This window comes from Amycolatopsis sp. NPDC005961 (assembly GCF_040629235.1).
GTDB lineage: Bacteria > Actinomycetota > Actinomycetes > Mycobacteriales > Pseudonocardiaceae > Amycolatopsis > Amycolatopsis camponoti.
On sequence record NZ_JBEXVF010000028.1, the window covers coordinates 1 to 106474 of the forward strand.

Annotated in this window: 100 protein-coding genes, 2 tRNA genes and 2 pseudogenes; 52 read left to right on the forward strand and 52 right to left on the reverse strand. The window is 71.4% G+C overall.

Features of this window, described 5'->3' with window-relative positions:
- Positions 1-101 precede the first annotated feature (101 nt).
- From ABZ342_RS24475 to aceA, 4 genes are all read right to left on the reverse strand, one after another.
- Positions 102-1451, reverse strand: a complete 1350-nt coding sequence (locus tag ABZ342_RS24475) for an NAD(P)/FAD-dependent oxidoreductase (RefSeq protein WP_360477093.1) — start codon at positions 1449-1451, stop codon at positions 102-104.
- A 30-nt stretch (positions 1452-1481) separates the two neighbouring features.
- Positions 1482-1754, reverse strand: a complete 273-nt coding sequence (locus ABZ342_RS24480) for an acyl carrier protein (RefSeq protein ID WP_155545874.1) — start codon at positions 1752-1754, stop codon at positions 1482-1484.
- A gap of 58 nt (positions 1755-1812) precedes the next feature.
- Entirely contained in the window at positions 1813-2433 is a 621-nt protein-coding gene (locus ABZ342_RS24485; protein ID WP_155545873.1) for a hypothetical protein, read from the reverse strand.
- A gap of 130 nt (positions 2434-2563) precedes the next feature.
- Positions 2564-3859 (reverse strand): isocitrate lyase, encoded by a 1296-nt coding sequence (aceA, locus tag ABZ342_RS24490; protein WP_360477097.1) that lies wholly within the window; start codon positions 3857-3859, stop codon positions 2564-2566.
- A gap of 190 nt (positions 3860-4049) precedes the next feature.
- On the opposite strand from aceA, the gene ABZ342_RS24495 reads away from it, so the two are divergent.
- The gene (locus ABZ342_RS24495; RefSeq protein ID WP_360477100.1) at positions 4050-5468 is read left to right on the forward strand and encodes a UbiD family decarboxylase; all 1419 of its coding nucleotides are present in this window, start codon (positions 4050-4052) and stop codon (positions 5466-5468) included.
- Positions 5469-5559: 91 nt separating this feature from the next.
- Here the strand turns inward: ABZ342_RS24495 and ABZ342_RS24500 are convergent, their stop codons facing one another.
- The 9 genes from ABZ342_RS24500 to ABZ342_RS24540 form a co-directional block, all read right to left on the reverse strand.
- Positions 5560-6147 (reverse strand): UbiX family flavin prenyltransferase, encoded by a 588-nt coding sequence (locus tag ABZ342_RS24500; protein WP_155545870.1) that lies wholly within the window; start codon positions 6145-6147, stop codon positions 5560-5562.
- On the reverse strand, positions 6140-7294 hold the full coding sequence (locus ABZ342_RS24505) for a Rieske 2Fe-2S domain-containing protein (protein ID WP_360477103.1): 1155 nt from the start codon (positions 7292-7294) through the stop codon (positions 6140-6142). Before ABZ342_RS24505 ends, ABZ342_RS24500 begins: the two co-directional genes overlap by 8 nt.
- Positions 7294-8655 (reverse strand): peptidase dimerization domain-containing protein, encoded by a 1362-nt coding sequence (locus ABZ342_RS24510; protein ID WP_360477106.1) that lies wholly within the window; start codon positions 8653-8655, stop codon positions 7294-7296. The genes ABZ342_RS24505 and ABZ342_RS24510 overlap by 1 nt, the downstream gene beginning before the upstream one ends.
- Positions 8652-9518 (reverse strand): VOC family protein, encoded by an 867-nt coding sequence (locus ABZ342_RS24515; protein WP_360477109.1) that lies wholly within the window; start codon positions 9516-9518, stop codon positions 8652-8654. Before ABZ342_RS24515 ends, ABZ342_RS24510 begins: the two co-directional genes overlap by 4 nt.
- A gap of 20 nt (positions 9519-9538) precedes the next feature.
- The gene (locus ABZ342_RS24520) at positions 9539-10408 is read right to left on the reverse strand and encodes an alpha/beta hydrolase (protein ID WP_360477112.1); all 870 of its coding nucleotides are present in this window, start codon (positions 10406-10408) and stop codon (positions 9539-9541) included.
- A gap of 57 nt (positions 10409-10465) precedes the next feature.
- Positions 10466-10544, reverse strand: a tRNA-Trp gene (locus ABZ342_RS24525).
- 55 nt (positions 10545-10599) lie between these two features.
- Positions 10600-11676, reverse strand: a complete 1077-nt coding sequence (locus tag ABZ342_RS24530) for an FAD-dependent oxidoreductase (RefSeq protein ID WP_360477115.1) — start codon at positions 11674-11676, stop codon at positions 10600-10602.
- Positions 11676-12755: a hypothetical protein gene (locus ABZ342_RS24535; protein WP_360477118.1), complete on the reverse strand. Its 1080-nt coding sequence runs from the start codon at positions 12753-12755 to the stop codon at positions 11676-11678. The genes ABZ342_RS24530 and ABZ342_RS24535 overlap by 1 nt, the downstream gene beginning before the upstream one ends.
- Positions 12756-12769: 14 nt before the next feature.
- Positions 12770-13735 (reverse strand): hypothetical protein, encoded by a 966-nt coding sequence (locus ABZ342_RS24540; RefSeq protein ID WP_360477121.1) that lies wholly within the window; start codon positions 13733-13735, stop codon positions 12770-12772.
- A gap of 230 nt (positions 13736-13965) precedes the next feature.
- On the opposite strand from ABZ342_RS24540, the gene ABZ342_RS24545 reads away from it, so the two are divergent.
- Positions 13966-15027: an LLM class flavin-dependent oxidoreductase gene (locus ABZ342_RS24545; RefSeq protein ID WP_360477124.1), complete on the forward strand. Its 1062-nt coding sequence runs from the start codon at positions 13966-13968 to the stop codon at positions 15025-15027.
- A 234-nt stretch (positions 15028-15261) separates the two neighbouring features.
- Here ABZ342_RS24545 and ABZ342_RS24550 read toward each other — a convergent pair whose 3' ends face one another.
- Positions 15262-15924: a GPP34 family phosphoprotein gene (locus tag ABZ342_RS24550; RefSeq protein WP_155545862.1), complete on the reverse strand. Its 663-nt coding sequence runs from the start codon at positions 15922-15924 to the stop codon at positions 15262-15264.
- 310 nt (positions 15925-16234) lie between these two features.
- Between ABZ342_RS24550 and ABZ342_RS24555 the strand changes: the two genes are divergently transcribed.
- Together ABZ342_RS24555 and ABZ342_RS24560 are read left to right on the forward strand one after the other, a co-directional pair.
- Complete coding sequence (locus tag ABZ342_RS24555) at positions 16235-17833, forward strand: beta-N-acetylhexosaminidase (protein WP_360477128.1); 1599 nt, start codon at positions 16235-16237, stop codon at positions 17831-17833.
- Complete coding sequence (locus ABZ342_RS24560) at positions 17818-18573, forward strand: class I SAM-dependent methyltransferase (protein WP_360477131.1); 756 nt, start codon at positions 17818-17820, stop codon at positions 18571-18573. Before ABZ342_RS24555 ends, ABZ342_RS24560 begins: the two co-directional genes overlap by 16 nt.
- A 69-nt stretch (positions 18574-18642) precedes the next feature.
- Here the strand turns inward: ABZ342_RS24560 and ABZ342_RS24565 are convergent, their stop codons facing one another.
- Positions 18643-20073 (reverse strand): AMP-binding protein, encoded by a 1431-nt coding sequence (locus tag ABZ342_RS24565; RefSeq protein ID WP_360477134.1) that lies wholly within the window; start codon positions 20071-20073, stop codon positions 18643-18645.
- Positions 20070-21200: an acyl-CoA dehydrogenase family protein gene (locus ABZ342_RS24570; RefSeq protein WP_360477137.1), complete on the reverse strand. Its 1131-nt coding sequence runs from the start codon at positions 21198-21200 to the stop codon at positions 20070-20072. Before ABZ342_RS24570 ends, ABZ342_RS24565 begins: the two co-directional genes overlap by 4 nt.
- A gap of 86 nt (positions 21201-21286) precedes the next feature.
- Here ABZ342_RS24570 and ABZ342_RS24575 point away from each other — a divergent pair, with 86 nt between their 5' ends.
- The gene (locus ABZ342_RS24575) at positions 21287-22447 is read left to right on the forward strand and encodes a macrolide family glycosyltransferase (RefSeq protein WP_360477140.1); all 1161 of its coding nucleotides are present in this window, start codon (positions 21287-21289) and stop codon (positions 22445-22447) included.
- 61 nt (positions 22448-22508) lie between these two features.
- On the opposite strand, the gene ABZ342_RS24580 is transcribed toward ABZ342_RS24575, so the two are convergent.
- Entirely contained in the window at positions 22509-23342 is an 834-nt protein-coding gene (locus tag ABZ342_RS24580; protein ID WP_360477143.1) for an ABC transporter permease, read from the reverse strand.
- Between the two features lies 1 nt (position 23343).
- Positions 23344-24315 (reverse strand): ATP-binding cassette domain-containing protein, encoded by a 972-nt coding sequence (locus ABZ342_RS24585; protein WP_155545856.1) that lies wholly within the window; start codon positions 24313-24315, stop codon positions 23344-23346.
- Positions 24316-24584: 269 nt separating this feature from the next.
- Here ABZ342_RS24585 and ABZ342_RS24590 point away from each other — a divergent pair, with 269 nt between their 5' ends.
- Complete coding sequence (locus ABZ342_RS24590) at positions 24585-24800, forward strand: hypothetical protein (RefSeq protein WP_360477147.1); 216 nt, start codon at positions 24585-24587, stop codon at positions 24798-24800.
- Positions 24801-24888: 88 nt separating this feature from the next.
- Here the strand turns inward: ABZ342_RS24590 and ABZ342_RS24595 are convergent, their stop codons facing one another.
- Both ABZ342_RS24595 and ABZ342_RS24600 read right to left on the reverse strand, forming a co-directional pair.
- Positions 24889-35154 carry an SDR family NAD(P)-dependent oxidoreductase gene (locus ABZ342_RS24595; protein WP_360477150.1) on the reverse strand — a complete coding sequence of 3422 codons (10266 nt, stop codon included), beginning with the start codon at positions 35152-35154 and terminating at the stop codon, positions 24889-24891.
- Positions 35151-36371, reverse strand: coding sequence for a macrolide family glycosyltransferase (locus ABZ342_RS24600; protein WP_360477153.1), 1221 nt, complete (start codon positions 36369-36371; stop codon positions 35151-35153). Before ABZ342_RS24600 ends, ABZ342_RS24595 begins: the two co-directional genes overlap by 4 nt.
- Positions 36372-36537: 166 nt before the next feature.
- On the opposite strand from ABZ342_RS24600, the gene ABZ342_RS24605 reads away from it, so the two are divergent.
- The 4 genes from ABZ342_RS24605 (at position 36538) to ABZ342_RS24620 (ending at position 41937) form a co-directional block, all read left to right on the forward strand.
- Positions 36538-37983: an NDP-hexose 2,3-dehydratase family protein gene (locus ABZ342_RS24605; protein WP_360477156.1), complete on the forward strand. Its 1446-nt coding sequence runs from the start codon at positions 36538-36540 to the stop codon at positions 37981-37983.
- Positions 37962-38978, forward strand: a complete 1017-nt coding sequence (locus ABZ342_RS24610) for a Gfo/Idh/MocA family oxidoreductase (protein ID WP_360477159.1) — start codon at positions 37962-37964, stop codon at positions 38976-38978. Before ABZ342_RS24605 ends, ABZ342_RS24610 begins: the two co-directional genes overlap by 22 nt.
- A complete protein-coding gene (locus ABZ342_RS24615) occupies positions 38978-39763 on the forward strand; it encodes an NAD-dependent epimerase/dehydratase family protein (protein WP_155545850.1) in 786 nt (261 codons plus the stop codon). The genes ABZ342_RS24610 and ABZ342_RS24615 overlap by 1 nt, the downstream gene beginning before the upstream one ends.
- 539 nt (positions 39764-40302) lie before the next feature.
- Entirely contained in the window at positions 40303-41937 is a 1635-nt protein-coding gene (locus ABZ342_RS24620; protein WP_360477162.1) for a beta-1,3-glucanase family protein, read from the forward strand.
- A 105-nt stretch (positions 41938-42042) separates the two neighbouring features.
- Here ABZ342_RS24620 and ABZ342_RS24625 read toward each other — a convergent pair whose 3' ends face one another.
- Positions 42043-42477, reverse strand: a complete 435-nt coding sequence (locus tag ABZ342_RS24625) for a MarR family winged helix-turn-helix transcriptional regulator (protein WP_360477165.1) — start codon at positions 42475-42477, stop codon at positions 42043-42045.
- A 91-nt stretch (positions 42478-42568) separates the two neighbouring features.
- Between ABZ342_RS24625 and ABZ342_RS24630 the strand changes: the two genes are divergently transcribed.
- The gene (locus tag ABZ342_RS24630; RefSeq protein ID WP_360477168.1) at positions 42569-43786 is read left to right on the forward strand and encodes an amidohydrolase family protein; all 1218 of its coding nucleotides are present in this window, start codon (positions 42569-42571) and stop codon (positions 43784-43786) included.
- A gap of 54 nt (positions 43787-43840) precedes the next feature.
- On the opposite strand, the gene ABZ342_RS24635 is transcribed toward ABZ342_RS24630, so the two are convergent.
- The 4 genes from ABZ342_RS24635 to ABZ342_RS24650 all read right to left on the reverse strand — a co-directional run bounded on the left by ABZ342_RS24635 (position 43841) and on the right by ABZ342_RS24650 (position 47768).
- Positions 43841-44515: a TetR/AcrR family transcriptional regulator gene (locus ABZ342_RS24635; protein WP_360477171.1), complete on the reverse strand. Its 675-nt coding sequence runs from the start codon at positions 44513-44515 to the stop codon at positions 43841-43843.
- 76 nt (positions 44516-44591) lie between these two features.
- Positions 44592-45905, reverse strand: coding sequence for a lipase family protein (locus ABZ342_RS24640; RefSeq protein WP_360477174.1), 1314 nt, complete (start codon positions 45903-45905; stop codon positions 44592-44594).
- A gap of 112 nt (positions 45906-46017) precedes the next feature.
- Positions 46018-46377 (reverse strand): putative quinol monooxygenase, encoded by a 360-nt coding sequence (locus ABZ342_RS24645; protein WP_230862740.1) that lies wholly within the window; start codon positions 46375-46377, stop codon positions 46018-46020.
- On the reverse strand, positions 46353-47768 hold the full coding sequence (locus ABZ342_RS24650; protein WP_360477178.1) for an FAD-dependent monooxygenase: 1416 nt from the start codon (positions 47766-47768) through the stop codon (positions 46353-46355). Before ABZ342_RS24650 ends, ABZ342_RS24645 begins: the two co-directional genes overlap by 25 nt.
- An 88-nt stretch (positions 47769-47856) precedes the next feature.
- Here ABZ342_RS24650 and ABZ342_RS24655 point away from each other — a divergent pair, with 88 nt between their 5' ends.
- The 5 genes from ABZ342_RS24655 to ABZ342_RS24675 all read left to right on the forward strand — a co-directional run bounded on the left by ABZ342_RS24655 (position 47857) and on the right by ABZ342_RS24675 (position 50267).
- A complete protein-coding gene (locus ABZ342_RS24655; protein ID WP_360477181.1) occupies positions 47857-48420 on the forward strand; it encodes a TetR family transcriptional regulator in 564 nt (187 codons plus the stop codon).
- 101 nt (positions 48421-48521) lie between these two features.
- On the forward strand, positions 48522-48962 hold the full coding sequence (locus tag ABZ342_RS24660; RefSeq protein WP_360477184.1) for an Hsp20/alpha crystallin family protein: 441 nt from the start codon (positions 48522-48524) through the stop codon (positions 48960-48962).
- 92 nt (positions 48963-49054) lie between these two features.
- A complete protein-coding gene (locus ABZ342_RS24665; RefSeq protein WP_155545842.1) occupies positions 49055-49483 on the forward strand; it encodes a DUF6292 family protein in 429 nt (142 codons plus the stop codon).
- The gene (locus ABZ342_RS24670; RefSeq protein ID WP_360477187.1) at positions 49480-49956 is read left to right on the forward strand and encodes a DivIVA domain-containing protein; all 477 of its coding nucleotides are present in this window, start codon (positions 49480-49482) and stop codon (positions 49954-49956) included. The genes ABZ342_RS24665 and ABZ342_RS24670 overlap by 4 nt, the downstream gene beginning before the upstream one ends.
- A 26-nt stretch (positions 49957-49982) precedes the next feature.
- Positions 49983-50267, forward strand: coding sequence for a hypothetical protein (locus ABZ342_RS24675; protein WP_360477190.1), 285 nt, complete (start codon positions 49983-49985; stop codon positions 50265-50267).
- A gap of 36 nt (positions 50268-50303) precedes the next feature.
- On the opposite strand, the gene ABZ342_RS24680 is transcribed toward ABZ342_RS24675, so the two are convergent.
- Positions 50304-50681 carry a helix-turn-helix domain-containing protein gene (locus tag ABZ342_RS24680; protein WP_155545840.1) on the reverse strand — a complete coding sequence of 126 codons (378 nt, stop codon included), beginning with the start codon at positions 50679-50681 and terminating at the stop codon, positions 50304-50306.
- A 570-nt stretch (positions 50682-51251) separates the two neighbouring features.
- Positions 51252-52160 (reverse strand): alpha/beta hydrolase, encoded by a 909-nt coding sequence (locus tag ABZ342_RS24685; protein ID WP_360477193.1) that lies wholly within the window; start codon positions 52158-52160, stop codon positions 51252-51254.
- Positions 52161-52217: 57 nt separating this feature from the next.
- On the opposite strand from ABZ342_RS24685, the gene ABZ342_RS24690 reads away from it, so the two are divergent.
- On the forward strand, positions 52218-52826 hold the full coding sequence (locus ABZ342_RS24690; protein ID WP_360477196.1) for a helix-turn-helix domain-containing protein: 609 nt from the start codon (positions 52218-52220) through the stop codon (positions 52824-52826).
- Positions 52827-52829: 3 nt separating this feature from the next.
- On the opposite strand, the gene ABZ342_RS24695 is transcribed toward ABZ342_RS24690, so the two are convergent.
- A complete protein-coding gene (locus ABZ342_RS24695) occupies positions 52830-53525 on the reverse strand; it encodes an SDR family NAD(P)-dependent oxidoreductase (RefSeq protein WP_360477199.1) in 696 nt (231 codons plus the stop codon).
- Positions 53526-53556: 31 nt separating this feature from the next.
- Positions 53557-53928 (reverse strand): DoxX family protein, encoded by a 372-nt coding sequence (locus ABZ342_RS24700; RefSeq protein WP_360477202.1) that lies wholly within the window; start codon positions 53926-53928, stop codon positions 53557-53559.
- An 83-nt stretch (positions 53929-54011) separates the two neighbouring features.
- Between ABZ342_RS24700 and ABZ342_RS24705 the strand changes: the two genes are divergently transcribed.
- A complete protein-coding gene (locus tag ABZ342_RS24705; RefSeq protein ID WP_360477205.1) occupies positions 54012-54509 on the forward strand; it encodes a MarR family transcriptional regulator in 498 nt (165 codons plus the stop codon).
- Positions 54510-54541: 32 nt separating this feature from the next.
- On the opposite strand, the gene ABZ342_RS24710 is transcribed toward ABZ342_RS24705, so the two are convergent.
- On the reverse strand, positions 54542-55684 hold the full coding sequence (locus ABZ342_RS24710; RefSeq protein ID WP_360477208.1) for an acyl-CoA dehydrogenase family protein: 1143 nt from the start codon (positions 55682-55684) through the stop codon (positions 54542-54544).
- Positions 55685-55847: 163 nt separating this feature from the next.
- Between ABZ342_RS24710 and ABZ342_RS24715 the strand changes: the two genes are divergently transcribed.
- The 15 genes from ABZ342_RS24715 (at position 55848) to ABZ342_RS24785 (ending at position 69412) form a co-directional block, all read left to right on the forward strand.
- On the forward strand, positions 55848-56957 hold the full coding sequence (locus ABZ342_RS24715; protein WP_155545836.1) for an LLM class flavin-dependent oxidoreductase: 1110 nt from the start codon (positions 55848-55850) through the stop codon (positions 56955-56957).
- The gene (locus ABZ342_RS24720; RefSeq protein ID WP_360477212.1) at positions 56954-57589 is read left to right on the forward strand and encodes an alpha/beta hydrolase; all 636 of its coding nucleotides are present in this window, start codon (positions 56954-56956) and stop codon (positions 57587-57589) included. The genes ABZ342_RS24715 and ABZ342_RS24720 overlap by 4 nt, the downstream gene beginning before the upstream one ends.
- Positions 57590-57597: 8 nt before the next feature.
- Complete coding sequence (locus ABZ342_RS24725; protein WP_360477215.1) at positions 57598-58020, forward strand: Rrf2 family transcriptional regulator; 423 nt, start codon at positions 57598-57600, stop codon at positions 58018-58020.
- Positions 58021-58030: 10 nt separating this feature from the next.
- A complete protein-coding gene (locus tag ABZ342_RS24730) occupies positions 58031-58459 on the forward strand; it encodes a cupin domain-containing protein (RefSeq protein WP_360477218.1) in 429 nt (142 codons plus the stop codon).
- Positions 58460-58461: 2 nt separating this feature from the next.
- On the forward strand, positions 58462-59187 hold the full coding sequence (locus ABZ342_RS24735; protein ID WP_360477221.1) for a DsbA family protein: 726 nt from the start codon (positions 58462-58464) through the stop codon (positions 59185-59187).
- 101 nt (positions 59188-59288) lie between these two features.
- Entirely contained in the window at positions 59289-60257 is a 969-nt protein-coding gene (locus ABZ342_RS24740; RefSeq protein ID WP_360477224.1) for an ABC transporter substrate-binding protein, read from the forward strand.
- Positions 60254-61060 carry an ABC transporter permease subunit gene (locus ABZ342_RS24745; protein ID WP_360477227.1) on the forward strand — a complete coding sequence of 269 codons (807 nt, stop codon included), beginning with the start codon at positions 60254-60256 and terminating at the stop codon, positions 61058-61060. Before ABZ342_RS24740 ends, ABZ342_RS24745 begins: the two co-directional genes overlap by 4 nt.
- Before the next feature lie 9 nt (positions 61061-61069).
- Positions 61070-62038 (forward strand): ABC transporter substrate-binding protein, encoded by a 969-nt coding sequence (locus ABZ342_RS24750; RefSeq protein WP_360477230.1) that lies wholly within the window; start codon positions 61070-61072, stop codon positions 62036-62038.
- A complete protein-coding gene (locus tag ABZ342_RS24755; protein WP_360477233.1) occupies positions 62035-62733 on the forward strand; it encodes an ABC transporter ATP-binding protein in 699 nt (232 codons plus the stop codon). The genes ABZ342_RS24750 and ABZ342_RS24755 overlap by 4 nt, the downstream gene beginning before the upstream one ends.
- Positions 62730-64208: an FAD-binding protein gene (locus tag ABZ342_RS24760; protein ID WP_360477236.1), complete on the forward strand. Its 1479-nt coding sequence runs from the start codon at positions 62730-62732 to the stop codon at positions 64206-64208. The genes ABZ342_RS24755 and ABZ342_RS24760 overlap by 4 nt, the downstream gene beginning before the upstream one ends.
- A complete protein-coding gene (locus ABZ342_RS24765; protein WP_155545827.1) occupies positions 64205-64558 on the forward strand; it encodes a 4Fe-4S binding protein in 354 nt (117 codons plus the stop codon). Before ABZ342_RS24760 ends, ABZ342_RS24765 begins: the two co-directional genes overlap by 4 nt.
- On the forward strand, positions 64555-65610 hold the full coding sequence (locus ABZ342_RS24770) for an LLM class flavin-dependent oxidoreductase (protein WP_360477240.1): 1056 nt from the start codon (positions 64555-64557) through the stop codon (positions 65608-65610). The genes ABZ342_RS24765 and ABZ342_RS24770 overlap by 4 nt, the downstream gene beginning before the upstream one ends.
- Entirely contained in the window at positions 65607-67832 is a 2226-nt protein-coding gene (locus ABZ342_RS24775) for a molybdopterin-dependent oxidoreductase (protein ID WP_360477243.1), read from the forward strand. The genes ABZ342_RS24770 and ABZ342_RS24775 overlap by 4 nt, the downstream gene beginning before the upstream one ends.
- A complete protein-coding gene (locus tag ABZ342_RS24780; protein WP_155545824.1) occupies positions 67829-68320 on the forward strand; it encodes a flavin reductase family protein in 492 nt (163 codons plus the stop codon). Before ABZ342_RS24775 ends, ABZ342_RS24780 begins: the two co-directional genes overlap by 4 nt.
- A 90-nt stretch (positions 68321-68410) precedes the next feature.
- The gene (locus ABZ342_RS24785) at positions 68411-69412 is read left to right on the forward strand and encodes an RNA polymerase subunit sigma-70 (protein WP_360477246.1); all 1002 of its coding nucleotides are present in this window, start codon (positions 68411-68413) and stop codon (positions 69410-69412) included.
- A 30-nt stretch (positions 69413-69442) separates the two neighbouring features.
- Here the strand turns inward: ABZ342_RS24785 and ABZ342_RS24790 are convergent, their stop codons facing one another.
- The 4 genes and pseudogenes from ABZ342_RS24790 to ABZ342_RS24805 form a co-directional block, all read right to left on the reverse strand.
- Positions 69443-70009, reverse strand: a complete 567-nt coding sequence (locus ABZ342_RS24790; protein WP_360477249.1) for a dihydrofolate reductase family protein — start codon at positions 70007-70009, stop codon at positions 69443-69445.
- 91 nt (positions 70010-70100) lie between these two features.
- A complete protein-coding gene (locus tag ABZ342_RS24795; RefSeq protein ID WP_360477344.1) occupies positions 70101-70619 on the reverse strand; it encodes a pentapeptide repeat-containing protein in 519 nt (172 codons plus the stop codon).
- Positions 70620-70789: 170 nt separating this feature from the next.
- Positions 70790-72028, reverse strand: a pseudogene (locus ABZ342_RS24800) (pentapeptide repeat-containing protein); the annotation flags it as partial.
- Positions 71973-72392: a MarR family transcriptional regulator gene (locus ABZ342_RS24805; protein WP_155545820.1), complete on the reverse strand. Its 420-nt coding sequence runs from the start codon at positions 72390-72392 to the stop codon at positions 71973-71975. The pseudogene ABZ342_RS24800 and the gene ABZ342_RS24805, both read right to left, overlap by 56 nt.
- Before the next feature lie 56 nt (positions 72393-72448).
- Between ABZ342_RS24805 and ABZ342_RS24810 the strand changes: the two genes are divergently transcribed.
- Positions 72449-72961 (forward strand): DUF6790 family protein, encoded by a 513-nt coding sequence (locus ABZ342_RS24810; protein ID WP_360477253.1) that lies wholly within the window; start codon positions 72449-72451, stop codon positions 72959-72961.
- Between the two features lie 41 nt (positions 72962-73002).
- On the opposite strand, the gene ABZ342_RS24815 is transcribed toward ABZ342_RS24810, so the two are convergent.
- Complete coding sequence (locus ABZ342_RS24815) at positions 73003-73746, reverse strand: SDR family oxidoreductase (protein WP_360477256.1); 744 nt, start codon at positions 73744-73746, stop codon at positions 73003-73005.
- A gap of 92 nt (positions 73747-73838) precedes the next feature.
- Here ABZ342_RS24815 and ABZ342_RS24820 point away from each other — a divergent pair, with 92 nt between their 5' ends.
- Positions 73839-74675, forward strand: a complete 837-nt coding sequence (locus tag ABZ342_RS24820; RefSeq protein WP_360477259.1) for a LysR family transcriptional regulator — start codon at positions 73839-73841, stop codon at positions 74673-74675.
- Between the two features lie 36 nt (positions 74676-74711).
- On the opposite strand, the gene ABZ342_RS24825 is transcribed toward ABZ342_RS24820, so the two are convergent.
- Both ABZ342_RS24825 and ABZ342_RS24830 read right to left on the reverse strand, forming a co-directional pair.
- Complete coding sequence (locus tag ABZ342_RS24825) at positions 74712-75329, reverse strand: hypothetical protein (protein ID WP_360477347.1); 618 nt, start codon at positions 75327-75329, stop codon at positions 74712-74714.
- Positions 75330-75539: 210 nt separating this feature from the next.
- A pseudogene (locus ABZ342_RS24830) lies at positions 75540-75941 on the reverse strand (MerR family transcriptional regulator); the annotation flags it as partial.
- Between the two features lie 1989 nt (positions 75942-77930).
- On the opposite strand from ABZ342_RS24830, the gene ABZ342_RS24835 reads away from it, so the two are divergent.
- Both ABZ342_RS24835 and ABZ342_RS24840 read left to right on the forward strand, forming a co-directional pair.
- Entirely contained in the window at positions 77931-78905 is a 975-nt protein-coding gene (locus ABZ342_RS24835) for a DUF4132 domain-containing protein (protein WP_360477338.1), read from the forward strand.
- Positions 78906-79243: 338 nt separating this feature from the next.
- On the forward strand, positions 79244-80449 hold the full coding sequence (locus ABZ342_RS24840) for an IS110 family transposase (protein ID WP_360477341.1): 1206 nt from the start codon (positions 79244-79246) through the stop codon (positions 80447-80449).
- Positions 80450-80536: 87 nt separating this feature from the next.
- Here ABZ342_RS24840 and ABZ342_RS24845 read toward each other — a convergent pair whose 3' ends face one another.
- Positions 80537-80908, reverse strand: coding sequence for a hypothetical protein (locus ABZ342_RS24845; RefSeq protein ID WP_360477262.1), 372 nt, complete (start codon positions 80906-80908; stop codon positions 80537-80539).
- Positions 80899-81480 (reverse strand): AMP-binding protein, encoded by a 582-nt coding sequence (locus ABZ342_RS24850; RefSeq protein ID WP_360477265.1) that lies wholly within the window; start codon positions 81478-81480, stop codon positions 80899-80901. The genes ABZ342_RS24845 and ABZ342_RS24850 overlap by 10 nt, the downstream gene beginning before the upstream one ends.
- Before the next feature lie 331 nt (positions 81481-81811).
- Here ABZ342_RS24850 and ABZ342_RS24855 point away from each other — a divergent pair, with 331 nt between their 5' ends.
- A complete protein-coding gene (locus tag ABZ342_RS24855) occupies positions 81812-83380 on the forward strand; it encodes a PLP-dependent transferase (RefSeq protein ID WP_360477268.1) in 1569 nt (522 codons plus the stop codon).
- Positions 83381-83761: 381 nt separating this feature from the next.
- On the opposite strand, the gene ABZ342_RS24860 is transcribed toward ABZ342_RS24855, so the two are convergent.
- Both ABZ342_RS24860 and ABZ342_RS24865 read right to left on the reverse strand, forming a co-directional pair.
- Complete coding sequence (locus ABZ342_RS24860; RefSeq protein WP_360477271.1) at positions 83762-84958, reverse strand: MFS transporter; 1197 nt, start codon at positions 84956-84958, stop codon at positions 83762-83764.
- Positions 84955-85986 (reverse strand): GNAT family N-acetyltransferase, encoded by a 1032-nt coding sequence (locus ABZ342_RS24865; protein ID WP_360477274.1) that lies wholly within the window; start codon positions 85984-85986, stop codon positions 84955-84957. Before ABZ342_RS24865 ends, ABZ342_RS24860 begins: the two co-directional genes overlap by 4 nt.
- Before the next feature lie 157 nt (positions 85987-86143).
- Between ABZ342_RS24865 and mtnA the strand changes: the two genes are divergently transcribed.
- From mtnA to ABZ342_RS24900, 7 genes are read left to right on the forward strand one after another with little or no spacing between them, the layout of a single operon-like run.
- Positions 86144-87160 (forward strand): S-methyl-5-thioribose-1-phosphate isomerase, encoded by a 1017-nt coding sequence (gene mtnA, locus ABZ342_RS24870; protein WP_360477277.1) that lies wholly within the window; start codon positions 86144-86146, stop codon positions 87158-87160.
- The gene (gene mtnB, locus ABZ342_RS24875; RefSeq protein ID WP_360477280.1) at positions 87157-87762 is read left to right on the forward strand and encodes a methylthioribulose 1-phosphate dehydratase; all 606 of its coding nucleotides are present in this window, start codon (positions 87157-87159) and stop codon (positions 87760-87762) included. The genes mtnA and mtnB overlap by 4 nt, the downstream gene beginning before the upstream one ends.
- 13 nt (positions 87763-87775) lie before the next feature.
- Entirely contained in the window at positions 87776-88360 is a 585-nt protein-coding gene (locus ABZ342_RS24880) for a cupin (RefSeq protein ID WP_360477283.1), read from the forward strand.
- Positions 88357-89043: an acireductone synthase gene (gene mtnC / locus ABZ342_RS24885; RefSeq protein ID WP_360477286.1), complete on the forward strand. Its 687-nt coding sequence runs from the start codon at positions 88357-88359 to the stop codon at positions 89041-89043. Before ABZ342_RS24880 ends, mtnC begins: the two co-directional genes overlap by 4 nt.
- Positions 89043-90236, forward strand: a complete 1194-nt coding sequence (locus tag ABZ342_RS24890) for a pyridoxal phosphate-dependent aminotransferase (RefSeq protein ID WP_360477289.1) — start codon at positions 89043-89045, stop codon at positions 90234-90236. Before mtnC ends, ABZ342_RS24890 begins: the two co-directional genes overlap by 1 nt.
- Positions 90236-91036: an S-methyl-5'-thioadenosine phosphorylase gene (locus tag ABZ342_RS24895; protein ID WP_360477292.1), complete on the forward strand. Its 801-nt coding sequence runs from the start codon at positions 90236-90238 to the stop codon at positions 91034-91036. The genes ABZ342_RS24890 and ABZ342_RS24895 overlap by 1 nt, the downstream gene beginning before the upstream one ends.
- A gap of 7 nt (positions 91037-91043) precedes the next feature.
- Entirely contained in the window at positions 91044-91544 is a 501-nt protein-coding gene (locus tag ABZ342_RS24900; RefSeq protein ID WP_360477295.1) for a GNAT family N-acetyltransferase, read from the forward strand.
- Positions 91545-92001: 457 nt separating this feature from the next.
- Here ABZ342_RS24900 and ABZ342_RS24905 read toward each other — a convergent pair.
- A tRNA-Asn gene (locus ABZ342_RS24905) sits at positions 92002-92074 on the reverse strand.
- Between the two features lie 165 nt (positions 92075-92239).
- Between ABZ342_RS24905 and ABZ342_RS24910 the strand changes: the two genes are divergently transcribed.
- A complete protein-coding gene (locus tag ABZ342_RS24910; protein ID WP_196425556.1) occupies positions 92240-92410 on the forward strand; it encodes a hypothetical protein in 171 nt (56 codons plus the stop codon).
- Here ABZ342_RS24910 and ABZ342_RS24915 read toward each other — a convergent pair.
- From ABZ342_RS24915 to dnaG, 3 genes are read right to left on the reverse strand one after another with little or no spacing between them, the layout of a single operon-like run.
- Complete coding sequence (locus ABZ342_RS24915) at positions 92407-93168, reverse strand: trans-aconitate 2-methyltransferase (RefSeq protein ID WP_155545780.1); 762 nt, start codon at positions 93166-93168, stop codon at positions 92407-92409. The two genes, ABZ342_RS24910 and ABZ342_RS24915, sit on opposite strands and share 4 nt — an antisense overlap.
- Positions 93169-93216: 48 nt before the next feature.
- Positions 93217-93738: a hypothetical protein gene (locus tag ABZ342_RS24920; RefSeq protein WP_360477299.1), complete on the reverse strand. Its 522-nt coding sequence runs from the start codon at positions 93736-93738 to the stop codon at positions 93217-93219.
- A 2-nt stretch (positions 93739-93740) separates the two neighbouring features.
- Positions 93741-95657, reverse strand: a complete 1917-nt coding sequence (gene dnaG / locus ABZ342_RS24925) for a DNA primase (protein WP_360477302.1) — start codon at positions 95655-95657, stop codon at positions 93741-93743.
- 32 nt (positions 95658-95689) lie between these two features.
- On the opposite strand from dnaG, the gene ABZ342_RS24930 reads away from it, so the two are divergent.
- Entirely contained in the window at positions 95690-96643 is a 954-nt protein-coding gene (locus tag ABZ342_RS24930; protein WP_155545778.1) for a sigma-70 family RNA polymerase sigma factor, read from the forward strand.
- Here ABZ342_RS24930 and ABZ342_RS24935 read toward each other — a convergent pair.
- The 3 genes from ABZ342_RS24935 to ABZ342_RS24945 form a co-directional block, all read right to left on the reverse strand.
- Positions 96615-97385, reverse strand: coding sequence for a hypothetical protein (locus tag ABZ342_RS24935; RefSeq protein WP_360477306.1), 771 nt, complete (start codon positions 97383-97385; stop codon positions 96615-96617). The two genes, ABZ342_RS24930 and ABZ342_RS24935, sit on opposite strands and share 29 nt — an antisense overlap.
- Positions 97386-97447: 62 nt before the next feature.
- Positions 97448-98014: a carboxymuconolactone decarboxylase family protein gene (locus ABZ342_RS24940; protein ID WP_155545776.1), complete on the reverse strand. Its 567-nt coding sequence runs from the start codon at positions 98012-98014 to the stop codon at positions 97448-97450.
- Positions 98015-98036: 22 nt separating this feature from the next.
- Positions 98037-99395 carry an MFS transporter gene (locus ABZ342_RS24945; protein WP_360477309.1) on the reverse strand — a complete coding sequence of 453 codons (1359 nt, stop codon included), beginning with the start codon at positions 99393-99395 and terminating at the stop codon, positions 98037-98039.
- Between the two features lie 24 nt (positions 99396-99419).
- On the opposite strand from ABZ342_RS24945, the gene ABZ342_RS24950 reads away from it, so the two are divergent.
- A complete protein-coding gene (locus tag ABZ342_RS24950; RefSeq protein WP_360477312.1) occupies positions 99420-99872 on the forward strand; it encodes a MarR family winged helix-turn-helix transcriptional regulator in 453 nt (150 codons plus the stop codon).
- Here the strand turns inward: ABZ342_RS24950 and ABZ342_RS24955 are convergent.
- Complete coding sequence (locus ABZ342_RS24955; RefSeq protein ID WP_360477315.1) at positions 99869-100552, reverse strand: carboxymuconolactone decarboxylase family protein; 684 nt, start codon at positions 100550-100552, stop codon at positions 99869-99871. The two genes, ABZ342_RS24950 and ABZ342_RS24955, sit on opposite strands and share 4 nt — an antisense overlap.
- A gap of 103 nt (positions 100553-100655) precedes the next feature.
- On the opposite strand from ABZ342_RS24955, the gene ABZ342_RS24960 reads away from it, so the two are divergent.
- Genes ABZ342_RS24960 through ABZ342_RS24970 form a run of 3 tightly spaced genes read left to right on the forward strand, consistent with a single transcriptional unit; the run spans position 100656 to position 102029 of the window.
- A complete protein-coding gene (locus ABZ342_RS24960) occupies positions 100656-101255 on the forward strand; it encodes a TetR/AcrR family transcriptional regulator (protein ID WP_360477318.1) in 600 nt (199 codons plus the stop codon).
- Positions 101256-101293: 38 nt separating this feature from the next.
- Entirely contained in the window at positions 101294-101638 is a 345-nt protein-coding gene (locus ABZ342_RS24965; RefSeq protein WP_360477321.1) for a VOC family protein, read from the forward strand.
- Entirely contained in the window at positions 101631-102029 is a 399-nt protein-coding gene (locus ABZ342_RS24970) for a VOC family protein (protein WP_360477323.1), read from the forward strand. Before ABZ342_RS24965 ends, ABZ342_RS24970 begins: the two co-directional genes overlap by 8 nt.
- Positions 102030-102031: 2 nt before the next feature.
- Here ABZ342_RS24970 and ABZ342_RS24975 read toward each other — a convergent pair whose 3' ends face one another.
- Entirely contained in the window at positions 102032-102571 is a 540-nt protein-coding gene (locus ABZ342_RS24975) for a DinB family protein (RefSeq protein WP_360477326.1), read from the reverse strand.
- A gap of 49 nt (positions 102572-102620) precedes the next feature.
- Here ABZ342_RS24975 and ABZ342_RS24980 point away from each other — a divergent pair, with 49 nt between their 5' ends.
- Positions 102621-103307 (forward strand): alpha/beta hydrolase, encoded by a 687-nt coding sequence (locus ABZ342_RS24980; protein WP_360477329.1) that lies wholly within the window; start codon positions 102621-102623, stop codon positions 103305-103307.
- 10 nt (positions 103308-103317) lie between these two features.
- Here the strand turns inward: ABZ342_RS24980 and ABZ342_RS24985 are convergent, their stop codons facing one another.
- Both ABZ342_RS24985 and ABZ342_RS24990 read right to left on the reverse strand, forming a co-directional pair.
- Complete coding sequence (locus ABZ342_RS24985) at positions 103318-105129, reverse strand: glycosyl transferase (RefSeq protein ID WP_360477332.1); 1812 nt, start codon at positions 105127-105129, stop codon at positions 103318-103320.
- Positions 105126-106217, reverse strand: coding sequence for a serpin family protein (locus ABZ342_RS24990; RefSeq protein WP_360477335.1), 1092 nt, complete (start codon positions 106215-106217; stop codon positions 105126-105128). The genes ABZ342_RS24985 and ABZ342_RS24990 overlap by 4 nt, the downstream gene beginning before the upstream one ends.
- Positions 106218-106474 lie beyond the last annotated feature (257 nt).

The following is a 106474-nucleotide window of genomic DNA, read 5'->3' on the forward strand; positions in this document are numbered from 1 at the left end:
GCCGGTCGAGCCTTGTCGGCGTGCTCCGTGGCGAGGCGTTCGGCGAGTTGGGCGAGGCCGGCGGCGAGTTGAGCGATGTCGTTGGTCGTAGCCATGTGGGGCTAGAACAGGGCCAGCGCCGAAGACGAGGCCTTGAGGCTGCCGAGGTGCCCGTGCCACAGGTGCGTGGGGTCGGCCTCGACGGCGGCGACGTACTCCTTCATCGCGGTCAGGGCCGCCGGCTCTTCCGCGTCGTAGACGTCACCCTGGAGCATCTGGATGACGTCCTTGCGGTACCGGTCGTCGTCGATGAACGCGGTGAACAGCACGTTCAGCCGGTAGTACATCGAGATGAAGTCGTACCAGATGTTGACACCCTTGCGGAGGGTGTTGACGTAGTTGTCGAACCGCTCCCGGCGGAAGTCGCCGGCCTGGTGCGCGGCGATGACGTCCTTGGCCGCCAGGCGCGCGCTGTTCATCGCGACACTGACCCCGCTGGAGAAGATCGGGTCGACGAAGCGGGCGGCGTCGCCGATGAGCACCAGCGCGTCGCCGGCGATCTGCTTCATGCCGTAGCTGTAGTCGCCCTCGGTCTTGAACTTCCGCACGCGCTTGGCGTTCTTCAGCGCGTCCAGCATCTCCGGCCGGGTGCCGACGGAGTTCCAGAAGAAGCCCTCGAGGTCGTCCTTGTGCTCCTTGAACTTCTCCTTCTGGGTGACGACGCCGATCGAGGTGATGGTCTCGGTGATCGGGATCTGCCAGACCCAGGTGTTCTCCTGCGGCAGGAAGTGCACGTGGATGTAGTCGGCGTCCTCGGGACGCCGCGCCAGCGACGCGCGGTCCAGGCCCTCGAACCACGTGTGCACGGCGTACTGGTTGAAGACCTTGTCCGGCACCTTGACCTTGAGCTGCTGGCCCAGCAGGGTCTGGCGGCCGGAAGCGTCGAGCACGACGCGGACGGCGACCTCGATCGGCTGCTCGCCGATCTTGGCCTGCAGCACCGGCCGGTCGCGGTCGGTGAAGTCGACGCGGTTGACGCGGACGCCCTGGTAGACCTTGGCGCCGAGCTCCTCGGAGTGCTTGAGCAGCAACGAGTCGAACTGGCCGCGGTCGACGTGCCAGGCGTAGACGCGGTCGACGCCGTCCTGGTCACGCTCCTCGTAAGCGATCTCCGCCACGCCGAGGCCGTGCGAACCGGCGTCGAAGTCCAGCGTGCTGGTCGGGCGGGTGTCCGACGAGGTCCACGCGGCGCCGTACTTGCGGGGGAAGCCGGCCGCCTCGACCTTGCCGATGACCCCGATGTCGTGCATCACGGGGATGACCGCGGGGACGAGGGACTCGCCGACGTGCTCGCGAGGGAACGTTTCGCCCTCGAAGACCACCACCGAAAGGCCGGCCTTCGCCAGGTAGGACGCCGCCGTGGAACCGGCCGGGCCACCGCCGATGATGCCGACATCGTAGTCGTAAGACACAGGTTCTCCGTTCAAGATCCGAGACAGGGGTCAGGCGACCGGGGCACGCAGCGAGGTCACCAGGTCGGCGATGCTTTCGATGTCCTTGAAGTGGCGGGCCACCATCTCCGTGGGCGGGACGCGCACGGAGAACTCCTCACGGAGATAGGCGACCAGCCGGGTGGTTTCGATCGAGTTGAGCAGCCCCCAGTCCAGCAACGGCGTGGTCGTGGTCAGTTCCCCCACGTCCTTGCCGTCCAGCAGGTGCTTCTCGACGAACTCAACGAGCTTTCGCGTGATGTCCACGCGCTCGTCGTCTGCCATGTTCTTCCTCCAGTGACGGCACAGCTCCACGCACGGATGTGCTGGAATTCGGGATGGGTCAGTCGGTGCCCGCGTCGTGCGTGGCCTTGTTGCGCGCGCCACGGCGGGGACGTTCGAGCCGCTCGGTCTCGGCGTTGATGTGCTTGCGCGGGGCGAAGGCGACGTAGCGGCCGCCGGACATCTTGGCCTTGAAGTTCTTCATCCAGCCGTGGTGCCCGAAGTTGCCGTGCTTGTCGAAGCCGACCAGCGAAATGCCGCTGCGGTCGTAGTGGCCGCCGACGAGCAGGCACCACTGGCGGAAGTCCGGGTACTCGTTGGTCAGGTGACGGTAGGTCAGCACGAACGCCAGGTACCGGCGGAAGTCCATGCCGTCGAGGCCCTCTTCGTCGTAGACGCGGGAGATGGCCTGCGTGCTCTGGCCGAGCATCTCGGGGATCGGCGAGGCCGAGCAGATGAGCCAGTGCGACTCGTCGGTCATCGGGCTCTTGATCATGTTCTGCTCGACTTCCCAGCGGAAGTTCGTGTTGAGCTTGCCGGTCTCGATCATCTGCGCCTCGGAGATCTCCTGGGGCACGTAGATGAGCATTTCGTTGGTGCTCTCGAGCTCATCGATCTCGGCCTGCGTGAACGGGCATGGCTTCACCGCGATTTCAGTGGTTCCATAGACTCCGTAAACCATGTCTTCGAGGTTCTCGGGCATGCGCATGGGCAACCGTCCTGAATTCCAGTTTTCGCGTGGCTGATGTGTCGTCAATTTGTTTCTAGCACGGAACCGTTTGGGGAAAACCTCAGAATGACCGGGCGCCTGCTCAGTAGAATTGCGACTTCTCGGTGGAGTCCATCAGCGCGACGGTGTTGCTGGACGGGTTGACGACCGTGCTGACGAGGTCGAAGTAGCCGGTGCCGACCTCGCGCTGGTGGCGGGTCGCGGTGTAGCCGGCGGCCTCGGCGGCGAACTCGCGCTCCTGCAGCTCGACGTAGGCCGTCATGCCTTCGTCGGCGTAGCCGCGCGCGAGGGCGAACATCGAATGGTTCAGCGAGTGGAAACCGGCGAGGGTGATGAACTGGAACTTGTAGCCCATGTGCCCCAGCTCGCGCTGGAACTTCGCGATCGTCGCGTCGTCGAGGTGCTGCTTCCAGTTGAACGACGGCGAGCAGTTGTAGGCCAGCAGCTGGTCGGGGTACTCGGCCTTGATCGCCTCGGCGAACCGGCGCGCGACCTCGAGGTCCGGCTTGGACGTCTCCATCCACAGCAGGTCGGCGTACGGCGCGTAGGCCAGCCCGCGGGCGATGCACGGCTCGATACCGCCGCGCACGCGGTGGTAGCCCTCGGGGGTGCGCTCACCGGTCAGAAACGGCTTGTCCCGGTCGTCGACGTCGCTGGTGATGAGGTTCGCGGCCTGGGCGTCGGTGCGGGCGATGACGAGGCTGGGGACGTCGCAGACGTCGGCGGCCAGGCGCGCGGCCTGCAGCGTGCGGACGTGCTGGGAGGTCGGGATGAGCACCTTGCCACCGAGGTGGCCGCACTTCTTCTCCGCGGCCAGCTGGTCTTCCCAGTGCACGCCGGCGGCGCCGCCGGCGATCATGCCCTTCATCAGCTCGAAGGCGTTGAGCACGCCGCCGAAGCCGGCCTCGGCGTCCGCGACGATCGGCGCGAGCCAGTGCGGGGCGTCCTTTTCGTCCTCGGCCCAGCTGATCTGGTCGGCGCGCAGCAGCGCGTTGTTGATCCGGCGCACCACCTGCGGGACGGAGTTGGCCGGGTAGAGGCTCTGGTCCGGGTAGGTGTGGCCGGAGAGGTTCGCGTCGGCGGCGACCTGCCAGCCGGAGAGGTAGATGGCCTTGAGGCCGGCCCGCACCTGCTGCACGGCCTGGTTGCCGGTCAGCGCGCCGAGCGAGTGGACGTAGTCCTCGGTGTGCAGGAGGCTCCAGAGCCGCTCCGCGCCCAGCCGGGCGAGCGTGTGCTCTTCGGTCACGCTGCCGCGCAGCCGCAGGACGTCCTCGGCGGAGTAGTCCCGGCGGACTCCGCGCCACCGGGGGTCCTCGGCCCAGGACCGGGCCAGTTCGGCCGCCGCGGCTTCGCGGGGCGGCGCTGCGGTGACGGTCATGTCGTTCTCCTGACGTACGACGACGCGCGGCTTCGTGGACGAGACCATTTAGCACCCGGCAACCCCTGCCGAGCGCCACCGCGGGACGAGGACGGAGCATTTCCCTAGTTCTTGCCGGTCGTGCCCCGCCGAGTCCGTGACCGGGGCCGATACTCGGTTCGCGAGCCACGGTGCGAACGGAAGGCGTTTGATGGCGAAGGATCTGCGGACATTCCTGGCCGAGCTGGACCCGGACCAGATCAAGGTCGTGCGCAAGCCGGTCGACCCCGAGTTCGAGGTCACCGCGCTCGTCGACCGCATGGAGGACGACCCCGCCTACCCCGGCTTCCCGGCGGTGCTGTGCGAAAACGTCGGCGGTTCCGAGATCCCGTTGCTCATCAACCTGCACGGCACCTACGAGCGGCTCGCCCGCAGCATCGGCTCGGACGTGCACTCGATGGTTCCCGAATACGCGCTGCGCGAGGGGTCCGGGATCAAGCCGGTCACTGTGGACACCGCGCCGGTGCAGGAAGTCGTGCTCACCGGCGACGACATCGACGTCGGCCTGCTGCCACTGCTCAAGCACCAGGAGCTGGACGCGGGCAAGTACATCACCTCGGCCGTGACCATCTGCCGCGACCCGGACAGCGGCAAGATCAACGCGGGCATCTTCCGCCACCAGCAGCAGGGCCGCGCCCGGGTCGGCATCCAGGTGAACCCGGCCCACCACACCGCGTACGTGCTGCGAAAGCTGCGTGAGCAGAAGAAGCCGATGGAGGTGGCGCTCGTCATCGGCCACCACCCGGCCCTGCTGATGGGTGCGGTGTCCAAGCTGGAGGGCATCGGCGGCGAGCTCGACGTCGTCGGCGGCCTGCTCGGCGAGCCCCTCGAAATGGTGCCCTGCAAGACGGTCGACCTCGAGGTGCCGGCCCGCGCGGAGATCGTCATCGAGGGCGTGATCGACACCGACCCGGACGCGACGGCCGTCGAAGGCCCGTTCGGCGAGTACCCGCGGTTCTACACCCGCACCGGCCCGCAGCCGTACGTGAAGATCACCGCGATCACCATGCGCCGCAAGCCCATCTTCGTCGACGTGTTCAACGCCCACACCGAGCACAGCATGCTCGGCGGGCTCCCCCGGATGGGCAGCATCTACCGCCGGGTCAAGGAAGCCGTCCCGACGGTGACCGGCGTGCACCTGCCGCTGTCGGGCATGGCGCGGTCGCACCTGTACCTGTCGATGAGCAAGCGCGTGGAAGGCGAGCCGAAGCTCGCGGCGTGCGCGGCGCTGGCGGTGGACCCGTTGCTGAAGCACGTGTTCGTGGTCGACGACGACGTCGACGTCTTCAACGAGGTCGAGACGCTGTGGTGCCTGGCGACGCGCTTCCAGGCCGACCGCGACCTGACGATCATGCCCGGCTTCCTCGGCGGCCAGCTCAACCCGGTGACCTACGGGCACAACCGGGAGGAGAAGGGCCCGATGGAGACCAAGCTGATCTTCGACTGCACGAAGCCCGTGCCACCGGCGGTGTTCCCGCCTTCGTGCCGGGTACCGCCTGAGGTCATCGCGCGAGTGGACCACCGCGCTCTGCTGGAAGACGGGGACGCGCTGGCGTCCTACTTGGACTGAAGGTCGCCTTCACCGGTCCACCGCCGGTGGGGGCGATCTTCCACCACCCATGAAGAAGGCCCCCTCCGGCGGAGGGGGCCTTCTCAGTAGGTCAGTGGGTCGACGGGCCGTGCCAGCGCTCGACCAGCTCGTCCGGCGGCTTGATCCCCAGCAGGTCGCACAGCCGCCCGACCTGGTGATCCACCAGGTCACCCAGCGTCGCCGGGCGCCCGTAGAACGCGGGCATGAGCGGCGCGATGATCCCGCCCATCTCCGTCACCTGGGTCATCGCGCGCAGGTGTCCGAGGTGCAACGGCGTCTCGCGCAACGCCACCACGAGCTTCCGCCGCTCCTTCAGCGTCACGTCGGCCGCCCGCACCAGCAGGCTGTCGTTCTGGGACCAGGCGATGGCCCCGAGCGAACGCACCGAGCACGGCAGCACGATCATCGCGTCGATCGGGAACGACCCGCTCGAGATCGACGCCGCGATGTCGCCCGGCCGGTACGTGACGTCCGCCAACGACGCGACGGAATCCGGTGTCCAGTCCGTCTCGAACGCGATCGTCTGCCGCGCCGCCGGCGTCACCACCAGGTGCGTCTCGACCTCCGGCATGCCCTTCAGGATCTCCAGCAGGCGGATCCCGTAGATCGCCCCGCTGGAGCCGGACATCCCGATCACCAAACGGAAAGGCTCAGTCATGCTTCGCCCGCCTCTTCTCGGCCTGACGTTCCTTGACTTCCTCGACCGGGCTGCGCCGGGCCTCCTCCTCGACCATCCGCCGCCACTCGGTCAGCGAGACGTCGGGGCGGTACAGCCGCTCCGGCGGGGCGTCGGTGACCTCCACCATCAGCCGGTCCTCGTCGTTGAACATGCCGTGGAACACCCAGCGGGCCCACGTCCAGTAGTAGAGCCAGAACTTGCGGTTACGCCACTTGCCCTGGTTCATCACCGCGAGCTGGACGTACGTGTGGTTCTCCGCGGACGCCGCGACCCACCACTCGAAGTGCGACCACTCCGCGTACTTCACCCGCAGCGTGCCCGGCAGCCGCAGCGACACCTTGGTCTTGTTGCCCTCGCGCCGCCGGTACCACTTCTTCTTCGGGAAGTCGCCGAGGCCGGGGAACGAGGCGCTGTAGTGCATCTTGTCCTTGCGGCGGGTGATCCACGGCCCGTCGCGGATCACCTTCATCTCGCTCCACACCGGCATCTTGACGCGCTTGGTCCACAAGGCGTTGCGGTGCAGCCATTTCGCGTGGCCGTCGTCGAAGCCGTTCTCCGCGCCGAAGCGCCAGTTGCCGTCCCGCACGGTGATCCGGCCGACGACGACGGCGTCCGGATCGAGCAGCTCCTCCGGGACGTCGTCGGCGAACGGGCGGGCCGGGCCGTCGCCCAGCCAGACCCAGACCAGTCCGCGGGCCTCCTCGACCGGGTAGGTGCGCACGGTGACCTTGCCGCAGATCGGCGACTCCGGGCCGTCGGTGATCGCGGCGACCAGCACGCCGGTCTCCAGGTCGAACGTCCAGCCGTGGTAACAGCAGCTCCACGTGCCGGGGAACTCCTGCGACGACATCTTGTGGCTCAGCGGCACCCCGCGGTGCGGGCACCGGTCGTGCAGCGCGCGGACCTCGCCGCCGTCGCGGATCAGCATGATCTTCTCGCCGAGCACCTGGACGGCGTGCGGCTTCTTGCCGATCTTGCGCGACCACGCCACCGGGTACCAGTACTCGCGGAAGCCGAGCGCCGCCGCCTCGTAGCGCGGCCAGGTCGACCAGTCCCGGCGGCCGGGGCCGCCGACGGTCGCCTGCCGCCGCGCCGGGCGGACCTCGTCGTCAACAGTGTCGGTCATCAGTTGTCTCCTCGACTGCTCGCGGGAGGCTCACACAGTTCGGCGCGTTGCCGGGTGGTCACGTCCACCACGACGCCGACCAGCAGGTCGACGAGCCGCCGCATGGCGGGCAGGTCCGCGACGCCCATGGAAAACCCTTCGAACGGCCCGGGCTCTGCCGCCATCGGTAGGCCGATCCGCGCGGTCGGGATGCCGTGGCGGCGCAGCACGCCGCCGTCGGACAGCCCGCTGCCCGGCTTGCCCGGCACGTGCGGGCGGCCCTCGACCTCTTCCCAGGCCCGCACCAGCCGGGTGACGACCGGGCTGTCGGCGGGCGTCGCCGACCCCGCCTGGCCGGCCACCAGCTCGACCTCGATCCCGACGGCGGGCTCCGACGCCCGCAGCTCGGCGACGATCGCCTCGAACTGGCCGGCGACGGCGTTGACCGTGGTGCGCGGGTTGACCCGCAGGTCGACCCAGAACTCGCAGGTCGCCGGGTTGAACGCCGGCTTGGTTCCGTCGCCGGCCCGGATCGCGGTGACCGCGCCCTGCGGCGCCACCTGGCCCGACGAGTTGCGCGCGGTGTACTCGGCGAACCAGCCCTCCAGCCGCCCGACCATCCGGGCGGCCGCGACGATCGCGTTGTTGTAGCTGCCCTTGTGCCGGCTGCCGGTGTAGCCCACCGAACCCCGCACGACGACGCGGAAGATCGCGAACCCGACCTCTTCGTGCACCACCGAGTAGCCCGGCTTGAGCACGATCGCGAGATCGGAGGAGCACTGGCCGTGGTCCATCAGGAACTGGGTGCCGACACCCATGCCCGAGTTGCGCCGCGAGGACTGCTCCCCGGCCAGCACCGGCATGCTGCCGCCGACGAGCGCGACCACCAGCTGCCCGTCAAGCGGCACGCCGGAGCGGTGCACGGCGAGCGCGGCGGCCAGCGCGCAGCTGGCGAACGCCTTGGGGTTCTCCGCGCCGAGCCCGACGACCTTGTCGCCGTAGCGCTGCGCGGGCAGCGTGAAGTCGTCGCGAGGCCGTTCCCCGAGCCACGGCGCGTCCTCGCGGCCCGGCGCGAACGCCGTGTCGAGCGGGGCGAGCAGGAGCAGCTGCGCGCCGGTGCGGCCGGTGCCGACGCGGGTGACGAGGTTGGCCTGGCGTTCGTCGATCGCCTGCACGCGGCTGTCGATCCCGGACGAGGTCATCACGTCGCGGAAGTACTCGGCCAGCTCCCGCTCGCAGCCGGTCGGGCTGGGGATGTCGGTGGCCGCCTGGCACAGCAGCGCCAGCTCCTCCTCGTCGACCGAGGCGCGGGCGGCCTTGACCCATTCCCGCTGCCAGCCGGACAGCTGCGTGATGTCCGGGTCGATCGGGTCCGGGGTCATGAGGTCTTGATCTCGGTGCCGGACACGTGGTGGTGCCCCCACAGGCTGGTCGGCCCGGCCAGCTGCCGCGTCGACCAGTCGGCGGTGTCCACGTCCAGGCCGTCCCAGCCGTACTCGATCTCCCAGCCGGACGGCGTCTCGAGGTAGAACGACACGGCCCGGTCGTTGGTGTGCCTGCCCAGCGTGCGCGTGACGATGCGGCGGTCGTAGGCGACGTCGATGGTCGCGCCGACGTCGTCGAGCGTCGTCGTCTCCAGCATGATGTGCCGCAGGCCGGGCTCGTCGGTCTCCACCAGCGCGATTGAGTGGTGGCGCGGGTTGCAGTGCAGGAACGCGATGAAGCCCTTGAACGTGTCGCTGACGCCGAAGCCGAGCGTGTCCACCAGGAATGCCAGCGTTTCGGCGTAGTTCGTGACGCCGACGACGGCGTGGCCCATCCCGTGCTCGCCGGTCCGGTAGCCGGTCAGCGCGCGGGTCAGGCGCAGCGGCCGGAAGTCGGCCTCCTGCCCGTAGAACAGCTCGTGGCGCAGCCCGGACGGGTCTTCGAGCCAGACCATGCCCGCGACGCGACGGTCGGCGCACTCGGCGGCGGTCGCCCGGGTGATCGCGACGCCGGCCGCGGTCAGCTCGTGTTCGAGCGCGGTCAGGTCGGCGGCGCTCGCCACCTCCCAGCCCAGCCAGGACAGCGCTTCGCTCTCGCCGTGGCGCACGTCGAAGCGGTAGGCCCGCTCGTCCATGCGCAGCAGCAGGCGCCCGTCGTCGATCCACTGGCCGGGCAGGCCCAGGACGTCCGCGGCGAAGGTCTCCCAGGCCGCGACCTCCCTTGTGGACAGTCCGACGTAGGCGAGACTGCGGATGCGCATGGGGTTCGTCCTCCTGCTGGTCACTCCGCACGGCCCAGGAAGTCGAGGACCACGCGGTCGTGTTCCTCGGGCTGCTCCCACTGGGGCCAGTGCGCGGCGTCGGCGACGCTGTGGAAGGCCGCGCCCGGGATGAGTTTCGCGATCCGGCGGCCCACGTCGGGCCCGCTGCCGGGGTTGTGGTCCGACCACAGCACCAGCGTCGGCACGCTCACCGTCGCCAGCCGGTCCTCGGAGATCTTCCGGTTCGGTCCGGAGCCGAACCCGAAGGAGTTCTCGAACACCGTGCGCAGCGCGGCGTTGGTCGCCGGTTCGGCGTAGATCCGGCGGCGGACCTCGACCAGCTCGTCGGTGACGCGGTCGGGGGTGGCCATCAGCCACTCCAGCCGGGTGCGGATGGTCTCCGGCGTCGGGTTCTCGATCGCGGCCAGCGAGCGGGTGCGCAGGGCCTCACGCCCTTCGGCGGGGCGTTCGTTGACCGAACCCGGCGCCCACTTGATGCCGGCGGTGGTGTTGAGCACCAGCTTGCCGACGCGCTCGGGGTGCTCCAGCGCGAGGGTCAGCGCGACCCAGCCCCCGAGCGACTCGCCTTCGAGGTGCGCGCGCTCGATGCCCTGGGAGTCCAGCAGGTCGAGCACCTGTGCGACGTACGTGCCGACGGCGTCGTGCGTGAACTCCGGCTTGGCGGAGAAGCCGTGCCACAGCAGGTCCATCGCCATCGCGCGGTGGCGCCGGCCGAGCCGGGTCACGTTGCGCGCGTAGGCCTCGGCGTGCCCGCCGACGCCGTGCAGCAGCACCAGCGGCTCGCCGTCGCCGGCCTCGATGACGCGGGTCCGGTACTTCTCGCCGAGGACGTGCGTCCGGCTGCCGAGCAGCTCGGTCCAGATGGTCACCTCGGGCACTCCCAACGGTTCGGCGGGCCCGACCGGGACCGGTGGTACTGGTGTTCGTGGCAGGGGCGGCAGGACTCGAACCTGCAACCGTCGGTGTTGGAAACCGCTGCTCTGGCCAATTGAGAGCTACACCCCTTCGCCCCGGTTTCCCGGTGCGAGATCATTATGCGGCGGTTTTTTTGGGGAACCACCTAGCTTGTCGCCGCACCACCGAAACGGTCCGGGGTGAAGACGTCGACCAGCTCGTCGCCCACGCCGTCGACGATGCGGCCGGCCAGCGCGCGCCCGAACAGCGGTCCGAGCGTGACCCCGGCGCTGGCGACGGCCTCGTAGTACCCCGGCACCGCCGACAACGGCCCGACGCTCGGCAGTTCGTCACGCGCACAGCGCGCGTCCACGACGCTCGCCGTGCGCACGGTGGCCGTGCCGAGCAGCGGGACGACCTTCGCCGCCCGGTCCAGGAGGTCCTTCACGAACTCGGGGTCGGGCTCACCCGAGCGCGCGGGCAGGCCGCGGTCGACGCGGTCCGAGCGCAGGACCACGCGGCCGGGGCCGTCCGGCCGGATGCTGACCTCGGGCGCGCGCAGGATGCAGGGCAGCGGGTCGCCGTCGACCAGCAGGTGGGCGATCAGGCTGCGCCGGGGCTCGCCGAGGAACGGGCGCGCGCCGGCCAGTGCGCCGATCTCGTCGGCGGCCGAGCCGGTGGCGTTGACCACGGCGTCGGCTTCGATCCGGCGGCCGTCCGCGAGGCCGACGCCGCCCGACACCGACGTGACCTCGGCGTTCAGCTCCAGCGTTGCGCCGTAGGAGATCGCCTGGTCGAGGAGGTGGCGGGTGAAGGCGACCGCGTCGATCCAGCCCTCGGCGGGCAGGAAGGCGACCGGTCCCGACGCGGGAAAGACGACCGAAGGGGCCTCCGGGGCGTGCCGGTCGACCGGGCAGCCCCACTCTTCGAGCTGGGCGAGGTAGCCGGTGAACGACTCGTCGTCGGTCCAGGCCACCGTGCCGGTGCGGTGCCACCAGGGCGCGGGCGCGAACTCGCCGGCGAGCGCCGCGTGCTCGGCGATGCCCGCCTGGTTCAGCTCGAAGTAGGACTTCGGGAAGCGCCGGTACGCCGTCGCGGTGGCGAACCCGACCTCCGTGGTGCCCGAGGCGGGCCGGTCCGCGCGGTCGACGCAGTGCACGCGCGCGCCGCGCCGGGCGAGGTGGTAGGCCACCGAAGCTCCGATGACGCCAGCGCCGATCACGACCACCTTCGGCGGCGCCATCAGTAGAGCCCTTCCGGCGCGGCCTGGCTCACCTGCAGCGGGCGCACGTTGTACACGCCGTCGACGGGCCATTCGCCCTTGGTGTCGTAGCGGGTGGCTTCGTCGCGCTCCATCAGGTTGGGCAGGAACAGGTCCTCGTGCAGCACGGTCAGCTTCAGCTGGCCCGACTGTCCCTTGTCGACGGTCTTCTTGAAGTCTTCCGGTTCCACCACGGACATCGTCACCTGCGGGTACGTCGGCGCGTAGGGAAGGATCGCGCCGCCGTCCTCGGGGTGCAGGCTCACCGCGTTGCCGAAGGTGTTGCCGTAGCCCGACCGCACGAGCCCGCCGTCGAGGGCCTTGACGAAGTCCTGGTACATCTGCGGGCTCATGTGCGTGCCGCCCAGGCGCACGCCGTCGAGCGCGGCGACCAGATCCGGGTGGCGCGCGATCAGCTTCTGCAGCAGGGCGGGCGTGGTGTTGAGGTAGTGGACGTGCTGGGAGCGCAGGCAGTCGACGATCTGGCCGAGGACGTGCTCGGTGTACTCCCCCAGCTCCTTCATCTTGCCGGCGCGGATGAGCTGCTTGATCCAGCGCGGGTCCATGTCGATGCCGTACACGAGCCCGGCCAGCTGCTCGGACAGCTCGATCGCGCCGTTGCCGATCTGGTGCGGCCCGCTCGGCGTCGCCTGCAGCCAGGTCCGGCCCGCCTGGTACCCGTCGAAGAGGTACGACCAGCGCCGCCATTCGACGCGGTGGGTCATCATGTCTTCGGTGTAGAACACGCGCACGGGGTCGCCGGTGGTGCCGCCGGACTCCCAGACGCGCCCGATCAGCGGCCGCGGCACGGTGCGCGGCACGAGGTCGCCGGGGTCCAGGCCGCGCAGGTCGCCGGGCGGGAACGGGCCGAATTCGGCGAGCTGGTCGTACCGCGTGATGTCCATCGGGTCGAACGACAGCTCGGTCGCCCGCTTCAGCCAGTACGGGCTGCCGAGCTCGGGGTTGAAGTGCCGCCGCACCACGTGCCGCGTCCACGCGTCGAGGTCGAGGGACAACCAGTGGTCGGTCAGGCTGGCACGTTCGTGCGTGCGGGTGCTCACGGACTCTCCTTGGTTCAGACGCCGGGGGCGACGAGGTCGACCGCGTAGTCGTAGATCGCGGTCATGGCTTCGGTGACGTGGTGCGGCTCGGTGATCCGCACGACGGGGAACGGGAAGTCGAGGACGCCGGCGGGCAGCGTGGGGCCGAGGACGAAGGCGAGCCGGACGCCCTGTGCCTTCAGGCCGGCGCACACGTGCGGCAAGCTCATCGTGGTGGTCTTGTTGCGGCGGAACAGATCGCGGACCTCGTCCGCCGTCGTCAGCGCGCGTTCTTCGAGGAACGAGCACACCGGGATCCGCGGGTCGGCCACGGCCATCGCGTCCACGGTCGGCGCCATGAAGTCGGTCGCGTACTGGCGCAGCGGGGAGTGCACGGCGAACGGCTGGCCGTCGATGACGCTGATCATGCCGGGCGGGCTCTGCGCGACCAGCTTGTCCAGGGCTTCGGCGGTGCCGCTGAGCATGAGCAGCCGGGCGGTGCCGTTCGAGAGGACGCCGAAGTCGCCGCCGAGGTACACGCCGGGGCGCCGTTCGCCGTAGTAGAACGTGGGGTCCTCGGTGACCGGGAGGAAGGCGATGGCCGCACCCTGCGCGGGCGGGGCGGGGTCGGGCACCGGCGTCTTGGCCTCGCGCACGAGCAGGTCGAACAGGGTGCGGCGGTCCACGGCACCGGCGACGGAGCTCGCGATGAGGCCGCCGAGGCTGATGCCGCCGGCGACGGCCGGGTGGATGTCGGACTCGGCGAGCACGTCGTGGATTCCGAACGCCAGCGCGGCCAGCCGGATGCCGGCGAGGCTGAAGCGGTCGTGGTCGTTGCGGGACTCGAGCTCGCCGCGCAGCAGGGCGCGCGGTTCGATGCCGGTCCAGTCGCGTACCTGCTCGTAGGAGCGGCGCATGGCCGGGTACGCCTCGTAGAGGTTCGCGCCGTGCTCCGGGTCGGGATCGGAGATGTTCGCACCGAACAGATATCCCAGAGTCACCGAATTCTCCTGACGTGTCGACGCGGCTGCCGCGACGCTACGCACGCGCTCCGGGGCGAAGCCGGGCTAGCATGGGGTCTCTAGGCAAATCCTCAGCTCCGGGCGCGGGACTCTTTAAGAGTTCCCCCAGGGTTGGCTTGCTAGGGCCACTATCGCGGGTCCGGCGAGGGGAAAAAGGTGGCAGCCGGCCCATCCAGGCTCGTCACCCTATTCGCCGGAGGTATCAGAACGTGGAGTATGGCGTCTCGCTGTTGCCGGACTGCGACCCGGAGACCACGACCGCCTCGCAGTACTTCCAGGATGTGCTGCGGGTCAGTGTGCTCGCCGATCAGCTCGGCCTGAACTACGTCAAGATGACCGAGCACTACCTGCGCTCCTACGGCGGATATTCCCCCAGCCCGCTGGCGTTCCTGTCGGCCGTGGCCGCGCGCACCGAGTCCATCCGCCTGATGACCGGCGGCATCCAGGCCTCGTTCCACCACCCCATCCAGATAGCCGCGCACGCGGCCCAGGTCGACGTGATGAGCGGCGGCCGCCTGGACGTCGGGTTCGCGCGGGCGTTCCTGCCGTACGAGTTCGAGGCGTTCGGTGTCGACATGGACACCAGCCGCGAGCGGTTCCTCGCCACGATCGAAGCGGTCGTGCGGCTGTGGAACGAAAAGGACGTCACGGAGAAAACGCCGTTCTTCGAATACGAAAACGCGAATTCGCTGCCGGCACCGGTGCAGGAGGACGGCCCGCCGGTGTGGGTGGCCGCGCTGGCGACCCCGGCCAGCTTCGACTGGACCGGCCGCAAGGGCTTCAACCTGCTGATCAGCTCGACCCAGCTCAACGAGATGGCCCGCAAGCGCGAGTACGTGGAGCTGTACCGCAGCGCGTTCCTCGAGAACCACGCAGATTCCGGCCGCAAGCCGAAGTTCGCGGTGAGCATCCCCCTGCTGATCGCCGACACCGACGAAGAGGCACGCGACCTGGCGGTGCCGTTCATGGTGAAGTCGTTCAACGCGTTCAAGGAGGCGATCCTGTCCTGGCACAACGTGGAGTCGCCGGCGTACGAGGGCTACACGGCGATGGCCCGCCAGATGGCGAGCTTCGACCTGGAGACCGACGGACTGGAGGCCAAGGCCGTAGTGGGCTCACCGGACACGGTGCTGGGCCGCATCGAAGAGGTCCGCGACGTACTGGGCCCGGACGTGATCCTGTGGAACCTCGACTTCGGCGGCCAGTCGTACGAGACGATGTCCCGCACGCTGAACCTGTTCGCGGACAAGGTCATGCCCGCCCTAGGTTGACCCCTCCCAGGGGTGAAGAAGCGGAAGGGCCGGTGGCCGCGAGGCCCCGGCCCTTCCGTCAAGCAACCCGGACGAGCGTGAACCCAGACTCCCCCTGCACCCCGATCCGAAGCCAAAACACGGCCGGCGGCACCGGGTCAAGGCATCTTTCCCGCCTTGACGCGGTACCGCCGGCCGTAGTCACAATGGGGCTTCGGGGTGCCCGAGAACCACCCCTCCGTGCGAAAAAGTATGTCAGCCGCTGAACCCCAACCCACCCTGAGCAGCGATCATCGTCAACCGAATACCACGCAGCGCCTTCTCCAACCCAGGAGCAACCTCACCAACCCGGTCGGTCAGCTCCTCGATCCGCTCCTTGTACTCACCCTTGCTCTCCTTGCGCGTCACCACACTCGGCACAGTCCCAGCGGCCGCCAGCGCGACGAGCGCGGCATCATCCGCACCGACCTGCGAAGCCGGGGTGGACCCGTGCAGCACCTCGACCGCGTGCTCCTGCAGAGCCTTGGCCAGCGCCGGGTCGGTCACCGTCACATGGGTCTTCGGGACCAGGCCCAGGACCTTCTTCTCCTCGACCGTCAGCAGCTTCTGCTCCACGAGCTGCTCCTCGATCGCGTCGAGGGTCTCCTTGTAGTCGTGCCGCAGCCACGACTTCCAGCTGCGCTTCTCGTTGCCGATCTGCGCCAGCACCCGGTCGAGCACCGGGTCGCCCGTCGGGTCGGACTTGACCAGCACGGCGTCGCCGTCGTCGTCGGCGATGTTGCCGCGCAACGCCAGCTCCGTGAGCACCCCGGCGCGGGTCAGGAACGCCGTGCGGGTGCGGTCGTAGAGGTCTTCCTTCTCCAGGTCGTAAGCGAGCAGGTACGCGCGGTAGTGGACGGCGGTCGGCGTCTCGGTCATGTCGGTCACCCGTTTCTGTGTCGGTCGTCGGTACGGGCCGGGATCACCACGTCCGGCCGGATTTCCCCCTGGCGGACGCGCCTGGCATTGCGTACTACCCGATCTTGGCGGATCGGACACGCGCGAAAAACGGCCAAAGGTTGACAGTCGGTGACGGAAGGTTGTCGGCCCACAACCTTAGTTGTTCCGGCATGCGGAGCAACCGGGCTTAGCAGTCTCCCCAGACGTCGGCCGAACGGGTGGACCGGCGCCCCACCAGGCCGTTAAGAGAAAGAGGCCACTTTCTTCCACTATCCGCAATGGACGGCTCATGACCGCTCGAAGTGTCAGGCGTGGGGTGCTGTTCCTCTCCCTCCTCGGCCTGCTCGCCCCCGGGGTGCCCGCCGGCGCCGCACCGCAGCCGGTTACGGCCGCGTCCACTCTCCAGCAGATCGTGCCCGCCCCGGTGTCGGTGACGCCGGACCCGGCCGTCCGCTACCGGCTCGGGCCCGCGACGGTGGTGTTCACCTCCGGCGGCACCGACGCCCGCCAGGTCGGCGACTACCTCGCCGGGCTGCTCCGCCCCGCGACCCGGTTCGCGGTCCCGGTGGTCACCGCCCCCGCCTTCCCCGGCCGCGCCCAGGCGCTGCCCGGGATCTCGCTGCTGCTCGGCGGCGCCGACCCGCGCGTCGGGGCCGAGGGCTACCAGCTCGACAGCACCGCGTCCGGGGTGACCATCCGGGCCGCGAAGCCCGCCGGCCTGTTCAACGGCGTGCAGACGCTGCGTCAGCTCCTGCCCGCCTCGCTCAGCGGGACGCTCACGGTCCCCGGCGGCCACATCCTCGACTACCCGCGCTACCCGTACCGCGGCGCGATGCTCGACGTGGCGCGGCACTTCCTGCCGGTCGCCGACGTGAAGAAGTACCTCGACGACATCGCGCTGTACAAGGTCAACAACCTGCACCTGCACCTCACCGACGACCAGGGCTGGCGGCTGCAGATCACCGGCTGGCCCAACCTGACCGCCAAGGGCGCGAGCACCGGCTCCGGCGGCGGGGCCGGCGGGTTCTACACGCAGGACCAGTACCGCGACATCGTCGCCTACGCGCAGAGCCGCCACATCACGGTCGTGCCGGAGATCGACATGCCGTCGCACTTCGGCGCGGCGCTGTCGTCGTACGCCGAGCTCAACTGCGACGGCGTCGCCGGGCCGGTCTACACCGGGCTCACGCCGGCGCCGCGGTCGGATCTGTGCGTCGACAAGCCGATCACGTACAAGTTCATCGGCGACGTGCTCGGCCAGCTCGCGGCGCTCACCCCGGGCAGCTACCTCGACGTCGGCGGCGACGAGATCCAGGACCTCGACGACGCGCAGTACACCGCGTTCATGGCGAAGATCGCGCCGATGGTGACCAAGCACGGCAAGAAGCTGCTGGGCTGGGCGGAGATGCTCACCGCGACCCCACCGAAGGGCGCGACCGGCGAGTTCTGGATCTACGACGGCACCCAGAACGAGGTCGGCGAAGCGAGCCAGAAGGGCGCGAAGCTGATCATGGCGCCGTGCGTCTACACCTACCTCGACATGAAGTACGCCCCCGGCGTCCCGGCCGACATCGGCCTGGAGTGGGCGGGCGACATCAGCGTCCAGGCCGCGTACGGCTGGGACCCGACCGCGGTGGTGCCCGGAGCGTTGAACTCGAACATCGACGGCGTCGAGGCTCCTTTGTGGACGGACACCGTGCGCAGCTTCGACGACGTGCGCTACCTGGCCTTCCCCCGGCTGCCCGCGATCGCCGAGATCGGCTGGTCGCCGCAGGCGAGCAAGGACTGGACGTCGTTCTCGTCCCGGCTGGCGGCGCAGGGACCGCGCTGGAAGGCGCTCGGCGTGAAGTACTACGCGGCCCCGGAAATCCCGTGGCCGAAGAACTGATCCGGCGGGAGAAGCCGACGATGGCGAACAAGGACGGGCGGCTCTGGGAGGCCTACTGGAAGGACCTCCCGGACCGCGCGGGCGCGGCCTTCTGGGACTGCGAGCCCGCCGACGGCGCGGCGGCGCACGCCGAGCTGTTCAAGGCCCACTTCGACCCGGCGCTCCCGCTGGTCGACCTCGGCTGCGGCAACGGCACCCAGACGAAGTACCTGGCCGGGCTGTACGACCGGGTCGTCGGCGTCGACATCGCCGAGGCGGCGCTGAACCGGGCGCGGGTCGAGAACGGCGGCGACAACGTCGCGTTCGAGCTGCTGGACGTGCTCGACGACGCGGCGGTGGCGGCGTTCCGTTCGCGGTACGGCGACGTGAACATCTACCTGTCGGGCGTGATCCACCAGCTGCCGGTCGACCGCCGGGTGGCGTGCGCGCGCAACCTGGCGGCGCTGGCCGGGGCGCGCGGGTGCGTGTTCAACCAGGAGCTGACGCCGGCGAGCTACACGTACATGCAGCAGCTGATCGCGGACCCCGCCAACGACCTGCCGAAGCTGGAGAGGGTGTCGATCTACTTCGGCATCGGCTTGCAGCCGGCGGCGGGCGAGGCCGAGCTGGAGACGGTGTACGAGGTAGCGGGCTTCACCGTCGTGGACGGCGGCGAACTGCTGCTGCGCACGACGGAGACGCTGGCCGACGGCTCGGGGCTGAACCTGCCGACCCACTACGTCATCGCCCGCAACTCCTGAGGGCACGGATAAGGGGCGGTCCCGAGTGCGGGACCGCCCCTCGTCCGTTTCCCGGTCGGGGCGGGAAAGTCAGTGCGCGGCGGCGAGCTTGGCCCGGTCCGTCTTGCCGTTCGCCGTGCGGGGCAGCTCCGCCACCAGGCTCACCTCGTCCACGATCATGTACTTCGGCAGGTGCGCCGCGCAGTGGGCCTTCATCCCCAGCAGCGTCACGCGCTCGCCCGGGCGTGCGACGATCGCCGCGCGCAGGCGGGCGTCGATGCCCGCTCCCGCCACCACCACCGCCACCTCCGCGACCGCCGGGTGGCGGGCCAGTGCCGTCTCGATCTCGCCCAGCTCGATGCGGTGGCCCCGGAGCTTCACCATCGCGTCGCGGCGGCCGGCGTACTCCAGCTCGCCCGCCGCGTCGTAGCGGCCGACGTCGCCCGTGTGGTAGCCGCCCAGCTGCGGTGGTGCTCCCCAGTACCCCAGCATCACCGTCGGGCCGTCGACGACGATCTCGCCGTCGGGGGACAGCGTCAGCATCGCACCCGAACACGCCCGCCCGATCGGCAGCGCACCGGTTCGCGAGAGATCCGCGGCCGTCACCTCGTAGCTGGTCACGACGTTCGTCTCGGTCGGCCCGTACCAGTTGAACAGCCGGACGCCCGGCCACGCGCGGCGCAGCGTCTGCACCCCCGCGATCGGGAACGGCTCCCCGGCGAACACGCACACCCGCAACGACGACGGCGCCGGCCGGTCGAGCAGGCCGCCGTGGCGCATCATCAGCAGCAGCGCCGACGGCACCGAGTACCAGACCGTGATCCCGCGGCCGTGCAGGAAGTCCGTCAGCTCGGCGGGCGAATACGCCAGGTCCGCGCCGGCCAGGTCCACCGACGCCCCCGCGAAGAACGCGCCGTACAGGTCGAACACCGACAGGTCGAAGTTGAACGGCGCGTGGTTGGCCAGCCGGTCGTCCGCGCGCAGCCCGGTCTCCGCCGCGGCCCACCCGACGAACGCGAGCGCGTTGCGGTGGCTGATCAGGACGCCCTTCGGCGCGCCCGTCGAGCCGGACGTGTACAGGATGTAGGCGGGCTCGTCCGGCCCGACGTGCTCGAGCGGCACCCGTCCATCCACATCGGACAGTGCGGCGAACGAGCTGAGCGGCGGCGGGTGCGCGCCCCAGTCGGCCACCGTGTCGGTGACGACCAGCGCGGGCGTGCAGCTCTCGGCGATGAGCCGCACCCGCGAAACGGGATTCGACGGCGCGACCGGCACGTACACCGCGCCCAGCCGCAGCGACGCCTGCATGAGCGCCACCACCTCGACGCTCTTCTCCGCCCAGATCAGCACCCGGTCGCCGCGGCGGACGCCGGCCGCGTGCAGCCCGGCGGCCTGCCGGCCGGCCAGCTCGTCGAGTTCGCGGTAGGTCAGGGTCGTCTCGCCGTCGTGCACCGCGGGCGCGTCCGGAGTGCGCTCGCGGGCGGCGAGGACCAGCTGGTGCAGCAGTTCCACCGTGCTCACATCCCCAGTTCCATCGCGACCAGCTGCCGTTGCACGTCGGAGGCGCCGGAGAAGATCGTGCCGCCGATCGCGTCCCGCAGCGCGGCTTCGATCCCCCGCTCGCGCAGGTAACCGCGGCTGCCGAACAGCTGGATGGCGTCGGTCGCGCTCGCCACCATCCCTTCGGACACCGCGAGCTTCGACAGCGCCGCGAACAGCGTCGCGTCTTCGCCCTCGTCCAGCGCCCAGCAGGCCCGGTACAGCAGCAGGCGGGCGCTTTCGGCCCGCAGCTTCATCTCGACGATCCGGTTGGACACCGACTGGAACTCGGCGAGCCGCTTGCCGAACTGACGGCGGCCGCGCACGTGCTCCAGGCAGCGTTCGATCAGCCGGTCCTGCACGCCCAGGTACAGCGCGAACAGGCAGGCCCGCTCCCAGCCCATCGAATGCTGGAAGATCGCCGAGCCCTGGCCCGGTTCGCCGAGCACGGCGTCCGCGGGCACGAAACAGCCGGTGAAGGTGACCTCGGCGGCCACGCAGCCTTCCATGCCGAGCTTGGCGAACGGCTCCCCGAAGGTGATCCCCGGCGAGTGGGCGTCGAGCGCGAAAGCCGTGATGCCCCAGTGGCCGGCCGCCGGGTCGGTGACCGCGTAGGTGACCAGGACGTCGGCGACGGGACCGTTGCTGACGAAGCTCTTGACGCCGTCGAGCACGAACCCGCCGTCGACCGGGGTGGCCGTGGTCCGCAGCGCGCCGACGTCGGAACCCGCTTCGGGCTCGGTCATCGCGTTGCCCGCGATCAGGTCACCGGCCGCGAGGCCGGGCAGGAGCCGGTCGCGCAGCGCGTCACCGGCGAAGTCGACGATCGGCATCGTGCAGGCGAACAGGTGCGCGGCGGCCCCGAAGACGAGGCCGGTGTCCGGGCAGCCGCGCCCGGCTGCTTCGAACACCCGCGCGGTGTCGAGCGCGGTGAGGCCGCCACCGCCGTGCGTCGCGGGCACGCTGGCGCCGAGGACGCCGAACTTGCCCAGCAGGGCCCACTTCTCGCGGCTGAACACGTACTCGGGTGCGGCCGGGAAGGCCGCCCGTGTGTCGGCCACCGTCCGGTCGTAGCGCTGCCGCTGGTCCGCGGTCCAGCCGAACTCCATCCGCCCACCTCCACCAGGGTTCGCGCCCGAGGCTAGCGGCGGGACGTCTGGCGAAATCCCAGAATGCGCGGTGCGAGCATGGCCAGGTGACCCGACACGTCGTGCTCTGCACCCTGCCCGGCTACGGGCACGTGACCCCCGTCCTGGACGTGCTCGGCGAGCTGGTCCGGCGCGGCCACCGGGTCACGGTCGCGACCGGCAGCGCCTTCGCCGACCGGATCGCCGCGACCGGCGCTCGTCCGCTCGGCTACCGGGAGCCGGGTGACGACCCGGGTTCCCACCGCCTCGCGGCCGCGCTGACCGGCGCGTCCAGCTGTCTCGCGCCGCTGGAGCCCGTGCGGAAGCTGCTGGCGGACGACCCGCCCGACGTGCTCGCCTTCGACTCGACCATGTGGATCGCGGGCCGCGTGCTCGCCCACGACGTCGCGTGTCCGACGGTCCAGCTCTCGGCGTGTTTCGCCTCCAACGAGCACTACTCGCTGCCCGCGCACGTGGCGCGCTACCCGGCTCCGGAGTCCACAGAGGACTCTTACGACTTCCTGGCCGATCTGAACGCCCTGCTGGCGGCCGAGGCACCGGGACAGACGGCGGAGCAGTTCCTCGACGACGGCCGCGACCACAAGCTGGTCCTGATCCCCCGCGACTTCCAGTACGCGGGCGGGACGTTCGACGACCGGCACACGTTCACCGGCCCGTGCTTCGGCCCGCAGCGGCCGCTGACGGGCTGGGAGCCGCCGTCGAACGGGAACCCGGTCCTGCTGGTGTCCTTGGGGACGTCGGCGTTCAACGACCAGCCGGGCTTCTTCCGCCAGTGCGCAAGCGCTTTCGCGGACCTGCCGTGGAACCTGGTGATGACCCTGGGCGGCGGCGTGGACCCGGCTTCGCTGGGCGAGCTGCCGCCGAATGTCGAGGCACGCCCATGGGTTCCGCACCCGGCGGTGCTGCGGCACGCGTCGGCGTTCGTGACGTCGGCGGGCATGGGCAGCGTGATGGAGGCGTTCTACTGCGGGACGCCGCTCGTCCTGGTGCCGATGCACGGCGAGCAGGAGGTCAACACCGAACGTGTGGTGGAGCTGGGCCTCGGCGTGCGCCTGCCCCGGGAGGACCTGACGCCGGAATCGATCCGCGACGCGGTCCTCGCGGTGGCAGCGGACGAAGGCATCGGCGCGCGCATGCGCGCCATGCGGGACCACACCCACGAAGGCGGCGGCGCGGTGGCGGCGGCCGACCGCATCCTCGCTCTCTGATCCCGGAAACACCGAAGGGGACCTCCCAGCGCGGGAGGTCCCCTTCGGCAAAGCCCGGAACTCAGCCGGAGTCGCGCTTCCCCATCAGGGAGAACGCCACCACCAGCGCCACCGCGACCCACGTCAGCAGCGTGCCGCCGCCGGTCAGCGGGCCCAGGTACGTCACCGAGTCCGTCTTGAGCTGGGCCGTGCTCAGCTGCTCCGCCGCCGACGCCGGGAAGTACGCGAGGATGTCGCGCTGGACCCACGTCGGCAGCAGCGCGCCGAGGATCGCCGGGGCGAAGATGAAGCCGATCGCGGTGGCGATCGCGCCCGCCGCGCTGCGCATCATCACGCCGAACGAAAGGGCCAGCAGCGCGAACGCCGCGAACTCCGCGCCCCAGCCGAGCAGGCTGCGCAGCACGCCCGGGCCGCCGAGGCCCAGCGTCGGGATGGCCGGGTTGATGCCGAGGACGAGCTGGCCGATGAAGAACGCCGCCGCCGCGAACAGGGTGCCGAGCACGAACGTCAGCAGCCCGACGACGATGGCCTTCGAGATCAGGACCCGCCCGCGGTGCGGGGTGATGGCCAGCGTGAGCCGCATCATCCCGGTCGAGTACTCACCGGACACGGCGAGCACGCCGAGCACCGAAATGAGGATCAGGCCGAGGTTCATCCCGACCATGGCGGTGCCCGCCGAGTCGAAGTCCGTCGTCTGCCCGGCCGGCAGGTTCTTGTAGTCCTGCTCGGTCAGGAAGCTGAACAGCACGGAGAACCCGACGCTGACGACCGCCGCGGCGATGACGACGAGCCAGGTCGAGCGGACCGACCTGAGCTTGGTCCACTCCGCGGCGAGCGTGTTGCCGATGCCGGGCGAGGTCTTCGTTTCCGGCAGCGAAGCCGTTGCGGTGGTCACGTTATTCAGTCCCTTCCGACGCGAGCGCCCGCACCGTCTCGAGTACCTTGTGCTCCTCCGGCGGCGCGCCGTTGTGCGAGCGGTACTGCACGCTGTCCTTGGTGAGGTCCATGAACGCGGCCTCGAGGCTCGCGCGGACCGGCGTCAGCTCGTGCAGCCCGAGGCGCCGCTCCAGCGCGAGGTCGCCGATCTCCGGCGAGTCCAGGCCGACGACGTTGAGCGAGCCGTCGTCCAGCTTCGTCACCTTGCCGCCGGCCCGTTCGAGAGCCTCGGCGAGCTCGGTGGCCTGCGGCGAAACCACGTGGACGTGGCTGCGCGCGCTGCGCTGGGTGAAGTCGGCGATCGGCATGTCGGCGATGAGCTCGCCCCGGCCGATCACGATGACGTGCGCGGCGGTCTCTTCCATCTCGTTCATCAGGTGGCTGGACACGAAGACCGTCCGCCCCTCGGCGGCGAGGTCCTGCATCAGGGTCCTGATCCAGTAGATGCCCTCGGGGTCGAGGCCGTTGACCGGCTCGTCGAACAGCAGCGTCGGCGGGTCGCCCAGCAGGGCGGTCGCGATGCCGAGCCGCTGGTACATGCCGAGGGAGAAGTTGCCGACCTTCTTGCCCGCGACGTCGGTGAGGCCGACGGTGTCGAGCACCTCGTCCACCCGCTTGCGCGGGATGCCGCCGGCCTGGGCCACCCACTGCAGGTGCCGGTACGCCGTGCGCGCGCCGTGGACGGCCTTCGCGTCGAGCAGCGCCCCGACCTCCCGCATCGGCGCGGGCAGGTCCCGGTAGGCCTTGCCGTTGACCGTGACCGAGCCGCCGCTGGGGGCGTCCAGGCCGAGGATCATCCGCATCGTGGTCGACTTGCCCGCCCCGTTGGGCCCGAGGAAACCGGTCACGACGCCGGGCTTGATCTCGAACGACAGGCCGTTGACGGCCGTCGTGTCCCCGTATCGCTTCGTCAGATCTCGTGCTGTGATCACGCGCCTGCTCCGTATCCGTTCCTGTGTGCCTGAGGACTAGTCAACCGGCAGCCACCGCCGTCGTGCTAGATCACAAGGTCGCTTGTCACCGCAACCAAAGTTGCAACCCCCGTTCGGGTGTGATCTTCCCAGTACCCTGGGCGACCGGCAACTCGGGAATGTCAACTTTCGATGGTCCGAAGACGACTTTCGAGGACTCACAACGCAGATCGCCGTGTGCTTGAATCGATCACAAGAGATTCGTCGTCCATCGTTCCAAGGAGTTTCCCATGGCCAAAGAACAAGGCGGCCGTCCGTTCGTTTCCCTCGTCATGGGGCTGATCCTCGTCGCGGGCGGGGTCGCCATCATCATCAACGCGGGCGAGCACACCATCGGCGTGATCGGCGGCGGCGTCACCATCGTCGTCGGCCTGCTGTTCTTCGTCCGCGGTGCGACGTCACGGAAAACGACGGCCGCGGGACGACGTCGATTCTTCATTTCCTGAATAGCCGATCCGGCGGACCGAAACGGCCGCCCTGGTGTCCCGTCGGGGGGTCACCAGGGCGGCCGCTTCTCGTTTCGGGCACGTCGTTTCAGGCTTCGTCGGGCCCGAGCGCCATCCGCACCAGGTCGTCGACGTCGAGGTCGCCCAGCTCGTCGTCCCCGGCATCGGCCGCCGGCGCCGGCGCGCGCCCGCTCAGCTTCAGCAGCGCGTCCAGCAGCCCCGCCTCGCGGAACCGGGCGACCGGGATGGCCGCCAGCGCCGCGCGGATCTCCCCGTCCTCGTCGCCTTCGGGCGCTTCGGAAGCGGTTTCCGGGAACAGCTCCTCGCCGACGTAGCCCGCCAGCGCCGCCGGGGTCGGGTAGTCGAAGATCAGCGTCGCCGGCAGGCGGATCCCGCTCGCCGCGCTGAGCCGGTTGCGCAGTTCCACCGCGGTCAGCGAGTCGAACCCCAGCTCCTTGAACACCCGCTGCGGGTCGACGGTTTCGGTACCGCCGTAACCCAGCACCGCGCCCACCTGCGCGCACACCAGCTCCACCAGCGCTTGCCGCCGGTCCTCGCCGGACGTCCCCGCCAGCCGGTGCCGCAGGTCGACGTCCGTCGCGCCCGCGGCGGCCGTGCGCCGCCGGACGGCGGTCCGGACCACTCCGCGCAGCTGCTCGGGGACGTCCCCCGCGCCCAGCACGCGCGAGTCGACCAGCATCGGCACGAGCACCGCGTCGGGCGCGCCCAGGCCCGCGTCGAACAGCGCGAGGCCCTGGTCCGCCGGCAGCGGCGGCAGCCCGGACCGCGCCATGCGCCGCACGTCGGCCTCGGACAGGCTCGCCGTCATGCCGCCGGTCGGCAGCCACGGACCCCAGGCCAGGGCCAGCGCGGGCAGCCCGGCCGACCGCCGGTGCCGGGCGAGCCCGTCCAGGAAAGCGTTTGCGGCGGCGTAGTTGCCCTGCCCGGGCGCCCCGAGCACGCCCGCCGCCGACGAGAACAGGACGAACGCGGACAGATCGAGGTCCCGCGTCAGCTCGTCCAGGTTCGCCGCCGCGGAAACCTTCGGCCGCAGCACGGCGTCCAGCCGCTCCGGGGTGAGCGCTTCGACGAGCCCGTCGTCGAGCACCCCGGCCGCGTGCACCACGGCGGTCAGCGGGTGTTGTCCGGGCACCTCAGCCAGCACCTTCGCCAGCGCGTCGCGGTCCGCCGCGTCGCACGCGACGACCGAAGCTTCCGCTCCCAGCGAGGACAGCTCGGCTCGCAGTTCTTCGACCCCCTCGGCCGCCGGGCCCCGACGGCTCGCCAGCAGCAGGTGCCGGACGCCGGACCCCGCGAGGTGCCGGGCCAGCAGGCGCCCGAGGCCGCCGGTGCCGCCGGTGATCAGCACGGTGCCTTCCGGGTCGAGCGGCGCGGGCACGGTCAGCACGACTTTGCCCACGTGCTTGGCCTGGCTGACGTGCCGGAACGCGGCGGGCGCGCGCCGGACGTCCCAGGTGGTGACCGGCAGCGGCGCCAGCACCCCCGCGTCGAACCACTCCAGCAGCCGGTCGAACAGCTCGCGGATCCGGTCGTACCCGGCCTCGACCAGGTCGAACGCCTGGTACCGGACGCCCGGGTGGTCGGCCGCGACGAGGTCGGCGTCGCGCACGTCGGTCTTGCCCATCTCCAGGAACCGGCCACCTCGCGGCAGCAGCCGCAGTGACGCGTCCACGAAGTCGCCGGCGAGCGAGTCGAGCACGACGTCGACGCCGCGTCCGCCGGTCGCCGCGCGGAACTCGGCTTCGAAGTCGAGCGTCCGCGACGACGCGATGTGGTCGTCCGCCAGGCCGGAAGCCCGCAGCGTGTCCCACTTGCCGGTGCTCGCGGTGCCGTAGACCTCGGCGCCGAGCAGCCGCGCGAGCTGCACCGCGGCCATGCCGACGCCGCCCGCCGCCGCGTGCACCAGGACGGTCTCGCCGGGCCGCAGGTCACCCAGATCGGTCAGGGCGTAGAGCGCGGTCAGGAACACCACCGGCACCGAAGCGCCTTGCGCGAACGACATCCCGGCGGGCAGCCGGGCGAGCATCCGCTCGTCGACCTCGGCCACCGGTCCGAACGCGCCCCCGAACATGCCCATGACGCGGTCGCCCGGTGCGAACCGGGTGACGCCTTCGCCGACGGCCGTGACGACTCCGGCGCCCTCCAGCCCCGGAGAGGTGGCCGGGCCCGGGTACATCCCGAGCGTGTTGAGCACGTCCCGGAAGTTCACGCCGGCGGCGCGCACCGAGATCCGCACCGCGCCCGGCGCGACCGGCTCGGCGAACTCGGGGCAGGGCACGACGGTCAGCCCGTCGAGCGTGCCGCGGTCGGCGATGTCGAGCCGCCAGTCCCCGGCGGGGACGGTGAGCGCGTCGGTCTCCTTCGCCAGCCGCGCCACCCGGACCACGCCCGAACGGACCGCGACCTGGTTCTCCCCCGCGGCCAAGGCCTCGGCGACTTCCGCGGAGCCGTCGGAGTCGACCAGGGCGAACCGGCCCGGGTGCTCCGACTGCGCCGAGCGCACCAGGCCCCAGACCGCGGCGAGCGCGGGATCGGGCCGTCCGTCGCCGTCTTCGGTGACGACCGCGCCGGAAGTCAGCAGCGCGAGCTTCGCCGCGGCGAAGCGATCCTCCGCGAGCCACGTTTGGACGAGAGCCAGTGCATCGTGCGTCGCCTCCCGCACCGGCCGCGTCGCGAAGGGCAGCACGACGACGTCCGGGACGTCGGTGACTTCGGCGAGCGAATCGACGATCGCCCACGACGGGTTCACCGCGTCGCCGTCGTGGACGGGCCAGGTGAGCCGGTACAGCGCGTCCGGCCGGGCCGCGAGCTGGTCCGGCGAGAACTCCCGCAGGACCAGGGAATCCACGGTCGCGACGGCGTGCCCGGCGGAGTCGGCGATCGCGATCGCCAGCGATTCCGCGCCGGTCTTGGTGAGCCGCACCCGCAGGCCGCGCGCACCCTCGGCGTGCAGGGAAACGCCGCGCCAGGAGAACGGCAACCGCCCGTTCGGGGCGGGCGCGAACGGCAGGAACGCCGCCGCGTGCAGCACCGCGTCGAGCAGTGCGGGGTGCAGGCCGAACGCCCCTTCGGCATCCTCGGGCAACTCGACCTCGGCGTAGACGTCCTCGCCGTGCCGCCAGGCTCGCCGCAGGCCCTGGAACACGGGCCCGTAGCCGAACCCGCTCTCCGCGAGCCGGTCGTAGAGTCCCTCCGTATCAAGGGTTTCCGCGCCCGGCGGCGGCCACTCGGCGAGGCCTTCGCCGCGCGCGGGAAGCCCCGGCGTCAGCACGCCGCTCGCGTGCAGCGTCCACGGGCTGCCGGGAGCCGCGTCCTCGGGACACGAGTGGATGGTCAGCGGGCAGGCCCCCGACTCGTCCGGCGCGCCGGTCAGGACCTGGAGCCGGACGCCCCCGGTCGCGGGCAGCACCAGCGGCGCCCCGAGCGTCAGCTCCTCGAGCTGCGTGCGGCCGGCGCGGTCACCCGCGTCGACGGCGAGCTCGACGAACGCCGTCCCGGGGAACAGCACCGAACCGCCGATGCCGTGGTCGGCGAGCCACGGGTGCGTCCGCAGGGAAAGCCGTCCGGTGCCGAGGAAGCCGGCGGCCCCGGCCAGCTCGGCGGTCGCGCCGAGGAACGGATGGGGGGTGGCCGCGAGTCCCGCCGTCGCGACGTCACCGGCGCGTCCGGGCGTCCCGGGCCAGAACCGCCGGCGCTGGAAGGGGTAAGTGGGCAGCTCGACCCGGCCGCGGCCGGGGTGCAGCGCGGCCCAGTCCGGGGAGAACCCGTGGGCATGGGCCTCGGCCACCGCGGTCAGCAGGGTCTCGACGTCCGGCCGCTTCCGGCGCTGGGTCGCCGTCACGAACACGGTGTCCTCGACGCAGTCGCCGACCATGGCCGAGAGCACGGCGTCCGGGCCGACCTCGACGAACCGGGTGACACCGCGGGACGCGAGCAGGCTGACGCCATCGGCGAACCGGACCGCGTCGCGCACGTGCCGGACCCAGTGCTCCGGCCCGGTGGCGGTGACGAGCCGGCCGGTGAGGTTCGAGACCAGGCCGATCTTCGGGTCCCGATAGGACAGACCGGCGGCGACCTCGCCGAACCGCGCGAGCATCGGGTCCATCAACGGGGAGTGGAACGCGTGGCTGGTGCGCAGCCGCTTGGTCTCCCGGCCCAGCCGCGTGAAGTGCGCGGCGATGCCGAGAACGTCGTCCTCCACACCGGACACGACGACCGACGCGGGCCCGTTGACGGCGGCGATCCCCGTCGACGCGGTGAGCAGCGGCTGGACCTCGTCCTCGGTCGCCCGCACCGCCACCATGGCGCCGGTCGCGGGCAGTTCCTGCATGAGCCGGCCGCGCGCGGCGACCAGGGTGCAGGCGTCGGCCAAGGTCAGCACGCCCGCCACGTGCGCGGCCGCCAGCTCGCCGATCGAGTGGCCCATGACGAAGTCCGGCGTCAGCCCCCACGACTCCAGCAGGCGGAACAACGCGACCTCGAACGCGAACAGCGCGGGCTGGGTGAACCGGGTCTGGTCGAGCCGCTCGCCGCCCTCGGCGATCACTTCGCGCAAGGGGAGGTCGAACCGCGCGCAGGCCGCGTCGAAGGCGTCGGCGAAGACCGGGAACTCCGCGCACAGCGCGAGCCCCATGCCCGCGCGCTGGGCGCCCTGGCCGGTGAACAGGAACGCGGAGCGGCCCTCGTCGGCGACGCGGCCGCGCACGACGCCGGGGCCTTCCCCGCCCTCGGCCAGCAGCCGCAGGTTCCGCAGCGCGGAATCCCGGTCGGGCGCGAACACCACCGCACGGTGGTCGAACGCCGTGCGGGCGGCCAGGGCGGAACCGATGGCGTCGAAGTCTTCGCCTACCAGGGGAAGCAGCGCGGCGGCCTGCGCCGGCAACGCCGCCTCGGTGTGGCCGGAGAGCGGCCACAGCGGCACGGCCGATTTGTCCACAGTGGACGCGCTGGTGACCGGCGCTTCCTCCAGGACGACGTGCGCGTTGGTCCCGCTGAAGCCGAACGCCGACACGGCGGCCCGGCGCGGGCGGCCGTCGGCGGGCCAGGCGACCGGCTCGGTCAGCAGCCGGACGTCCCCGGCGGCCCAGTCGACCCGCTCCGACGGGACGTCGGCGTGCAGCGTGCGCGGCAGCACCTCGTGGTCGAGCGAGAGCACCATCTTGAGCACCCCGGCGACCCCGGCGGCGGCCTGGGTGTGCCCGAGGTTCGACTTGATCGCGCCGAGCCACAGGGGACGCTCGCGGTCCTGCCCGTAGGTGGCGAGCAGCGCCTGGGCCTCGATCGGGTCACCGAGCCGCGTGCCGGTGCCGTGCGCTTCGACGGCGTCCACATCGGACGGTGCGAGTCCGGCGTCGGCGAGCGCGGCGAGGATGACGCGTTGCTGCGAAGGGCCGTTCGGCGCGGTGAGCCCGTTGCTCGAGCCGTCCTGGTTCACCGCCGACCCGCGCAGCACCGCCAGCACGCGACGGCCGTTGCGCCGGGCGTCGGAAAGCCGTTCCAACAGCAGGATCCCGGCGCCCTCCGACCAGCCGGTGCCGTCGGCGGCGTCGCCGAAGGCTTTGCAGCGGCCGTCCTCGGCCAGCCCGCGGTGCCGGCTGAACTCGACGAACCCGGCGGGCGTGGACATCACGGTGACGCCGCCGGCCAGCGCCAGCGAGCACTCGCCGGACCGCAGTGACTGCGCCGCGAGGTGCAGCGCGACCAGCGAAGACGAGCACGCCGTGTCGACGGTGACGGCCGGGCCTTCGAGCCCGAAGGTGTAGGAGACGCGGCCGGACAGCACGCTGGCCGCGTTGCCGGTGCCGAGGTGCCCGGCGACGTCGTCCGCCGAATCCCGCAGCAGCGACGAGTAGTCCTGGCCGTTGGTCCCGGCGAAGACGCCGGTGCGGCTGCCGCGCAGCGCCGAAGGGTCGATCCCGGCGCGTTCGAAGGCTTCCCAGGACGTTTCCAGCAGCAGCCGCTGCTGCGGGTCCATAGCGACGGCTTCGCGTGGCGAAACCTCGAAGAACTCCGGGTCGAACCCGGCCGCGTCGTCGAGGAAGCCGCCTTCGCGCGTGTAGCAGGTGCCGGGGTGGTCGGGGTCCGGGTGGTAGAGCGTGTCGAGGTCCCAGCCGCGGTCGCCGGGGAACGGCGATATGACGTCCCGCCCGGCTTCGAGGAGTTCCCACAGCTGTTCGGGCGTGCGAACCCCGCCGGGAAAACGGCAGCTCATCGCCACGATCGCGATCGGCTCGTCGCTCGGCCGGGCCGTCGGCTCGGCGGGCGTGAGAGCGGACGCGCCGAGCAGGTGCTCGGCCAGCGCGCGCGGCGTGGGGTGGTCGAACACCAGTGTCGAGGGCAGGGTCAGGCCGGTCTCGCGGCCGAGGGCGTTGCGCAGCTCGACCGCGGTCAGCGAATCGAAACCGAGGTCGGCGAACGGCCGGTCCGCGCGCACGGACGCCGCCGAGTGGCCGAGTACCGCGGCCACCTGGGCGCGGACCAGGTCGAGGGCGGCGGCGGGATCGCCGGTGAGCCGCGTGGCCGGGGCGGGTGGTTCCCCGGCCAGGCCGCCGAGCAGCGGCCGGGTGGTGTCCAGGTCGCCGACGGTGAAGTCGATCGGCACGACCAGCGCGTCGGGACCGGCCAGGGCGCGGTCGAACAGGCGCAGCGCGTCGCGGGCCGGCAGCGGCCGGACGCCGCCCTGGCGCATGCGGGCGACGTCGGCGTCGGTGAGCTGCCCGGTCATCCCGCCGTCTGGCACCCAGGGCCCCCAGGCCAGCGACACCGCGGGCAGGCCCTGCGCGCGGCGGTGCGCGGCGAGCGCGTCGAGGAAGGTGTTGGCCGCCGCGTAGTTGCCCTGCCCGGCGCCGCCGAGCACCCCGGCGGCCGAGGAGAACAGCACGAAGGCGGACAGGCCTTCGGTGAGTTCGTGCAGGTGCCAGGCCGCGTCGAGCTTGGGCCGCAGCACGGCGTCGAGCCGCTCGGGCGTCAGCGAGGCGACGACGCCGTCGTCGAGCACCCCGGCGGCGTGCACCACCGCGTCGAGCGGGCCGACCTCGCCGAGCAACTCCGCGAGGGCTTCCCGGTCGGCGACATCACAGGCGGCGAGGACGACGTCGGCGCCTTCCGCCGCCAGCTCGGCCTGAAGTTCCTGTGCGCCAGGTGAATCCGGTCCCCGACGGCTGGCGAGGACGAGCCGGCGCACGTCGTGCTCGCGCACCAGGTGCCGGGCGAGTTCGCCGCCGAGCGAACCGGCGCCACCGGTGATGAGCACGGTCCCTTCGAGACGGCCGACTTCGTCCGAAGTGGACTCGACGAGCCGCGGAACGGTGACTTCGCCGTCGGCGTAAGTGGCTTCCGGCTCCTCGACGGCGAACGCGGCGGGCAGTTCGGCGGCGTCGGCCAGGACGAACCGGCCGGGGTGTTCGGCCTGCGCGGAGCGGACCAGTCCCCGCACCGCGGCACCGGCGAGCCCCCGGGTGACGAAGACGAGCTTGGAGTTCGCGTAACGGTCGTCGGTCAGCCAGGTCTGCAGCACTTCCAGCGCTTCTCGCGCCAAGCGGTGGGCGGCTTCGACGACGTCGCCTTCGGCCTCGCACCGGAAGTAGACCACCGGCGGGACGTCGGAGCCCAAGGCGTGCCAGTCGACGGCCGAGCTGGTGGCGGTCGCCGGGACCTGCTCGACGCGGTACAGGGCACCGGCCGGCTTGACGGCCCGCTGCCCGTCCAGCCAGTAGCGCTCCCGCTGGAAGGCGTACGTCGGCAGGTCGACGACCTGCGCGCCCCGACCGGCGAACACCGCGGCCCAGTCCGGGCTGAACCCGGCGATGTGCATCCGTCCGACGGCTTCGGTGAAGGTGCGCACCTCGTCCCGGTCCCGGCGCAGCACCGGCACCACGACCGCGCCCGGTACGCAGTCCCCGGCCATCGCGGCGGCCGCGCCGCCGGGTCCGGGTGTCACGAACCGGGTCACGCGGTTGTCGGCGAGCCAGCGCATCCCGTCGTGGAACCGGACGGTGGCGCGGACGTGGTCGACCCAGTACGCGGCGGACGCGACGTCCGACGGCTCGCCGGTCACGTTGGACACGACGGGAATCTTCGGCGCCGCATAGGAAACGGTCTCGGCGACCGCGCGGAACGCGTCCAGGATCGGGTCCATGTGCGGCGAGTGGAAGGCGTGGCTGACCCGCAGCCGCTTAGACCCGGCGAACCGCGCGGCGATCTCCTCGACGGCGTCGACGTCACCGGAGACGACCACGGCCTCGGGCCCGTTGACCGCCGCGAGGGCGACCCGCTCGCCCAGCAGCGGCCGGACCTCGTCCTCGGTGGCCCGCAGGGCGGCCATCGCGCCCGCCTCGGGCACCGACTGCATGAGCCGCGCCCGCGCGGCGACCAGGCGGCACGCGTCGGCCAGCGAGAACACCCCGGCGACGTGCGCCGCGGCCAGCTCACCGATCGAGTGCCCCATGACGAAGTCCGGGGTCAGACCCCACGACTCCAGCAGGCGGAAGAGCGCGACCTCCACGGCGAACAGGGCAGGCTGGGTCACCTCGGTGCGGTCCAGGTCACCGCCCTCGAAGATCAGCTCGCGCAGTCCGGCGAAGCCCGCGCAGACCTCGTCGAAGGCTTCGGCGAAGACGGGGAAGGCCGCGTACAGCTCACGGCCCATGCCCGGCTGCTGCGCTCCCTGGCCGGCGAACACGAAAGCCGTCTTGCCCGGCGTGGTTTCGCCGACGAACGCCAGCTCGGTGAGCCCCTGCTTCAGTTCCTCGGCGGTCTCCGCCAGCACGACGGCCCGGTGCTCGAACGCCGCGCGTGTGGTGGCCAGCGAATAGGCGATGTCGACCGGCCGGTGTCCGTCCACCTGCGACAGAAGCCGGGCGGCCTGCTCACGCAAGGCTTCCGGGCTCTTCGCCGACAACACCGCGGGGACCAGCCCGGCAGGGCCTCCGGGTTCAGCGGGTTCGAGTGCGGGTGCCTGCTCGATGATCGTGTGCGCGTTGGTGCCGCTCACGCCGAACGACGAGACCCCGGCGCGACGCGGCCGCTCGCCCGCCGGCCACGCGACGGGCTCCTGCAGCAGCTCGACCGCGCCCGCGTCCCAGTCCACTTTGGACGACGGATTTTCGGCGTGCAGGGTGCGCGGCAGCAGCTCGTTGCGCAGCGCCATGACCATCTTGATCACGCCGCCGACGCCGGCCGCAGCCTGCGTGTGGCCGAAGTTCGACTTCGCGGAGCCCAGCCACAGCGGCGCCCCACCGGCGCGTTCGCGGCCGTACGTCGCCAGCAGCGCCTGCGCCTCGATCGGGTCGCCCAGCGTGGTCCCGGTGCCGTGGCCCTCGACGACGTCGACGTCCGCGGCGGACAGCCCGGCGTCGGCGAGCGCGGCGCGGATGACGCGCTGCTGCGAAGGCCCGTTCGGCGCGGTGAGCCCGCTGCTCGCGCCGTCGGAGTTGACGGCCGATCCGCGCACCACCGCGAGCACCGGATGGCCGTTGCGCCGGGCGTCGGAAAGCCGTTCCAGCAACAGGAACCCGGCACCCTCGCCCCAGCCCGTGCCGTCGGCGGCGTCGGCGTAGGAGCGGCACCGGCCGTCCGGTGAGAGGCCGCGCTGCCGGCTGAACCCGATGAACGTCACCGGCGTCGACATCACCGCGACGCCACCGGCCAGCGCCAGCGAGCAGTCGCCGCGCCGCAGCGCCTGCGCGGCCCAGTGCAGCGCCACGAGCGACGACGAGCACGCGGTGTCGACGGTGACCGCCGGGCCCTCGAGCCCGAAGGTGTAGGCCACCCGGCCGGAGGCGATGCTCGCGGCACTTCCGTTGCCCACATAGCCTTCGAGGCTCGCGGGCAGGTCGGTCAAGCGCGTCGCGTAGTCGTTGTACATCACCCCGGCGAACACGCCGGTGCTGCTGCCGCGCAGCGACGCCGGGTCGATCCCCCCGCGTTCGAAGGCCTCCCAGGCCGTTTCGAGCAGGAGCCGCTGCTGCGGATCGATCGTCTGCGCCTCGCGCGGGGAGATGCCGAAGAACTCCGGGTCGAACTCGTCCGCGTCGTGCAGGAAGCCGCCTTGACGCGTGTAGCACGTCCCGGCGCGGTCCGGGTCGGGGTCGTAGAGCGCGTCGAGGTCCCAGCCGCGGTTGACGGGGAATCCCGAGATCGCGTCGCGGCCCGAGGCCACGACGTCCCAGAGGTCCTCCGGCGAGCGGACGCCGCCGGGGAACCGGCAGCTCATCCCCACGATCGCGATCGGCTCGTGCTCCCGGTCCTCGGCGTCACGCAGCCGCTCGCGCGTCCGGTACAGGTCCGCGGTGACCTTCTTGAGGTACCCGCGCAGCTTGTCGTCGTCGCTCATGCCCGCTCTCCATGGGTGGCTCGCACGGCGCGTTCGAGCACGTCCGCCGCCCGTTTCGCGCCCCCGGACGCCTTGATGGCCGCCCGCATCCGCGCGACCTCGGCCGCCACGGCGGCGTCGGCGGCGACGGCCAGGACGGCGTCGCGCACGTCGTCCCCGGTCACGTCGTCGAGCAGCGCGCGGCCCAGCCCCAGCCGCTCGACCTGCCGCGCGGTCACCCGCGCCTCCGGGCGCTGCGGCACGGCGACCACGGGGACGCCGTGGCCGAACGCGTCCATCAGGGAGCCCGTCCCGGCCTGGCAGACGACGACGTCGGTGTGCGGGAGGACCGCGCGGTGGTCGAGCCAGGAGTGCAGCTCGACGTTGTCGGGCATGGCCGCCGCGACGTCGTCGCCGACGTGCCCGGCGGTGGTCATCACGACCCGCCAGCCGGTGCCCGCGAACGCCTGCCCGCACGCGGTGAAGAACCCCGGGTTGCTGTTGGACGAGGTGCCCAGCGACACCAGCACGACGGGGACGTCCGCGCCGGGCGCGGCCCAGCTGTCCGCGGCCGCACCGTCGTCGCCGGTCGGGCCGACGAAGACGAACTCGTCGCCGAAGCACTCCGGGCGGAACTGGAAGGCGCGGGGCACGAACACGAGGTTCGCCACGACTTCCCCGCCCCCGGGCGGGAAGTCCGGCGGGGTGTCCAGGCCGAGCTTCCCGAGCAGCGCCGTGACGCGCTCGCCGCAGGCCGCCAGCGCGGGGTGCGCGGGATCCAGCGGCGGGCCTTCGAGCTCGGTTTCGCTGCCGTTGAGGGGAACCTCGTCGTTGCCGCCGAACCCGGCGAACAGCCGGACGACGCCACAGCCGGCGCGCCGCGCGACCAGCCCGCCGACGTCGGTGCTCAGCACGTCTTCGACGACGAGGTCGACCGGGCGGTCCGCGAACTCCGGCCACGCGGTGGCGAGCGGGGCGTAGGCCTCGTCGAGGTAGTGCGCGAGGACCTCGGCGAGGTCGCCGGCGGTGTGGACGTCCGGCATCGACTCCGGGAAGGCGGACGGGTAGGGGACCACTCTCGCGCCGGTCTCCGCGACCACGCCGGCGAAGCGTTCGGCGACGACGTACGTCACGTCGTGCCCGCGCGAAAGCAGCTCGCGCACGACCGGCAGCGTCGGCCGGATGTGCCCGAAGCCCGGAAAACCGAAGAAGGCGACATGCCCGCCGGAGACGTCCACGCCGGTCACCCTAGGTCGGCCGGGAGCGCCCACCGGGTCGTGCACAGGGAATCCAATGAATCGCCTAGTGTCCCCCCGGCGCCGCCGCAAAGACCAGCATTCCTCCTAGTTTCTCCTCGCTACAAATAGGGATGTCCCGTCCGCCGGCCACGCGAGGTGAAAATCCATGGAGCGTCACACTGGAACCGGCTTGCTCCGCAAACCGGACGTGACGTTGCCACACCGGCTCGCCAGGTCCGCCGCCGCCACCGACGGCGTCGCGACGCCGAACGCCGTGGTGGCCAAGTGGATCGAGGACCGCAACCTCGCGCACCGGCACGAGGTGAAGCGGATCGAGTTCGGCGAGCTCCGGCAGTGGGGTTTCGACGCCGGATCCGGGAACCTGCGGCACGAAAGCGGACGCTTCTTCGGTGTCGAGGGGCTGGCGGTCGACACCGACCACGGCCCGGTCACGCACTGGTCGCAGCCGATCATCAACCAGCCGGAAATCGGTATCCTGGGCATCCTCGTCAAGGAGATCGACGGCGTCCTGCACTGCCTGATGCAGGCGAAGTCCGAGCCGGGCAACGTCAACGGCGTCCAGGTCTCGCCGACGGTCCAGGCGACCAAGAGCAACTACACGCGCGTGCACGGCGGCCGGCCGGTCCCCTACCTGGACCACTTCCGCGACCCGGACCCGGAAACCGTGCTGGCCGACGTCCTGCAGTCCGAGCAGGGCTCCTGGTTCTACCGCAAGCGCAACCGGAACATGATCGTCGAGGCCGCGGAGTTCGCCGGCGAGGACGACCTGCCCGACGACTTCCGCTGGCTCACCCTCGGCCAGCTGCACGAGCTGCTCAAGCAGGACAACCTGGTCAACATGGACGCCCGCACGGTGCTGTCCTGCATGCCCGCCGGGCTCGAGGGCCACGAGGCCGACGCCGTGAGCGACCTCGCCGCGGCGGTCGCGCGATCGTCGGCCCAGCCCACCGGCAGCCTGCACACCCGCACCGAGGTGCTCAGCTGGATCACCTCGCGCCAGGCCCAGCACGTCGTGCGCACCAGCCCGCTCCCCCTCGGCGAGGTCGCGAACTGGGTGCGGACCCCGGCCGAGATCTCGCACGAGCTCGGCCTGTTCTTCAGCATCATCGCCGTCGACATCACCACGAACGGACGCGAAGTCGCGCAGTGGACGCAGCCGCTGGTCCGGCCGCACGGCGCGGGTGTGGTGGCCCTGCTGGTGAAACGCGTCGACGGGGTGCTGCACGCGCTGCTCAACGCGCGGGTCGAACCCGGCTACCTCGACGTGGTCGAGCTCGCGCCGACCGTGCAGTGCACCCCCGACAACTACGTGCTCACCCCGCCCGCGGACCGGCCGCCGTTCCTCGACATGGTGCTGGGCAGACGCGACGACCAAGTGCTGTTCTCCGCCCAGCTTTCCGAAGAGGGCGGCCGGTTCCACCACGCGTACAGCGACTACCAGATCATCGAGGTGCCCGCGGACTTCCCGGACGCCGGGCTCGCCGACTTCCGGTGGCTCACCCTGAACCAGCTCAACGAGCTGCTGCGGCACAGCCACTACGTCAACGTGCAGGCCCGCAGCCTGATCGCGTGCCTGCGGGGGCTGCGGTGAGCCGGGCCCTGCGGCTCGGCGCGCTGGGCTGCTCGTCGATCGCCGCGCGGCGCACGCTGCCCGCCGCGGCCGCCGTCGGCGAGCTGGCGCTGACCGCCGTCGCGGCCCGCTCGCCGGAGAAGGCCGCGGAGTTCGCCGGCCGCTTCCACACCGCCGCCATGACCTACGACGAGCTGCTGGACAGCGGCGACGTCGACGCGGTGTACGTCTCCCTGCCGACCAGCCTGCACCACGAGTGGACCAGGAAGGCCTTGCTGGCCGGGAAGCACGTGCTGTGCGAGAAGCCGCTCACGCTCAACCTCGAGCAGGCCGTGGATCTCGCCGAGCTGGCCACGAAGCAGAACCTGGTGCTGCGCGAGAACTTCACGTTCATCCACCACCCCCAGCACACGCGGGTGCGCGACCTGCTCGACGCCGGCCGCCTCGGCGAGCTCCGGACGTTCACCGCGTCGTTCGGGATCCCGCCGCTGCCCGCCGACGACATCCGCTACCAGCCGTCGCTCGGCGGCGGCGCCCTGCTCGACGTCGGGGTGTACCCGCTGCGCGCGGCGCTTTTCCTGCTGGGCCCCGATCTCCGGGTCACCGGCGCCACCCTGCGGTTCGACGAAGGCGGCGTGGACGTCGCCGGGCACGCGCTGCTGACGTCGGCGAGCGGGGTCACCGCGTCCCTCGACTTCGGTTTCCAGCACAGCTACCGCTCGCGGTACGAGCTGTGGGGCAGCGCCGCGTCGCTGTCGCTGGATCGGGCGTTCACCCCGCCGCCGGGGCGGCAACCGGTGCTGCGCATCGAAGAACAGGACCACGTCGAGGAGCTCTGGCTGCCCCCGGCGCACCAGTTCGAGCTGTCGCTGCGCTCGTTCGCCGTCGCCGCGCTGGCCGGGCGGGACGAGTCCGAAGCGGCTTGGCTCTCCTCTTCCGTGGACACCGCGCGGCTCGCGGACGAAGTGTTCTCGAACGCGGCCGGAGTGTCCGACGAGCGGACGGTGACCCGCTGATGGAGATCATCGGAAACGGCTTCATCGCGCACCACACCCGGCAGCACTTCGGCGACCGGTACCCGGACGTCACGCTCATCGCGGCGGGCGTGTCGACCGTGCTCGTCAACGACGTGTCGGCGTTCCAGCGCGAGTCCACCCTCGTCTACGACGTCGTCAACCGCTGCCGGGCCGACGGGCGCACGGTGATCTTCCTGTCGACCGCCTCGACCGGCATGTACGGCGCCGACCAGTCGGTCGGCAGCGAGGGCGGCGCGGTCTTCCCGCTCACGCCCTACGGCCGCCACAAGCTGTGCCTCGAACACGTCTGCGCGCTGTCGGGCGCGCGGTGGCTCGTCCTGCGGCTGTCGCACATCGTCGGGCCGGGACAGTCGTCGCACCAGCTGCTGCCGTCCCTGACCCGCCAGCTGCTCTCGGGTGAGGTCACGCTGCACTCCGGGGTCTCCCGCGACCTGCTCGACGTCGGCGACATGATGCTGATGATCGACTCGCTGCTCGGCCAGGGCATCCGGGACGAGGTCGTCAACGTGGCGTCCGGGCGGTCGGAAGCCATCGAGGACATCGTCGACGGCCTGGAGGAACGCCTCGGCACGCGCGCCGAGCGCAAGCTGGTCGAGATGCCGGCCAAGCGCGGCGACGTGCGGATCGAGAAGCTGCGCGCGCTGGTCACCGGGTTCGACGACTTCGGCATCGGCCCCGGCTACCTGAAGTCGTTGCTGGACCGCAACATCGACGAGCTGGCCGAGAGCGCCCGCCGGCACCTCAAGGCCACGGCCGGCGTCTGACGCTCTCCCGTCCCCTGTGGACGGTCACTTCTCTTCTTCGTTTATGCGGCACGACGTCCGGCGCACCGTACTGGGGGCTGGGCGCACCGGACGTCGTACCTCGCAGGCGGGAGGGGGGAGTGCTCCCGCCGGGTCTTCAGCCGCTACGGCGGCGTGGCATCGATCATCGGTTTCCCCTCCCCTGCGCGCGCGCCGCCCGCGCGGCGCGCTCCCGTGATCAGCTAACCGGTCCAGGCCGTGGTACGGCTAGCGGAAAAGGTCGCTGCCGCTGACAACCTAAGTTGATCGTCTCCGATGAGTAGTCCACGAATGGAGTAGAAAGCATCTTCCGAATTGCGATTCCCGGTGTTCGGGGTGGACACCGACGCATTGCTCCGAATGCCGAGCCTGTACGCGAGGGCAGGCTCGGCGGCCGCTCGTACCCCACCTGACCAGGTGGTCTTGACCATTCCGGCACGGCGTACCTAGCGTTCGGCGACCCCACCCCCGCGGACACGTGTCGCCGCCACGCACGTCGCCGCCCTCTCCGAGGAGGCGCCATGTTGTCCAGGCGTACCTTCGTCACCGCCGGTCTCGCGGCCGCGGTGACCAGCGCGCCGTTGTGGTCCGCCGCCACCGCGCCGAAAGCGCGGGCCGCGGCGGCACTGCCGTTGACGCTGAAGAACAATTCCGGCAACGGAACCGTCTACGCCTACGTCAGCGGTGCGGACACCTCCGGCTGGCCCGGCTTCGTGACGGCCGACGGCCAGTTCCACCGCCTGACCAACCCGTCCTCGCCGGTGACGCCGATCCCGGACTACGCCATCCCGCTGGGCGGCTCGGGCTCCCAGGTCACGGTGACGCTGCACGACTACATCATCGGCGGCCGGGTGTGGTTCTCGGCGGACAAGAAGATCCAGTTCTTCGTCAACCCGGGACCCGGGCTCGTCCAGCCCGGCTTCACCAGCTCCGACCCGAACTGGCAGACGAACTGGACGTTCTGCGAGTTCACCTACAACAGCGCGAACCTCTACGCGAACATCAGCTACGTCGACATGGTGGCGCTGCCGGTGTCGATGGCCACGACGGGAGCGGCCGGCGCGCAGTCGGTCAGCCCGCTGCCGGACGGCGCGCTCGGGGCGATCGCGGACGGGCTGCGCGCCCAGCACACCACCGACGGGGCGCCGTGGGACCGGCTGGTCGTCACCGACGCGTCCGGCAAGGTGGTGCGGGTGCTCGCGCCCGGCCACTCCCCGACCGACTTCGGCGGCTACTGGACGAACTACCTGAACGCCGTCTGGGACCACTACCGCTCGACCCCGCTGACGATCAACGGACAAGGCAGCATCGGCTCCTACACGGGCACGGTCAGCGGCGACGCGATCGTGTTCGCCGGGCTCAACACCAACGGCGTGCCGTTCACCAAGCCGAGCGCGATCGACATCTTCGGCTGCGCGAGCGGGCCGCTGTACAACTCCGGCGGGGACGCGCGCGGCGCGATCGCCGCCCGCCTCGCCGCCGCGCTCAACCGCAGCAGCCTGCTCGTCGGCGGCGGCAACAACCAGCCCGACGGCGTCGCACCCGCCAACTACTACAAGGACGCCACGACGAACCACTACGCGCGGCTGGTCCACCAGCACGCGACGATCGGCTACGCCTTCCCGTACGACGACGTCGGCCCGACGGGCGCCCAGCCGGTCGACGGCCACCTCCAGGACCCGGCGCCGACGTCCTGGACGGTCGCGCTCGGCCCGGGCGCGGGCGGCGGCACGACTCCCCCGCCCGGGGGAACCAGTGCCTACTCGACGATCCAGGCGGAGTCCTTCAGCGCCCAGAGCGGCACGCAGAACGAAGCGTGCAGCGAAGGGGGCACCGACGTCGGCTGGATCGCCGCCGGCGACTGGCTGAAGTACAGCGGCATCGACTTCGGTTCCAGCTCACCGCGCCAGTTCCTGGCCCGCTTGGCCTCCGGCGCGGCCGCCGGGGTGAGCGGCGCGATCCTGGCCCGCCTGGACAGCACGTCGGGCCCGGTCCTCGCAGAGATCGACTTCGCGAACAACGGCGGCTGGCAGAACTGGCAGACGGTACCGGCGAACATCACCGGCGCGGCGACCGGAGTCCACGACGTCTACCTGACGTTCGGGGGCGGCTCGGCGGACTTCGTGAACATCAACTGGTTCACGTTCACGCGATAGCCGCACCGTTCCGGAGGTCTGGCCGCGGTCAAGCGGGGGCGCGGCCAGCCCTCCGGGTCAGCGCGGCCCTTCGCGGCCTGGAGGACGAACGACGTCCCGGCCGGCTCACCCGCGCTGCCGCCGGGACCACACACCGGCGTCCGTGGTGTACCGGACCAGCAGCCGCGCGAACCGGGCGCGGTCCTCCGGCGACCACTCGGCCGTGATGTCTTCGAACGCCGCTCGCTGCTCGGCCGCGAACCGGGCCCGCTCGCCCTCGCCGCGTTCGGTGAGCTCGAGCACCGTGCGGCGGCCGTCGGCCTGGGACGCGGCCCGCCGCAGCAGGCCGTCGGCGATGCAGGCCGCGACCGTCCGGCTGGCCACCGGCTGCGCGACGCCCATCTCGGCCGCCAGCCCTCCGACGGTCATCTCGTCCGGGGCGTCGGCGACCACGTTCAGCACCAGGTTGCGCGACAGGTCGCGGCCCGAGGCCGGGGTGCGCCGGCGCAGCCGCGACAGGGCCGGGCCGATCTGGTCCAGCAGGTGCTCCTCGCCACTCACCCTCCGGATCGTAGTACCTCACGCATTTGCATACCAGTCTTAAACTGCATACCATCAGGTATGTAACTGCGAATCAGGAAGCGAGGCCACCATGGCCGTCACCGCCATCACCGGAGCCCGGGTCTTCGACGGCGAGAAGACACTGGGAGTGCAGAACGTCGTCCTCGACGGCCGGAAGATCCGCCAGGTCGGCGGCGAGGTGCCCGACGGCGCCGAAGTCGTCGACGGCCGGGGCGCGACCCTGCTGCCCGGGCTGATCGACGCGCACGTCCACTCCGCGCCCGGCTCCCAGGCGCTGGCCCTGCGGTTCGGCGTCACCACCGAGCTGGAGATGCAGGGCATGAACACGCGCGAGAACCGGGCGCACCTCACCGAAGACGACACGGTCGCCGACATCCGGTCGTCCGGCTTCGCCATCACCCCGCCCGGCGGCCACCCCAGCGAGCTGATGCCGGAGGGCTTCCGGCCGGCCGGGAACCTGCCGCCGGTCATGCCGCTGATGCCCTTCTCCACCACCCCGGAGCAGGCCGCCGCGTTCGTCCCGCAGCTCCTGGCGCGCGGGTCCGACTACATCAAGTTCATGATCGACGACGGCAGCGTCGAGGGACACCCCGGGCTGCCGATGCTCGACCAGGCCACGCTGGACGCGGGCGTCGCCGAGGCCAAGAAGTACGGCGCCCTCACGGTGGCGCACACGCTGACCCTCGACGCCACCCGGATGGCCGTCGAGGCCGGCATCGACGGCGTCGTCCACGTGTTCATGGACCGGCCGCACACCACCGAGATCGTGGACCTGATCGCCGAGGCGGGGATGTTCGTCGTGCCGTGCGTCTGCCTCGACGCGTCGATGACGGGCATCACCGGCAGCACCCTCGCCGACGACCCCCGCGTCGCCCGCCGCCTGGACGCGAAGTGGGACGAAACCCTGCGCTCCAGCTACGGCCGCTACCCGCAGGGCAAGCTCGAAGACGTCCTGGAGACGGTGGGGGCGCTGGCCGCCGCGGGCGTGGACATCCTGGCCGGCACCGACGCGTCGATGGCGGAGACGTTCTTCGGCGGTCTGGCCCACGGCGCGAGCCTGCACCAGGAACTGCAGTACCTCGTGGCGGCCGGCCTGACGCCCGAGCGGGCCTTGCGCGCCGCGACGGCGACCACGGCCCGCCGCTTCGGCCTCGCCGACCGCGGACGCGTCGCCGAAGGACTCCGCGCCGACCTCCTGCTGGTCGACGGCGACCCGGCGACGACCATCGGCGACACGCTGAACACCCGCGCGATCTGGCGCCGGGGCAGCCGTCTCGAGCAGTCGTGACGCAGCTCGTCCCGGAACGTCACCTCGCCGGTGTGCGGGCGGCGGGCGAACGCTTCACCGTCGCAGAGCGCGCCCGCCGGCACTCGCGGGAATGGCGCCGTGCCCGAACAGGCCGAGCAGCCAGGTGTGGCGGACCGCCTCGCGAGCCTGGTCGTAGGCCTCTTCCGTGGCGAGCCAGATCGCCTGGGTCAGCAGTTCGATCGTCGCGGCGACGACCGTGCGGGCGGTGAACGGCGGCGGGGGCGCCAGGTCCGGTTCGGTGGTGCGCAGCCAGCTCGCCGTCCGGTCGAACACCGCCTCGCCCGCGCGCAGGACTTCTTCCCGCGCTTCGAGGCCGGCGTCGCCGAGCGCGTGGATCTCCAGCAGGACCGCGCGGGCGACCACCGGGCGCCGGCGCACGTAGCCGACCACGAAGTCGCCGCAGGCCGTGACCGCCGCCAGCGGGTTCGGCGCCGCCAGTGCCAGCGCCACGCCCTGGTCGAGGAACTCCGCCGTCACCGTGCGGTAGGCCGCGAGGAACGCCGCTTCTTTGTCGGCGAACTGCTCGTAGAACGACGTGCGGGACACGCCCGCGGCCGCCGTCACGTGGCCGACCGTCGTGGCCGCGTACCCGCGTTCGCCGACGTTGGCCAGCACCGCCTCGACCAGGCGGGCGCGCTGGGCCTCGGCCACCTCTTCGCGGCTCAGGCTGTGCGGGCCCTTGGGCAGCTTGCGGTCCCGGGTCGTCACGCGCGGAACCGTACCGCGCGGACCGGGCCGGCCGGGTGGTCCGGCGCACGGACGGTCCCGTGCGCCGGACCCGCGATCAGGCCGGCTGTTCCGGTGCCAACGAGTTGCCCGCCGGGATCCGCCCGCAGCTCGACGGCGCCGGCTTGCCCGCGAACCGGTCGGCGAGCCAGGCGATCGCCGCCGGCGCCCACGCCGCCGCGCCGCCGACGTGGCTGAGCAAGTCGTACTGCTGGTAGGAGATCGAGCCGTTGCCGGTCGCGCAGTACTGGCGGGCCAGCGCCCGGACGTCACCGGCGACCATCACCCCGTCGCCGCCGCCGATGCCCGGCGGCCCGGCGACCGTGCCTTCGAGGATTCCCGCGTTGCCCTGCGCGATGAAGCCCGGGATCGACGGCGTCGGCGCCGAGCCGATGTTGACCCGGTTGACCGCCGCGACGAACGGCGGCACGGAGTTCGGGTTCGCGTATTCCGGCTTCGCGATCTTCTGCCAGGTCAGTCCGGGGTAGCGGCCCAGCGCGTCGATGATCGACGCGTTCTTCAGCTCCTCCAGCACCTTCAAGCCATACGCGCTCGCGTAGGGCTTCAGGTCGATGTCGTAGCCGCGGGCGACGCCGATCAGCGCCATCGGGATGACACTGGACCAGACCGGGCTGCCGGCGACGTACTTCAGGTTGTGGGCGGGGTCGACGAGTACGCCGCCTTCGGTGAACCCGACGAGGTTCCGGTTGACGTCCGGGGCGTAGCCGGGCGCGAGCGCGGCCGCCCACCCGGTGGCGATGGCGCCGCCCGAATAGCCGAGGAGACCGAACTTCGTGCGGTCGTCCATGCCGGTCGCCGGCGAGCTCGTCGCGGCGCGGATCGAGTCGAGCGTGGTGGCGCCGTACTCCGGCCCCGCCGCGAAGTCGGCGCTCGGCCCCTCGGTGTCGGGTACGACGACGTTGTAGCCCAGCAGGAGCGCCGGGGTGAGCAGCAGCGACTCGCCGTTGGGCAGCAGGCCGCCCAGGGTGACGTCGCCGGCGATCGCCCGCGACGGCGCGTCCGCGGGATCGAGCGAGTCGTAGGCCGACTGGTACGAGACGGCCTTGGTGGTGTCGCCGGTGGTGCTGCGGACCACCGAGGTGACGTTCGCGGTCGGCCGGCCCTGGGCGTCGGTGGTGCGGTAGAGCAGCTGGACGGCCCGCACCGGCGTCGGGATGCCGACGACGTGGTAGCTCAGCGTCCGGGTCTTCAGCACGGTCCCCGGCGCGAACGACGACAGCGGCGCGGCGCCGTCGTAGGAGTAGAAGGAATCGGACGACGGTTGCGCGGCGGCCGTCCCGGCGGGCACGGCGGCGAGGACCAGCGCGAGCGCGGCGGCGAGCGCCGGTACGCGGGCGGGCTTTCGGATCATGACTCCCCTTTGAATCATGAGGCGGAACACCGGACGGCCGGTAACCTACCAGCGAGTAGGTGTGGTGTACAGGCGCGTACATCATCTTCGCCGCAGTTCACCCGGCCGTGGATCAGCCGCCGGAAGCCCCCGGCACGGGCAGCAGAGCCAGTTCCGGCCAGTCGTTCCCGGGCAGGGTCGTCATGAGCACCCGCGGCGTCTCGACGAGCGCGGCCGGCCACTCGCGGCGGATCTTCGGGATGAGCGGCGACCTCAGGTGCGCCTCGACGCCGTCCTCGCGATGGCCCTCCAGGAGGAAGAAGACGTTCGGTTCGTCGACGCTGCGCGCCCACCAGAACCAGAGGTTGCTGTCTTCGGCCCGTGTCGCGCGGGTGAACTCGCCGACGAGATCCAGCCATCGGCCGGCCCACTCTTCGCGCACGGTGAAGCGGATGACGACGACCTGCATCAGCCCGCCCTCCGCCCGGTCCACCGTTCGAGGACGGCCGCCCAGTCGCCGGACCGGACGTCGCCGGCCCAGGCGATGTAGCCGTCCGGGCGCACCAGCAGCCCCGGCCCGGCGTCGGTGCGGTGCACCACCGGCACCGGCGCGGGCACGTGCCCGGCGTCCTTGCCCGCGACCAGGACGAACCCGCCGTGGCGCAACGCTTCCGGCAATCGTCCGTCCCGCAACGGAATCTCCCGTACGGGCGCCCCGGCCAACCGGTGCTCGGACGACGTCCGGCGGTAGCGGATCCCGGTCCCGGTGAACATCCCGGCGGCCTTGCGGGAGAACCGGGTGCTGCGCAGCAACGCGCCGATCAGGTGGGTGCGGAGCATGCGCGCCGGCCACGCCCGCAGCGTCATCATCCGGATCGTGGCGCCGCTCGTGCGCAGCACCAGCTTGCCGACCGGGTGCCGTTCGGCCTGGTAGGTGTCGAGGATCGCCGGGTCGGCGCCGTCGAGGACGGCGGCGAGTTTCCAGCCGAGGTTGGCCGCGTCCTGGATGCCCGTGTTCATGCCCTGCCCGCCCGCGGGCGAGTGGACGTGCGCGGCGTCGCCGGCGAAGAACACGCGACCCGAGCGGTACGCGCCGATCTGCCGTTCGTCACTGCGGAACCGGGAGATCCAGCGGACCTCCCCCATGCCGAAGTCGGTACCCATCGTCCGCCGCAGGATGTCGCGCACCAGCCCGGGCTCCACGCTCGGATCGCCTTCGTGGCGCCGATCCCAGGCGATGACGCGGAACCACCCGTCGCCGAACGGCGCGAGGAACGCGAAGCTGTCCTTGACGGCGTCCACGGTGATGACCGCACCGGGCGGATCGGCGAGCCACGCGTCGGCGAGCACGATCGAATTCAGCAGGACCTTGCCGGGGAAGCTCGTGCCGGTCAGCCGCCGGACGGTGCTGTGCGCGCCGTCGGCGGCCACCACGTAGGACGCCTTCCACGCCGCCTCCCCGGCCGCGGACCGGGCCCGGACGACGACGCCGTCGTCCCGCCGGTCGAGGTGCGTGACCTCGGCGCCGCGCACGATCTGCGCGCCGTGGTCCCGCGCGTACTTCTCGAGCAGCGTGTCCACTTTGAGCTGCGGCGTGACCAGGAGGAACGGGAACCGCGACGGCAGCCGGGTCAGGTCGAGGCCCGCGCTCTTCCACAGGCTCAGGCTGCCCGCCCGGGTGCCCGTGGCGACCAGTTCGTCGGCGAGGCCGCGGGCGTCCAGCACCTCCAGCGTCCGGGCGTGGGTCCCGAACGCCCGGCTGAGCGGCGAGGCCTCCGCGTGCTTCTCGACGACCACGACCGACCGGCCCGCCCGCGCCACCTCCCCGGCCAGCATGCAGCCCGTCGGGCCACCCCCGACCACGACGACGTCCACGGTGTCCATCGGAAACCTCCTAAGTCAACGACGGGTGACTTAGACGGTAGCGGCTGTCGAGAGCGCAAGTCAACAGCCGGTGACTTATGCTGGCGGCATGACCGAGACCCGCCGCCGTTCCGCCCCCGCGACCCGCGCCGCGATCCTCGAGGCCGCCCGGAAGCGCTTCGGCGCCCAGGGTTTCGACCGCGTCCGCCTGCGCGACGTGGCCGCGGACGTCGGCGTGGACCCGGCGATGGTGATCCGCTATTTCGGCACGAAGGAAGGCCTTTTCGCGGCGGCGGCGGAGTTCGCCCTGAACCTGCCCGACCTCACCGACGTCCCGGCCGAGGACCTCGGGCGCGTGCTGATGCCGCGCTTCTTCGACGTCTGGGAGAACGACACGGGGTTCCTGTCGTTGCTGCGCGCGGCAACGACCAGCGAAGCGGCGGCGGCGAAGATGCTGGAGCTGTTCACGAACCAGGTCGCGCCGGCCGTGGCCGCGATCGCCCCGGATCGCGCGGCCGAGCGCGCCGCCCTCCTCGGGTCACAGATCCTCGGCCTGGCCATCTCGCGCTACGTGCTGAAGGTGCCTCCACTGGCGAACATGGGCCGAGACGCGCTGGAAGCGTGGGTCACGCCGGTCATCCGCCACTACCTGAGCGACCCGGGCTCCGCCTGATGTCATCCCTTCGACGACTCAGCACTTGTCATCCTTCCGATGACATGTTAGAAATGTCGTGCGTGTTGACACCAGATCATCGAGCCAGGAGGTGGAACCCCATGTTGATGCGCACCGACCCGTTCCGTGAGCTGGACCGCTTCGCCCAGCAGATGCTCGGCACCGCGACCCCGGGCACCTGGTCCAAGCCGGCGGCGATGCCCATGGACGCCTACCGCGACGGGGAGGAGTTCGTCGTCTGCTTCGACCTGCCCGGCGTCACCCCCGACGCCATCGAGCTCGACATCGAGCGCAACGTCCTGACCGTCAAGGCCGAACGACGGCCCGTTCCCGGCGGCGACGTCCAGATGCAGGTCTCCGAACGGCCCCTCGGCGTGTTCTCCCGCCAGCTGTTCCTCGGCGACACCCTCGACACCGAGCACATCTCCGCCGGCTACGAAGCCGGCGTCCTGACCCTGCGCATCCCGATCGCCGAGAAGGCCAAGCCCCGCCGCATCGACATCGCCGGCACCACCGGCGACCGCAAGGAAATCCGGGCCTGACGAGTCCGCCCGGCGCAGGACCGGGAACCCCGGCCCGGTCCTGCGCCGGCCCACCCGCCACAAAAGCATTGTCCTGGAAGGCATCCGCACCCGTGACCGCATCGCTGCGCATCCCGACCGGCCACCCCGCCCTGACCGCCCTGTGGGACTACCTCGCCGACGTCACCACCGCACTCGGCATCGGCCTCGAATCCTGCACGGTCGACCACGACACCCCGGTCTCCGCCTACGTCGCCCTCGACCAGCACCTGCCCGGCTACCCCGACCGCGACGTCGCCCTGCTGTGGGACGAAGTCCACGGCTGGGCCGCCGCCATCGAAACCGGCTCCGGCGAAGACCTCATCATCGTGCGCTACCTCGGCGGCCCCACGATCACCCCGGCACCCGAGCGCATCGCCCGGTTCGTCACCGCGCTGCGCGAAGACGACCACCGCATCGGCCGGCTCGACCCGCCGTCCCTGCGCACCGCCACCGGCCTCGCCGCCCTCGACACCGCACTGCGCGACCGGAGCACGAGGTGACCTCCGATGCCCTGCCCCTGCCGGTGTCCTTCGCCCTCGCCGTGCGCGGCTACGACCGTGACCAGGTCGACGAGCACCTGGCCGAGCTGAACGAAGAGATCCGGCTGCTGACCCTCGACCGCGACGCCGCCATCGCCGAGGCCGAAACTCTCTTGCGACACCTCGAATCCGCGCGCTCGGAGGCCGACGACCTGCGCGCCCGGCTGAATCGCCTCGTCCGCACCCCCGCCGACCCGGACGCGCTCGGCGAGCGCGTCCGGCTCATGCTCGAACTCGCCCGCGACGAAGCCGACGCCATCGTCTCGACGGCACGCCGGCGCGCCGCGGCCGTGCGGGACCGGGCCGCCGAGGCCGAACGGCGCACGGCGGCCCGCCTGCGTGCGATCGACGACGTCCTGGCCCGCGCCGAGGACGTCCTGGCCGAAGAACCGCGGCGGCCGGCCCTGCACCGAGCCGGGCTCACCGCCGCGTAGCTCCGGAACGTCCCGGGAAGACGACGATGAACGACCCCGCACGCGCCGCGGCCGAAAGGATCTTCGCGGCGGCCGCCGAACTCGGCACCACCCGGCAGGAAGCGGTCCTGGTGACCCGCGCGGTCCACGCGGTCAAGAACGGCCGCCCCACGGACGTCGCGCTCACCGACACCGATCAGCACCGACGACGCAAGCTCGCCCACGTCGTCGGCACCGTCCTGTGGGAGCCCGGTCTCGACGCGACCGCTGTGCTCGAAGCGGTCACCGCCGCCCGCCGGCCGGCCGGCGCCGAACCCGTCATGGCCGGCTGACGTCGACGGCGCGTTCCGCCCGGGCGGCGCATCACTTCATTCGGCGACGCTGCCTTCGACGACACTGCCTTCGACTGCGCTGCCTTCGGCATCGCGCCGCGACCGGTTCTGTTGCTGGGCTTCGTGGAGCTGGTCTTCGAGGGTGACGATGCGGCACGCGGCCTCGATGGCGGTGCCCTGGTCGACCATCTCCCGCACCCGGGCGGCCAGGCGCAGCTGGTGCCGGGAGTAGCGGCGATGCCCGCCGGCGGAACGCTGCGGCGTGATCAGGCCCGCTTCGTCGAGACTGCGCAGAAAGCCTTGCGTGGCGCCGAGCATGTCGGCGGCCCGGCCCATCGTGTAGGCGGGGTAATGCTCATCATCGAACTTGTCGGCTCCGCTGGGCGTGCCGGGTCCTTCTTGGTCAGGAATCATTCCACCTCCGCGCCACAAAGGACCCCGGGTGCCAAGACGGCACCCGGGGTCCTCAAGGGTTGGGTTTCACCATTGTCAACCGGCGCGACCGCCGGCTTCCTGCACCCGCGTCCGGCGCGAAGCCGGATCGTGCGGGGATCGCTTACTCGTGACCGAGCACCACCTCCGAACTCGATGGGACTGCGGCACCCGCGCGGCGATGTGCTGCCGCCGCGGGCGATCCAATGATGGTTCCGTTCCCTTCTTTCCTGGGTTTTTCTCTTGCTGAGCACTGCTACTTCACTTGCCGCGAACGCCACTGCGGGGACCCTTTCACTGATCGGTCCCAGCACGCTGACGCCGCTGGTCACTGCCCGGAGCCCCTTCACCGATCGGCTCCGGCCACCTGACCGGTCCTGCAAAACCGTTACTGCAACTCCCGGCCACCAGCCGAAACCATGTTCCTTGATCGGCTCCGCGCTGCCTGACCGTCTTGTCTCACCTCGCGGGTAGTTACGTCCTCTCCCGCGCCTGCCAGACGTTGTCTCTCTCCGTATGAACAGAACACTACACACAACCGACGGCGAATGTCTACTCCGGTCGGCATAGATTTTCTGCGCCTGCCGGAGGCGGCCGCGTCGTCCGGGCGAGGATGTCCGCGGCCACCCGCTCGGGCGCCTCGATGTGGGGGCAGTGCCCGAGGTCGGGGTACTCGACGAAGTCGGCGTCCGGCTTGCGGCTGCGCAGTTCCCGGGCGACCCGGGCCCCGGACACGGGATCGCGCATACCCCACAGGAACGACAGCGGAACCGGGCTGTCGGTGAAAACCGGCTCGAAACGAGCACGGTGCGCCGCCCGCTCGGGGATGTAGCGCAGCAGCCGCGCGGTCAGGTCGGGGTCGGGGTGGCCGGCGCGCAACGCGCGGTAGTGCAGTCGCGCCAGATCGGGGTCCAAGGGGTGGCCGGGAGAAAAGACGCGAGACCAGGACCGGAGGAACTGCCGCTCGTTGAGCGCCCGAGCCAGCAGCCTCCCGGCCACCGGCCACAGCGACGCCCGCTGGATCAGCCGGGGCCGGTACTGGTCGGCGTACAGCCCCGCGTTCAGGAACACGCACCGCTCGATCCGGAACGGCGGCTCGCGGGCGAGGAGCTCCGTGGCCACGATGGCGCCGTAGTCGTAAGCGACGAGCGTGACCGCGTCGAAGCCGAGCGACCCGATCAGCGCTTCGGTGAGGTCGGCTTGCTCGAACACGCTGTACTGGTGCCCGCGCGGCTTCTCGGACGCGCCATAACCGAGGAAGTCGAACGTCACGACGGTGTGCCGGCCCGCCGCGAGCGCCGCCACCCCCGCCCACTCGAACGACGACGCGGGGAAGCCGTGCAGGAAAACGACCGGGCTCCCGCTCCCCGACACCCGGTGGAACACCGCACGGGGCACGCCCCGCACCGGCACCGTCGTCGTCATGCCTTGCCGGTGCCATTCCGTCAGCTGGTCAGCCATGGCTTTCCCCACTAACCTAGTGATCGTTAGGTTAAGCATCGGACAGGAGGCGGCCGGGTGTCAAGGGAGCCGAAGCGGCGGATGTCCGCGGCGAAGCGGCGTGCGGTGATCGTCGAGAGCGCGACCGAGGTCTTCGCCGAACGCGGGTACGACGGCGCGCCGATCGACGAGATCGCCCGGCGCTCAGGGATCTCGGCGCCGGTGCTGTACGACCACTTCCCGTCGAAGCTCGCCCTGTTCCAGGAGGTGCTCGCCACCGAGTACGCCCTGCTGCGCGCCGCCTGGCAGGTCACCTTCGCCGGTCCGGAGCCGCTGCGCGATCGGTTCGCCGGCGCTCTCGACGCCTGGTTCGCGCACGTCGAGCGACGCCGGAAGTCGATCCCCGTCCTGTTCCAGGTCGCCACCGCCGACGAAGGCGCGCGCCAGGCGCAGATCGACGCCACACGCGCGAGCAGGTCGGCGCTGGCTCCCTTCGTCACCGACGTGCTGGCCAGCGGCGAGCCCGGTGTGGACGACCTCGGCACCGAGATGCTGATCGAGATCATCGCCGCCTCCCTGCGGGCTCTCGCGCTCTGGTGGCACGACCACCCCGCGGTACCGCGCGTCAGGCTGGTCGACGCGGCGATGGATGCCCTGTGGCCGGCCATCGAACGGCGGACACCTTGAGCGTCACCACGGGGAGATCCCCTTCGCGTCGAGGAAACTGCCGGTGGGATCCACCGGGGTGAACCGCGCCGCCCGCACGATGGGGGCCGCGCCGGCCTCGACGGGCTGCACCCCGGGCAGCGAGTTCATGCCGGTCGCCGTGGGGCCGGGGTCGACGACGTTGATCCTGAGGCCGGGATACGCCTTCGCGTACTGCACCGTCAGCATCGAGAGCGCCGCTTTCGACGCCGTGTAAGGAACTTCTACGAGCCGGGACTCCAGCCGAGCCGGATCGTGGACGCGGCCGAACGAACCGGTGCCGCTGCCGACGTTGACGACGACGCCGTGCGCGGACTTCTCCAGCAGGGCCAGGAAGGCGTGCATGACCCGCACCACGCCCGTGACGTTGGTGTCGAAGACCGTCCGCGCGTAGGCGGCGGTCACCTCGGCCACGGGCTTCAGCTCCGGCCGGATGGCGGCGTTGTTGACGAGTACGTCGAGGCGGCCTTGTTCGCGCTCGACGAGCGCGGCCGCCGCGGCCACGGAGCCGTCGTCGGTGACGTCGAGGGTGAGGGGCCGCGCTCCCAGCTTCGCCGCCGCGTCGACGGCTTTGCCTTCGCCACGAGCAGCGAGATAGAGGTCGAACCCGGCTTCGGCGAGCTGCCTGGCCGTTTCGAAGCCGAGTCCGCGATTGGCGCCGGTCACGAGGGCTACGGGCACGGGATTTCCTTTCGTTCGCAAGAGACCCGGATCAGAACGCGTACGGCCCGAACCGGCCCCACGCCACCACCGCCGCCAGGACCAGCAGCACCCCGCTCGGCACCAGCGCCGGGAACTCACCACGCCGCAGGTGCAGCACCACGGCGCCGGCCATCACCAGGGCCAGGCCGGCCGCGGCGAACGGGACCAGGACTGGCGCGACCCCGGTCACGGCGGGCAGGAGCAGGCCGAGCGCGCCCAGCACCTCCAGCACGCCGATCGCGCGGGGAGCCCAGCGAGGCGCGTCCTGCGCCCAAGGCTGCGCCGCGACGTACTTCTCGTGCGGCAGGGCGAGCTTGAACCCGCCGGAAAACAGGAAGCCGGCGGCGACCAGGCCGGCGATGACCCACAGAACGATGTTCATGGCAGATAATCTACTCTCAAGACTATCTACTCGACAACTCATCCACCTTGCAAGCCATCTCGGCCGCCACCTACGATCACCGGGTGACGCCCCGAGCCCCCGAGCGCAAGCCACCGGCCGACGAACCCTTCGGCCTGGACAGAGACTTCGGGTGGGCGCTGCGCGTGGTGTCCGGCGCGTTTCGCCGGACGGCCACGGATTCCGTCGCCGCCCTGCCCGGCGGCCCCCGGGGTTACCTGGTGCTCATGGCCGCCGCATCGGGGCCGCCCCGCTCGCAGCTCGCCCTCGCCCAGCAGCTCACGCTCAACAAGACCGTGATGACCTACCTGCTCGACGACCTCGAAGCCGAGGGCTTGCTCACCCGGCAACCGGACCCCGTCGACCGCCGGGCGCGCCGGGTGCTCATCACGGAAAAGGGCACCCGGGCGCTGGAAGAAGCCCGCGAACGCCTGGGCAAGGCCGAGGCCCGGCTGCTGGCCGATCTGGATCCCGCCGAAGCGCAACAGCTGCGAACCCTGCTGGAACGGGTCGCCCAGACCGCCCACCGCGAAGAGCACGACGACTGCCGGCTCCAGGACTGACCCGCGGCCCGCTCGGACGCCGGCCGGAGGACTCAGCCGAGGAGCGAGCGGCCCAGGCCGGTCAGCACGGCGTCGTCCTGCGGGGTGTGGACGCGGCTGCACAGCACGTCGCGATAGTGCCGCTGCAAGGGGTTGGCCCGAGTCAGACCGGGATTGCCCGCGAGGGCGACGGCCTGCTCGACCGCCTCGACGAGCAACCTCGTCGCGAGCACCTTGGCGACGCCGGCGTGGGCCGCGGCCCCCGGGTCGCCCTCGTCCACCCGGCGGGCCAGTCCGAAAAGGACCTCCTGCGCGCCGGTGATCCGGGCGGCGATCTCGCCCACGCCGGTCTGGAACCTCGGCAAGGTGGCCAGCGGCTTGCCGAGCCCGCTCGGGACGCGGTCCCGCAGGAACCCCGTGAGCCAGTCCAGCGCGTTGCGCGCCACTCCGAGGTAGAGCGCGGGCAGCGCCAGCGGGAAGGTGAGCACCGGCGGCCGCTGGGTGTCCGGTGTGGACAGTCCGGTGACCGCTTCCGCGGGCACCGGGACGTCGGTGAACACCACGTCGTGACTCGCGCTGGCGCGCAGGCCGAGGTGGTCCCAGGTCGGCTCGACCTCGATCCCCGGCGCGTCGGCCCGGACCAGGAACCCGCCGACGCGCGGGGCGGGCTCGTCGGTTCTGGCCCAGACCACCATCCAGCGCAGGCCGACCGAGCCGGTCGAGTAGATCTTGCGGCCGGACAGGCGCCAGCCGTCCGCGGTCCGGCGCGCGATCGTCGCGGGCAAGCCGCCGCGGGTCGGCGAGCCGAGCTCCGGTTCCACGCGCAGCGCGTTGATCAGCACGGGCCGTTCCGCGGACTCCGCGAGCGCCGCCCGGTACACCTCGTCCGGCCAGGCCGGATCGGCGCCTTGCGCGGCGTGGACGAACAACGTCATCGCGGTCACCAGCGCGACCGACGGATCTCCGCGGCCCAGCTCGGAAAGCAACCGCGCGGTGTCGAGCACGCCGGCGCCCGGACCGCCGTAGCGGGGATGGACCGTGGTCGTCAGCAATCCGGCCGCGTGCACCAGTTCGACGCCCTCGTGCGGGAACGTCCCGTCCCGGTCGTGCTCACCCGCTCGCGCGGCCAGCCGGGTGACGATCGACGGCAACGCGGACAGGTCCGGCTGCGGGACGGTGGCGACGGTCGTGGTCACGAAGTCCTCCGGAAGGGTCGGCGAGCGGGCCGACGATAAGCCGATCGGACGGGCGCGGGCCAGCGCCGTCCACCAAATGGACACCCGGAGATGTCCAATTGACAGCGCGGGCGCCCGTGCCGTTCGCTACTGGGGCATTTGCCGCGCGGCGAAAGGAAAGCAGATGCCCGTCGAGTTCGTCGGCATGATCGGCACCCAGGACGCGAGCGAGACCCGGGCCGCCAGAGGGCCGGTCATCGACCCGGCCTACGTCCGCCGGTTCGCCCGGGCGCACGAGGACGGCGGGTTCGACCGCGTGCTCATCGGCTACGGCGCGGGCTGGCCGGAGGGTCAGCAGGTCGCGGCGTACGCGGCCGCCCACACCGAGCGCCTCGGCGTGCTGGTCGCCCACCGGCCCGGGTTCGTCGCGCCGACGCTGGCGGCGCGCGCGTTCGCGACCCTCGACCACTTCAGCGGCGGCCGGGTCGCGGTGCACACCATCACCGGCGGCAGCGACGTCGAGCAGGCCCGCGACGGCGACTACCTGCCCAAGGACGAGCGCTACGAGCGCACCGACGAATACCTGGAGATCCTCAAGCGCGCCTGGACGTCCGGGTCCGCGTTCTCCCACCACGGCAAGCACTACCGGCTCGACGACTACACGCCGCAGGTGCGGCCGCTGCAGAACCCGCGGATCCCGCTGTACTTCGGCGGTTCCTCCGAGGCGGCGTACCGCGTCGGCGGCAAGCACGCCGACGTCTTCGCGCTGTGGGGCGAACCGCTGAAGGAAACGGCGGAGCAGATCGCGTCCGTCCGGGCGGCGGCGAAGGCGGCCGGACGGCTCACCCCGCCCGGGATCAGCGTGTCCTTCCGGCCCATCCTCGCCCCGACCGAAGAGCTGGCTTGGGAACGCGCGCAACGGATCCTCGACAAGATCACGGCGAGCGGCGCGGCGAAGGCGGCCCGCGAGTGGCGTGACGGCGGGCCGCCGGCCAACGTCGGCAGCGTCCGCTTGCTGGCCGCGGCCGCGAAGGCCGACCGCCACGACCGTGCACTGTGGACACCGCTGGCCACCGCGACCGGCGCCGCGGGCAACTCCACCGCGCTCGTCGGCACGCCCGAGACGGTGGCGCGGGCCCTGCTGGACTACGTCGACATCGGCGTCACCACCCTGCTGATCCGCGGCTACGACCCGCTCGACGACGCGATCGACTACGGCAGGCACCTGCTGCCGCTGGTGCGGTCGGAACTGGCCCGCCGCGAGCGCCGGCCCGCCACGGCGGCCGCCGTATGACCCTCGCCGCCCCCGCTCACTGGGCCCCACCCGGAGGCACGGCCGTCCGTGGCACGGTCGTGCTGCTGCCCGGCCGGGGCGAACACCCGGCGCTGTACCACCGGCTCGGCACCCGGCTGGCCTTCGACGGCTACCGCGTCACCACCGGCGAGGCGGATCCGGCCGGACCGGCACCCGTCGTGCTGCTCGGGCACGACACCGGTGCCGTCCGAGCGCTCGAGCTGGCGACGCGGCGGCCGGTCGCCGCGGTGGTCGCCAGCGGGCTGCCGCTCGGCGAGCCGGGCGACTGGGCCGACGAGCTGGACGCGCGGACCGCGTGCCCGGTCCACCGCGCCCTGCTCGACGGCGACGACCGGTTCACCCCCGGAGAGCTGCGGGAACCGGCGGCGGGCCGGGTCGCCGCACCGGACGTTCCCGTCCTCGTGCTGCACGGCGAGGCCGACCGCGTGGCGCCCGCCGAGGCCGCCCGCGCGTTCGCCGCCACGCTCCCGGCCGGACGGTTCGTGCTGGTCGAAGGCGGCCGGCACGACGTGCTCAACGACGTCGACCACCGCAGCGTCGCCGCCGAGATCGTGCAGTTCCTGGAGGCGCTGCGCGCCGGGACGCGCGGGCCGGTCCTGGTCCGGGGATGATGGCGGGCATGCGCATCTCGGCCAGGGCGGACTACGCGATCAGGGTGCTGCTGGAGCTCGCCGCGGACACCACGCGGCCGATCACCTGCGAAGCCGTCGCCTCCACCCAGGACATCCCGGCCCGGTTCATCAAGGCGGTCATCCGCGACCTGCGCCAGGCCGGGCTGGTCCGCAGTCAGCGCGGCTGCGAGGGCGGCTACTGGCTGGCCAAGGCCGCCGGCGAGGTCACCGTGCGGGACGCCGTCGTGGCGGTCGACGGCGAGTTCCTCTCCGTCCGCGGCGAGCCCCGGCCCGCGCTGAGCTACCACGGCACCGCCGCCGGAATGGCCCCGTTCTGGTCGGACGTCGAGGCCGGGCTCGACGCGATCCTGCGCGCGACGACCATCGCCGACCTGCTCACCGACGCCGCCCCGGCGCGCGTCGCGACCTGAAAGGGACCCGATGACCGACCTCTGGCACCAGCCGCTGCGGCACATCCGCGGCGCGGACCTGACCGGCGACACCAACCAGACCACCGGGATGACCCGCCTGGAGGCCATCTCGGGCAAGACCGTCGGCTCGTCGAAGGTGTGGATGGGCGAGACGCACGTCGCGCCGGTCACCAACTCCGGCGACCACCACCACGGCGAGGCCGAGACGGCGATCTACGTCAAGTCCGGGCACCCGGTGTTCGTCTTCGCCGACGGCGACGAGGAGGTCCGGATCGAAACCGGGCCGGGTGACTACATCTTCGTGCCGCCGTACGTGCCGCACCGCGAGGAGAACCCCACCGACGAAGAGGCGGTGGTCATCATCGCCCGCAGCAGCCAGGAAGGCGTCGTGGTCAACCTGCCGAGTCTCTGGGCCCCGGTCGACGTGCCCGAGGACTGACCGTGGCGCTCGACGTCGTCGAATACACCGATCCGGCCTGCCCGTGGGCGTGGGGATCGGAGCCGAAATTCCGCCGCTTGCGGGCGGAGCTGCCGGACGCCCGGTGGCGCCGGGTCTTCGGCATCCTCTTCGACGACGACGAGGATCCCGCGCCGGACCCGGCAGCCGAGGCCGCCTGGTACGCGAAGTTCATCGACGGCGTCACCGAGCACACCGGCGCCCCGAAACCACCGCACCTGCGATGGGTGGCCCGGACGAGCTGGCCCGCCTCGCTCGCCGCGAAAGCCGCCGAGAAGCAAGGGGAAACCGTCGCCGAGCAGGTCCTGCAACGGCTGCGGGAAACGACGTTCCTGCTCGGCACCCCGGCCGACGACCCCGAGCGTGTGCTCGCCGCCGTCGAGGGCGTGCCGGGCCTCGACGTCGACGCCTTGCGCGCGGCCATGGCGAGCGACGATGTCCGCCGAGCCGTCCGTGCGGACTGGCGCGAGACGCGGAACCCGTGCCCGGAAGTCCTCGACATCACCGCGCCCGGACCGCACAGCGGCCGCGCGAAGCACCTCGAACACCACGTCCGCTACGCCCTGCCGACGCTGACCTTCACCGGTCCCGGCGGCCGGTTCGTCGTGCCCGGCTGGCGTCCGCTGCGCGAATACTTCGACGCGGCGCGCGCCGCGATGGTCCACAGTGGATCCTTTCCCGGTTCGTGGGAACCCGGCCGCGGGCGTTGACTCTCCCCGGTCGCGGGGGAAAATAGACACACGCCGGTGACCATTTAGCCCGGCGTCCGTCACCGAATCTCCGCGGCCCGACACCGCATTGGGAGTTCCGCATGCCCTCGAAACCCCGGCTCGCCCTGCTCGTGGCCGCACTGCTCGGCCTCACCACGCTCACCGCGTGCGGTTCGTCCACATCGGACGCTTCCGGCGAGGTGGTGCTGCGCGTGGGCGACCAGACCGGCGCCACGCAGTCCCGGCTCAAGGCGGCCGGGCTGCTCGGCAACCTGCCGTACAAGATCGAGTGGTCCCAGTTCGCCGCGGCGGTCAACCTGCACGAAGCCCTGCGCGCGGACGCGATCGACATCGGCGGCGCCAACGACTCCCCCACCGTCACCGCGATCGCCGGCGGTTCCCGGATCAAGGTCGCCGCAGCCTGGAGCAACGGCGGCAAGGGCACCTACCTCCTGGTGCCGAAGGACAGCCCCGCCCGCACCGTCGCCGACCTCAAGGGCAAGCGGATCTCCCCCACCACCCGCGGCAGCGTCGCGCACTACCTCGTGATCGGTGCGCTCAAGCAGGCCGGCCTGTCGGACAAGGACGTCACCTTGAACTTCCTCGCCCCGGCGGAGGCGAACGGCGCGTTCTCGACCGGCAACATCGACGCCTGGGCCACCTGGAGCGTCTACGCCGCCCGCGCCCGCGGCGAGCTCGGCGCCCGCGTCCTCTCCGACGGCGCCGGGATCAACTCCGGTCTCAACGTCCTCTCGGCCACCGACAAGGCGCTGAGCGACCCACGCAAGCGCACGGCCATCCAGGACTTCGCGAGCCGCGTCGACCAGAGCTACACCTGGTCGAAGGACAACCCCGAGGCCTTCGACAAGTGGTACGCCGAGTTCGCTCACCAGCCCCTGGCCGTCGCCGCCCAGGTCCGCCCGGACGAGACGACCTACCAGCGCATCCCCGTCGACGCCGCCCTCGCCGCCCAGCTGCAGAAGACCTACGACACCTGGGTGCGGCAGGGCCTGTTCCCCGGCGGCAAGAAGCTGAGCGAGTACGTCGACCCGGGACTCGATCCGCGATGACCCGCGCCCTCGACCGGCCGCGCACCGGCGGGATCCGGTTCCCGCACCGGGCCGTGTCCTGGCTGACACCGGTCGCCGTGCTCGCCCTGTGGGAACTGCTGGCGCGGACGGGGATCCTGCCCGAGCAGGTGCTGCCGGCCCCGAGCGGCGTACTGGAAAAGGCGGGCGACCTGATCGCCGACGGCGAACTGCCGTCGAACCTCCTCGCCAGCCTGCAGCGGTCGGCGACCGGGTTCGCCATCGGCGCGAGCTTCGGTCTCGGGCTCGGGCTGCTCGTGGGATTGTCCAAAGTGGCCGAAGCACTGCTGGACCGCAGCATCCAGATGGTCCGCGCGGTGCCGTTCCTCGCGATCCTGCCGCTGGTGATCGTCTGGTTCGGGATCGGCGAGGCCGGGAAGATCTTCCTGATCGCGCTCGGCACCGCCGTCCCGCTCTACCTGACCACCGTGCTCGGCATCCGGCAGATCGACCCGAAGCTCCTCGAAATGACCGACGTCGTCGGCCTGGGCCGAGCCGGGCAGATCCGCTGGGTGGTGCTGCCCGGTGCGCTGCCGTCGATCCTCGGCGGCCTCCGGCTGTCGCTGACGGCGGCCTGGCTCGCGCTCGTCATCGCCGAAACCCTCGGCGCCGACGCGGGGCTCGGGTTCATGGCCACCAACGCCCGCGAGTTCCTGCAGACCGACGTGATCGTGCTCGTCGTGCTCATCTACGCCGTGATCGGGATCCTCTGCGACCTCGTCACCCGTCTCCTCGAACGCCGCCTGCTGCGCTGGCACCCCACCTACGCCCGCCTGACCGCCTGAGGAACCCTCATGACACTCTCGCGCCGCTCGTTCCTGACCGCTGCCGGTCTGACCGCCCTCGCCGCCCCGCTCGCCGCCTGCGCCACCGGTTCGGCCGGCGGTGCCACGCAGGGCAAGGTCCGCCTGACCTACAGCACCATCTCCGTCCCCAAAGCCCGCGGCGTGCTCGAGAAGACGCTCAAAGACCAGGGCATCACCGTCGAGTGGGTGGGCCCGTTCCCCAACCACGCGCCCACGCTGCAGGCCGTCGTCGGCGGCACGGCCGATTTCAGCTTCGGCGGCAGCACCACCCCGGCCGACCAGGCCATCCTCTCCGGCGCCGACCTCGTGTACGTCGCCTGGGCCGCGTCCACCCCGCGGACCACCGCGATCGTCGCCGGGGCCCACACCGGCATCGAGAAGGTCACCGACCTGGCGGGCAAGACCGTCGCCGTCAACAAGGCCGGGCTCGGTGAGTTCCTGCTGGTCGCCGCGCTGGAGAAGTACAAAGTCCCGCGGGAATCCGTGAAGGTCACCTACCTCAACCCGCCCGAGGCGTCGGCCGCGTTCGGCGCCGGGAAGATCGACGCCTGGGCCATCTGGCAGGGCTTCCGCGAGATCGCCGAGGTGCAGTATGGCGCCAAGCCGATCTTCGTCGACGGCGACGAGCTGGACTTCCAGATCGACTTCACCAGCTACCTCGTCCGCCGCGACTACGCCGAGCAGAACGCCGACACGATCCGGAAGGTGATCGCCGCGTTCCAGGCCGACTACGAGTGGCAGAACCAGCACTACAAGGAGTCCCTGGACATCGGCAACGCCGTCTCCCACTACCCCCAGGCGGTGCTGGACAAGATGGCCGCGAAGAACGTCCGGACGAAGCTCGCGCTGATCAACGACGACGGGATCGCGCAGCTGCAGCGCGGGGCCGACTGGCTCACGCAGCGCAAGATCCTCAGCGGCCCGATCACCATCGCCGACCACGCGGTGAAGCTGTGAACACCGCCGTGCGCGTACGCGCACTAACCAAGAGCTTCGGGCCCCGGACCGTCCTGAGTGGACTCGATCTCGACATCGCGCCCGGCGAGTTCGTCGCGCTCATCGGCGAAAGCGGCTGCGGCAAGACGACGTTGCTGCGGCTGCTCGCCGGGCTCGACACCCCCGACGGCGGCGAGCTGGAAGCGCCGGCCGAGCGGATGGTGGTGTTCCAGGAGCACCGGCTGCTGCCCTGGCGGCGGGTGTGGCAGAACGTCGCCGTCGGCCTTCCCCGCGAGGCCGCGGCTCGCGCGCTGACCGAGGTCGGTCTGGCCGGGCACCTCGACGCCTGGCCGGTCACGCTGTCCGGCGGCGAGGCCCAGCGCGTCGCGCTCGCCCGGGCGCTGGTCCGCGAACCCCGGCTGCTGCTGCTCGACGAACCGTTCGCCGCGTTGGACGCGCTGACCCGGATCAAGATGCACGCGCTGGTCCGGCGGCTCGTCGCCGCGCACCGCCCGGCCGTCCTGCTGGTCACCCACGACGTCGACGAGGCCATCCTGCTCGCCGACCGCGTGGTCGCGATGCGGTCCGGGCGGCTGGCCGCCGAACACCGCGTCGACTTCGAGGGCGAACGCACCCGCCGCAACCCGGAGTTCGACGAGCTGCGGCACCGGCTGCTGGCCGAGCTGGGGGTCGCCGAGCTGGCGGAGTCCCGATGAGCGACGACCTCGACCTGAGCGCCGGCGTGCTCGTCGTCGGCGGCGGCCTCGCCGCGACCTGGACCGCCTTGGCCGCGGCCCAGGCCGGCGGGGACGTCGTGCTGGTGGACAAGGGCTACTGCGGCACCAGCGGTGTCACCGCGACGGCTGGGGTCACGCATTGGTTCGTCCGGCCCGAGGACCACGAGCGCGCGGTGACCGAGCGGCACGCGCACGCGGGCGGGATCGCCGATCCCGAGCAGGCGCTGCGGGTCCTGCGCACGACGTGGGAGCGGCTGCCCACCTTGGACAAGTACTACCCGTTCCCGGTGCGGGACGGGAAACCCGACCGGACGAACAATGTGCGAGGACCCGAGTACCTGCGCGCGATGCGCGGGCTCGTCCACCGCGCCGGCGTCCGGATCCTCGACCACCACCCCGCACTCGAACTGCTGCTGCGCCCGGACGGCTCGGTCGGTGGCGCGGCCGGGGTCCGGCGGCAGGCGGGCGGGAACTGGCGGGTGCGCGCGGGCGCGGTCGTGCTGGCCACCGGCGGCACGGCGTTCCGCTCGCACCTCCTCGGCTCGCGCGGCAACACCGGCGACGGCCACCTCATGGCCGTCGAGGCCGGGGCGCGGCTGTCGGGCATGGAGTTCTCGAACTACTACACCCTCGCCCCGGCGTTCTCGACCATGGCCCGGTCGATGACGTACCTGTTCGGCACCTACACCGACGCCCGCGGCCACGTGCTCGACCTGCCGTCGGGGCCGGACCGCAACCGCGTCCTCGGCGCGGCGCTGCTGCGCGGACCGGTGTTCACCACGCTCGACCGGGCGCCGGACTGGGTGCGCCGCAAGATGCCCGTGGTGCAGCCCAACTTCCTGTTGCCGTTCACCCGGCGCGGGATCGACCCCTACACCCAGCCGTTCGAGGTCACCCTGCTCGGCGAAGGCACCATCCGCGGCGTCGGCGGGCTCGTCACCGGGCCCGGCTGCGCCACCGACGTGCCCGGTCTGTTCGCCGCGGGCGACGTCGCGAGCCGGGTGCCGGTCGTGGGCGCGATCTCCGGGGGCGGGTCGCCCAACTCCGCGTGGGCGGTGTCGTCGGGCACCTGGGCCGGGCGGGCGGCGGTCCGGTACGCCCGCGGCACCTCCGCGTCGCCGGTGCGGCCGATCGGGCGCGCCGGGATCCGGCCGGGCGGACGGCCGTCCGCGGTGGACACCACCACCGTGGTCGACGTCGTCCGGGACGAGCTGAACGCGTACGACAAGAACATGTTCCGCGACGAAGCCGGTCTCCGACGCTCTTTGTCCACTTTGGATGCCTTGTGGACGGAGGTCGAGTCCGCGCTGACCGGAGAAGGCCGCGACGCCGTGGCCGGGCGCGAGACCGCGTCCCTGGTCGCCATGGGCCGGTGGGTCAAGGAAGCGGCGCTGCGCCGGCGTACCTCGCTCGGCATGCACTGGCGCACGGACGGGCAGGAGGCCGCCGCGTGATCGAACTCGTCCTCGCCGATCGGTGCATCGCCTGCGACAAGTGCGTCCAGGTGTGTCCCAGCGACGTCTTCGACGCCGTCCCGGACGCCCCACCGGTCATCGCCCGCCAGAGCGACTGCCAGACGTGCTTCCTCTGCGAGCTGTACTGCCCGGTCGACGCGCTCTTCGTCGACCCCGACTGCCGCACCCCCGTCAGCGTCGACGAAACCGCCGTCCGGGCCGCGGACTGGCCCGCGCAGTACCGGCGCGACTCCGGCTGGGGCCGGGCGCGCCGCACCCACGCCAACGAAAGCTGGCGGATGGGCGACATCTTCGCCGCCGCCCGCGCCCTGGGACAGGAGACCCCGTGACGCTCGAATTCATCGGTTACGCCGCCGGCCGCCAGGCCAGCGAGATCATCGCGCCCGAAGGGCCGATCATCCAGCCCGGCTACCTGCGCGAAGTCGCCCGCACGCACGAGGAAGCCGGGTTCGACCGGGTGCTGATCGCCCAGTCCGCGAGCAGCCCGGACGGGTTCGTGCTCGCGGACCAGGTGCTGGCCGCCACCGAGCGGCTCGGCGTCCTGCTCGCCCACCGCCCCGGGTTCGTCGCGCCCACCCAGCTCGCCCGCAAGTTCGCCACGCTCGACGCGTTCCACCCCGGCCGGATCGCGCTGCACGTGATCACCGGCGGCGACGACGCCGACCAGGCCCGCGACGGCGACTTCACCGACAAGCCCACCCGCTACCGCCGCACCGACGACTTCCTGTCCGTGGTCCGGCGGACCTGGGACTCGGCCGAGCCGTTCGACCACGATGGCGAGTTCTACCGGGTCCGCGGCGCGATCTCCGACATCCGACCCTCGCGAGGGATCCCGGTGTACTTCGGCGGCGCGTCCGCCGACGCGATCCGGGTCGGGGCGAAGCACGCCGACGTCTACGCGTTCTGGGGCGAGCCGCTGGCCGGCATCGCCGAGCGCATCGAGCAGGTCCGCGCGGCCGCCGGCCGGGACGTCGCGTTCAGCGTCAGCCTGCGGCCCATCCCCGCGGCCACCGAGGCCGAGGCGTGGGAGCGGGCCCGCGACATCCTGCGGCTCACCCAGGACCGCGCCGGCGAGTTCAAGGGCCGCCGCGATTCGAGCGAAGCCGTCGGCTCGCAGCGCCTCCTGGAGGCCGCCGCGACCGGGGACGTGGTCGACGAGCGCCTGTGGACGGCGGTGGCCAGGACGACCGGCGCCGCCGGGAACTCGACCGCGCTGGTCGGCAGCTACGAGCAGGTCGCGGACTCGCTGCTCGACTACGTCCGGCTCGGCGTCGGCACGCTGCTGATCCGCGGCTTCTCGCCACTGGCCGACGCCCGCGACTACGGCACGCTCGTTCGCCTGGTCAGGGAAAAGGCCGACGCGGTTACCGTCGGGGCATGAAACCGAGCACATCGCACTGGGGAGCCTTTTCGGCCGAAGTCGACGCCGAGGGCCGGCTGCGCGTCGAGCCGCACCCGGCCGACCCGGCGCCGTCGCCGCTGCTGGGGAACCTGGCCGCCGCGCTGGACCACCCGAGCCGGGTGGCCCGGCCGGCGGTCCGCCGCGGCTGGCTCGAGGACGGCCCCGGCCCGGACGACCGCCGCGGCCGCGACGAGTTCGTCGAGGTGCACTGGGACGAGGTCCTCGACCGCCTGGCCGCCGAACTCGACCGCGTCCGGACCGAGCACGGCAACCAGGCGATCTTCGGCGGCTCCTACGGCTGGGCCAGCGCCGGGCGGTTCCACCACGCGCAGAGCCAGCTGCACCGGTTCCTGAACACGATCGGTGGCTTCACGGCGTCGCGGAACAGCTACAGCAACGGGACGTCGTCGGTGCTGCTGCCGCACGTCGTCGGCGACACCCACGCGGTGCTGCGGCAGGCGTCGACCTGGCCGACGATCGCCGCGCACACCGAGCTGATCGTCGCCTTCGGCGGGGTGCCGGAGAAGAACGTCTTCGTCACCCCCGGCGGGGTCACCGTCCACGGCACCCCGGGGCACCTCGCGCGGTTCGGCGGCCGCGTCGCGCTCGTCAGCCCGTTGCGTGACGACCTACCGTCCACAGTGGACTCCCGCTGGTACCCGATCCGGCCCGCGACCGACACCGCGCTGATGCTCGCGCTGGCCCACACGCTCGTCACGGAAGGCTTGCACGACTGCGCTTTCCTCGACCGCTACTGCGTCGGCTACGCGGAGTTCGAGCGTTACCTGCGCGACAAGGACCCGGAATGGGCGGCCGGGATCACCGGCATCCCGGCCGCCGACATCGTCTCACTCGCCCGCGAGATGGCCGCACACCGGACACTGGTCACGGTGACCTGGTCGCTGCAGCGCACCGAACACGGCGAACAACCGGTGTGGGCGGGCATCGCCCTGGCCGCGATGCTGGGCCAGATCGGCCTGCCGGGCGGCGGGTTCGGGCACGGCTACGGCTCGATGGGCGACGTCGGCGACACCGGACCCGAACTGCGGGTCCCGTACCTGCCGCAAGGGGTGAACCCGGTCGGCGAGTTCATCCCCGTCGCGCGGATCGCCGACCTGCTGCTGCACCCCGACGAGGCCTACGACTACAACGGCGAAGTCCGCCGTTACCCCGACACCCGCCTCGTCTACTGGGCCGGCGGCAACCCGTTCCACCACCACCAGGACCTCAACCGCCTGCGCCGCGCGTTCACCCGCCCGGACACCGTCGTCGTCCACGAACCCCACTGGACAGCGACGGCCCGGCACGCCGACATCGTGCTACCCGCCACGACCGCGCTGGAACGCGAAGACCTCGGCTCGGGCCGCCGCGACACGCACGTGATCGCGATGCACCGGATCGCCGAGCCCGCGGGCGAAGCGCGTGACGACTACACGATCTTCGCCGGGCTGGCCGCTCGGCTCGGCGTTTCCGAGGCGTTCACCGAAGGCCGCACCGCGCGGGAATGGCTGGAACACCTCTACACGGGCTGGCGCTCGGAACCGGCGTTCGCCGCATTCTGGGCGGACGGAGAACTCCGGCTCCCGCCCGGCCGCGAGCACCACACCCTGTTCGAAGACTTCTGCGCGGACCCGGACACCCACCCGCTTCGCACGCCCAGCGGCCGCATCGAGATCACCTCGGCGACGGTGGCGGGCTTCGGCTACCCGGACTGTCCCGGCCACCCGGCCTGGCTGCCGCCGACCGAGTCCGGACCGCTGTGGCTGATCGCGAACCAGCCCCGCACCCGCCTGCACAGCCAGCTCGACGCCGGCGAAGCAAGCCAGGCGGCCAAGGTGGCCGGGCGCGAGCCGATCCGCCTCAACCCGGCCGACGCGGCGGCCCGCGGCATCGCGCCCGGCGACGTCGTCCGGGTGTTCAACGCCCGCGGTGCGTGCCTGGCGGGAGCGGTCCTGGATGACGCCCTCCGGCCCGGCGTGGTCCAGCTCGCGACCGGCGCGTGGTTCGACCCGGTCGAGGACCACCCCGCCGGACCGCTGTGCGCGCACGGGAACCCCAATGTCCTGACCGCCGACATTCCGTCGTCGCGGCTGTCGCAGGGCTGCGCGGGCCAGCACGCGGCCGTCGACGTCGAACGTTTCGAGGGCCCGATCCCGGAAGTACGAGTCCTGCGTCCACCGATCGTGAGAGGACATCGATGATCGCCTTGCCGCCCGTGACGTCCGAAGGTCACCTGCGCGAAGCCTTCGGCTGCTTCCCGTCCGGCGTCACCGCCGTGTGCGCCCTGATCGACGGAGTGCCCCGCGGAATGGCCGCCAGCTCCTTCACGTCGGTCTCGCTGTCGCCGCCGCTGGTGTCGATCTGCATCCAGCGAACGTCGTCGACGTGGCCCCTGCTGCGTGCCCGGCCCCGCCTCGGCCTCAGCGTCCTCGCCGAGGGACAGGACGACGCCTGCCTCAGCCTGTCCGCCCGCGGAGGCGACCGCTTCCGCGACGTCGAATGGGAGCCCGGGCCGGACGACAGCGTCTTCATCAGCGGATCGAGTGCCTGGCTGGAGTGTTCCCCGCACGCGGAGGTCCCGGCCGGCGACCACGTGATCGCCCTGTTGAGGATCCACCGCGTGCGCACGGCCGGAACCCCGCCGCTGGTGTTCCACGGCAGCCGCTTCCGGCGGCTCGCCGCCGTCTGAGCCGGGGCCAGCGCAGTCAACCGATCAGAAATCCTCCGCCCCGTCGTCAGTTCTGGCGACCCCCTCACACCGGTGGAAGGATCGACGACCATGACCGACGCTGGACCGCTGGACACCGACGAGGACACGTTCATCGCGGCGGTCCGCTCGGGCGATCCGGCGCGGTTCGCGCTCATCACGGAGCGCCACCGGCGTGAGCTGCAGGTGCACTGCTACCGGATGCTCGCGAACTACGAGGACGCCCAGGACCTGACGCAGGAGACGTTCCTGCGAGCGTGGAACAAGCGGGAGACGTTCCAGGGCCACGCCGCGCCGCGGACCTGGCTGTACCGGATCGCGACGAACGCCTGCCTCGACTTCCTCGACAAGCGCAACGACCGCACGCCCGTACCGGCCGAGCTGCCGGACTCCGAGCTGCCGTACCTGCAGCCGTACCCTGACCGGATGCTCCCCGAGGACCCGCAGGAGTCGGTGGTGGCGCGCGAGACGATCGAGCTGGCGTTCATCGTCGCCGTCCAGCACCTGCCGCCGCGGCAGCGAGCGGTGCTCGTCCTGCGCGACGTCCTCGGCTGGCCGGCGTCGAAGGCCGCCGAGGCCCTCGAGCTGACCGTCGCCTCGGTGACCAGCGCACTGCAGCGGGCGCGCGTGACGATGCGCGAACAGCTGCCCGGCCGCCGCCTCGACTGGCGGAGCCCCGCCACCCACGAGCTGTCGGACGACGAGCGCGGCGTGGTGAAGTCCTACATCGACGCCCACGAACGCAACGACCTCGACCGGCTGACGTCCCTGCTGCGCGACGACCTGCGCTTCGCGATGCTGCCCGATCCGGGCACCGTGCTCACGACAGCCGAGGACGCGGTGGACGGCTGGGTCTCCGGCGGGCTCTTCCAGCGCGGCCACGACGACTGGCGCGGTATCGCCACGACGGTCAACCGCATGCCCGCCGCCGCGCTGTACCTCCGCACCCCCGGCGACCCCGAGTACCGGCCGTTCGCCATCGCGGTCCTGCACGTCGCCGACGGGAAGATCGCCGAGCTCACCGGCTTCGACGTCACCGGCAAGCCCTGGCTGGACCTGCCCCCGGCCCTCTGACAGGACAGGTCTTCCGACGTCGACCCGTGCTCAACGCCTCGTCTCGTAGCGGGTCAGCACCGCGCCGCCGGGAAACGTCCGCGTCGCCACCAGGTTCAGGTTCACCCAGCTGTCCAGCGCGGTGAAGAACGGCGTGCCGCCGCCCACCACGACCGGGTGGGTGACCAGGACGTACTCGTCGATCAGCCCGGCTCGCATGGCGGTTCCGGCGAGCGTCGCGCCGCCGACGCTCATCGGGCCGCCGTCCTCGGCCTTGAGCCGGGTGATCTCGGCGACCGCGTCGCCGGTGACCAGGCGGGTGTTCCAGTCGACCTGGTCGATCGTCGAGGAGAACACCACCTTCGGCGTGTCCCGCCAGTTCCGCGCGAACGCGATCTGCGCCGGGGTGGCGCCGGGCTGCTGGTCGCCGGTCGGCCAGTAGGAGCTCATCGCCTCCCACAGCTTGCGCCCGTACAGCGACAGCTCGTTCGCCAGCTCCCAATCGAGCCACCACTGGAACAGCTCGTCGCTCGGCGGCCCGCTCCAGCCGATGTCATCGCCGGTCGCGGCGATGTAGCCGTCCACGGTCAGGTTCATGCCGAAGATCAGTTTCCGCATCGTGCCAGCCTCTCGTGAGTGGATCTCACCCGTACAGACGGTCGCGGCGCGGAAACCTGATCGGTGCGCGATCCACCGCGCGCCTCCGCTCCTACTCGGCGGCTTCCTCCAGCTCCAGCACTCCCCATCCCTCGGGAAGCGGGTCGGCCTCGCCGGGCACCCGGATCACCGTCCCCGGCGGCCAGGTGCTGTCCGTTTCCAGCTTTCGCTTGTGCCCGGTCAGGCGGACCCACACCCGCTCGATCCGAAGCGGCCGCGCGAAGCGCGCGCCCGCGAACCCGACCGGACCGTCGAAGCGTATGTCGTCGAAAACGACGTCACCGTCGAAACGCGAGCGGGCGAACCCGCCGACATCACCGAAGCGCGTATGGAGGAACCGCGCCGATCCGCCGAACTCCGCCGCCGCGAACACGGCTATATCGGCGAATTCCGTGTTCTCGAACCACACGTCCGCGGCGAACCGGGTGCGCGGGAATTCGGCCCGATCGCCGAAGTGGTATTCGTAGAACCTCGTCACACCGGCGAACTTCGCCTCCGTGAACGCCGCGAACAGCGCGAACCGGGTGCCGCCGAAGTCGACGTCGCCGAACTCCGTCCGGACGAACTCCACTCCCTCAGGGAACCTCGCCATGGTGAACGACGCGTCGCCGGTGAACCGGGTTTCGGTGAAGTCGGTGTTCCGGCCGAATTCGGCGGTGAAGAAGTCCGATGAGGCGAGCGTGGCGTTGCCGAACTGCGTGAACGCACCGGCGAACCGGACCTCCTTGAAACTCGATCCCCGAACCGCGCATCCGCGAAGGACGCGGCTTGCGAGAACTTCGCTCCGGTGAACACCGCGGGCCCGCGGAAGTCCGCCCGGTCGAACTTCGCGCTCCCGCCGAAATCGGCTTCTGCGAAACGAGCGTCGCCGTCGAAGGTCACTCGCCCGAACCGGACGTCGTGGTCGAACCGCGCATGGCTGAAGCCGGCTTCGCCCATGAACCGCGCCCCGGTGAACACGGCGCTCAGCCCGAACCGCGTCCGGTCGAACCACACGTCACCGGTGAAGGTGACGTCGGTGAAGTCGACGGCGACGACGCGGCAGCCGATCAGGTTGGCCGGCCCGAGCACGGCGCCGACGAGGTCCAGGCTGATGTCCGCCCAGAACGTGCTGACCGGCCCGTCCTCGGTGCCGTACATGACGTGGCGGAACAGGATGGCCTGCGCGGTCCGCCGGACCTGGTACTCCTGTTTCGCCTCGGTCGCCGACGGGGTTCCGCCGCGGGGCGCGGGCGGGGCGAGCCGCACCGAGGCGCGTTGCCGGGCCGGGCCGCTCAGCAGCGGCCGCGGCACCCCTGACGGCCGGGCCACCGACGGCGGCGCCGGTTCGCGCCGCGGTGGGGTGTACGGCATCCGCAGGTAGGCGCACAGCAGGTCGACGATGGTCTGGCGCTGGGCGGGGTTGTCCTGGGCGAGTCGCTCCAGCGCGTACAGCCCGGCCAGCCGGGCCGGGGCCTGCGGCGAGCCGAGCTGGTCGGCGGCCTTGCCGTACAGGTCGGTGATCCTGCGGGCCTCGGCGTCGGCGACGGTGGCCGCGTGGGCCGCGCGGACCTGGTTCAGGCTCAGTTCCGACGTCCGCTGCCGGCGCGCGGTCAGCCACAGGGCCGCCGCGCCCCCGGCACCGACCACGATGGTGCCGGCCGTCTTGATGGCGTCCAGCTGGTCGGCGTGACCCCCGCCGCCGAACGCGACGAGCAGTCCGACGGCCAGCCCGACCCCGAGCACGACGAGCGCCCCGGCCGCCCAGGCCATCGCCCGGTGGGACAGCACCGGCAGCTCTTCCGCCGGTACCACGGGCGGCCGGAACGTCAGCAGCGACAGCGGCGGGGAATCCGGCAGCGGGACGGGGCCGAGCGGATCCGGGGTGGGCGGCTCAGTGGTCACCCGCCCATCATGTCCACTTTCGCCGAGGATCCCCAGGCGGTCAGCCGGATTCGAGGAGCTCGGCCAGCCGGAGGGTGTCTTCGAGGTAGCGCTCATAGGGGAACCCGGCGGCGACGAGCGCGGAACGGAACTCGTCGTAGAGGGGTTTCCCGTTGTCGTGAAAGGCTTTCCGGCCGGCGACGGTGAGCGTGACCAGGCGCCGTCGCGCGTGGGCCGGGTCGACGACGACCTGCACCAAGCCGTCCGCCTCGAGGGACCGCAGAGCCCGGCTGATCGCCGGATCCGACACCGACAACGCCTGCGCCAGCCGGTGCTGGGTCGCCGGTTCGATGTCCTCCAGCGTGCCGAGCAGCCGTATCTGGCTGTAAGTCAGGCCGTCCCGGCCGTCCGTGCGCCGCCGGGCCGCTTCGCCGAGCAGCATGACCACGCGGTGCAGCAGGTCTGCGAGTCCGTCGTCCACGCCGTCAGCCTAACAGAGTGTTGACTAGTTAATGTTAACTATGCAAGATTCACGGCATGGACAACTTCGGTTACATCGCCCAGTCAGCGTTTCCCCTGGTCTGGATCGTGGTCCCGGCCATCGGCGCCTTCCTGCGGGCTCGCCACGCCACCTCGGCCCAGGAGCGACTGGAGATCTGGCAACGCTGGTGGGCCATCGGCGCGTTCGGCATCGGCAGCCTGTGGATGACCGTCGCGTTCCTGGCCTTCCCGGACGTGATGGCCGCCGCGATCGGCTTCCCCCGGACGCCGTTCCTGTTCGAGATCGCCTTCGCCAACCTCGGGCTGGCCATCATGGGCTTCCGCGCCGCTTCAGCGTCGGCACGCGAGCGCATCACCATCGGCCTCGGTGGCGGCATGTTCCTGTGGGGCGCCCTCGTCGGCCACGTCTACCAGTGGTTCGCCGGCGGCGACCACGCCCCCGGCAACACCGGCGGCGTCCTCGTCAACGACCTGCTGATCCCGGCGGTCATGATCGTCCTCGCCGTGCGGTCCCGGCGCCTGGCCGCCGCCCCTGTGCAGGCCGTCTGACCCCGGGCGCCGACCATGGTCGCCGCCCGCCAGATCCGAAGTCAAAGCTGGGACGCGCCACCGTCCACCGGAAGTTCGGCGCCGGTCGTGTAGGTGGCGTCGAAAGCCAGGAACGCCACCGCCTTCGCCACCTCGGCGGAGTCGCCGAACCGCAGCATGGGGTTGTTCGCGGTCATCTGCACCCGGGTCCGATCGGCGGCGTCCTCCGGCATCGACTTCTCCAGGATGCCGGAGTCGATCGGACCGGGGCTGACCGCGTTGACGCGGATCCGCCGCGGCAGCAGCTCGCGGGCCAGGCTCCGGGTCATCGAGCGCAGCGCCGCTTTGCTCGCCGCGTACGCGCTGACCATCGGCAGCCCCTTGACGTTCGCGACCGAGGTGGTGAGCACGACGCCACCGCCCTCCCGCAGCAGCGGGACGAACTTCTGCACGGTGAAGTAGGCGCCCTTGGCGTTGATCGCGAACAGGTCGTCGTACACCCGCTCGGACATCGACTCGAAGGGCGCGGCCCGGGTCACCCCGGCGTTCACGAACAGGACGTCCACCAGACCGAACTCCGCCTTCGCCCGGTCGGCGAGAGCGTCCACATCGGACAGTGACGCCGCATCACTGCGGACGGCCACCGTGTTGTCCCCGAGCTGTTCGAGAGCGGCGTCGAGCGTGGCCTGGGTGCGGCCGGTGATCAGAACCCGCGCTCCGCCACCGGCGAACAACTTCGCCGTCGCGAAACCGACACCGCTGCTGCCACCCGTGATCACGACGTTCTTGCCTTCGTACTCGGTCATGACGTCCAGTCAAGATCCCTTCCGGCTCACCGTCCAAGACCTGTTCCGCACGTCGTCATACCGGAGACGCATGACGCGTAGACTCGACGTGCGTGGACCTCGATTTGCGGCTGGTGCGGTATTTCACGGTGGTCGCGGAGCACCTCAACTTCGGCCGTGCCGCGGCCGCGCTGCATCTCGCCCAGCCGTCGCTCAGCCGCCAGATCCAGCGCCTGGAGCACGAGCTGGGCGTGCGGCTGTTCGACCGCACGCCGCAGGGCAGCCGGCTCACCGAAGCCGGCCGGGCGTTCCTCCCCCAAGCGCAGGCGCTGCTGCGCTCCGCTCGCCAAGCCGAGCTGACCGCGCGCGCGGCCGCGCCCCGGCAGACGATCACCGTCGGCTATGTCGCGGACCTGGTGATCACCCCGGCGGTGCGGGAACTCCGCCGCCGGCATCCCGACGCCCGGGTGGGCACCCGCCACCTCGACTGGCAGGACACGCACGCCCTGCCCGAGCACCGGGTGGACGCACTCGTGGTGCGGTTGCCCTTGCCGTTCCGGACGGACCAGCTGCGCGTCACGGTCCTCCACGAGGAGCCGAGGGTGCTGGTGGTACCGAGATCGCACCGCCTCGCGGGCAAGGAATCCGTCACGCTCGACGAGCTCGCCGACGAGCGGTTCACCGCCTGCACCAGCTCCCCCACGCTCTGGAGCGGCCCCCTCGAACCGAGCCTCGACGACAGCTTCGAGGACAAGCTCGAACTCGTCGCCGACGGCCGCGGCCTCGCCATCCTGCCCGCCGGCGACCGGCGCCCCACGGTGCGCGCGGACCTGGCCACGGTGCCCGTCGAAGGCATCGACCCGTGCCAGGTCGTACTCGCCACCCGCGCCGACGACCCCAACCCGCTGGCCATCGCCTTCCACGACGTCGCGGCAAGCTGTCTCGCCTGAGGTCCGTCGCCCCGTCCGGGTGGTCGAAAACGGCCCTCAGGTGGGGTCCCGGCGCAGGGCGGACGCCATCCATTCCTGAACCGTCGCCGTCTTCTCCGGGTCCGGCTGGGGCGTCCCGTTGATCACCGCCACCAGCGTGCTGTACCTGGCCATCAGGTTCGTCCCGGTCATCTTGGCCCGCGCCTCCGCCGACCGGATCCGGTCGAAGCCGGCCATGCTGCGGCGGGCCTTGTCGAGGTCGTGGTCCCCGGTCATGGCGGCGACGAAATCAGCCGAGTCGGCCGCCATGCGCTCGGCGATGTCCCGGGCCTGCGGGGAGTCCGCCGGCACACCCGCCTGCTGCGCGGCCTGCGCCTCCAGGTAGAGAACCCGCTGCCGCTCGGCGTGAGCCAGCATCTCCGGCGTGGCCATCAGCTTGCCCTGCTCGGTGCCGAAAGCGCGGTGGAGGAAGGCCCGCAGCGCCGTGCGGAACTGGTCGTCCCGCACGATCTCGGCGAGTTCGATCCAGGCCTCGAGCTGCTCGGTGGACGGTTCTTCCGGCAGGTGCGGCCGTCGGCTGCGCAGCCGTTCCAGGTAGCCGGGATGGACGTCCAGGCCGTCGGTCACGAAGTCCCAGAACCCGCTGATGAGCTGGTCCCGGTCGTCGTCGGACATCGACACGAGCTTGTGCAGCAAGCTCACCTGTTCCGCCGTCGTGGGTTGCCGCACGATGGTCCGCAGCACCGCGCGCCGCGCGTGGAACTGCCGCAACTGGTCCTCGACCAGCCGGAGATGCCGGACGGCCAGATCCCGCAAGGTGCCCTCCGCGGCCAGCACCCGGCGAACGTCGTCCAGGCCGGCACCGAGGTCGCGGAGGGTGCGCACGAGTTCGAGCCGGGCGATGGCCTGCACGTCGTACTGCCGGAAGCCGCCTTCGGCGAGAGCGGTGGGCGCGACCACCCCCTCGTCGGCGTAGAACCTGATGGCGCTCACGCTCAAACCGGTGCGGCGGGCGACATCGCCGATGGGATAGAGCTCGTTCATACGCCCCACTATGCGATCTCGACCGGCTTGAGAGTCAAGGCTGCCGCGAACGCGGTTCGAACGCCCCGCGAGGTCCGCGGCGGATCCGGACCGGTCGTGCATGATGGCGTCATGCCTGGTGAGCACCAGATCGACATCCCCGATACGTGGCGTTGTGCCGTGCATCCCCGCCGTGGCGGGATGGCCGCGCTCGAACCGCTCGACGTCAAGCACGAAAGCCTCGCGGAGCTCACCGCATGGCATGCCGCTCGTGGTGTGGACCTGGCCGCCAAGCGGACGGCGATTCTTCACCACACGAGGACCGATCCCGCGCTTCGCGCGTTGGCGCTCTCAGCGGAGCCGGACGTCGAGGCCGATGGCGTCCGGCTCGCGCTCGCACCGAACCCGTGTCGCGGTGCCATCGCCTACAACACCTCGATGGCGCCCATCGACGATCTCGTCGCCGTCCGAGGGCTGGCCCACGGCGCTGCCGCGTTCGTGGCGAGCTGCGCTTACCACACCGCCGATCAGTTCAGCGCGAACGACGTCATACCGCTGCTGCGCCACACCGACGCGACGGACGCCGCGTACCCCGTGTGGACAGCCGCCGCCCGGCAGCTGCGGTCGATGCTGGCCGTCGCGCGGCAGGACGTCTACGACGACACGGTCGCCCGGTTGGCCGCGTTTCGCGGCGGACTGCTGCGCCAGCGGATCGTCACGTCCTATCTCGTCCCCGCCCGGCCGGAGTGGGCGGCCGGGGATCTCGACGATCTCCCCGAGGACTACTGGGGATCGCCGGAACTGCTCTTCTACAGCATGGCGACGGTCGAGCAGTTGTCCCGATGGCACATGACCTCGCTGGGACAGTTCATCACGGCCTTCGACGCGGCCGGCGAGGACGTCGTGCCGCTGCTGTTCCGTCAGCTGGACCGGTCCCGCTGGGCGCCGGACATCCGGCACGACGTCCTCGAGGTGCTCACGCGCATCCCGGCGGACGCGGCGTTCGCCGGGCTGCTGCACCGAATGGACCTCCCGGCGGTGCCGGGTGGGGTGCGTGCCGCGGCCGACAGGTTCCCCGCACGCGCGGCGCGGCTGCTCGGCACGCATCGGGACGGCGACTTCATCGACGCGTTGCTGCTACGCCAGGTGCGCCGGCACCCGGAAGTCCCCGAGGCCAGGCTGTTCACCCGCCGGCCGGAGGCGCCACCCGAGGCCGTCCCGCCGCTGCTCGCGTCGCCGCCGTGGCGTCGTGAACCGCCGGCCCGGGTCACGGCCGTCCCGGACGCGGTCGAGCCTCGAATCGTCTGGCAGGACGGTGAACAGGAACGCTGGGCCTACGACTGGCAAGCGTTCCGGTCCGAGGAAATGCGCGTGCATCTCCCGCTCGCCGAGAAAGGCGTTGCTCCGCCGGAGTTCTACATCAGGGCGCCGGAGGGCATCGTCCGTCCGCTGCTCGCTCGATGGCAGGCCGAATCGGCCTCGTTCTACCTCGAGAAGCCGCAAGTGGTGGTCGCCAAGTACGAACTCGCCGCGCTGGCACCGTTCTTGCGGCTGGCCCGCAAGAAACCGGTTGTCGGTGCCCCACTGCTGATGCCCTATCTCGCCGTCGAGGTCGCCGAGTTGATGGCGGCCTGGCTGACCCGGTCACGCCAGTTCCGCCCGGTCGCGCGGGAATGGTTCACCCGCCACGGCGCCGGCGCCGCCGCACTGCTCATCCCGGTCGCTCTCGGCGCGGCGCGTGCGGAGGCGGCGACCGCCGCGCTGGCCCTCAGCCGTCTCGACGCGGACGACGTACGGGCCGCAGCGAAAGACCTCGGCTGCGTCGAGACCGTGGAGACGTTGCTCAGCCGCGACCCGCTCGACTTCGTGCCCGCGAAGATCCCGGCCGTGCCGAAATGGGCGGACCCCGGTCTTCTACCGCAGGTTCTGCTGGCCGGCGGCGAGTACGCGTTGCCGGCCGAGCCGACCGCCGCGCTCCTGCGCATGATCGCGATGTCCCAGCTCGACGCGCCCTACGAAGGCCTGCGCGTGATCGCCGATTGCTGTGACCCGGCGAGCCTGTCGGCGTTCGTCTGGTCGCTGTACCGGCTCTGGGAGGCCGAGGACAGGCCGTCGAAGGACGCGTGGGCCATGAACGCCCTCGGGTACTTCGGTGACGACACGGTCGCGGACCGGCTGGCACCGCGCATCCGGGCGTGGCCGTCGGAAGGCGCGGCGCCACGGGCGAAGCGCGGCGCCGACGTGCTGGCCGTGATGAACACCGAGCGAGCTCTCGGCCACCTGTCGGCACTGGCGCGCAATGCCAAGTCCGGGCCACTGCGCAGCCACGCCGCCGCCGCGCTCGACCGCGTCGCCGCGGACCGCGGGCTGCTGCCCGAACAGCTCGACGACCTGCTGGCGCCGGATCTCGGGCTGGACGGCGATCAGGTCGAGTACCGGAACGTGTCGTATGCCGTCGACCTCGTCGACACACGCGAACTCGTGCTGCGGGATCCGTCCGGAGCGAGGCTCAGCGCATTGCCCAAGGCGGCGAACGACGAGGAGAAGGCGGCGGCATCGGCGTGGAACAGCTTGCGCCGCAAGGCAAAGCCGATGATCGCCGACCAGATCGCGCGCCTGGAGGAAGCGATGGTGGTGCAGCGCCGATGGTCCGGCGGCGACTTCCGGTCCCGGATCGTGGCGCATCCGCTGCTGGGCCGCTTCGCGCGCGGGCTGCTGTGGGCCCTCGACGACCGGACCGCGGCCATCGACGCCCTCGGCGACCCGGTCGACCCGGCTGGTGGGCTGATCGGCGACGCCAAGTGGGTCCGGCTCGCCCACCCGGCGGTCGACGACTTCACCCCGTGGACCACGTGGCTTGCTCAGCGCGGCGAGCAGCCGTTCATCCAGGCCGGGCGCGAGGTGTTCACCGGCGAGGACCCATCTGTCTACTGGCAGCGAACGGTGGCGGCCGCGAAGCTGTTCGGTCTCGTCCGGCGAGGCTGGCAGTGGGCACCGAGCGGCCACAGAGCAGTGCGCCACCAGCTGTTCCGGCCGTTCGGCCCAGAGGGGCGTGTGGCGCTGACCATCGACCCGGGAACGTCGGCGGTCACGGACCCGAAAGCGGAGCCCGAGCAGACGATCACCGAGATCACCTTCGAGTCCGCCGCGGGCGAGCTGGGCGTCTTCAGTGACCTGCCCGTCGTCACCCGCTCGGAACTGATCCGGTCCCTGCGTTGTCTCGACTAGTCGCCGACGATCAGGGTCGACGCGGGGACCGATCCTTGGACAATCGTCAAGATCGCCCCTGCCCCTGGGCAGCAAAACAGCCCAGGTCTGCGACCTGGGCTTTGCTCCCCCGTTACCTTTTTCGTGGCTCCCGCCAGGGAGCTGTGGTCGCCAGGCTCGGCATGACTAACGCCCCCAGTCGAACCCATGATCCGGGGGGTGGTGTCACCGGGCCTGGTGGCATCGACCGACCGCTGAATAGGGACACGGCCACCACTGGGTAGGTCTCGTCGTAACGTGGGTGCCGGCGCTCGATGCCCGACCCGGTGACCACTCGCGGCGAACGAACGGCATGGTGGATGAGCAGCACTTACAGCGTGTTCCTCGGCCTGGACGTCGGCAAAGACAACCACCACGCCGTCGGTCTCGACCCGGACGGAAACCGGCTGCACGACGGGCCGCTGCCCAACACCGAACCCAAACTGAAAGCCCTGTTCGACAAGCTCGCCGCACACGGACCACTGCTGGTCGTCGTCGACCAGCCCGCCACGATCGGGGCGTTGCCGGTCGCGGTCGCCCGCGCCGCGGGCCATCAGGTGGCCTACTTGCCGGGGCTGGCCATGCGCCGCATCGCCGATCTCTACCCCGGGCGGGCGAAGACCGATGCGCGGGATGCGTTCGTCATCGCCGATGCGGCCCGCTCCCTGCCCCACACACTCCGGCCCGTTGATGTCGGTGACGAAGCCCTGGCGGAGCTGGAGGTGCTGGTCGGGTTCGACGACGACCTGGCCGGCGAAGCCACCCGCATCGCCAACCGCATCCGCGGGCTGCTCACCGGCATCCATCCCACCCTCGAACACGCCATCGGCCCCAGGATCAGCCACCCTGCGGTGCTGGAAATCCTCTCCCGCTGCGGCGGCCCGGCCGGCATCGCCAAGGCCGGCCGCCGCAAACTCACCGCGATCGCCAAGGCTCACGCGCCGCGCATGGGCGAACGACTGGTCGAGGCGATCATGACCGCTCTGGGCGAGCAGACGGTCACCGTCCCGGGCACCGCAGCCGCGGACACGGTCCTGCCCAGGCTGGCCGACAGTCTGAAGACTGTTCTGCAGCAACGGAAACAGGTCGCTGAGCAGGTTGAGGGGATACTTGATGCGCACCCTCTTGCCGGGGTCCTGACCTCGATGCCCGGCATCGGTGTCAGGACCGCAGCCCGCATCCTCCTCGAAGTCGGCGACGCCTCGAACTTCGCCTCCTCCGGACATCTGGCGGCCTATGCTGGGATCGCCCCGGTCACGCGCAGCTCCGGCACCAGCATCAAGGGCGAGCACCCCGCCCGGACCGGCAACCGCCAGCTCAAACGCGCGTTCTTCCTCGCCGCGTTCGCCGCGCTGTCCGATCCGACCAGCCGGGCTTACTACGACCGCAAACGAGCTGAGGGCAAGAAGCACAACGCCGCCCTCATCTGCCTGGCCCGCCGTCGCTGCGATGTCCTCTACGCGATGCTACGCAACGGCACCCACTACCGACACCCCGAACCCACTCCGGCCCCCGCCGCGGCTTGACAACCACATAGGGACACCCCCCTTGGACTCGAACCAAGAACCCTCCGGATTATTGGTTCGAGTGATTTCGAGTCGACGTCAGTCGATCTAGCTGAGATGTTTGCAATCGCTCATGCCCTCAGAGGGCGTCAGTCGACGTCGTTCGACCTGCAATTTCGCCCTTAGATCGCCCCTAGTTCGACAGTCAGGCACCGCCAGCGCGTCCACCCTGCGGTCGCCGACGACGCCACCGGGGTCGCGCAACGCGGACCGGGCGGTTACCCAAGAAGAAGCAGACGATCTGACCATCTGATTACAAGTCCGCCGCCCTGGTGCACCGGTGAGTGTCACCGCGTGCCGTCCTGTGCCGATAAGTGCGCGCTCGGGCTCGACCAGCACCGCCGTACCGCCGGCCTTGAACGTCGCGCGCAGGTCGAGCAGGCACAGGTCGAAGTTGAACGGCGCGTAGTTCAGCACCACGTGCCCGGCCGGAGGCGGAACTTCGTGATCGCCCACTCGGTGAACCGTTCCACCGCCTGAAAGCTCAGCGGCACCACCTTCGGCAGCCCGGTGGAGCCGGACGTCGTGAAGATGAACGACGTCGCGTCGGGGCTGACGTCGGGACCGGTGATGCCGTCGAGCCCGCCGAGGTCGCCGTCCGGCGGGACGATGGTGGTGTCGATCTTGTGCACCCGCAGTCCACCGGCGTCCGCGCCGGGTTCCGTGGTCAGCACGTCGGTGCAGTCCGCCTTCTCCAGCAGCTCTTGCAGCGCCGTCGTACCGAGTTCCGTGGAGGGCAGCATGAACGGGCGGCGCCCGAGCAGGCAGGCGACGATCAGCGCGACGGTGCGCGGTGTCTTCGCGGCGTGCAGCGCGACGCGGGCGTCGGACGGCAGCTGCAGCGCCGCGAGCCCGTTGTAGGCCGACATCGTCATGGCGCACAGTTCGGCGTTCGACACCCGGTCGCCGCCCATGACCAGCGCGGTCGACTCCGGCCGGTTGCGGGCGAAGTCGGCCAGACAGCCGAGCAGCGAACGCGAGTACGGCACCATGGTCTCCAACTCAACCGGGCGCCCAGCGACCACCATCGCGCGCCGGCCAGTCACCCCAGCTCCGCCACGGGGAGTCCACTTCGAACTCCGGCGGTGCCCGGCCCGGGCACCGCGTGGACACCACCGTAGCTTCGGGCCGGAGTGACTGGCTTCTCGCGCAGTGCGGCTCCGCTCGGCCCGGTGAAGTCCCGTGCAGCCAAGGGGCCTTCTCCCGCGTTGCCGATCCGGAAGAGCACGTATCGAGACGGCTGCCACAGACAGGCGGAGCACTCTGGTGGTCGACGAGCTCTACGCGAGCCCAGGACAGAAACCAGCGGCAAGACGGAGCACCATGACTGAGCCAGGTGAGTTCCCGTCCAACGCGATCGACGCGCCGGCATGGCGCGACGCGTTGTCGGAGTCGATCGAAGACGTCGTCGCGACGCAGGTCGCCGATCTGCGGGAGGGATTCGACACCTGCCTGCGGGAGCTGCGTGCCACCCGGCGGGAGCTCGAGGACCACACCGCGTACTGCGCGCAGAACGAGCTGCCGGTGGACGGTCTGGCCCTCGCGCACATGACGACGTCCGCGGAGCAGGTCTGGCTGCGGCTCACCCGAGCGCAACGCATACTGGACGAAGTGTCCATTGCGGACTCGGCGGCGCAGCTGTCGGCCGCCGAGGCGGTGCTGCGGTTCGGCCTGTCCACGCTTTCCTACGTGCGCAACGGTCTGGAGTGGACGGCCAAGTCCTACGGCCAGGCGCGGCAGGTGCAGTTCTTCGGGACCCAGCAGGAGTCCTGGCCCACGATGAACTACGACCGCAACGGCGCGCACGCGTCGGTCACCCGGGTGGAGCGCCAGCTGCTGGGCGTGCTCGGCCTGTCGGGCGAGGACCACGGCATCGGCGTCACGTCGTCCGGCATGGCGGCGTACACGTGGATCGAGGCGTTCCTGCTGCGTTACCGGCTGAACGCCGGCGACAGCATCCTCCTGGCGCCCTACATCTACTACGAAGTGGCACAACAGCTGACCGCGCTGCCGCACATCAGGTCGGAGCGGGCCGGCGGCTACCTGGTCGAGGAGATCGTCGCCGACGTCGTGCGCCACCGGCCCAAGGTGGTCTTCGTCGACCCGCTGGCCAACAACGTGCGGCAGCGGATGTTCGACCTGCCGGAGCTCTACCGGCGCCTGCGCGAGGTGGTGACCGGCCGCCTCACGGTCGTCGTCGACGGCACGATGATCGGCGCGTCACTGCAGACGGAGCTCTTCGCGAGCGACGACCGGCTCGAGATCATCTACTACGAAAGCTGCACCAAGTACCTCCAGCTGGGCATGGACTTCGCCCTCGGCGGGCTCGTGGTGTACCCGGCGGAGCTGACCGAGCTGTTCGCCATGCTCCGCCGCAACACCGGCGCGGTTCTGGCGCGGCACAACGCCGAGCTGTTCCCCCGGTACGAGACCGCCCTGCACCGGCGCCGGATGCGCCGGATCTGGGCGAACGCCGAGCACCTGGCCGAGTTGCTGCTGGCCGACCCCCGGGTCGCCGCGGCGGGCGAGGTGCACCACCCCGCGCTGGCGCATCACCCGGACGTGCGGCTCGCGCACAGCCTGCCCTACGGCAGCGGGATCGTGACGTTCCTCTACCACGAGCGGGACCGCAACGACTGGAACAACCTCAACGCGGTGGTCGACCAGATCCTCGTGCACGCGCAGAAGTCCGGGGTGCAGGTCACCAAGGGTGTCAGCTTCGGGTACTCCGTGCCGCGCGTCTGGGCGCAGGACGTGGGAACGACCGCGGCGGAGCGCAAGTACGTGCCGGCGACGGACGACGAACCGCTGTTCCTCCGGCTCTACATCGGCGACCGGGCCATCCAGCTCGAGGGCCTGGCCGACGCCATCGCCTCGGCGATCGCCGGCTGAGCAGCCGATGCCCGCGGGTGCCGATGCCGCGAGGTGACGTTTCAGGGGCTGTTCCTCAACCTGCCGTGGTCGTGGGTGTCGTGAGGTCGGGTGTGCACGTCATCGGTATCGCCTCGGCGACGCCGCTACCCCTCCGACTGCACCGCAGCGGAGTGGGCGCTGCTGCTGCCTTTGCTGCCCCGGCGCGTCGACTGGCGTGGTGGCCGCGAGGGCCTGGGTGGCCGGCCGGAGAAACACTGCCGCCGGATCGCTGGGCGGACCTGCTCGCCGTCGACGACCTGTACGACGCGCTGAAAGCCGCCGAAACCAGCAGTGGCGGCCCCGAGACAGCGAACCCCGGCTGGTTCAGGATCAGCCTCTCACGAGTGCCCTCCAGGGCGGTCAGGCGTCGACGGGCTCGCGGGTGGCGAGGAGCCTGCTCGGCAGGTTGCGCAGCAGGACGACGCACACGACCGCGACGGCCGCGACCACGGCCATGACGAGGAACGCGGTCGTGCCGAGGCCGGCGTACGCGACGGCGCCCAGCACCGGCCCGACGATGAACCCGATGTCGGACACCAGGCCGAAGGCGCCGAACGCGCGCCCGAGCTGGTGCCTCGGCACCAGGTTCACGCCCTGCCGGGCCACCAGGTACAGCACGGGCTGGGCCGTCATGAACAGCAGCAGTCCGGCGCACATCGCCACCACACCGTCGAACAACCCGACCGCGGTCAGCCCGATCGCCTCGGCGCCGAACGCGTACGCCGAGATCACCAGCAGCGGCCGGGACTCCACGAACCGGGCGCACGTCATGGCCACGGCCATGAACACCGCCAGCCCGGCGGTGTAGATCACCGACGTGTAGGCGACGCCGTTGCCCGTCACGTCGTCGAGGTGCAGGGGAACCACCGGCTCGAGTGCCGCGAACAACGCGTTGTTGACCAGGTCGACGACCGCGAACAGGCCGACCAGCACCACCAGCGTCCGCACGGCGCGACCACGGCCGGCCGACACCGGCGGCGACGCCACGGGCTCCGGGGCGACCCGCAGGCCCAGCAACAGCACGCCACCGGTCATGGTCACCGCCGCGCCGGCCAGGAAGACGCCCGTGAAGCCCAGGAACGGGTGCAGCAGGCCGACGACCGCGGGCCCCAGCACCATCCCGGCCGTGCAGCAGCCGCCGAACCAGCCCATGACCCTGGCCGTGCCGAACCGCGACCTGGCGCCCAGTGAGCTGGCCAGCTGGTACAGCACCGGCATCGTGATGCCCTCCGCCACGCCCCACGCGAGCCGCCAGCTCAGCACCTGCCAGCCCGAGGTGGCGAAGGCCAGGCCGACCACCGTCACGGCCGTCAGGGTCAGGCCGACGAAGCCGATGAACTGCGGCCGGGACGCGCGGTCGACCAGGATGCCGCCGATGGGCTGCGCCAGCGCCTTGGCCAGCGCGAACCCGCTGAACGCCGCGGCCACCTCCAGTGCCGACATCTGGAACCGGCCGGTCAGTTCGGGCACCAGCGGCACCAGCATCGTGTACGCGACGTTCATCATCGCCGCGGACAGCAGCAGGGCCCCGATCCCGGACTGCCGCGGGGCGGTCACGGCCGCTGCTCCAGCCCTTCGTAGCCGGCCTCGGTGACCAGGCCGTCGTGCACCGCCGTCAGCCGCGGGCCGTAAACCTCGACGTCGCCCGGCTCGGCCGAGTACCACAGGCCCCACAGGTGCAGGCCGCCGAAGCCGTGCTGCTTCTTGAACCGGTCGTTGCCCCGGCCGAACTCGACGATGTCCCAGCCGCGGTCGACGCCCATCGCCATGATTTCGTACAACATGAACGGGTACGCGCTGACCTCGCCGTACACGGACGGGTCCGTGCCGCCGGCCCACAGGTACAGCCTCCGGTCGTACTCCAGCGCGACGAACGCGCCGATCGTCGCGCCCTCCCACTCGGCGCGGATCACGCTGGCGTACGGCGTGGCCAGCACGGCCGCCAGCGTCGGGGCGTCGTACAGCCCGGGCCAGCCGTGCTTGACCGCCGAGCCGTTGCACAGCTCGAGCACCCGGTCGATGTGCGCGGCCGCGGCGGGGCCGGTCTCCTCGACCAGCTTGACGTTCTTCTCCGTGGCCCGGCGCCAGCGGCGGCGCCAGTCGGTGCGCTTCCGGCGGGGCACCTCGCCCATCACCGGGTCCGGGCCGCTGCCCGGGTTCTTGTAGTACGCGGTGTCCAGCCGCGCGAAGACGTCCGGCCGGCGGACGGCGGCCCACTGGCGGGCCGGCTCGGGCGGCAGGTTGAACACCAGCACGCCGGCCGCGCCCAGGTCCCGTGCCTGCGCGCGGGCGTCGTCGACCAGGGTCGCCACGGCGGCGCTGTCGCCGGCCAGGTACGCGGGGCCGAAGACCGAGTAGACCGAGCCGATCGTGAGGACCGGGCGGTCGAACACCGGCCCGCTCCCGGTCTCGTCCTCGTAGCCCTGCCAGAACGGGGAGTGCTCGAGCAGGTAACGCGGCGCGCGGCCGGGGTCGATCACGCGCTGCCGCTCGATGGTCGCCCGCGTCCACGCGTCCAGCCACTCTTCGGTGTCGAACACCGTGGTCGGATACGGCTGGGCCTCGAGATTCCGGGCGAGCGTCATCGAAGCTCCTCCGTGCGGTGAACATTCCTCACCCGACGGTAGGCCCGCCCGGCATCCCGGGCGAGGGTTGACCACCAGGAGTGCACTCTCGGAGAAGCGACGACGACCCGCACGGCTGAAGATGCCCGGCAGATCGGTGGCCTGCGACGCTGGGCGCATGACGCGCTCCATAGCCTGGCAGGACGGTGCCATCACGGCCGTCGACCAGTGCGCGCTGCCGCACGAGTACCGGATGCTGCGACTGTCCACTGTGGATGAAGTGATCGACGCGATCCAGCGCCTGGCGATCCGTGGCGCGCCCGCCATCGGCGTGGCCGGCGCCCTTGCCGTGGCGCTCTCGGCCCGTGCGCACACCCGCGACGGCGTCTGCGACGAGATCGCGGTCCGGGCCGAGGCGCGGCGGATCGCCGACGCGCGGCCGACCGCGGTCAACCTGAGCTGGGCGGTGCGCCGGGTCCTCGGCAAGCTCGACGGCGGCGCGGACGCCGTGCTCGCCGAGGCCGGCACCATCCTCGTCGAGGACGAGGAACGCAACCGTGCCGCGGCGGGCGAGGCCGCGAACCTCGTGCGGCGGTTGTGCGGGCCGGAGCCGCTGCGGCTGCTGACCCACTGCAACACCGGCAGGCTGGCCACGGTCGCCTGGGGCACCGCGCTGGGCGCCATTCGCCTGCTGGCCGGTGAAGGACACGTGACCGAGGTGCTGTTCGGCGAGACCCGGCCACTGCTGCAGGGCGCGCGGCTCACGGCGTGGGAGCTGGCCGAGGCGGGCATCCCGCACCGGATGCTGGTCGACTCCGCCGGGCCGGCCGCGCTGGCCGCCGGCATGGTCGACTGCGTGCTGGTCGGCGCCGACCGCGTGTGCGCCAACGGCGATGTCGCCAACAAGATCGGCACCTACTCGCTGGCGCTGGCCGCGTCGCGGGCCGGGGTGCCGTTCGTGGTCGTGGCCCCGGAGTCCACTCTGGACACGACGTTGCGGAGCGGCGCGGACATCGTCATCGAGGAGCGCTCGCCGGCCGAGGTCACCGCGTTCGGCGGCGTCGAGGTCGCCCCGCCGGGCACCCGGGTCTTCAACCCCGCGTTCGACGTCACGCCGGCCGAGCTGGTGACCGCGGTGGTCACCGAGTCCGGCCTGTTCCGTCCGACCGGGACGGTCGAGGAGCGGGCGTCATGAGCGGCGCGGAGCTTGCCAGGACCGCGGCCGGGCTCTACGCGCGCGGCTGGCTGGAAGGGACCGCCGGGAACCTGTCGGTCCGGCTGTCCGGTGACAGCGCCTTGATCACCGCCAGCGGCGTCAGCAAGGGAAGGATCACCGCGGCCGACGTGGTCGAGGTCGGCATCGCCGACTCGCGGCCGGTGCGCGAAGGCGCGCCGCGCCCGTCCGCCGAGACTGCGATCCACACGGCGCTGTACCGGTTGTCGCCCGGCTCGCACGCCGTCGTGCACGCGCATCCGCCCTACGCCACCGCGATCGCGATCCTGTCCGCACGGCGCGGCGCCGACACCGTGACGTTCACCGACCTCGAGATCATCAAGGGGCTCGGGCTGACCGACCCGTCCAAGGTGGTCGTCCCGGTGTTCGAGAACCACGCGCACGTGCCGGCCATCGCCGACGACGTCACCGAGCGGCTCACGGCCGACGCGCCACCCGTCATGCTCATCGGCAACCACGGTGCGACCACGTGGGGGCCGACGTTGGAGATCGCCCGCAACCGCATGGAGTGCCTGGAAGCGTTGTGCCAGCTGACGTTGCTGGTCGACCGGACCGCTGCCTGACAAGGAGAACACGATGACCCTGCTCCAGGTCATGCCGGCGAACGACGCCGCGAACGTGCTGGTGCGCACCGAGGACCTCACCGAGATCGCCGCGGAGCTCGCCCCGCACGGCATCCGGCTCGAGCGGTGGGCGACCGTGCCGCTCGCGGACGGGGCCGGGCAGGAGGAGGTGCTCGCCGCCTACGCGTCCGAAGTGGAGCGTGTGTCGGCGGAAGGCTCGTACCCGCTCGTCGACGTCGTGCGGATGGTGCCGGACGACGCCGACCCGGAGTGGCCCGCCAAGGCCGAGGCGGCCAGGAAGAAGTTCCTCGACGAGCACACCCACGACGAGGACGAGGTGCGGTTCTTCGTCGAGGGCAGCGGTTGCTTCTACCTGCACCTCAGCGGCAAGGTGTACGCCGTGGTCTGCACCGCCGGCGACCTGATGTCCGTGCCGGCCGGCACGACGCACTGGTTCGACATGGGCACCAAGCCGTACTTCTGCGCCATCCGGTTCTTCCAGGAGGAGGACGGCTGGGTCGCCGGCTTCACCGGCAACCCGATCTCCGCCGGGATGCCGACGCTCGAAGAGCTCGTCGCACCGGAGCCGCGCTCGTGACCCTGGCGGTCGTCCTCGACATCGAGGGCACGGTCAGCCCGCTGTCGGCCGTGCACGACGTGCTGTTTCCCTATGCGCGCGAACGTCTTGAGAGCTGGGTGCGCCAGGAGCGGCCCGGCACGCAGGCCGTCGTCGACGGTGTGCGGGCGATGCTGGGCGGGCACGCCGGTCTTGACGACGTGGTGCGGACCCTGCTCGAGTGGCACGACGACAACGCGAAGCACAGTCCACTCAAGACACTGCACGGACTCGTCTGGGAACGGGGTTTTCTCGACGGTGAGCTGTCCGGCGTGGTGTACCCGGACGTGCCACCGGCGCTGGCCGAATGGCGCCGGCGCGGGACACGGTGCTGGATCTACTCCTCCGGCTCGGTGCTCGCCCAGCGGCTGTGGTTCTCCCGCAGTGACCACGGGGATCTCCAGGGTTACCTGGACGGCCACTTCGACACCCTGACCGGCGGACCGAAGCGGGATCCCCTTTCCTACCAGCGAATCGCGCGGACGATCGGCACGCCGGCCCGCGACGTCGGCTTCCTGTCCGACAGCCGGGCCGAGCTGGACGCCGCCAGGACCGCGGGCTGGGAGACCATCGGCGTGCGCCGGCCGGGCTGCACCACCGACTTCGGCACGCACCGGGCGATCGCCGACTTCACCGAGTTCGGCCCCGCACGGGAGGTGGCCTGATGAGCGAGGACCCGCTCGTCGGAAAGTTCGCCCCGTTCCGCAGTACGATCTTCGCCGAGATGACCGCGATCGCCCACCGCACCGGCGCGATCAACCTCGGCCAGGGGTTCCCGGACAGCGACGGTCCGCCGGAGCTGCTCGCCGCCGCCGCGGAGGCGGTGCTCTCCGGGCACAACCAGTACCCGCCCCTGCCCGGGGTGCCCGCGCTGCGCACCGCCATCGCCGAGCAGCGTGCCGCCGACTACGGCACGCCGTACGACCCCGGCACCGAGATCCTCGTGACCGCGGGCGCGACCGAGGCGATCGCCGCCGCCATCGCCGCGCTGGTCCCGGCCGGCGACGAGGTGCTGGTGTTCGAGCCGTACTACGACTCCTACGGCGCGGCCATCGCGCTCGCCGGCGCCGTCCGCCGGACCGTGCGGCTGCGCCCGGCCGGCGACCGGTTCACGTTCGACCCCGGCGAGCTGGCCGCCGCAGTGACGCCGCGTACGCGGGCGTTCCTGGTGAACACCCCGCACAACCCGACCGGAACGGTGCTGTCGGCCGCCGAGCTGGCGGTCATCGCCGAGATCTGCGAGCGGCACGACCTGATCGCCATAACCGACGAGGTCTACGAGCACCTGGTCTTCGACGGGGTCCGGCACATCCCGCTGGCCTCGCTGCCCGGGATGGCGGCACGGACGCTCACGATCTCCTCCGCCGGCAAGACCTTCAACGCCACCGGCTGGAAGGTCGGCTGGATCTGCGGGCCGGCGTCGATGGTCGCGGCCGTGCGCACGGTGAAGCAGTACCTCACATTCGCCGGTGGCACGCCGTTCCAGCACGCCGTCGCGGCCGTGCTGCCCGACCGGCACCGGTGGCTGGACGGCCTGCGTACCGGGCTGACCGCCGCCCGCGACACCCTGCGGGACACGCTCACCTCGGCCGGCTGGCGGTGCTTCGCGTGCCAGGGAACGTACTTCCTGCAGGTGGACGCCAGGTCGGTCGGTTACGGCGACGGCACCGCACTGTGTCACGACCTGGCCACCCGGGCCGGGGTGGTCGCCATCCCCAGCGGGGCGTTCTACGCCGACCCGGCGAGCGGCCGGGAGCTCGTTCGCTTCGCGTTCTGCAAGAGTCCCGCGGTGATCGCCACCGCGGCCGGCAGGCTGGCCGGATTCGCCGCCGGCACACATCGGGAAGGAGCGGCGTGATGGGCAACTCGCCAGTCGGGGTGATCGGTGGCAGCGGACTGTACGAACTGCTGGAGGACGCCTCGTACGTCGACGTCTCGACGCCTTACGGTGAGCCGTCCGATTCGCTGGTGCGCGGGGCGGTCGGCGGCCGTGAGGTGGTGTTCCTGCCCCGGCACGGCCGCGGCCACCGGCATCCGGCGCACGTGATCAACTACCGGGCCAACATATGGGCGTTGCGGTCGCTCGGGGTGCGGCAGGTGCTCGGGCCCTGTGCTGTCGGATCGCTCCGGGCCTCGCTCGGCCCGGGGACCTTCGTCGTGCCGGACCAGGTGGTCGACCGGACTTCCGGGCGGGTCTCGACGTACTTCGACACCGGCGCGGTGCACGTCGGGTTCGCCGACCCGTACTGCCCCGACGGGCGTGCGGCCGTGCTGAAGACCGCTGGTGAGCTGGACCAGGCCGTTGTCGACGGCGGAACCATGGTGGTTATCAACGGGCCGCGGTTCTCCACCCGCGCGGAGTCGGTCTACTACGCTCGGCAGGAGTGGTCGCTGATCAACATGACCGGGTTGCCCGAGGCCGCGCTGGCGCGTGAGCTGGCCATGTGCTACACGTCCATCGCGCTCGTCACGGATCTGGACGCCGGGCTCGACGAGGGGAGCGCGGTGGAGCAGGAGTCGGTGTTCCGCGTGTTCTCGGAGAACATCTCGCGGCTGCGGGAGCTGGTGTTGCGGACGGTTGCTTCACTGGGTGCGCAGGAGGACTGCCGGTGCGCACACGCGCACGACGGGCTCGAAATCCCTGCAGACCTGTTCTGAGGAGAAGGTGTTGGACTACGGCCAGTTCGTCAAAGGTTTCGACATACCGGACGGCTCCGTGCCGGCCAAGCTGAGCTTCGAGGACATCGAGATCCGGGCGATAACCCGCGCGGACCTGTCCGAGGACGTGCGCGGGATCAACGCCAGCTTGGACCTCATCCGACGGACTCGGGGTGGAAACTGGCCCACCGAGGCCGTCACCGAGGAGTTCAACTACGTCGATCTCGTGTGGCACGAGTGCGAGTTCCGGGACATGGGATCTTTCGCCTACTGCATCTGGGATTCGAACGGCCGGTATCTCGGGTGTTGTTACCTCTACCCCATGGGGCGGCGGACGAAGCTGACCGAGGACCTGCTCGAGCACGACGTGGACGTCAGCTGGTGGGTCACCCCGGATGCGTACGAGAAGGGGTACTACGAGAAGTTGTACCGCGCGTTGAAGCAGTGGATGCCCGAGTTGCCGTTCAAGCAGCCCTACTACTCCAACAAGCAGATTCCCGAAGACTGAGCGGATCGGCGGTCGGCCAGCCACCCCATCGAAGCTCATGACCTCGATGTAGGCCTTGGCGTTGTCGTTGTCGTTGAAGCCGAAGTACCCGAGACCGTCGTGCGTTGGCCGCAGGTTCGAGATCTCGTCCTTGCGCATCGGACGCTTGATCTCGACCGCAACGATCGACGGCAGCGGCAGCCGCTGCCCCTCGTGCCGCGCGTCGAGTGGCAGAAGCGCGCGGCTCCGGGCGGGCTTGTGTTGCGGACATCGCGACCCATGGCGAAGAGCACCGACAACGGTCGTGCGCCGGTCCGCTCGCACGGTCAGTTGTCGCTCAGGGCGACGACGTCGAAGCCGGCCAACGGCGTCACCGGACAGCGGAGACAGGCTGCCGTTTGGACGATCGTCAAGATCGACACTGAATCGCTCCAACCCCCGGGCAGCAAAAAAGCCCAGGTCTGCGACCTGGGCTTTGCTCCCCCGCTTGGACTCGAACCAAGAACCCTCCGGTTAACAGCCGAATGCTCTGCCAGTTGAGCTACAGGGGAATGTTGCTCACTTCCGGTGCCGGTCTCTCCGACCGACAAGAAGAACTTTAGCCCATGCCCGCACACCCTCCGCACCCACCCCCCACTTGGCGCAACCGCCCCTGCGGGCCGTTTTCCTGGACAATGGACAGTCGGACGACCTACTGACGGAAGGCGTGGACGCGGATGAAGAAGTTCCTGCTGGGGGCAAGCCTGGGGTACGTGCTGGGCGCCAAGGCAGGCCGGGGGCGGTACGAGCAGCTCGTGCGCACCTACCGCCGGGTCGTCGATCACCCCATGGTCCAAGGTGCCGCCGGGGTTGCGCGGGCCAAGATCAGTGAGAAGGTGCGCCGCTAGACCTGGGCCACGACGAACACCCTGCGGAACTCGAACCACGTGGTCCCGTCGGCCCTGGTCGGGTACGCCGAAGCCAGGCGGGGGGCCAGTTCCGCGCGGAACTGCTCCCACTCCGCGTCGGACAGGGCCGCGCGGATCGGGCGCAGGGCCGTCCCGGCTATCCACTCCAGCACCGGGGACGGCCCCCGCAGCGGCTGCACGTACGTCGTCTCCCAGGCGTCGACGCCGCAGCCCTCATCGGCCAGAAGGTTCGCGTACTCCAGGGGGCTCGAGACCGCGTCGTCTTCGCGGAGCACCACCTCGGCCAGCCGGGACGACCAAGCCGGGGACGCCGCCAGCTCCCGCGTCAACGCGTGCGAGGGCGCGGTGAAGTTGCCCGGCACCTGGATCGCCAGGAACGCACCCGAGGGCAGCGAGGAAGCCCAGCGGCGAAGCAACGCGGAGTGGTCCGGCACCCACTGCAGGACGGCGTTCGACACGACGACGTCGGTGTCCGGGGCCGGCTTCCAGTCGCGGACGTCGAGCAGGGAAGCGTCGAGGCCGCGGGCGCGGGCCGCGGTCACCATTTCGGGTGAACTATCGCTGCACTCCAGCACCGCCGACGGCCACCGCGAGCGCAAGGACACCGTCAGGTTTCCGGGGCCGCATCCCAGGTCGACCACCCGGCGCGGGGCGGCCGCGCCGATGCGCGAGACCAGGTCGTAGAACGGCCGGGCCCGCAGGTCGGCGTAGTCGAGGTACTTCTCGGGATCCCACACAGCCGCCTCCCAGCAAACAGTACGCTTGTACTGAGTACGAGCGTACTGCTAGTCGGCGGGGTTGACCAGCTTCGCGGCGGCCTGCTCGGCGATGGCCGCCACCAGCTCGGCGTCGGTGCCCGGGTCGGGCCGGACCTGCAGGACGCTGCCGTCGCGGCCGGGCACCTTGCGCTGCACGAACCACGCTCCGCCGGACCCGATCTCCTGCCGGTGCCGCGAGCGGATCGAACCCTCGACCCGCTGGTAGGCCTCGCGCGGCACCTTGCCCGGCGCCGGCAGCCGGAAGCGCACCGGCGGCAGGTCGGCCAGCAGGACCGCCGATCCCGCCGCGCCCACCTCGGACGACTCCGTCAGCGTGAACACGCCGTCCGCCCAGGCCGCCTTGCCCACGAGGTGCCAGCCGACGCGCCGCGCCCCGCCTTCGGCCGGGACCCACAGCCCGAGCTGCGTCACGACCAGGTGACCGCCGCCCTCGACCGGGGCGCTGTCGACGACGTCCTCGCCCGGCTCCAGAACACCGGCGAACCCGTCTGGCGTGCGGTCACCCAGCAGCCGGCGCAGGAAACCCATGCTCAGCCCCACGCGCCGGCGGCCGCCTGCTCGCCCAGCGACTTCTTGTACTGCTCCAGCGCGACGAGGTCGCCGAACAGCGCGCGGTAGTCGTCCGGCGCTTCGACCGGCGAGAGCCGCTGCAGCTTCCCCTTGATCTCCGCGATCTGCCGCCCGACGAGCCCCTCCTGCAGCCGGGCGAGGATCGACGAGATGTACCGCGAGTCGACTTCGTCCTTGGCCTGCAACGGTTCCACGGCCAGCTCGGACAGCACGCGCCGGACCGTCCCTTCCGGACAGTGCGGGGCGGCGGCGTCCAGCAGCGCCGGTCCGGTCAGGCCCGAACCCGCGCCGCCCGCCTTGAGCACGGCCTCGTGCACCGCGACGTACACCGGGTGCGTGAACGCCTCCAGCGGCAGCGCGTCGTACTCCGGCCCGGCGATCGCGGGCTGCTGCAGCGCGGCCTTCAAGGCCTCGCGCTGGACGGCGAACCGCGGGTCCTTCGGCGCCGGGCGGGCGACGTCCTGCGCCGGCGGCGCCTCCGCCGGGGCGCCGACGCGGGCCGGCTGCTTCAGGGGCGCGCCCCCGCGCTTGTCGGTGGCGCCCGCGCTGCCGCGGACCCGGTTGACCACCTGGGCGACGTCCTGCCAGCCGACCCACCAGGCCAGCTTCGACGCGTAGCCGTCGCGGGCCGCGCGGTCCTTGATCGCCGCCACCATCGGCACGGTCTTCTGCAGGGCCGAGACCTGGCCGTCGACCGAGTCGAGGTCGTAGTTCTTGAGCGTGCTCCGGATGACGAACTCGAACAGCGGGGTCCGCCGCGCGACCAGGTCCTTCACCGCGCTGTCGCCCTTGGCCAGGCGCAGCTCGCAGGGGTCCATGCCGTCCGGCGCGACCGCGATGTAGGTCTGGCCGGCGAACGTCTGGTCACCTTCGAACGCCTTCAAAGCGGCCTTCTGACCCGCTTCGTCGCCGTCGAAGGTGAAGATGACTTCGCCGCGGAAGGCGTCGTCGTCCATCATCAGCCGGCGAAGCACCTTCATGTGGTCTTCGCCGAACGCCGTGCCCGACGACGCGACCGCGGTCGGCACGCCCGCCGCGTGCATCGCCATCACGTCGGTGTAGCCCTCGACCACGACGACCTGGTGCCGCTTCGCGATCTCGCGCTTGGCCAGGTCGAGGCCGAACATGACCTGGGACTTCTTGTAGATCGGCGACTCGGCGGTGTTGAGGTACTTCGCCGTGATCCGGTCGTCGTCGAACAGGCGTCGCGCGCCGAAGCCGACGACCTCGTTGCCGACGTCGCGGATCGGCCAGACCAGGCGCCGGTGGAAGCGGTCCATCGGGCCGCGCTGGCCCTCCTTGGACAGCCCCGCGGTCAGCAGCTCCTTGACCTCGAAACCGCGCGTGAGCAGGTGTTTCGTCAGCTTGTCCCAGCCGCCCGGGGCGTAGCCGCAGCCGAACGTCTTCGCCGCGGCGGCGTCGAACCCGCGCTCGGACAGGAAGTCCCGCGCGGCGCGCGCCTCGTCGGTGACCAGCTGCTCGGCGTAGAACTCCTGGGCCGCGCGGTGCGCCTCGATCAGCCGGCTGCGGCTGCCGCGGTCACGCTGGATCGTCGCGCCGCCACCCTCGTAGGTGAGCCGGATGCCGACCCGGTCGGCCAGCCGCTCGACGGCCTCCACGAAGGTGATCAGGTCGATCTTCTGGATGAACTTGATCACGTCGCCGCCCTCGCCACAGCCGAAGCAGTGGAAAGTGCCGTGCGTCGGGCGGACGTTGAACGACGGGGTCTTCTCGTTGTGGAACGGGCAGAGGCCCTTCAGGCTGCCCCCGCCGGCGCGGCGAAGCGCCACGTACTCCCCGACGACCTCGTCGATCCGGTTCCGATCGCGCACTTCCGCGATGTCGCTCTCCCGAATCCGTCCTGCCACGCCACCCACTCTAGTCTCGCCGTTTGCGGCACACTCGGGGCATGGCCTCCACGCCCACCGCCCAGGACACCCTCGCCGCGGAGTTCGCCGCGCACCGCGGTCACCTGATCGGCGTCGCCTACCGGCTGACCGGCACGCGCGCCGACGCCGAGGACGCGGTCCAGGAGTCCTGGCTGCGCCTGGCCGGGCTGGACGACGCCGGCCGCGCGGCCATCCGCGAACTGCGGGGCTGGCTCACGACGGTGGTCGGCCGGATCTGCCTCGACCGGCTCAAGTCGGCCGCCGCGCAGCGCGAGCGGTACGTCGGGCAGTGGCTGCCGGAGCCCGTCGTCACGCCGTTCGGGCAGCCGGTGAGCGAGGACCCCCTGGACGTCGCGGTCCGCGACGACGGCCTCCGCATGGCCGCGCTCGTCGTGCTCGACAAGCTGACGCCGGAGCAGCGCGTCGCGTTCGTGCTGCACGACGCCTTCTCGGTGCCGTTCTCGGAGATCGCCGACGCGCTCGGCGTCACGGTCGAGGCCGCGCGCCAGCACGCGTCCCGGGGCCGCAAGGCGCTGGCCGACGCCGACCCGGCACCGCGCGTGCCGCTCGACGACCAGGCGCGGATCCTCGAGAAGTTCGTCACCGCGCTGCAGCAGGGCGACATCCGGGCGATGACCGAGCTGCTCGCCCCCGACGTCGTGCTCGTCGGCGACTCGAACGGCAAGGGCCGCACCACCCGCCAGCTCATCCTGGGCCCGGACAAGATCGCCCGGTTCCTCCTCGGCCTCACGCGCAAGTACGCGCCCGGGATGGTCGAGCGCGGCGCACCGGTGCTGGTCAACGGCGACCTCGGGATGTACCTGGCGCCGATGCCGGGCCGCGAGGGCTTCCTCGCGCTCGACGAGCACGTGCAGTCGGTCAGCGTCCGCGACGGGAAGATCGTCGCCATCTACGACATCGTCAACCCGGACAAGCTCACCCGGATCACGCGTCCCGCCGCCGCGCCAGAATGATCCCGGCCGCCAGCAGGAGGACGGCGAAGGCGCCGAAGTAGGCCAAGGCCCAGCCCGGGCTCAGCGGCGTGTCCGACAGGACGGCCGCGTTCCCGCCGTCGCGGCCGGCGTTGGCCTCCCCGGTGCCGCTGAGGAACTTCGTGACGGCGTTCAGCGGCAGCCACCGGTGGATCGCCTGCCCCGCGCGCGGGATCAGCAGGACGACGTTCTCCGCCATCAGCGGGTAGGCGACGAGCAGCGCGACCGCGCCGGCGGTGTGCCGCACGAGCAGGCCAACGCCGACCCCGCAGACGGCGCCCAGCGCGAACACCGGACCCGTGCCGGCGACGATCCTCCAGTCCGCGACGCTGTCCAGCGCCAGGTCGGCGTCCGGGGCGAGGACCCGCGCGAGCAGCCAGGCCGTGAACGCGGCGGCCTCGCCGAGCAAGAACGCGTACCCGGCGGCGACCACGGCCTTCGCGACCAGCACCGGCGTCCGGCTCGGCACGCCCTGGAAGGTGCCGTGGATCGTGCCGGAGTGGTACTCGCTGGTCACGGCGAGCGCGGCCGCCACCAGGACGGCGACCAGCCCGAGCTGGTAGCCGAACTGCGTGCTCGCGACCGTCGGCGGCAACCGCGACTCGGACGCGGTCAGCGCGGCGATCGCGGCCGGCCCGGCCAGCGCGACGAGCGCGAAGACGCCGCACACCCAGGGCGTGGCGATGCTGAAGAGCTTGATCCGTTCACTGGCGACGAGGTGCATGCCGGAACGGTCCCGCGGTGGACCCCGGTTCCGCGTCCGACCGGGGTCCGATTCCCGGGGTCCTACGGGAGCGGGACGCGGCAGGCGTCGCCCGAGGTGAAGCCCTGGTCGACGATGCCGAGCGCGCTGTTCATCCGGGCCCGCGAGTTCTCGAGCGCGACCTGGTAGGTCAGCTCGACGACGCCCTCGCGGCCGAACTCGCGCTCGAGCTCGGCGACCTGCTCGTCGGTGACGGTGACCCGCTCGCCGGACATCGCGTCGGCGTAGGCGATCGCGAGGCGCTCCTGGTGGCTGAACGCGGGCGAGGTCGCGTAGTCGTCGATCTTCTTCAGCCGCTCGATGTCCAGGCCGTCGTGCTTCTGCAGCATCGTGCCGAAGTCGACGCACCACGAGCAGCCGATCCGGGTCGCGACGCGGTAGACGGCGAGCTCGCGCACGTTCGCCGGCACCTTCTTCGAGGCCCGCTCGACCATCAGCTCGTGCACGGCGTTGGCCCGCAGCAGGCCGGGGTGGTGCGCGGCGACGGCCATCGGCTCGGGCACCGCGCCGTAGCGCCGCCCGGCGATCCGGTAGACCAGCTTGAGGAACGGGCCGGCTTCGGACGTCTTCTTGGCTGGGATGCGGGGCATCGGTGTACTCCTTCGTTCGCGGTCACGGGGAGGACGAGACGGCTTCCGAAGACGTGACAGCGGGGGCCGTGAGCCAGGCCACGAGCATGATCGCGGCCGCGGACGCGAAGACGACGGTGAGGCCGGGGGCGCCGAGCCCACCGGTCGTGGCCAGCGCGAGCCAGCCGAACACGGCGGCTCCGGCGAGCCCGCCGGCCTGCCGGGCGAAGGTCAGCGAGCCCAGCGTGACGCCCATCAGGTCGCGCTTCGCCCGCGTCTGGCCCAGGACGGTGTACGCCGACGTGCAGACGGCGAAGGACGCGCCGATCGCGAACAGCCCCGGTGCGAGCAGCCACGGCGGGCCGTCGAGGGCGGCCGCGACGGCGATCGCGGCGAGCCCGGCCGTGCCGAGCAGGCAGCCGGACCGGCCCCACGCCGTCATGTCCGGGCGCCGGCGGGCCAGCGCGGCGAAGGACGCGGACAGGGCGAGCTGCCCGGCGGTCATCGCGACGAGCAGCAGGCCGGTCCCGGCCGCGCCCGCGTCGAGCGCGGCGGCCAGCGCGACGTAGGTGAAGGTGCCGTAGAGCGCGGCACCGGCGAGGCCGTTGACCACCACCGCGCGCGCCAGGACGGCGTCCGCGAAGACCTTCGGCGAGATCAGCGGGCTCTGGGTGCGACGCTGCCGTCGCACGAACAGGAACCCGGCTCCCCCGGCGACCCCGGCCAGGATCGGCGTCCACAGTGGACTTCGGGCGAGGTCGTCGACCGTGCCGAGCGCGACGACCGCCGACCCCGCGGCCACGAGCAGTGCGCTGCTTCCGACGTCGAACTTTTCCCTGGTGCGAATCGGTTTCGCGGGCAGCCCGCGCAGACCGAGCACCAGCGCGGGGACGCACAGCGGGAGGTTGACCAGGAAGATCCAGCGCCAGCCCGGGCCCGCGGCGAGCAGCCCGCCCAGCGGCGGCCCGCCGAGGGTGGCGGCCGCGAACACCGCCGTCTGCCAGCCTTGGCGGCGCAGCAGCTCGTCGCGCTCGAACAGCTCGCCGAGCGCGCTCATCGCCGTGACGACCAGGCCGCTCCCGCCGAGCCCCTGCAGGGCACGGGCGGCGATCAGCGAGCCGAGGTCCGGCGCGGCGGCGCACCACGCCGAGGCCGCGGCGAACACGAGAACCGAGGCGGCGAACGAGATCCGGCGGCCGTGCAGGTCGCCGAGCCGGCCGTGCAGCGGCGTCGCGACGGTGAGCGTGAGCAGGCCGGCGGCGGTCACCGCGACGAGGCCGGTGCGGGCGTGCAGCTCGGCGCCGATCGAGGGCAGCGCCGCCGTGACGATCAGGCCGTCGAGCTGAGCCATGGCCATGCCGAGCAGCAGGCCGGCGAAGGCGAGGTTCCGAGATGCGTGCATAAAGCACACGTTATAACGTGCCTTATGCACGCATCAAGCTCCGACGGCGGTCCCGCGCTCTTCAGGCTGGTCCGGCACTGGGCGCGCCAGTGGGCCCCGGACGTCGTCGAGCGGTTCGCCGACGGCGCCCCGGCGGCGTGGACGGTGCCGAACCTCCTGGTCATCCAGGCCGTCGACGGCGCCGCGGCGGAGGAGGTGACGGTCGCCGACGTGGCCCACCAGCTGGGCATCGACCGCTCGGTGGCCAGCCGGATGGTCGCCGAAGCGGGCCGAGACGGCTTCGTGGTGCGCTCGACGTCGGCCCGCGACGCCCGCCGCGCGGTGCTGACGCTCACCGAGGCGGCGAAGGAGTTCCTCGCGGCTTCGCAGGCCCACCAGCGTCAGGCGTTCGAGGCACTGGTGGGCCACTGGCCGCGCGAGGACCGCGAACGCTTCGCGGGATATCTGACGCGGCTCGCGGGCGAAGTCCTCGGCTAGTTCAGGATTTCGTTCAGCGCCTCCCATGCGTGCCACGCCCGCGTGACGCCGAACTGGGCGTTGAACCTCAGGGCCGCGCGCACGTCTTCCGGCGACGCGCCGCCGCGGAGCGCGCGCCCGACGTGGATGCGGAACGTGTCGGCCAGCGTCTGGTAGTGCACGTCGACGCTGAGGCTGACCAGGCCGCGCTCGCGTTCGCTGAGCGTGCCGGGCCCGTGCCCGGCACGCATCCGCGACTGCAGGTCGAAGTAACCGGCGAAGTGCTCGTCCAGCGCGTTCAACCGCGCCCGCACCTCCTCCGGCAGCGGGCTGGGCCCGTCCGGAACCGGGTCCGGGACCGTCCGCTCCGGGTCGATGCCCAGCTCGCGCTCCAGCTCCGCGATCCGCTCGATGCCCGCGGTCGCCGCGTGGTAGCCGCAGTCGTAGGAGACGAACCGCAGCAGCTCCCTGATGTCCGAAGTGGACACTCCGGCGGCCAGCCCGGCCCGCACGTGGGCACTGAACGCCAGGCCCAGGCTCGCTTGGCAGACGTCTGCCGTGACGCACAGGAACGTCTTTTCCCGATCGGTCAGCTCCGGGATCGCCCGGACGTACTTCGCGGTGGCGCCGACCAGCTGGGCGAACGCCGGGTCCAGTGTGGCCAGCCGCTCGAGGCTCGTCGGTGGTGCGGTGGTGGTCAAGATCGTGCTCCCTCAGTGTGGTGAACATTCGTAGCGCTACAGCTGTAGTGCGAGTGACGCTACACCTGTAGCGCAATGGGTGTCCAGCTACACTGGGCGGACCATGACCGAGAACCGCCGCCGTCCCAACGCCCGCGGCCAGGGCGAACTGCTGCGCGAAGAGATCGTCACGGCCGCCGTGCGGATGCTCGACGAGCTGGCGGACGACGAGGCGCTGTCCCTGCGGGCCGTCGCGCGGGAGGTGTCGATCGCGGCGACGTCGGTCTACCTGCACTTCCCGGACCGCGACGCGCTCGTGCTGGCCGCGATGCGGCGGTGCCACGAAGAGCTGGTCGGCACCGGGGACGCCGCGGCCGCGGAAGCCCCGGACCCGGCGGCCGCGTTGCGCGCCCGGATCCTGACGCAGGCGGCGTGGGCGCGCGAGCACCCCGGGCTCTACAAGGTGCTGCACGAGAGCAAGGTCCACCGGCGGCTCGGCATGCCGTTCAAGGAGGTCATGGTCGCGCGCACCGTCGACGCGGTCCGGGCGTGCATGGACGCGGGCCTGGCCCCGGACGGCGACGCGGCGATCGTCGCGATCGACCTGCGGACCGCCGTCAACGGCATGCTGGCGCAGCGGATCAACGAGCCCGACCTGCCGTGGCCGCCCGCCGTCGAGCAGGTCGACCGGTTCCTCGTGAAGCTGGTCGGCCTGCGGCTCTGACTTGTGATCACGCCCGGAACCGGCTTGGGTGGGCGGGTATGAGCCTCCAGACGGTGGTCCCGCGGATGGTGGTGCGCGACCTCGTCGCCGCCGTCGCGTTCCTGCGTTCGGTGTTCGGCGCCACCGGTGAGATCGACGGCGGGCGCCCCGCCGAGATCCGCATCGGCGACTCGCTGGTCATGGTGTCCGCCGAAGGCGAGCGCGAGCTGTTCCCGGCGTTCCTCTACGTGTACGTCGCGGACGCGGACGCGACCTACCGCCGGGCCCTGGACTGCGGCGCGACGAGCCTCGAAGGGCCGGCGAACACGCCGTACGGCGACCGGCGCGCGATGGTCCGCGACCCGTTCGGCAACGTCTTCCAGATCGCCCACCGCCGTGACTGACCGCGTCCCGCGGCTGCGCCAGGTCGTCCTCGACGCGACGGACGCCCGCGAGCTGGCGGACTTCTACCGGCGGCTGCTGGGTTTCTCGTTCCGCCCGGGCGATCCGGACGACTGGGTGGTCCTGCTCGACTCGTCGGGCGTTCCGCGGCTGGCGTTCCAGCAGGTTCCCTCGCTGCCGCCGCCGACGTGGCCCGCCGGTCCGCGGCCGCAGATGCTGCACCTGGACCTGACCGTGGAAACGGTCGCCGAGCTGGACGAGCAGCACGAACGCGCGCTGTCCCTGGGCGCGCGGCTGCTGGAGGACCGCTCGGGCGACCCGGAAGAGCCGCTGCGCGTCTACGCCGACCCCGCGGGCCACCCGTTCTGCCTCTTCGTCGGGCCGGCGAACTGAGGCTACTCGCCCGTGCTGCCGTCGATCGCCTCGCGGATGAGGTCGGCGTGGCCGTTGTGGCGGCAGTACTCCTCGATCATGTGGACCAGGATCCAGCGCAGGCTCGGCGAAGTACCGTCCCGCCGCGTGTGCTTCGACGGCTGCGAGAGGTCGCCGTTCGCGAGCGCCTCCGCGTACAGCTCACGGGACCTCGCGACCGCCCCCTCCCAGAGTTCGCGGAGCTGCCCGGGCGAGTCCCGCGCCGCGGAATCCCAGTCCCAGTCCGGGTTTTCGCGCCAGTCGACGGTGTTCCACGGCTCGGCCGGCTCGCGGTCGAACAGCACGCACGAAAACCAGTAGTCCTCGACGTACGCCAGGTGCTTGAGCAGCCCGCCCAGGGTCAGCGTGGCCGGCGGGTGCGTCGCGCGCAGGCCCGCTTCGTCCAGCCCCGCGCACTTCCAGGCCAGGGTTTCGCGGTGGAAGTCGAGGAAGCCGAGCAGGGTCGCGGCTTCGTCGCCGTCGACGGGCGGCTCGGTCCGCCCCTGGTCGTCCACTGAGGTCACGGGCGCCGACTCTACCGAAATTGTCGGACCCCTCCACTAGGTTTCCGGCATGGCTGAATTCGTACTGGTGGCAGGCGCTTGGCTCGGTTCGTGGGCGTGGGACGACGTCGTCCCGGGGCTGCGCGAAGCGGGCCACGGCGCGCACGCGGCGACGTTGTCCGGGCTCGCCGAAAAACGCGACGCACCCGCCGGACAGCAACGGCACGTGCAGGACATCGTCGACGTCGTTTCGCAGGGCGACTTGCGGAACGTCGTGGTGGTCGGGCACAGCTACTCCGGCATCCCGGCCGGGCAGGCGGCCGAGCGGATCGGCGACCGGCTCGAGCGCGTGGTGTTCGTGGACTCGAACGTGCCGGCCGACGGCGAGTCGTTCACCTCCGCCTGGTCCGAGGCGCAGGCCGCGGCCCTGACCGAACGCGGCTTCTGGCCACCGCTGGCCGCGGAAGACTATGCGGGGCAAGGACTTTCGGACGCCGAGGTCGCCCGGATCGTCGAGGGCTCGACCCCGCATCCGGCCGCGTCGCTGACCGAACCGGCCGAACTGGCCCGTCCGCTGGGCGAGCTCCCGGCGACCTACGTCAAGTGCCTGCTCGACGGGGAAACGCCGTCGCCGGATGTCGTGGAGCTGCTCGAGAGCGACCGCTGGGAGCTGGTGGAGATGAGCACCGGCCACTGGCCGATGTTCTCGCAACCGAAGGAGCTGGTCGCGATCCTCCTGGACGCCGCGAAGGCCTGACTGTCGCCGGTCACGGCGTCAGCGGGCGCACGTCCCAGATCCACACCCCGCCGACGAACTCGGCCGGCTTGCGCAGCAGAAGCTCCACAGTGGACTTCAGCGCTTCCTGGTTCTGGCGCGGCCCGACCACGAGCACGTCCGCGTTCCAGGCACGCAGGTCGGCCAGGGCCTGGGTGCGGTCGGCTTCCGTGACGTCCGCGGCCTGCCCCGTCTTCTCGACCTCGGCGAACAGGTCCGAGGTCGGCAGGGGCACCGCGCCGTAGCGGCCGCGGCGGTCGTCCGGGGAGGTCGGGCCGACGAAGTAGCCCTCGGGCATCGGGTAGCCGAGGCCCGCGTCGACCTGCCAGTGCAGCGGTTCGGCCTCACCGGTGCTCGGCAACGGAACCGGCACGAGCGAGCCGCCCGGGGCGATGTACTGGCGCCAGATCCCGTCGGCGAAGAAAGGAGGGGAGAGCGGGCGCTCGTGGGTCACCAGCTCCGTCGGCGCGATCGGCAGCAGCACCGCCACCACCGCGCCGATCCAGATCATGCGCAGCGGGAAGGGGGGTTTGCCGTCGAGGGGCTCCGGTTGCTCGGCCGCCGCCGTCCAGACACGGTGCGTCGCGATCGCCAGGAGCGCGCCGACCACGGGGATGCAGCCCATCGCGAGCCGGGATTCGAGCAGCGAGTCCAGCAGCGGCAGCTGGCCCAGCCACTTCCACGGGCCGGGGATGCCGGTGTCGTCGTGCGCCACCGTGATTTCGATACCCAGTGAAAGGAGGGCCATCACGTACATCGTGATCGCGAGCGCGCGCGAAACGACGTCACGCCACAGCCAGATCGTGAGCACGACCATCAGCACGATCAGCGGCCAGCCGAAGAAGGCGTTCTCCTCGGTGCGGTTCATCGACACGTCCGCCGCCGCCTCGGGCGCGCCGGCGATCGACTGCGTCGCGAAGCGCGTGAACGCGGCCGTGTCGTTGCCCGCCGAACCGTGCAGCAGCGAGTGGAAGCTCTGCGGGCCGAAGAACTGCCAGTACAACGGGAAACCGGCGATCAGCAGCGCGACGACCGCGCCGACACCGATCCCCTTGCTCAGCGGCGCCAGCATGCCGCGGATCTCCGCGCGGTGCGGAACCAGGTACGCGACGGCGAAGACGATGAAGGTCAGCGCGAAGATCATCAGCGGCTCTTCGCCCAGCAGGATCTGCCACGCGACGAGCAGCCCGAGCACGATCCCGTTGCGCACCGGGCGTTCGCCGTGGGCGATCTGGATCGTCTTGAGCGCGATGAACGGCAGCACGAACAGCACGACGAAGTTCGGGTGCGCGTTGCCGTGCGAGATCATCGGCGGGGCGAAACCGCAGAACGCGCCACCGATCGCGGCCGCGGTGCGGTTCGGCACCAGGTGCCGGGAGAACACCCAGTACCAGCCGGTCGCGGTGCCGGCGAGCCCGGCGGTGAGCACGATCGCCCACGTCAGCGTCGCGCCGAAGGTCAGCGTGATCGGGGCCAGGGGCACGTTCAGGCCGAACATCGCCGCGTTGGCCGCCATGTTGACGCCGTGCGGGTAGTTCTGGAGGTCCGTCGTGAACGGGTTCTGGAAGTGCAGGACGGCCTTCGCGACGACCGTCGAGTACCACTCCCACTGGCTCTGGTCGGCGGCGCCGTTCCAGAGGTAGCCGCGCTTGAGGTCGAACCAGAGCCCGTTGTAGAGCAGGATCGTGAACAGCAGGAACCCGCCGGTGATGGCGGAGTCCTGCCACGCCCAGCGCTTCGGGCCTTCGGGTGGTTCGGGGGTGGGCGGAACGAGATCGGGGACGGCTTCGGACTTCAAGCTCACGGTTCGACCACCCTGGCGAGGAAGTGGAGGGCCCCGGTGCCGGCGTGCCGGACCAGCAGCAGGAACGGCCGGTCGACCGTGACGGTGACCGGGTCGTCGATGATCATCGAGGTGAGGCGCATGGTCAGCGCGGTCGCCGCGGCCCCCTCGAAGCCCTGTTCGTCCACCCGCAGCACGGCCTGGTGCAGCACTTCGGACACGGTCAGCCGCGGGTCCGGGGAGAGCCCGCTCAGGTCGGCGCCGTCGGTGAACATCGTGCGGACGCCGAGGCCGCGCAGCACGCCGGTGAGCGAGCTGGGGATGTCCAGCGAAATCTTCGGCAGCGCGAGCTCGACGGGCTTGAACTTCACTTCGCCGAGCAGGCTCGTCAGCGCTACCTGGTCGAGAGCCGCTTCGGCGTCGGCGAGAGCACCGTCGGGCAGCAGCACCACGGCCTGCAGGCCGCCCGCCGCGACCAGCTGCACGGCCTGCCAGCCGGCGGCGCGGGCGTAGCCGACGCGCTCGCTGAGCCACATGGTCGGGACGTCCCGGGTACCGGAGGGCGCGTGGAACGGCGCGTCGGAGGTGTTCGCCTCGCGGAACGGCAGCTTCCACGCGGCTTTCAGGTAGAGGGCGTTGACCAGCACGGCCGCGACGTCCCGGTCTATCGAGCCGGGAGGAAGCAGCTGGGGGATGAGGCCTCGCGTAGTGCGCCCGACGTCGTCGTTGATCAGGGCGCGCGCGGCTTCGGGGTCCTTCTCGAAGGGAGCGCTCGCGACGGCGGCGCCGGGCCAGCCGGCCAGCTCGGCCTTGAAGGAGTCTTCGAGCGGGAGCCGATCATCGGCCCACAGAGTGTTGGCGACGGCGACCTCGGCCTGCTCGCCCCGGCCCTCTTCGACGAGCTCCGCGGCCTCTCTCAGCAGGGTCGCCTGCTCACCGGGATCCCCGAGCAGCGCGACGAGCTCCTCGCGGGTCTCCCCCCGCGCGGCCAAGGCGGCCAGGGTCAGCGCGCTGGCCACCGAATACGGCGAGAAACAGGAGTTCCCGCCCTCGGCAGCGAGGGCCGCGTGGACGGCGAGGGCGAACCGGAGGTGGCTGTCCGTGGCCATGCGGGCGAGAGTACCGGAACGGTTGAGGCCGCCGGGCGGCCACGCGGAACTCCGCCCAAGGGTGACAAATCCCCCACGCGAAACCGCACAGCGGCATGCCAGAACCACCGGCCGACCAGGTCCGCACCGTCGACTCGCGTGATTGGGGAGTCAACTCACGTGATTGAAGGGTCGACACGCGTGATTGAAGGGTCGACACGGCGAAGACCCGGTCCGGAGCCGACCCCGGCAGGTGCACCCGAGCGCCCGCCTCCGCC

Excerpts from the sequence above, each read along its gene's own strand:
- ABZ342_RS24480 (WP_155545874.1), bottom strand. The coding sequence starts at position 1,754 with ATGGCAGACGACGAGCGCGTGGACATCACGCGAAAGCTCGTTGAGTTC.
- ABZ342_RS24485 (WP_155545873.1), bottom strand. The coding sequence starts at position 2,433 with ATGGTTTACGGAGTCTATGGAACCACTGAAATCGCGGTGAAGCCATGC.
- aceA (WP_360477097.1), bottom strand. The coding sequence starts at position 3,859 with ATGACCGTCACCGCAGCGCCGCCCCGCGAAGCCGCGGCGGCCGAACTG.
- ABZ342_RS24495 (WP_360477100.1), top strand. The coding sequence starts at position 4,050 with ATGGCGAAGGATCTGCGGACATTCCTGGCCGAGCTGGACCCGGACCAG.
- ABZ342_RS24500 (WP_155545870.1), bottom strand. The coding sequence starts at position 6,147 with ATGACTGAGCCTTTCCGTTTGGTGATCGGGATGTCCGGCTCCAGCGGG.
- ABZ342_RS24505 (WP_360477103.1), bottom strand. The coding sequence starts at position 7,294 with ATGACCGACACTGTTGACGACGAGGTCCGCCCGGCGCGGCGGCAGGCG.
- ABZ342_RS24510 (WP_360477106.1), bottom strand. The coding sequence starts at position 8,655 with ATGACCCCGGACCCGATCGACCCGGACATCACGCAGCTGTCCGGCTGG.
- ABZ342_RS24515 (WP_360477109.1), bottom strand. The coding sequence starts at position 9,518 with ATGCGCATCCGCAGTCTCGCCTACGTCGGACTGTCCACAAGGGAGGTC.
- ABZ342_RS24530 (WP_360477115.1), bottom strand. The coding sequence starts at position 11,676 with ATGGCGCCGCCGAAGGTGGTCGTGATCGGCGCTGGCGTCATCGGAGCT.
- ABZ342_RS24550 (WP_155545862.1), bottom strand. The coding sequence starts at position 15,924 with ATGACCGAGACGCCGACCGCCGTCCACTACCGCGCGTACCTGCTCGCT.
- ABZ342_RS24555 (WP_360477128.1), top strand. The coding sequence starts at position 16,235 with ATGACCGCTCGAAGTGTCAGGCGTGGGGTGCTGTTCCTCTCCCTCCTC.
- ABZ342_RS24570 (WP_360477137.1), bottom strand. The coding sequence starts at position 21,200 with ATGGAGTTCGGCTGGACCGCGGACCAGCGGCAGCGCTACGACCGGACG.
- ABZ342_RS24590 (WP_360477147.1), top strand. The coding sequence starts at position 24,585 with ATGGCCAAAGAACAAGGCGGCCGTCCGTTCGTTTCCCTCGTCATGGGG.
- ABZ342_RS24595 (WP_360477150.1), bottom strand. The coding sequence starts at position 35,154 with ATGAGCGACGACGACAAGCTGCGCGGGTACCTCAAGAAGGTCACCGCG.
- ABZ342_RS24605 (WP_360477156.1), top strand. The coding sequence starts at position 36,538 with ATGGAGCGTCACACTGGAACCGGCTTGCTCCGCAAACCGGACGTGACG.
- ABZ342_RS24615 (WP_155545850.1), top strand. The coding sequence starts at position 38,978 with ATGGAGATCATCGGAAACGGCTTCATCGCGCACCACACCCGGCAGCAC.
- ABZ342_RS24620 (WP_360477162.1), top strand. The coding sequence starts at position 40,303 with ATGTTGTCCAGGCGTACCTTCGTCACCGCCGGTCTCGCGGCCGCGGTG.
- ABZ342_RS24630 (WP_360477168.1), top strand. The coding sequence starts at position 42,569 with ATGGCCGTCACCGCCATCACCGGAGCCCGGGTCTTCGACGGCGAGAAG.
- ABZ342_RS24640 (WP_360477174.1), bottom strand. The coding sequence starts at position 45,905 with ATGATCCGAAAGCCCGCCCGCGTACCGGCGCTCGCCGCCGCGCTCGCG.
- ABZ342_RS24650 (WP_360477178.1), bottom strand. The coding sequence starts at position 47,768 with ATGGACACCGTGGACGTCGTCGTGGTCGGGGGTGGCCCGACGGGCTGC.
- ABZ342_RS24655 (WP_360477181.1), top strand. The coding sequence starts at position 47,857 with ATGACCGAGACCCGCCGCCGTTCCGCCCCCGCGACCCGCGCCGCGATC.
- ABZ342_RS24660 (WP_360477184.1), top strand. The coding sequence starts at position 48,522 with ATGTTGATGCGCACCGACCCGTTCCGTGAGCTGGACCGCTTCGCCCAG.
- ABZ342_RS24675 (WP_360477190.1), top strand. The coding sequence starts at position 49,983 with ATGAACGACCCCGCACGCGCCGCGGCCGAAAGGATCTTCGCGGCGGCC.
- ABZ342_RS24680 (WP_155545840.1), bottom strand. The coding sequence starts at position 50,681 with ATGATTCCTGACCAAGAAGGACCCGGCACGCCCAGCGGAGCCGACAAG.
- ABZ342_RS24685 (WP_360477193.1), bottom strand. The coding sequence starts at position 52,160 with ATGGCTGACCAGCTGACGGAATGGCACCGGCAAGGCATGACGACGACG.
- ABZ342_RS24700 (WP_360477202.1), bottom strand. The coding sequence starts at position 53,928 with ATGAACATCGTTCTGTGGGTCATCGCCGGCCTGGTCGCCGCCGGCTTC.
- ABZ342_RS24715 (WP_155545836.1), top strand. The coding sequence starts at position 55,848 with ATGCCCGTCGAGTTCGTCGGCATGATCGGCACCCAGGACGCGAGCGAG.
- ABZ342_RS24720 (WP_360477212.1), top strand. The coding sequence starts at position 56,954 with ATGACCCTCGCCGCCCCCGCTCACTGGGCCCCACCCGGAGGCACGGCC.
- ABZ342_RS24725 (WP_360477215.1), top strand. The coding sequence starts at position 57,598 with ATGCGCATCTCGGCCAGGGCGGACTACGCGATCAGGGTGCTGCTGGAG.
- ABZ342_RS24730 (WP_360477218.1), top strand. The coding sequence starts at position 58,031 with ATGACCGACCTCTGGCACCAGCCGCTGCGGCACATCCGCGGCGCGGAC.
- ABZ342_RS24740 (WP_360477224.1), top strand. The coding sequence starts at position 59,289 with ATGCCCTCGAAACCCCGGCTCGCCCTGCTCGTGGCCGCACTGCTCGGC.
- ABZ342_RS24745 (WP_360477227.1), top strand. The coding sequence starts at position 60,254 with ATGACCCGCGCCCTCGACCGGCCGCGCACCGGCGGGATCCGGTTCCCG.
- ABZ342_RS24750 (WP_360477230.1), top strand. The coding sequence starts at position 61,070 with ATGACACTCTCGCGCCGCTCGTTCCTGACCGCTGCCGGTCTGACCGCC.
- ABZ342_RS24760 (WP_360477236.1), top strand. The coding sequence starts at position 62,730 with ATGAGCGACGACCTCGACCTGAGCGCCGGCGTGCTCGTCGTCGGCGGC.
- ABZ342_RS24775 (WP_360477243.1), top strand. The coding sequence starts at position 65,607 with ATGAAACCGAGCACATCGCACTGGGGAGCCTTTTCGGCCGAAGTCGAC.
- ABZ342_RS24780 (WP_155545824.1), top strand. The coding sequence starts at position 67,829 with ATGATCGCCTTGCCGCCCGTGACGTCCGAAGGTCACCTGCGCGAAGCC.
- ABZ342_RS24785 (WP_360477246.1), top strand. The coding sequence starts at position 68,411 with ATGACCGACGCTGGACCGCTGGACACCGACGAGGACACGTTCATCGCG.
- ABZ342_RS24790 (WP_360477249.1), bottom strand. The coding sequence starts at position 70,009 with ATGCGGAAACTGATCTTCGGCATGAACCTGACCGTGGACGGCTACATC.
- ABZ342_RS24810 (WP_360477253.1), top strand. The coding sequence starts at position 72,449 with ATGGACAACTTCGGTTACATCGCCCAGTCAGCGTTTCCCCTGGTCTGG.
- ABZ342_RS24815 (WP_360477256.1), bottom strand. The coding sequence starts at position 73,746 with ATGACCGAGTACGAAGGCAAGAACGTCGTGATCACGGGTGGCAGCAGC.
- ABZ342_RS24825 (WP_360477347.1), bottom strand. The coding sequence starts at position 75,329 with ATGTCCGACGACGACCGGGACCAGCTCATCAGCGGGTTCTGGGACTTC.
- ABZ342_RS24835 (WP_360477338.1), top strand. The coding sequence starts at position 77,931 with ATGAACACCGAGCGAGCTCTCGGCCACCTGTCGGCACTGGCGCGCAAT.
- ABZ342_RS24840 (WP_360477341.1), top strand. The coding sequence starts at position 79,244 with ATGAGCAGCACTTACAGCGTGTTCCTCGGCCTGGACGTCGGCAAAGAC.
- ABZ342_RS24850 (WP_360477265.1), bottom strand. The coding sequence starts at position 81,480 with ATGGTGCCGTACTCGCGTTCGCTGCTCGGCTGTCTGGCCGACTTCGCC.
- ABZ342_RS24855 (WP_360477268.1), top strand. The coding sequence starts at position 81,812 with ATGACTGAGCCAGGTGAGTTCCCGTCCAACGCGATCGACGCGCCGGCA.
- ABZ342_RS24865 (WP_360477274.1), bottom strand. The coding sequence starts at position 85,986 with ATGACGCTCGCCCGGAATCTCGAGGCCCAGCCGTATCCGACCACGGTG.
- mtnA (WP_360477277.1), top strand. The coding sequence starts at position 86,144 with ATGACGCGCTCCATAGCCTGGCAGGACGGTGCCATCACGGCCGTCGAC.
- mtnB (WP_360477280.1), top strand. The coding sequence starts at position 87,157 with ATGAGCGGCGCGGAGCTTGCCAGGACCGCGGCCGGGCTCTACGCGCGC.
- ABZ342_RS24880 (WP_360477283.1), top strand. The coding sequence starts at position 87,776 with ATGACCCTGCTCCAGGTCATGCCGGCGAACGACGCCGCGAACGTGCTG.
- ABZ342_RS24890 (WP_360477289.1), top strand. The coding sequence starts at position 89,043 with ATGAGCGAGGACCCGCTCGTCGGAAAGTTCGCCCCGTTCCGCAGTACG.
- ABZ342_RS24895 (WP_360477292.1), top strand. The coding sequence starts at position 90,236 with ATGGGCAACTCGCCAGTCGGGGTGATCGGTGGCAGCGGACTGTACGAA.
- ABZ342_RS24910 (WP_196425556.1), top strand. The coding sequence starts at position 92,240 with ATGAAGAAGTTCCTGCTGGGGGCAAGCCTGGGGTACGTGCTGGGCGCC.
- ABZ342_RS24920 (WP_360477299.1), bottom strand. The coding sequence starts at position 93,738 with ATGGGTTTCCTGCGCCGGCTGCTGGGTGACCGCACGCCAGACGGGTTC.
- ABZ342_RS24930 (WP_155545778.1), top strand. The coding sequence starts at position 95,690 with ATGGCCTCCACGCCCACCGCCCAGGACACCCTCGCCGCGGAGTTCGCC.
- ABZ342_RS24935 (WP_360477306.1), bottom strand. The coding sequence starts at position 97,385 with ATGCACCTCGTCGCCAGTGAACGGATCAAGCTCTTCAGCATCGCCACG.
- ABZ342_RS24940 (WP_155545776.1), bottom strand. The coding sequence starts at position 98,014 with ATGCCCCGCATCCCAGCCAAGAAGACGTCCGAAGCCGGCCCGTTCCTC.
- ABZ342_RS24945 (WP_360477309.1), bottom strand. The coding sequence starts at position 99,395 with ATGCACGCATCTCGGAACCTCGCCTTCGCCGGCCTGCTGCTCGGCATG.
- ABZ342_RS24950 (WP_360477312.1), top strand. The coding sequence starts at position 99,420 with ATGCACGCATCAAGCTCCGACGGCGGTCCCGCGCTCTTCAGGCTGGTC.
- ABZ342_RS24960 (WP_360477318.1), top strand. The coding sequence starts at position 100,656 with ATGACCGAGAACCGCCGCCGTCCCAACGCCCGCGGCCAGGGCGAACTG.
- ABZ342_RS24965 (WP_360477321.1), top strand. The coding sequence starts at position 101,294 with ATGAGCCTCCAGACGGTGGTCCCGCGGATGGTGGTGCGCGACCTCGTC.
- ABZ342_RS24980 (WP_360477329.1), top strand. The coding sequence starts at position 102,621 with ATGGCTGAATTCGTACTGGTGGCAGGCGCTTGGCTCGGTTCGTGGGCG.
- ABZ342_RS24990 (WP_360477335.1), bottom strand. The coding sequence starts at position 106,217 with ATGGCCACGGACAGCCACCTCCGGTTCGCCCTCGCCGTCCACGCGGCC.